The organism is Methylorubrum sp. B1-46 (assembly GCF_021117295.1).
GTDB lineage: Bacteria > Pseudomonadota > Alphaproteobacteria > Rhizobiales > Beijerinckiaceae > Methylobacterium.
In genome coordinates this window covers 3,087,624-3,197,748 of the sequence record NZ_CP088247.1, presented here as the reverse complement: position 1 = coordinate 3,197,748, position 110,125 = coordinate 3,087,624, and the positions used below count along the sequence as shown (strand labels likewise).

The 110,125-nt window shown below is 68.8% G+C and carries 111 protein-coding genes (2 of these 111 only partly in view); 57 read left to right on the top strand and 54 right to left on the bottom strand.

Annotation, left to right across the window (positions count from 1 at the left end; genetic code table 11):
- Window positions 1–555, bottom strand: partial view of a cold-shock protein gene (locus tag LPC10_RS25585; protein ID WP_305080607.1) — the 5' portion only. Its footprint begins 240 nt before the window's first position; only the first 555 of its 795 coding nucleotides appear in the window; it begins with the start codon at window positions 553–555; the stop codon falls past the left edge of the window.
- A gap of 384 nt (window positions 556–939) precedes the next feature.
- Between LPC10_RS25585 and LPC10_RS14775 the strand changes: the two genes are divergently transcribed.
- Entirely contained in the window at window positions 940–1,416 is a 477-nt protein-coding gene (locus LPC10_RS14775) for a response regulator (protein WP_108940816.1), read from the top strand.
- 20 nt (window positions 1,417–1,436) lie between these two features.
- On the opposite strand, the gene LPC10_RS14770 is transcribed toward LPC10_RS14775, so the two are convergent.
- Window positions 1,437–2,384, bottom strand: a complete 948-nt coding sequence (locus LPC10_RS14770) for a metallophosphoesterase (protein WP_231342846.1) — start codon at window positions 2,382–2,384, stop codon at window positions 1,437–1,439.
- A 229-nt stretch (window positions 2,385–2,613) separates the two neighbouring features.
- On the opposite strand from LPC10_RS14770, the gene LPC10_RS14765 reads away from it, so the two are divergent.
- From LPC10_RS14765 to lpxK, 3 genes are read left to right on the top strand one after another with little or no spacing between them, the layout of a single operon-like run.
- Window positions 2,614–3,366: a lysophospholipid acyltransferase family protein gene (locus tag LPC10_RS14765; protein WP_231342845.1), complete on the top strand. Its 753-nt coding sequence runs from the start codon at window positions 2,614–2,616 to the stop codon at window positions 3,364–3,366.
- Window positions 3,363–4,667, top strand: coding sequence for a 3-deoxy-D-manno-octulosonic acid transferase (locus LPC10_RS14760; RefSeq protein WP_231342842.1), 1,305 nt, complete (start codon window positions 3,363–3,365; stop codon window positions 4,665–4,667). The genes LPC10_RS14765 and LPC10_RS14760 overlap by 4 nt, the downstream gene beginning before the upstream one ends.
- Window positions 4,668–4,674: 7 nt before the next feature.
- Entirely contained in the window at window positions 4,675–5,658 is a 984-nt protein-coding gene (lpxK, locus tag LPC10_RS14755) for a tetraacyldisaccharide 4'-kinase (RefSeq protein WP_231342840.1), read from the top strand.
- Between the two features lie 155 nt (window positions 5,659–5,813).
- Here the strand turns inward: lpxK and LPC10_RS14750 are convergent, their stop codons facing one another.
- Window positions 5,814–6,038, bottom strand: coding sequence for a DUF2093 domain-containing protein (locus LPC10_RS14750; protein WP_231342836.1), 225 nt, complete (start codon window positions 6,036–6,038; stop codon window positions 5,814–5,816).
- 197 nt (window positions 6,039–6,235) lie between these two features.
- Here LPC10_RS14750 and LPC10_RS14745 point away from each other — a divergent pair, with 197 nt between their 5' ends.
- From LPC10_RS14745 to deoA, 4 genes are read left to right on the top strand one after another with little or no spacing between them, the layout of a single operon-like run.
- Complete coding sequence (locus tag LPC10_RS14745) at window positions 6,236–6,649, top strand: cytidine deaminase (RefSeq protein ID WP_231342834.1); 414 nt, start codon at window positions 6,236–6,238, stop codon at window positions 6,647–6,649.
- Window positions 6,639–7,451: a purine-nucleoside phosphorylase gene (locus tag LPC10_RS14740; RefSeq protein WP_231342832.1), complete on the top strand. Its 813-nt coding sequence runs from the start codon at window positions 6,639–6,641 to the stop codon at window positions 7,449–7,451. Before LPC10_RS14745 ends, LPC10_RS14740 begins: the two co-directional genes overlap by 11 nt.
- Before the next feature lie 9 nt (window positions 7,452–7,460).
- Window positions 7,461–8,231, top strand: a complete 771-nt coding sequence (gene deoC, locus LPC10_RS14735) for a deoxyribose-phosphate aldolase (RefSeq protein ID WP_231342831.1) — start codon at window positions 7,461–7,463, stop codon at window positions 8,229–8,231.
- Window positions 8,228–9,538, top strand: coding sequence for a thymidine phosphorylase (deoA, locus tag LPC10_RS14730; RefSeq protein WP_231342829.1), 1,311 nt, complete (start codon window positions 8,228–8,230; stop codon window positions 9,536–9,538). The genes deoC and deoA overlap by 4 nt, the downstream gene beginning before the upstream one ends.
- A 111-nt stretch (window positions 9,539–9,649) precedes the next feature.
- Here the strand turns inward: deoA and LPC10_RS14725 are convergent, their stop codons facing one another.
- From LPC10_RS14725 to dnaK, 4 genes are all read right to left on the bottom strand, one after another.
- Window positions 9,650–9,994 (bottom strand): hypothetical protein, encoded by a 345-nt coding sequence (locus LPC10_RS14725; RefSeq protein ID WP_231342823.1) that lies wholly within the window; start codon window positions 9,992–9,994, stop codon window positions 9,650–9,652.
- A gap of 263 nt (window positions 9,995–10,257) precedes the next feature.
- Entirely contained in the window at window positions 10,258–10,914 is a 657-nt protein-coding gene (locus tag LPC10_RS14720; protein WP_231342821.1) for a class I SAM-dependent methyltransferase, read from the bottom strand.
- Window positions 10,915–11,072: 158 nt separating this feature from the next.
- On the bottom strand, window positions 11,073–12,224 hold the full coding sequence (dnaJ, locus tag LPC10_RS14715; protein ID WP_231342819.1) for a molecular chaperone DnaJ: 1,152 nt from the start codon (window positions 12,222–12,224) through the stop codon (window positions 11,073–11,075).
- A gap of 237 nt (window positions 12,225–12,461) precedes the next feature.
- Window positions 12,462–14,381: a molecular chaperone DnaK gene (gene dnaK / locus LPC10_RS14710; protein ID WP_231342817.1), complete on the bottom strand. Its 1,920-nt coding sequence runs from the start codon at window positions 14,379–14,381 to the stop codon at window positions 12,462–12,464.
- Window positions 14,382–14,749: 368 nt separating this feature from the next.
- On the opposite strand from dnaK, the gene LPC10_RS14705 reads away from it, so the two are divergent.
- From LPC10_RS14705 to LPC10_RS14685, 5 genes are all read left to right on the top strand, one after another.
- Window positions 14,750–15,790, top strand: coding sequence for a hypothetical protein (locus LPC10_RS14705; protein ID WP_231342815.1), 1,041 nt, complete (start codon window positions 14,750–14,752; stop codon window positions 15,788–15,790).
- A gap of 123 nt (window positions 15,791–15,913) precedes the next feature.
- Window positions 15,914–18,229 carry an FdhF/YdeP family oxidoreductase gene (locus LPC10_RS14700; protein ID WP_231342814.1) on the top strand — a complete coding sequence of 772 codons (2,316 nt, stop codon included), beginning with the start codon at window positions 15,914–15,916 and terminating at the stop codon, window positions 18,227–18,229.
- Window positions 18,230–18,422: 193 nt separating this feature from the next.
- The gene (locus tag LPC10_RS14695) at window positions 18,423–19,115 is read left to right on the top strand and encodes a PspA/IM30 family protein (protein ID WP_231342813.1); all 693 of its coding nucleotides are present in this window, start codon (window positions 18,423–18,425) and stop codon (window positions 19,113–19,115) included.
- A gap of 30 nt (window positions 19,116–19,145) precedes the next feature.
- Window positions 19,146–19,418 carry a YiaA/YiaB family inner membrane protein gene (locus LPC10_RS14690; RefSeq protein ID WP_133088285.1) on the top strand — a complete coding sequence of 91 codons (273 nt, stop codon included), beginning with the start codon at window positions 19,146–19,148 and terminating at the stop codon, window positions 19,416–19,418.
- A 70-nt stretch (window positions 19,419–19,488) separates the two neighbouring features.
- Window positions 19,489–19,782 carry an RNA polymerase sigma factor region1.1 domain-containing protein gene (locus tag LPC10_RS14685; protein WP_012254285.1) on the top strand — a complete coding sequence of 98 codons (294 nt, stop codon included), beginning with the start codon at window positions 19,489–19,491 and terminating at the stop codon, window positions 19,780–19,782.
- Between the two features lie 77 nt (window positions 19,783–19,859).
- On the opposite strand, the gene recN is transcribed toward LPC10_RS14685, so the two are convergent.
- A complete protein-coding gene (gene recN, locus LPC10_RS14680) occupies window positions 19,860–21,572 on the bottom strand; it encodes a DNA repair protein RecN (protein ID WP_231342812.1) in 1,713 nt (570 codons plus the stop codon).
- A 177-nt stretch (window positions 21,573–21,749) separates the two neighbouring features.
- Between recN and LPC10_RS14675 the strand changes: the two genes are divergently transcribed.
- Window positions 21,750–23,186 (top strand): beta-1,6-N-acetylglucosaminyltransferase, encoded by a 1,437-nt coding sequence (locus LPC10_RS14675; protein WP_231342810.1) that lies wholly within the window; start codon window positions 21,750–21,752, stop codon window positions 23,184–23,186.
- Window positions 23,187–23,360: 174 nt separating this feature from the next.
- On the opposite strand, the gene LPC10_RS14670 is transcribed toward LPC10_RS14675, so the two are convergent.
- The 12 genes from LPC10_RS14670 to LPC10_RS14615 all read right to left on the bottom strand — a co-directional run bounded on the left by LPC10_RS14670 (window position 23,361) and on the right by LPC10_RS14615 (window position 37,357).
- Window positions 23,361–24,236 carry an outer membrane protein assembly factor BamD gene (locus tag LPC10_RS14670; RefSeq protein WP_231342808.1) on the bottom strand — a complete coding sequence of 292 codons (876 nt, stop codon included), beginning with the start codon at window positions 24,234–24,236 and terminating at the stop codon, window positions 23,361–23,363.
- A gap of 164 nt (window positions 24,237–24,400) precedes the next feature.
- Window positions 24,401–25,342, bottom strand: a complete 942-nt coding sequence (gene lpxC / locus LPC10_RS14665) for a UDP-3-O-acyl-N-acetylglucosamine deacetylase (RefSeq protein ID WP_231342807.1) — start codon at window positions 25,340–25,342, stop codon at window positions 24,401–24,403.
- 362 nt (window positions 25,343–25,704) lie between these two features.
- On the bottom strand, window positions 25,705–27,468 hold the full coding sequence (ftsZ, locus tag LPC10_RS14660) for a cell division protein FtsZ (RefSeq protein ID WP_231342805.1): 1,764 nt from the start codon (window positions 27,466–27,468) through the stop codon (window positions 25,705–25,707).
- 205 nt (window positions 27,469–27,673) lie between these two features.
- A complete protein-coding gene (ftsA, locus tag LPC10_RS14655; protein ID WP_231342801.1) occupies window positions 27,674–28,996 on the bottom strand; it encodes a cell division protein FtsA in 1,323 nt (440 codons plus the stop codon).
- A gap of 62 nt (window positions 28,997–29,058) precedes the next feature.
- On the bottom strand, window positions 29,059–29,997 hold the full coding sequence (locus LPC10_RS14650; RefSeq protein WP_231342799.1) for a cell division protein FtsQ/DivIB: 939 nt from the start codon (window positions 29,995–29,997) through the stop codon (window positions 29,059–29,061).
- Window positions 29,964–30,887 carry a D-alanine--D-alanine ligase gene (locus LPC10_RS14645; RefSeq protein ID WP_231342797.1) on the bottom strand — a complete coding sequence of 308 codons (924 nt, stop codon included), beginning with the start codon at window positions 30,885–30,887 and terminating at the stop codon, window positions 29,964–29,966. Before LPC10_RS14645 ends, LPC10_RS14650 begins: the two co-directional genes overlap by 34 nt.
- A 63-nt stretch (window positions 30,888–30,950) precedes the next feature.
- A complete protein-coding gene (locus LPC10_RS14640) occupies window positions 30,951–31,841 on the bottom strand; it encodes an SMI1/KNR4 family protein (RefSeq protein WP_231342796.1) in 891 nt (296 codons plus the stop codon).
- A 37-nt stretch (window positions 31,842–31,878) separates the two neighbouring features.
- Complete coding sequence (murB, locus tag LPC10_RS14635; RefSeq protein WP_231342794.1) at window positions 31,879–32,811, bottom strand: UDP-N-acetylmuramate dehydrogenase; 933 nt, start codon at window positions 32,809–32,811, stop codon at window positions 31,879–31,881.
- Window positions 32,808–33,407, bottom strand: coding sequence for an endonuclease domain-containing protein (locus LPC10_RS14630; protein ID WP_231342792.1), 600 nt, complete (start codon window positions 33,405–33,407; stop codon window positions 32,808–32,810). Before LPC10_RS14630 ends, murB begins: the two co-directional genes overlap by 4 nt.
- Before the next feature lie 3 nt (window positions 33,408–33,410).
- Window positions 33,411–34,817, bottom strand: a complete 1,407-nt coding sequence (gene murC, locus LPC10_RS14625; protein ID WP_231342790.1) for a UDP-N-acetylmuramate--L-alanine ligase — start codon at window positions 34,815–34,817, stop codon at window positions 33,411–33,413.
- A gap of 151 nt (window positions 34,818–34,968) precedes the next feature.
- The gene (murG, locus tag LPC10_RS14620) at window positions 34,969–36,078 is read right to left on the bottom strand and encodes an undecaprenyldiphospho-muramoylpentapeptide beta-N-acetylglucosaminyltransferase (protein ID WP_231342788.1); all 1,110 of its coding nucleotides are present in this window, start codon (window positions 36,076–36,078) and stop codon (window positions 34,969–34,971) included.
- A 112-nt stretch (window positions 36,079–36,190) separates the two neighbouring features.
- Window positions 36,191–37,357, bottom strand: a complete 1,167-nt coding sequence (locus tag LPC10_RS14615; protein WP_231342786.1) for an FtsW/RodA/SpoVE family cell cycle protein — start codon at window positions 37,355–37,357, stop codon at window positions 36,191–36,193.
- Between the two features lie 263 nt (window positions 37,358–37,620).
- Between LPC10_RS14615 and guaB the strand changes: the two genes are divergently transcribed.
- Window positions 37,621–39,114 carry an IMP dehydrogenase gene (guaB, locus tag LPC10_RS14610; RefSeq protein WP_183666523.1) on the top strand — a complete coding sequence of 498 codons (1,494 nt, stop codon included), beginning with the start codon at window positions 37,621–37,623 and terminating at the stop codon, window positions 39,112–39,114.
- A 601-nt stretch (window positions 39,115–39,715) separates the two neighbouring features.
- Here guaB and LPC10_RS14605 read toward each other — a convergent pair.
- Together LPC10_RS14605 and LPC10_RS14600 are read right to left on the bottom strand one after the other, a co-directional pair.
- Window positions 39,716–40,534, bottom strand: coding sequence for a hypothetical protein (locus LPC10_RS14605; protein WP_231342785.1), 819 nt, complete (start codon window positions 40,532–40,534; stop codon window positions 39,716–39,718).
- A 337-nt stretch (window positions 40,535–40,871) separates the two neighbouring features.
- The gene (locus LPC10_RS14600; protein ID WP_231342784.1) at window positions 40,872–41,777 is read right to left on the bottom strand and encodes a hypothetical protein; all 906 of its coding nucleotides are present in this window, start codon (window positions 41,775–41,777) and stop codon (window positions 40,872–40,874) included.
- Window positions 41,778–41,985: 208 nt separating this feature from the next.
- On the opposite strand from LPC10_RS14600, the gene panE reads away from it, so the two are divergent.
- Window positions 41,986–42,924, top strand: a complete 939-nt coding sequence (gene panE / locus LPC10_RS14595) for a 2-dehydropantoate 2-reductase (RefSeq protein WP_231342783.1) — start codon at window positions 41,986–41,988, stop codon at window positions 42,922–42,924.
- Window positions 42,925–42,946: 22 nt separating this feature from the next.
- On the opposite strand, the gene LPC10_RS14590 is transcribed toward panE, so the two are convergent.
- Complete coding sequence (locus tag LPC10_RS14590) at window positions 42,947–43,123, bottom strand: hypothetical protein (RefSeq protein ID WP_231342781.1); 177 nt, start codon at window positions 43,121–43,123, stop codon at window positions 42,947–42,949.
- 154 nt (window positions 43,124–43,277) lie between these two features.
- Between LPC10_RS14590 and LPC10_RS14585 the strand changes: the two genes are divergently transcribed.
- Together LPC10_RS14585 and LPC10_RS14580 are read left to right on the top strand one after the other, a co-directional pair.
- Entirely contained in the window at window positions 43,278–44,570 is a 1,293-nt protein-coding gene (locus LPC10_RS14585; protein ID WP_231347055.1) for an RsmB/NOP family class I SAM-dependent RNA methyltransferase, read from the top strand.
- A gap of 133 nt (window positions 44,571–44,703) precedes the next feature.
- Window positions 44,704–45,732 (top strand): alpha/beta hydrolase, encoded by a 1,029-nt coding sequence (locus tag LPC10_RS14580; protein ID WP_231342780.1) that lies wholly within the window; start codon window positions 44,704–44,706, stop codon window positions 45,730–45,732.
- Between the two features lie 163 nt (window positions 45,733–45,895).
- On the opposite strand, the gene LPC10_RS14575 is transcribed toward LPC10_RS14580, so the two are convergent.
- Together LPC10_RS14575 and LPC10_RS14570 are read right to left on the bottom strand one after the other, a co-directional pair.
- Window positions 45,896–46,972, bottom strand: a complete 1,077-nt coding sequence (locus LPC10_RS14575) for a linear amide C-N hydrolase (RefSeq protein ID WP_231342778.1) — start codon at window positions 46,970–46,972, stop codon at window positions 45,896–45,898.
- A gap of 402 nt (window positions 46,973–47,374) precedes the next feature.
- A complete protein-coding gene (locus tag LPC10_RS14570; protein WP_108940776.1) occupies window positions 47,375–47,602 on the bottom strand; it encodes a hypothetical protein in 228 nt (75 codons plus the stop codon).
- 362 nt (window positions 47,603–47,964) lie between these two features.
- Between LPC10_RS14570 and guaA the strand changes: the two genes are divergently transcribed.
- On the top strand, window positions 47,965–49,530 hold the full coding sequence (gene guaA / locus LPC10_RS14565) for a glutamine-hydrolyzing GMP synthase (RefSeq protein WP_231342777.1): 1,566 nt from the start codon (window positions 47,965–47,967) through the stop codon (window positions 49,528–49,530).
- Between the two features lie 153 nt (window positions 49,531–49,683).
- Entirely contained in the window at window positions 49,684–50,529 is an 846-nt protein-coding gene (locus tag LPC10_RS14560; RefSeq protein WP_231342775.1) for a hypothetical protein, read from the top strand.
- Between the two features lie 40 nt (window positions 50,530–50,569).
- On the opposite strand, the gene LPC10_RS14555 is transcribed toward LPC10_RS14560, so the two are convergent.
- The 3 genes from LPC10_RS14555 to LPC10_RS14545 form a co-directional block, all read right to left on the bottom strand.
- A complete protein-coding gene (locus LPC10_RS14555) occupies window positions 50,570–50,977 on the bottom strand; it encodes a hypothetical protein (RefSeq protein ID WP_231342773.1) in 408 nt (135 codons plus the stop codon).
- Window positions 50,978–51,152: 175 nt separating this feature from the next.
- Window positions 51,153–51,812 carry a 3-oxoacid CoA-transferase subunit B gene (locus LPC10_RS14550; RefSeq protein ID WP_231342766.1) on the bottom strand — a complete coding sequence of 220 codons (660 nt, stop codon included), beginning with the start codon at window positions 51,810–51,812 and terminating at the stop codon, window positions 51,153–51,155.
- A 108-nt stretch (window positions 51,813–51,920) separates the two neighbouring features.
- On the bottom strand, window positions 51,921–52,658 hold the full coding sequence (locus tag LPC10_RS14545) for a CoA transferase subunit A (RefSeq protein ID WP_231347054.1): 738 nt from the start codon (window positions 52,656–52,658) through the stop codon (window positions 51,921–51,923).
- A gap of 366 nt (window positions 52,659–53,024) precedes the next feature.
- Here LPC10_RS14545 and LPC10_RS14540 point away from each other — a divergent pair, with 366 nt between their 5' ends.
- Window positions 53,025–54,929, top strand: a complete 1,905-nt coding sequence (locus tag LPC10_RS14540) for an AsmA family protein (RefSeq protein WP_231342764.1) — start codon at window positions 53,025–53,027, stop codon at window positions 54,927–54,929.
- Window positions 54,930–55,106: 177 nt separating this feature from the next.
- Here the strand turns inward: LPC10_RS14540 and LPC10_RS14535 are convergent, their stop codons facing one another.
- Window positions 55,107–56,318 (bottom strand): D-alanyl-D-alanine carboxypeptidase family protein, encoded by a 1,212-nt coding sequence (locus LPC10_RS14535; protein WP_231347053.1) that lies wholly within the window; start codon window positions 56,316–56,318, stop codon window positions 55,107–55,109.
- 212 nt (window positions 56,319–56,530) lie between these two features.
- Between LPC10_RS14535 and LPC10_RS14530 the strand changes: the two genes are divergently transcribed.
- The 6 genes from LPC10_RS14530 (at window position 56,531) to LPC10_RS14505 (ending at window position 60,322) form a co-directional block, all read left to right on the top strand.
- The gene (locus LPC10_RS14530; protein ID WP_231342762.1) at window positions 56,531–56,911 is read left to right on the top strand and encodes a hypothetical protein; all 381 of its coding nucleotides are present in this window, start codon (window positions 56,531–56,533) and stop codon (window positions 56,909–56,911) included.
- Between the two features lie 94 nt (window positions 56,912–57,005).
- Entirely contained in the window at window positions 57,006–58,160 is a 1,155-nt protein-coding gene (gene rnd / locus LPC10_RS14525) for a ribonuclease D (RefSeq protein WP_231342760.1), read from the top strand.
- Between the two features lie 185 nt (window positions 58,161–58,345).
- Window positions 58,346–58,633, top strand: coding sequence for a hypothetical protein (locus tag LPC10_RS14520; RefSeq protein WP_108940768.1), 288 nt, complete (start codon window positions 58,346–58,348; stop codon window positions 58,631–58,633).
- 53 nt (window positions 58,634–58,686) lie between these two features.
- Window positions 58,687–59,613 (top strand): DNA-3-methyladenine glycosylase, encoded by a 927-nt coding sequence (locus LPC10_RS14515; protein ID WP_231342757.1) that lies wholly within the window; start codon window positions 58,687–58,689, stop codon window positions 59,611–59,613.
- Complete coding sequence (locus LPC10_RS14510) at window positions 59,610–60,047, top strand: GNAT family N-acetyltransferase (RefSeq protein WP_231342756.1); 438 nt, start codon at window positions 59,610–59,612, stop codon at window positions 60,045–60,047. The genes LPC10_RS14515 and LPC10_RS14510 overlap by 4 nt, the downstream gene beginning before the upstream one ends.
- Window positions 60,048–60,103: 56 nt before the next feature.
- Window positions 60,104–60,322, top strand: a complete 219-nt coding sequence (locus LPC10_RS14505) for a hypothetical protein (RefSeq protein ID WP_231342755.1) — start codon at window positions 60,104–60,106, stop codon at window positions 60,320–60,322.
- A 200-nt stretch (window positions 60,323–60,522) separates the two neighbouring features.
- Here the strand turns inward: LPC10_RS14505 and LPC10_RS14500 are convergent, their stop codons facing one another.
- The 3 genes from LPC10_RS14500 to LPC10_RS14490 all read right to left on the bottom strand — a co-directional run bounded on the left by LPC10_RS14500 (window position 60,523) and on the right by LPC10_RS14490 (window position 63,414).
- Window positions 60,523–61,434 carry a metallophosphoesterase gene (locus tag LPC10_RS14500; RefSeq protein WP_231342754.1) on the bottom strand — a complete coding sequence of 304 codons (912 nt, stop codon included), beginning with the start codon at window positions 61,432–61,434 and terminating at the stop codon, window positions 60,523–60,525.
- Window positions 61,435–61,471: 37 nt separating this feature from the next.
- Window positions 61,472–61,687, bottom strand: a complete 216-nt coding sequence (locus LPC10_RS14495) for a hypothetical protein (protein ID WP_231342753.1) — start codon at window positions 61,685–61,687, stop codon at window positions 61,472–61,474.
- 335 nt (window positions 61,688–62,022) lie between these two features.
- Window positions 62,023–63,414 carry an aminotransferase gene (locus tag LPC10_RS14490; protein WP_231342752.1) on the bottom strand — a complete coding sequence of 464 codons (1,392 nt, stop codon included), beginning with the start codon at window positions 63,412–63,414 and terminating at the stop codon, window positions 62,023–62,025.
- Window positions 63,415–63,535: 121 nt separating this feature from the next.
- On the opposite strand from LPC10_RS14490, the gene LPC10_RS14485 reads away from it, so the two are divergent.
- Window positions 63,536–64,075 (top strand): hypothetical protein, encoded by a 540-nt coding sequence (locus LPC10_RS14485; protein ID WP_231342750.1) that lies wholly within the window; start codon window positions 63,536–63,538, stop codon window positions 64,073–64,075.
- A 21-nt stretch (window positions 64,076–64,096) separates the two neighbouring features.
- Here the strand turns inward: LPC10_RS14485 and LPC10_RS14480 are convergent, their stop codons facing one another.
- Entirely contained in the window at window positions 64,097–64,459 is a 363-nt protein-coding gene (locus LPC10_RS14480) for a hypothetical protein (RefSeq protein ID WP_231342749.1), read from the bottom strand.
- Between the two features lie 446 nt (window positions 64,460–64,905).
- Complete coding sequence (locus tag LPC10_RS14475; RefSeq protein WP_017486160.1) at window positions 64,906–65,709, bottom strand: response regulator; 804 nt, start codon at window positions 65,707–65,709, stop codon at window positions 64,906–64,908.
- Window positions 65,710–65,887: 178 nt separating this feature from the next.
- Here LPC10_RS14475 and LPC10_RS14470 point away from each other — a divergent pair, with 178 nt between their 5' ends.
- Window positions 65,888–66,109, top strand: coding sequence for a NepR family anti-sigma factor (locus LPC10_RS14470; RefSeq protein ID WP_231342748.1), 222 nt, complete (start codon window positions 65,888–65,890; stop codon window positions 66,107–66,109).
- Between the two features lie 73 nt (window positions 66,110–66,182).
- Here the strand turns inward: LPC10_RS14470 and LPC10_RS14465 are convergent, their stop codons facing one another.
- Complete coding sequence (locus LPC10_RS14465) at window positions 66,183–66,359, bottom strand: DUF1328 domain-containing protein (protein ID WP_012454900.1); 177 nt, start codon at window positions 66,357–66,359, stop codon at window positions 66,183–66,185.
- Window positions 66,360–67,335: 976 nt separating this feature from the next.
- Between LPC10_RS14465 and LPC10_RS14460 the strand changes: the two genes are divergently transcribed.
- Both LPC10_RS14460 and LPC10_RS14455 read left to right on the top strand, forming a co-directional pair.
- On the top strand, window positions 67,336–68,136 hold the full coding sequence (locus LPC10_RS14460) for a DUF2865 domain-containing protein (protein ID WP_231342746.1): 801 nt from the start codon (window positions 67,336–67,338) through the stop codon (window positions 68,134–68,136).
- Between the two features lie 87 nt (window positions 68,137–68,223).
- A complete protein-coding gene (locus tag LPC10_RS14455) occupies window positions 68,224–69,156 on the top strand; it encodes an MBL fold metallo-hydrolase (protein WP_231342744.1) in 933 nt (310 codons plus the stop codon).
- A gap of 28 nt (window positions 69,157–69,184) precedes the next feature.
- On the opposite strand, the gene LPC10_RS14450 is transcribed toward LPC10_RS14455, so the two are convergent.
- Entirely contained in the window at window positions 69,185–69,964 is a 780-nt protein-coding gene (locus LPC10_RS14450; RefSeq protein WP_231342742.1) for a DUF1499 domain-containing protein, read from the bottom strand.
- A gap of 122 nt (window positions 69,965–70,086) precedes the next feature.
- On the opposite strand from LPC10_RS14450, the gene LPC10_RS14445 reads away from it, so the two are divergent.
- Window positions 70,087–70,572, top strand: coding sequence for a MarR family winged helix-turn-helix transcriptional regulator (locus tag LPC10_RS14445; protein WP_231342740.1), 486 nt, complete (start codon window positions 70,087–70,089; stop codon window positions 70,570–70,572).
- 103 nt (window positions 70,573–70,675) lie between these two features.
- Here LPC10_RS14445 and LPC10_RS25700 read toward each other — a convergent pair whose 3' ends face one another.
- Window positions 70,676–70,864, bottom strand: a complete 189-nt coding sequence (locus LPC10_RS25700) for a general stress protein (RefSeq protein ID WP_041371474.1) — start codon at window positions 70,862–70,864, stop codon at window positions 70,676–70,678.
- 223 nt (window positions 70,865–71,087) lie between these two features.
- Here LPC10_RS25700 and LPC10_RS14435 point away from each other — a divergent pair, with 223 nt between their 5' ends.
- Window positions 71,088–71,291, top strand: a complete 204-nt coding sequence (locus LPC10_RS14435; RefSeq protein WP_370644494.1) for a hypothetical protein — start codon at window positions 71,088–71,090, stop codon at window positions 71,289–71,291.
- Between the two features lie 153 nt (window positions 71,292–71,444).
- The gene (locus LPC10_RS14430; protein ID WP_231342736.1) at window positions 71,445–71,894 is read left to right on the top strand and encodes a Crp/Fnr family transcriptional regulator; all 450 of its coding nucleotides are present in this window, start codon (window positions 71,445–71,447) and stop codon (window positions 71,892–71,894) included.
- A gap of 77 nt (window positions 71,895–71,971) precedes the next feature.
- Here the strand turns inward: LPC10_RS14430 and LPC10_RS14425 are convergent, their stop codons facing one another.
- Complete coding sequence (locus LPC10_RS14425; protein WP_231342735.1) at window positions 71,972–72,415, bottom strand: VOC family protein; 444 nt, start codon at window positions 72,413–72,415, stop codon at window positions 71,972–71,974.
- A 189-nt stretch (window positions 72,416–72,604) separates the two neighbouring features.
- Between LPC10_RS14425 and LPC10_RS14420 the strand changes: the two genes are divergently transcribed.
- The 5 genes from LPC10_RS14420 to LPC10_RS14400 all read left to right on the top strand — a co-directional run bounded on the left by LPC10_RS14420 (window position 72,605) and on the right by LPC10_RS14400 (window position 77,989).
- Window positions 72,605–73,312: a L,D-transpeptidase gene (locus LPC10_RS14420; RefSeq protein WP_370644493.1), complete on the top strand. Its 708-nt coding sequence runs from the start codon at window positions 72,605–72,607 to the stop codon at window positions 73,310–73,312.
- Window positions 73,313–73,419: 107 nt separating this feature from the next.
- Entirely contained in the window at window positions 73,420–73,572 is a 153-nt protein-coding gene (locus tag LPC10_RS14415) for a DUF3096 domain-containing protein (protein ID WP_108940751.1), read from the top strand.
- A 276-nt stretch (window positions 73,573–73,848) separates the two neighbouring features.
- Window positions 73,849–76,515, top strand: coding sequence for a pyruvate, phosphate dikinase (gene ppdK / locus LPC10_RS14410; RefSeq protein ID WP_231342734.1), 2,667 nt, complete (start codon window positions 73,849–73,851; stop codon window positions 76,513–76,515).
- A 204-nt stretch (window positions 76,516–76,719) separates the two neighbouring features.
- On the top strand, window positions 76,720–76,977 hold the full coding sequence (locus tag LPC10_RS14405; protein ID WP_231342732.1) for a hypothetical protein: 258 nt from the start codon (window positions 76,720–76,722) through the stop codon (window positions 76,975–76,977).
- Window positions 76,978–77,083: 106 nt separating this feature from the next.
- Complete coding sequence (locus LPC10_RS14400) at window positions 77,084–77,989, top strand: cell wall hydrolase (RefSeq protein ID WP_231342731.1); 906 nt, start codon at window positions 77,084–77,086, stop codon at window positions 77,987–77,989.
- A gap of 36 nt (window positions 77,990–78,025) precedes the next feature.
- Here the strand turns inward: LPC10_RS14400 and LPC10_RS14395 are convergent, their stop codons facing one another.
- From LPC10_RS14395 to LPC10_RS14385, 3 genes are all read right to left on the bottom strand, one after another.
- Window positions 78,026–79,306 carry a hypothetical protein gene (locus LPC10_RS14395; RefSeq protein ID WP_231342729.1) on the bottom strand — a complete coding sequence of 427 codons (1,281 nt, stop codon included), beginning with the start codon at window positions 79,304–79,306 and terminating at the stop codon, window positions 78,026–78,028.
- A complete protein-coding gene (locus LPC10_RS14390; protein ID WP_231342728.1) occupies window positions 79,303–80,934 on the bottom strand; it encodes an alpha-D-glucose phosphate-specific phosphoglucomutase in 1,632 nt (543 codons plus the stop codon). Before LPC10_RS14390 ends, LPC10_RS14395 begins: the two co-directional genes overlap by 4 nt.
- Window positions 80,935–81,037: 103 nt before the next feature.
- Window positions 81,038–81,718 (bottom strand): MgtC/SapB family protein, encoded by a 681-nt coding sequence (locus LPC10_RS14385; protein ID WP_231342726.1) that lies wholly within the window; start codon window positions 81,716–81,718, stop codon window positions 81,038–81,040.
- 139 nt (window positions 81,719–81,857) lie between these two features.
- Here LPC10_RS14385 and lgt point away from each other — a divergent pair, with 139 nt between their 5' ends.
- The 5 genes from lgt to LPC10_RS14360 all read left to right on the top strand — a co-directional run bounded on the left by lgt (window position 81,858) and on the right by LPC10_RS14360 (window position 86,879).
- Window positions 81,858–82,748 carry a prolipoprotein diacylglyceryl transferase gene (gene lgt, locus LPC10_RS14380; RefSeq protein WP_231342724.1) on the top strand — a complete coding sequence of 297 codons (891 nt, stop codon included), beginning with the start codon at window positions 81,858–81,860 and terminating at the stop codon, window positions 82,746–82,748.
- A 2-nt stretch (window positions 82,749–82,750) separates the two neighbouring features.
- The gene (locus LPC10_RS14375; protein WP_231342722.1) at window positions 82,751–83,833 is read left to right on the top strand and encodes a class I SAM-dependent methyltransferase; all 1,083 of its coding nucleotides are present in this window, start codon (window positions 82,751–82,753) and stop codon (window positions 83,831–83,833) included.
- A gap of 25 nt (window positions 83,834–83,858) precedes the next feature.
- Window positions 83,859–84,626, top strand: a complete 768-nt coding sequence (gene pgeF / locus LPC10_RS14370; RefSeq protein WP_231342720.1) for a peptidoglycan editing factor PgeF — start codon at window positions 83,859–83,861, stop codon at window positions 84,624–84,626.
- A gap of 396 nt (window positions 84,627–85,022) precedes the next feature.
- A complete protein-coding gene (locus LPC10_RS14365) occupies window positions 85,023–85,895 on the top strand; it encodes an outer membrane protein (protein WP_231342718.1) in 873 nt (290 codons plus the stop codon).
- A gap of 246 nt (window positions 85,896–86,141) precedes the next feature.
- Entirely contained in the window at window positions 86,142–86,879 is a 738-nt protein-coding gene (locus LPC10_RS14360) for a DUF2076 domain-containing protein (protein WP_231342717.1), read from the top strand.
- A gap of 81 nt (window positions 86,880–86,960) precedes the next feature.
- Here LPC10_RS14360 and LPC10_RS14355 read toward each other — a convergent pair whose 3' ends face one another.
- Entirely contained in the window at window positions 86,961–87,677 is a 717-nt protein-coding gene (locus LPC10_RS14355) for a L,D-transpeptidase (RefSeq protein ID WP_231342715.1), read from the bottom strand.
- 229 nt (window positions 87,678–87,906) lie between these two features.
- Here LPC10_RS14355 and LPC10_RS14350 point away from each other — a divergent pair, with 229 nt between their 5' ends.
- The 4 genes from LPC10_RS14350 (at window position 87,907) to moaD (ending at window position 91,839) form a co-directional block, all read left to right on the top strand.
- Window positions 87,907–88,632, top strand: a complete 726-nt coding sequence (locus LPC10_RS14350; RefSeq protein ID WP_231342714.1) for a protein phosphatase CheZ — start codon at window positions 87,907–87,909, stop codon at window positions 88,630–88,632.
- Window positions 88,633–88,700: 68 nt separating this feature from the next.
- Complete coding sequence (uvrC, locus tag LPC10_RS14345) at window positions 88,701–90,758, top strand: excinuclease ABC subunit UvrC (protein ID WP_231347051.1); 2,058 nt, start codon at window positions 88,701–88,703, stop codon at window positions 90,756–90,758.
- 111 nt (window positions 90,759–90,869) lie between these two features.
- A complete protein-coding gene (pgsA, locus tag LPC10_RS14340) occupies window positions 90,870–91,469 on the top strand; it encodes a CDP-diacylglycerol--glycerol-3-phosphate 3-phosphatidyltransferase (protein WP_231342712.1) in 600 nt (199 codons plus the stop codon).
- A gap of 118 nt (window positions 91,470–91,587) precedes the next feature.
- Window positions 91,588–91,839 carry a molybdopterin converting factor subunit 1 gene (gene moaD / locus LPC10_RS14335; protein WP_231342711.1) on the top strand — a complete coding sequence of 84 codons (252 nt, stop codon included), beginning with the start codon at window positions 91,588–91,590 and terminating at the stop codon, window positions 91,837–91,839.
- A gap of 4 nt (window positions 91,840–91,843) precedes the next feature.
- Here moaD and LPC10_RS14330 read toward each other — a convergent pair whose 3' ends face one another.
- The gene (locus tag LPC10_RS14330) at window positions 91,844–92,785 is read right to left on the bottom strand and encodes a metal ABC transporter substrate-binding protein (protein ID WP_231342708.1); all 942 of its coding nucleotides are present in this window, start codon (window positions 92,783–92,785) and stop codon (window positions 91,844–91,846) included.
- 360 nt (window positions 92,786–93,145) lie between these two features.
- On the opposite strand from LPC10_RS14330, the gene LPC10_RS14325 reads away from it, so the two are divergent.
- Both LPC10_RS14325 and LPC10_RS14320 read left to right on the top strand, forming a co-directional pair.
- Window positions 93,146–94,936, top strand: coding sequence for an ABC transporter ATP-binding protein (locus LPC10_RS14325; protein WP_231342707.1), 1,791 nt, complete (start codon window positions 93,146–93,148; stop codon window positions 94,934–94,936).
- Window positions 94,937–95,023: 87 nt separating this feature from the next.
- The gene (locus LPC10_RS14320) at window positions 95,024–96,064 is read left to right on the top strand and encodes an aldose epimerase family protein (RefSeq protein WP_231342706.1); all 1,041 of its coding nucleotides are present in this window, start codon (window positions 95,024–95,026) and stop codon (window positions 96,062–96,064) included.
- A 238-nt stretch (window positions 96,065–96,302) separates the two neighbouring features.
- On the opposite strand, the gene LPC10_RS14315 is transcribed toward LPC10_RS14320, so the two are convergent.
- Window positions 96,303–97,754, bottom strand: coding sequence for a diguanylate cyclase domain-containing protein (locus tag LPC10_RS14315; protein ID WP_231342705.1), 1,452 nt, complete (start codon window positions 97,752–97,754; stop codon window positions 96,303–96,305).
- Window positions 97,755–98,137: 383 nt separating this feature from the next.
- Here LPC10_RS14315 and LPC10_RS14310 point away from each other — a divergent pair, with 383 nt between their 5' ends.
- Window positions 98,138–98,698 carry a GbsR/MarR family transcriptional regulator gene (locus tag LPC10_RS14310; RefSeq protein WP_231342701.1) on the top strand — a complete coding sequence of 187 codons (561 nt, stop codon included), beginning with the start codon at window positions 98,138–98,140 and terminating at the stop codon, window positions 98,696–98,698.
- Between the two features lie 48 nt (window positions 98,699–98,746).
- On the top strand, window positions 98,747–99,439 hold the full coding sequence (locus LPC10_RS14305; protein ID WP_231342700.1) for a DUF4166 domain-containing protein: 693 nt from the start codon (window positions 98,747–98,749) through the stop codon (window positions 99,437–99,439).
- A gap of 3 nt (window positions 99,440–99,442) precedes the next feature.
- Here the strand turns inward: LPC10_RS14305 and rsfS are convergent, their stop codons facing one another.
- From rsfS to proB, 4 genes are all read right to left on the bottom strand, one after another.
- Window positions 99,443–99,745 carry a ribosome silencing factor gene (rsfS, locus tag LPC10_RS14300; RefSeq protein WP_003600601.1) on the bottom strand — a complete coding sequence of 101 codons (303 nt, stop codon included), beginning with the start codon at window positions 99,743–99,745 and terminating at the stop codon, window positions 99,443–99,445.
- A 186-nt stretch (window positions 99,746–99,931) separates the two neighbouring features.
- Window positions 99,932–100,492, bottom strand: a complete 561-nt coding sequence (locus LPC10_RS14295) for a nicotinate-nucleotide adenylyltransferase (RefSeq protein WP_231347050.1) — start codon at window positions 100,490–100,492, stop codon at window positions 99,932–99,934.
- Between the two features lie 55 nt (window positions 100,493–100,547).
- Complete coding sequence (locus LPC10_RS14290; protein WP_231342696.1) at window positions 100,548–101,846, bottom strand: glutamate-5-semialdehyde dehydrogenase; 1,299 nt, start codon at window positions 101,844–101,846, stop codon at window positions 100,548–100,550.
- Window positions 101,847–101,985: 139 nt separating this feature from the next.
- Window positions 101,986–103,119 (bottom strand): glutamate 5-kinase, encoded by a 1,134-nt coding sequence (gene proB / locus LPC10_RS14285; RefSeq protein ID WP_231342679.1) that lies wholly within the window; start codon window positions 103,117–103,119, stop codon window positions 101,986–101,988.
- A 355-nt stretch (window positions 103,120–103,474) separates the two neighbouring features.
- Here proB and LPC10_RS14280 point away from each other — a divergent pair, with 355 nt between their 5' ends.
- Window positions 103,475–103,852 carry a response regulator gene (locus LPC10_RS14280; protein WP_231342663.1) on the top strand — a complete coding sequence of 126 codons (378 nt, stop codon included), beginning with the start codon at window positions 103,475–103,477 and terminating at the stop codon, window positions 103,850–103,852.
- 36 nt (window positions 103,853–103,888) lie between these two features.
- Here the strand turns inward: LPC10_RS14280 and LPC10_RS14275 are convergent, their stop codons facing one another.
- The 3 genes from LPC10_RS14275 to ftsE all read right to left on the bottom strand — a co-directional run bounded on the left by LPC10_RS14275 (window position 103,889) and on the right by ftsE (window position 106,508).
- Complete coding sequence (locus LPC10_RS14275) at window positions 103,889–104,593, bottom strand: YdcF family protein (protein ID WP_231342660.1); 705 nt, start codon at window positions 104,591–104,593, stop codon at window positions 103,889–103,891.
- A gap of 239 nt (window positions 104,594–104,832) precedes the next feature.
- A complete protein-coding gene (locus tag LPC10_RS14270) occupies window positions 104,833–105,810 on the bottom strand; it encodes an ABC transporter permease (protein ID WP_231342657.1) in 978 nt (325 codons plus the stop codon).
- The gene (gene ftsE, locus LPC10_RS14265) at window positions 105,807–106,508 is read right to left on the bottom strand and encodes a cell division ATP-binding protein FtsE (protein WP_231342653.1); all 702 of its coding nucleotides are present in this window, start codon (window positions 106,506–106,508) and stop codon (window positions 105,807–105,809) included. Before ftsE ends, LPC10_RS14270 begins: the two co-directional genes overlap by 4 nt.
- A gap of 165 nt (window positions 106,509–106,673) precedes the next feature.
- Between ftsE and LPC10_RS14260 the strand changes: the two genes are divergently transcribed.
- Complete coding sequence (locus tag LPC10_RS14260) at window positions 106,674–107,423, top strand: zinc-ribbon domain-containing protein (protein ID WP_231342652.1); 750 nt, start codon at window positions 106,674–106,676, stop codon at window positions 107,421–107,423.
- A gap of 116 nt (window positions 107,424–107,539) precedes the next feature.
- Here LPC10_RS14260 and LPC10_RS25695 read toward each other — a convergent pair whose 3' ends face one another.
- Together LPC10_RS25695 and LPC10_RS14250 are read right to left on the bottom strand one after the other, a co-directional pair.
- Window positions 107,540–107,761 (bottom strand): type II toxin-antitoxin system RelE/ParE family toxin, encoded by a 222-nt coding sequence (locus tag LPC10_RS25695; RefSeq protein WP_370644492.1) that lies wholly within the window; start codon window positions 107,759–107,761, stop codon window positions 107,540–107,542.
- Window position 107,762: 1 nt separating this feature from the next.
- Window positions 107,763–108,020, bottom strand: coding sequence for a type II toxin-antitoxin system ParD family antitoxin (locus tag LPC10_RS14250; protein WP_231342649.1), 258 nt, complete (start codon window positions 108,018–108,020; stop codon window positions 107,763–107,765).
- A gap of 216 nt (window positions 108,021–108,236) precedes the next feature.
- Here LPC10_RS14250 and hpt point away from each other — a divergent pair, with 216 nt between their 5' ends.
- Complete coding sequence (hpt, locus tag LPC10_RS14245) at window positions 108,237–108,806, top strand: hypoxanthine phosphoribosyltransferase (protein ID WP_096485828.1); 570 nt, start codon at window positions 108,237–108,239, stop codon at window positions 108,804–108,806.
- 163 nt (window positions 108,807–108,969) lie between these two features.
- Window positions 108,970–109,335, top strand: a complete 366-nt coding sequence (locus tag LPC10_RS14240) for a response regulator (RefSeq protein WP_003600588.1) — start codon at window positions 108,970–108,972, stop codon at window positions 109,333–109,335.
- Between the two features lie 108 nt (window positions 109,336–109,443).
- On the opposite strand, the gene LPC10_RS14235 is transcribed toward LPC10_RS14240, so the two are convergent.
- Entirely contained in the window at window positions 109,444–109,959 is a 516-nt protein-coding gene (locus tag LPC10_RS14235) for a TspO/MBR family protein (protein WP_231342648.1), read from the bottom strand.
- Window positions 109,960–110,106: 147 nt separating this feature from the next.
- Between LPC10_RS14235 and LPC10_RS14230 the strand changes: the two genes are divergently transcribed.
- A protein-coding gene (locus LPC10_RS14230) for a PLP-dependent aspartate aminotransferase family protein (protein WP_231342647.1) crosses the window boundary here: on the top strand, window positions 110,107–110,125 show its beginning. Its footprint extends 1,199 nt past the window's final position; 19 of the gene's 1,218 nt are visible here — the first part of the coding sequence; the start codon lies at window positions 110,107–110,109; the stop codon falls past the right edge of the window.

The following is a 110,125-nucleotide window of genomic DNA, read 5'->3' as shown; positions in this document are numbered from 1 at the left end:
GCCACCGCCGCCGGCACCGCCGAAGCGGTCACGGCCGCCGCCGAAGCGGTCACCGCCGCCGAAACGGTCCCCGCCACCGCCGAAGCGGTCGCCGCCGCCGAAGCGCGGGCCCTCGCGCCGGGGCGGAGCCGCCTCGGCCGTGGAGGTGTCGACGGTGGTCACCGCCGTGACCTGCGGACCCTTCTGGCCCTGAGCGGTCTGGACCGTCAGGCGCGTGCCGGGCAGGAGGTCGTCGTGACCGGCGGCCTCGACCGCGCGGATGTGGAGGAAGGCATCGCCGGAGCCGTCACCAAGCTCCACGAAGCCGAAGCCCTTCTCCTTGTTGAACCACTTGACCGTCGCGTCACGCTCCGGACCCGACGGGGCCGCGGGTGCGCGCGCCGGGCCGCGGTCGAAGCCGCCGCCGCCACCGCCGCCACCGAAGCGGTTGCCACCGCCGCCGCCGCCGAAGCGGTCACCGCCGCTGGGGGGCAGTTCATCCGGCCAACGCGGCTCGGCACCACCCTCATCGAAGCCGCGCTTCTGCGGCCCCCTGAAATCACGACCACGTCCCATTGAAAGCTCGCAAAAACCGTCCGCCCGCCAAGTCTCGAATACCGCGTGCGCGCTATCTCGAGACAGCCGACGCGCCGCACTATCATCCCCCCGGCTGCGGCTACCGGGAGCGATGCCACAGGTCTGACGCAATCCCGTCCGTACCGCAAGGATCTTCTAACCGATCCGTGCTCCAGGCTCCGCATTTTCGCGGTGAAACTGCGTACGTACCCCTTTTGGGGACGATCGAGGTGTTGATCCGGATTGCACGCAAGGGACGTCAACGAAAACGATTCTCGCGCATCTGATTCCCAGAGTTCCGTCACGCTTTAGGAAAACGCAAACCGGACGGCGCGTAAGACTCGGCCCGAAACGCTCCGGATCAGAACCGGGCGCCGGCCGCCGATGATCGCAACTCCGACCTTCCCGGACCTTTCCGCCCTCGTCGTGGACGAGAGCCTCTACATCCGCCGCATCGTGCGCGACATGCTGATGCGCGTCGGCATCAAGCGCGTGCTGGAGGCACCCGACGGTGCGGAGGCGCTCGGCGTGCTCGCCGAGAGCAAGCCGGACCTCACCATCATCGATTGGGATCTGGCGATCCTCTCGGGCGAGGAGTTCATCCGGCTGGCGCGCACGCCCGCCACCTCGCCCTCGCCGACGGTGCCGATCATCCTGATGCTGGCCCAGCCGCGCCGCAACGTCGTCGATCGGGCGATCGCGCTCGGCGTCAACGAGATCATCGCCAAGCCGTTCTCGCCCAAGACGCTGTGGTCGCGCCTCGACGAGGTGATCAACCGGCCGCGGCCGTTCTCGCAGGTAAAGAGCCTGCTCCGCCCCCTGCCTCGCGCCAGCGGCCTGTCGAAGATGGGCGCGATCTGACTAGGGCGCAGGGGTGCGGATCAGCCCCGGCGCAGCCGCCGCCGATGGACGATCCCGATCCGGTCCGCCGGAGGGGTCTCGATGTCGAAGCCCGACAATTCGCCGATGCCGCCCGCCTCGTCGAGTCCGCGCTCGGTCACGGCGATGCGGAAGCCGATCTCGGCCGGCGTGACCGTGTAGAGGTAGTAGGAGGCGCGCCGGTTGGTGAGCAGGGTGCGCGCCGAGGCCGAGGGCGCACCCACCACCGGAACCGGACGACCGTCCGGTCCGGGGATCTGCGCCACCGTGCCGACATGGTTGTGCCCGTGCAGGATCAGATCCGCTCCGGCCCGTCCAATCATCGCTGCGAAGGCGGCGGCGTCCTTCAGTTCCCGTCCCGAGGCGGCTCCGCCCGGATGGGGCGGGTGGTGGATCATCACCACCCGGCAGGGCCGGTCCGGCGCCATCGCGAGGTCGCGCAGCAGGCGCTCGGCGGCCTCGATCTGCGGCACGCCGAGGCGTCCGCTCGCCACAAAAGGCTTGGTCGGGATCGCCGAGGACAGACCGACCAGGGCGAGCGGCCCGCGCCGCCGCAGGTAGGGAAAGAGACGGGCCTGCCCGTCGTCGGCCTCCGTCCAGCCGCCGCAGGCGGCGAGCAGCCCCTCCAGTGAGCCGCGGACATAGGCGTCGTGGTTGCCGGGCACGAAGCTGACCCGCTCGGCCGGCCCCAGCGCTTCCAGGAAGACACGGGCGCTCTCCCACTCGTCGGGGAGGCCGAGATTGCACAGGTCGCCGGTGCAAGCGACATGGTCCACCCCCTGGCCGTGCAGGTCGGCGACGAGGGCGCCGAGCAGGTCCATGTCGTGGTGGCGCCCGCGGCCCCGGCGCCAGTTCACGTAGCCGGTCGCCCGCTTGCTGAGAAGCTGGCGCAGGCGCGGCCGCGGCAGCGGCCCGACATGGGGGTCGGTGAGATGAGCAAGACGGAACATGCGCCGTCCCGCATCGCGTCAACACGCGTCCGCGTCAATATCGGGCACTCCGCCGCGCCGATCCGAACGGTCCCACCCGCCTCATGCGGGGTGGCCTCGCTTAAGAGAGGCCATTCCCTCCGTTGCTTCGACAGAGAGGTCGGGGGTAGACAGCCGCCGCTCCCTTACCGTCTGGCGTGACCGGCGGCGGAATCCGGCAACGACGAATCGGAACAGGCGATCCGATCCCATGGGCCTGATCAAGACCATCGGCCGAAAGCCCGGCGTTCAGCGGGTGCTCAGCCACATCGCCTCGGGCTATCTGAAGCTCGTGCGGCGCACCAACCGGTTCACCATCGAGCCGGCGGATGCCTATGCGCGGCTCGACAGCTACGGCCCGTTCATCGCGGCGATGTGGCACGGGCAGCACATCATGATCTCGTTCATGAGCCGTCCGCAGGACCGGGTCGCCACGATCATCTCCCGCTCGCCCGACGGCAACATCAACACCATGGCTCTGGAGCGGCTGGGGGTGCGGGTGATGCGCGCCTCCGGCGCCCGCGGTCGCGCGGTCAAGGACGTTCGCGCCAAGGGCGGCGCCGACGGGTTGCGGGCAATGGTCAAGGCGCTGAGGGGTGGCGAGACGGTCGCCTTCTCGGCCGACGTGCCCAAGGTCTCCCGCGTGTGCGATGCCGGGATCATCATGCTCGCGCGCTTCTCCGGAGCCCCCATCGTGCCGGTGGCGGTGGTGACGAGCCGGCACATCCGCTTCAATTCCTGGGACCGGGCCTGCCTCGGCCTGCCTTTCGGCCGCGGCGCTATGGTGTTCGGCGAGGCGACCTTCGTCCCCCGTGAGGTCTCGCCCGATGAGATCGACGCCCTGCGCCAGCGGGTCCAGGCCGAGCTGAACCGCGTCCACGACCGCGCCTACACCCTCGTCGGCCGGCCGGATCGGGTCGGCGGCGCCCCCGCCGCGGCCGCGCCGCAGGGCAGCCCGGCGTGAGGGTGCCGAAGCTTCCCGTCGCGCTGCGCGCCTACCGCTACGGCCTCTATCTCGGCGAGCCGGCGGTGGCCGGCCTGCTGGCGTGGCGCGCGCGCCGGGGCAAGGAGGATCCGGGGCGGCTCCCCGAGCGGCGCGGCCTGCCGGGCCGGGCGCGGCCGGTGGGCCATCTCGTCTGGATGCACGGCGCCAGCATCGGCGAGGCGCTCTCCCTCGTCGGGCTGATCGAGGGCATGATCGCCCGCGGCTGCTCGGTCCTCGTCACCACCGGCACCCGCAGCGCCGCCGATCTCCTGAGCAAGCGCCTGCCGGCCGGCGCCGTGCATCAATACATGCCGCTCGACGCGCCGCGCTGGATCGAGCGCTTCCTCGCGCATTGGCGGCCGGATCTCGCCATCGTCGCCGAATCCGAGATCTGGCCCAACACCATCATCTCGCTGCACCGGCGCGGCATCCCGCTCGTGCTCGTCAACGGGCGGATGTCGGAGCGCTCGTTCAAGGCCTGGATGCGCTCGCCCGATACTGCCCGGGCGCTGCTGTCGCGCATCGCGGTCTGCCTCGTGCAGACTCGGGAGGACGGGGAGCGCTTCGCCCGGCTCGGCGCGCCGCGCATCAATGTCGTCGGCAATCTCAAATACGATTCGGCCGTGCCGCCCGCCGATTCCCAGCAACTCGCCTATCTCGGCGACATGATCGGCGACCGCCCGGTCTGGGTTGCGGCCAGCACCCATCCCGGCGAGGACGAGGTGATCGCTCGCGTCCATGCCGGGTTGAAGGCGCGTTGCCCGCGCCTGTTGACGGTGATTGTGCCGCGCCATCCGCGCCGGGGCGAGGAGGTGGCCCGGATTGCCGCCGAGGCCGGTTTGCGGACGAGCCGGCGCGCCAAGGGCGGGCGCCCGCTGCCTTCGATCGACCTCTACGTCGCCGACACGATCGGCGAGCTCGGCCTGTTCTACCGGCTCTGCCCGCTCGTCTTCCTCGGCGGCTCGCTGGTGCCGCACGGGGGCCAGAACCCGATCGAACCGGTGCGCCTGGACAGCGCCATCCTGCACGGCCCCTTCATTTTCAATTTCCACGAACCCTACGGCGCGCTCGACGCCGGGGGCGGCGCTCGCATCGTTGAGGACGAGGCAGCGTTGCTGGCAGCCGTCGGTGATCTGGTCGCCGATCCGCGGGCGCTGGCGGCGATGTGGGCCAGGGGGCAGGCCGCGCTCCAGCCCTTCGAGGGCGCGGTGGGGCGCACCTTCGCGGTGCTCGAACCCTACGTCGCGCAGATGAAGCTTTCCGCGCGCGAGCGCGACTGAGGCCGCGATGCGCCCGCCCGGCTTCTGGTCCCGGCCGCCCACGCATCCCCTCGCCCGGCTGCTGGCCCCCGCCGGGCGGTTCTACGGCGGGCTGACCGCCGACCGGATGGACCGGTCCGGCGCAGCCCCACCCTGCCCGGTGCTCTGTGTGGGCAACTTCACCCTCGGCGGTGCCGGCAAGACGCCGACGGCGCTGGCGCTGGCCCGCCTGCTGCGCGGGATCGGCCGGACGCCCGCCTTCCTCAGCCGCGGTTATGGCGGCCGGCTCGCCGGGCCGCTGATCGTCGATCCGGCGCGGCATGGGGCGGCGGACGTCGGCGACGAACCGCTGCTGCTGGCGCGTGCCGAAACCACGGTCGTCGCCCGCGACCGGCCGGCCGGCGCCTGCCTCTGCGCCGAGGCCGGCGCCGACGTGATCGTCATGGATGACGGCCTGCAGAATCCGAGCCTGACCAAGACGCTCTCGCTCGCGGTCGTCGATGGCGGCGCCGGGATCGGCAACGGACTGCCCTTCCCCGCCGGGCCGCTGCGGGCGCCGCTTGCCCGGCAATGGCCGCACGTTGCCGGCCTCGTGCTGGTCGGCGACGGCGCGCCCGGTGCGGCTTTGGCGAGCGAGGCGGAGGCCCATGGGCTTCCGGTTCATCGCGCCATCCTTCGACCCGAGGACGGAGCCGATTGGACCGGTCGGCGTGTCGTGGCCTTCGCCGGGATCGGGCGCCCGCAAAAGTTCTTCGAAACGCTGCGGAGCTTGGGAGCGGAGATCGTGGCCGAGCGGGCCTTTCCCGACCACCATCCCTTCCGCGCGGGCGATCTGGCGAAGCTGTCGGCGCTCGCCGCTAAGGAGGGCGCCGGGCTCGTCACGACGGAGAAGGATGCGGTCCGTCTTCCGGCCGATATGCGTCTTGCCGTGAGCGTTCTGTGTGTCGCCCTGTCGTTCGTCGAGGAGGCCGGCCTTCGCCGTCAGCTCGCGGCGGCCTTCCCGGATGCCTGACGCCCGGCGTCGTTTGGCTGGGAACTCGGTTCACGTGTGGGGGAGCCGGCTTCCCGGCCATCACCGACGTCATTCTAGGCCCGCGCAGCGGCACGGCGACCGAGGTGCCGGCTACGCGGTTGATCAGGCCGATTCGCGAGGAGTCGGGTGCGCCCTCAACGGGCCGCGCCGATTTCCTTCAGGCGCTGCATCGCCGCCTCGGGGGTGGCGTAGGCCTCCTGGCGATCGACGTTCCAGTAGCGCAGGGCGTCGAGCGGGATCGGCTCGCCGGTCACCGCGCAGCGCACATAGGTGCCGGGCTTGACCACGCGCATGGTGCCGTCACCGTACTCGACCTTGGCCTCGCCGCCGGCCGATCCCCGATCGTAGCGTCCGAGCATTGTGTGGGCTCCCGGTGCCGCGCCCGTGCGCGCTCGGATTGCCTTAGAGCATCACCCCGAAAGGTGGAATGCGGCTTTCGGAATGAGATGATGCGAGAAGGAGAGTCTCGCGCGGCTCTGTCGGTGCCTGCCCCTCGACAGGCCCCCGCCTTCGGGTCAAACGAAACCACGCGCCTCACGCCGCTCCGGAATGGTCCGTGACCGAGCCCGATCTCGATGCCCTGTTCGAAGCCGCCGCCGCGGTGCGCGCGCGGGCTCACGCGCCCTATTCGGGCTTTGCCGTAGGCGCCGCGCTGCTGGACGAGGCCGGAGGCATCCATGCCGGCTGCAACGTCGAGAACGCGGCCTACCCGGTCGGCACCTGCGCTGAGGCCGGCGCCATCGCCACGATGATCGCGGCCGGCGGCCGGGAGATCCGCGCGATCCTCGTCCTGGCCGACAGTCCCGATCCCGTCACCCCATGCGGCGCCTGCCGCCAGCGCATCCGCGAATTCGCACATCCCGGCACGCCGATCTTCTCGGGCAGTCCCGAGGCCGTGCGGGCCCGCTACACGCTCGATCAGTTGCTGCCCGCCTCCTTCGGCCCGGAGCATCTCGCCCATGGCGCCTGAGGAAGCGGCGGTCGCTTATCTGCGGACGGAGGGCTTTGCCGCCCCCTATGCCCTGGCGATCGTCACCGGGACCGGGCTCGGCGCCCTGGTCGAGGCGGTCGAGGACCGCCGCAGCCTCGCCTACGCGGCGGTTCCCGGGTTCCCTGCGCCCGGCGTGACCGGCCATGGCGGCCGGCTGCATCGCGGACGCCTTGCGGGGCGGCCGGTCCTCGTGTTCGAGGGACGGGCCCATGCCTACGAGCGCGGCGAGGCCGCCGCCATGCGGGTGCCGCTCGCCGCGGCGCGGGCGCTGGGGGCGAAACGGCTCCTGCTCACCAACGCCGCCGGCTCGCTGCGTCCGGAGGTCGGCCCCGGCCGCCTCGTGATGCTGTCCGACCACATCAACCTGTCGGGCTTCAACCCGCTGATCGGCGAGGCGAGCGACGCCCGCTTCGTGCCGATGACGGAGGCCTACGATGCCGGCCTGCGCGCCGCTCTCGGCGCGGCGGCCGAAGACATCGGTCTTCCGCTCGCGACCGGGGTCTATGCGTGGTTCTCTGGTCCGAGCTTCGAGACGCCCGCCGAGGTGCGCATGGCCGGCATCCTCGGCGCCGACCTCGTCGGCATGTCCACCGTACCCGAGACCATCCTCGCCCGCTTCCTCGGCCTGCCCGTGGCCGCGGTCTCGGTGGTGACCAACCTCGCGGCGGGAATCGCGGGCGGCGACCCGCACCATGCCGAGACCAAGGCGGTCGCGGCCCAGGCCGGGGCGGATCTCGCCCGCCTCGCCGCGGCTTTCGCCGGCCGCCTGCCCGAAGCGTAGGGAACGCAGATGACCGCTTCAGCTCCCCCTTCCCCACACAACGAGGCCCAGGCCAGGGCAGCTCTGGCCCGGCGCGCCCTACCGTTGCTCGACCTCACCGATCTGAGCGACACCGCCACCGCCGCCGCCGTCGAAGACCTTTGCGGCAAGGCCCTTGCGAGCGGCGTCGCGGCCGTCTGCGTTTGGCCTGATTTCGTCGCGGAGTCGGCTCGGTCGCTGCGCGGCAGCGGCGTGCGAGTCGCCACCGTGATCAATTTTCCCGAGGGCGCTGACGACATCGAGCGCGCGGTTTCGGACACCCGCGCCACCCTCGCCGACGGCGCCGATGAGATCGATCTGGTCCTGCCCTACCGCGCGCTGATGCGCGGCGAGGCGGAGAGCGCCCGCGCCATGATCGCGGCCGTGCGCGACGCCTGTGCCGGCCGGCTCCTCAAGGTGATCCTTGAGACCGGCGAACTGGATGACGCGGCTCTGATCGCGCAGGCGAGCCGCCTGTCACTGGAAGCCGGCGCCGACTTCATCAAGACTTCCACCGGCAAGACGCCGGTTTCGGCCACACTGCCCGCGGCCGAGATCATGCTGGCGGCGCTTCGCGCGCACGGCGATCGGCCGGCGGGGCTCAAGGTGTCCGGCGGCCTGCGCCGGGTCGAGGATGCGGGCGCCTATCTCGCCCTCGCCGATCGTATCATGGGACCGGATTGGGTGAGCCCGAGCACCTTCCGGATCGGCGCCAGCGCACTCCATGCGGAACTCGTGCGCGCCCTGGAGGCCGCGCCGTGAGGCTCCCTCAGGAGATCATCCGCGACAAGCGCGATGGGCGCGCCCTCACCGAGGCCGACATCGCCGGCTTCATCGCGGGCCTGACGCGGGATGAGGTGACGGAGGGGCAGGCCGCGGCCTTTGCGATGGCAGTGTTCTTCCGCGGCCTTTCCCGCGACGAGCGCGTGGCACTGACCCGTGCCATGACCCATTCGGGCACCGTGCTCGCCTGGGAGCTGCCCGGGCCCGTCCTCGACAAACACTCGACCGGCGGCGTCGGCGACAACGTGAGCCTTCCGCTTGCGGCCATGGTGGCGGCCTGCGGCGGCTACGTGCCGATGATCTCCGGGCGCGGTCTCGGCCATACCGGTGGCACGCTGGACAAGCTCGCGAGCATCCCCGGCTACGACGTGGCGCCCGGCCTCGACCGCTTTCGGCAGGTCACGGCGGAGGCCGGCTGCGCCATCATCGGCCAGACCGTCGACCTCGCGCCCGCCGACCGGCGCCTCTACGCGATCCGCGACGTGACCGGAACGGTGGAATCGCTCGATCTCATCACCGCCTCGATCCTCTCGAAGAAGCTCGCGGCTGGGCTTCAGGGACTCGTCATGGACGTGAAGACCGGCTCCGGCGCCTTCATGGCGAGCGGGGCGGAAGCGCGGGCCTTGGCCGAGAGCATCGTCACGGTGGCCAATGCCGCGGGGCTGCGCACCCGCGCCCTCGTCACCGATATGGACGCGCCGCTCGCCTCCAGCGCCGGCAATGCGGTCGAGGTGGCCTATGCCGTCGATTACCTCACCGGCCGCGTCCGCGAGCCGCGTTTCCATACCGTGACCCTGGCGCTCGCCGCCGAGATGCTGATCATCGGCGGGCTCGCCGCGAGTGGTGCGGAGGCGGAGGAGCGTCTGACGGCGGCGCTCGAGTCGGGAGCGGCCTGCGCGGTGTTCTCGCGGATGGTGGCGGCCCTCGGCGGGCCGTCCGACTTCGTGGAGGCATCGGACCGTTATCTGCCGCGGGCGCCGGTGGTGCGGCCGGTGACAGCGCAAGCCTCGGGCGTGGTCGAGCGGATCGAGACGCGCGCCGTCGGCCTCGCGGTCATCGGCCTCGGCGGCGGCCGCACTCGGCCGCAGGACGCGATCGATCCGCGCGTCGGCTTCACCGGCCTCGCACGGCCCGGCGACCGGCTGGCGAAGGGCGATCCGATCGGCCTTGTCCATGCGGCGGACGAGGCTGCCGCGGCGCGGGCCGAGACGGTGCTGCGGGATGCCTATCGGATCGGTGGGGAGGCACCTTCTGCCCGCAAGCCGGTGGTGGAACGTCTCGGCTGACGCGCCTTCGCGTCGGAGGCAACGTCAGGAATTCCGGGAAAACGGTGCACCGTCCCCGAGACGGTTCGGATGAAGCTCTCGCATCACCCGAACCCCTTCAAGCCGGTGCGTCTACCAGTGATGGTGGTGGCCCCAGTGACGGCGGTGACCCCAATGGCCGCGATGATGGTGGCGATGGCCCCAGCCGTGGTGATGGTGGCCCCAATGGCGGCGATGGTGGCCCCAGTGTCCGTGGTGGTGGTGGCGATGCCCCCAGTGCCGAGGATGATGGCGGTGGCCGAAATGATGGTGGTGCCACTGCACCGTTTCGACCGTCGCCTCCGACGCGAGAGCCGTGGCCGGAGCCGGCGCCAGCGGGGCGGCGTTGGCGGCGCTGCCGCCGAAGAGGCCGCCGGCCATCAGCGCGAGGACGGCAAGTGCGAAACGGGAGCGACGTGTAGAGGATGGTTCCGACATCGTGTGACCTCCGTTCATCGGGCCGTTCAGGGCGGCCTTGAGAGCGAAGCTAGATCCGGGCGGATGAACGCGTACTGAGCGGAATCCGTACAATGGGAAACAAGACCGCGCCCGCTCGATGACGAAGAGCGAAGGCCTCGTGCCTCCTGCCGTCGTAGTGACGGAGATCGACTCGATCCACGGTCTGTTTGGTTCGGAATTCCACCAGTCGCAGCGGACGGGGCGCGGAAGATCGTTCCTTCGCCCGCGTCGTGTCCGGAACGTCAGACGCTGCCGGCCTTCGGCTCGGGCCGCCGGTACACCCAGACGCGGGCCGGGGGCAGGTTGAGCCAGACCTTGTTGGAGCGGCTCGCCGTGTAGCTGCCCGCCTCGCACTTGGCCGGGATCGGCGGCACCACCGCGTAGGTGAACTGCACGAAGGGCGCGCCCGGATGCATCAGGTCGTGCGCGCCCTGAAGAAGGTCGAGGCGCTGCTCCAGCGGCTTGGTGAACAGCGGCAGGCTGGAGATCGTAGCGGCGCAAAGGCCGTCGAGCCGGTCGCGCAGGGTCTCGCGAATCCGGTAGGCGTCGCCGCCGATCACCGTCACGCCGGGAAAGCGACGGCGCAGCAGCGTGCAGAAATCAGGATTGAACTCGACGAGGACGAGGCGGTCCTGATCGAAGCCGCGGCGGATCAGTGCCTCGGTCACGGGGCCGGTGCCGGGTCCCAGCTCAATCACGGGGCCGGCGACGTTCGGGTCGGCGTAGGAGGCCATGGTGCGCGCGAGCATCCGGCCCGAGGGCGTCACGGCGCCGGTGACGAGCGGGCGCTCGAACCAGGAGCGCAGGAAGCGCGCCTCGTCCTCCAGCGGATCCTTGCGCTCACGGATGACGCGTGCGGCGGCGACGGCGCGGGCACTGGAACGGCGAAGCGGCGGCACGTCCGAAGGTCCTCGGCTCATCATGGTTGGCACAGGCTAGACGACGAAAACCCGCAGGCAGTCAAGCTTCGCGACCGGCATCGGGTGCATGATCGCAGCGATGAGCCGCGATCATAACCAGTGGTGCCCCCGGTTTGATCCCGGAGGGGCGTCGCGGATCACGCCCGCGTGGAACCGCTCACGAAGAAGTCACGCACCTTGGAGAAGAACCCGGCGCTCTCGGGGTGATTCTCGTCCGAGGCGCTCTGGTCGAACTCCTGCAGCAGCTCGCGCTGGCGCTTGGTCAGGTTCTGCGGCGTCTCCACCGAGACCTGGATGTAGAGGTCGCCGACCTCGCGCGAGCGCAGCACCGGCATGCCCTTGCCCTTGATGCGGAACTGCTTGGCGGTCTGCGTGCCGGCCGGGATGCGGACCTGCGTCTGCGAGCCGTCGATCACCGGCACGGTGATCTCGCCCGAGAGCGCCGCCGTCACCATCGAGATCGGCACGCGGCAGAACAGGTCGGCCCCGTCGCGCTGGAAGAAGGGGTGTGGCTTGATCGAGAGGAAGACGTAGAGGTCGCCCGACGGTCCGCCGCGCAGGCCGCTCTCGCCCTCGCCCGCGAGCCGGATGCGCAGGCCGTCATCGACACCCGCCGGCACGTTGATCGAGAGCGTGCGCTCGCGGTTGACCCGGCCGGCGCCGGAGCAGGACGGACAGGGATCGTCCACCACCTCGCCGCGCCCGTGGCAGTTCGGGCAGGTCCGCTCGATGGCGAAGAAGCCCTGCGCTGCCCGCACCCGGCCGTAGCCGCCGCAGGTCGAGCAGGTGCGCGCCTTCGATCCAGCCTTGGCCCCCGTGCCCGAGCAGGTCTCACAGGCGATCGAGGTCGGGATCCGGATGGTCTCGGTCTTGCCGGCAAACGCCTCTTCGAGGCTGATCTCGAGGTTGTAGCGCAGGTCCGCCCCGCGCTCGCGGCCGGGCGCACCGCCGCGCCCGCGTCCGCCGCCCGGTGCGCCGCGACCATCCCCGAAGAAGTTCTCGAAGATGTCCGACATGAAGTCGCCGAACTCGTTGCCGAATCCGGGGCCGCCCGCGCCGCCCTGGCTGAAGGCGGCGTGGCCGAAGCGGTCGTAGGCCGCGCGCTTCTGGCCGTCGGAGAGGCACTGATAGGCCTCGTTGACTTCCTTGAACTTGATCTCGGCTTCCTTGTCGCCGGGATTGCGGTCCGGATGATGCACCATGGCCAGCTTGCGGAAGGCGACCTTCAGCTCGCTCTCCGAGGCCGTCTTCGCGACGCCCAAGACCTCGTAATAGTCCCGTTTCGACATTCCCGGCCCCTGGAGCCTCTCGTTCGCGCCGGCTGCCGACTCGCGTGTCGGGCTTCGGCCGCGCCGCGATCCGCCTCCCGACTCGAACGGGACGGGCCGGATCGACCTTCGCTTCTCTCGGACGCTCGGCACCGTTGATCCCCGAGCCTTGCCCGAGGATCAAGCCGTTCGCGCCGCTGACGATGAAAAATGATCGGGAGCGGCGCTGGCGCACCGCTCCCGAGCCGTTACGCGGACTTACGCGCGCTTCTTGCGCTCGTTCTCGTCCACTTCCTGGAAGTCGGCGTCGATGACGTCGTCCTTCTTCTCCGCCGAAGCCGCGGCTCCGTCAGCACCCGGCGCACCCTCGGCCTGGGAGGCGGCGTACATCGCCTCGCCGAGCTTCATCGAGGCCTGCATCAGGTCGTTGGTCTTGGCCTTGATGCCCTCGGCATCCTCACCCTCGAGCGCGGAGCGGAGCGCCGTGATGGCGGACTCGATGGCACCCTTGTCGGCGGCCGAGACCTTGTCGCCGTACTCCGCGACCGACTTCTCGGTGGCGTGGATCAGGCTCTCGCCCTGGTTCTTCACCTCGACCAGCTCGCGGCGCTTCTTGTCCGCCTCGGCATTGGCCTCGGCATCCTTGACCATCTTCTCGATGTCGGCGTCCGACAGGCCGCCCGAGGCCTGGATGCGGATCTGGTGCTCCTTGTTTGTCGCCTTGTCCTTGGCCGTCACGTTGACGATGCCGTTGGCGTCGATGTCGAAGGTCACCTCGATCTGCGGCATGCCGCGGGGCGCCGGCGGGATGCCGACGAGGTCGAACTGGCCGAGCAGCTTGTTGTCGGCCGCCATCTCGCGCTCACCCTGGAAGACTCGGATGGTGACCGCGTTCTGGTTGTCCTCGGCCGTCGAGAAGACCTGGGACTTCTTGGTCGGGATCGTGGTGTTGCGGTCGATCAGACGGGTGAACACGCCGCCCAGCGTCTCGATGCCGAGCGACAGCGGGGTCACGTCGAGCAGCAGCACGTCCTTCACGTCGCCCTGGAGCACGCCGGCCTGGACCGCGGCGCCGATGGCGACGACCTCGTCCGGGTTGACGCCCTTGTGAGGCTCCTTGCCGAAGAACGCTTTCACGACCTCCTGCACCTTGGGCATGCGCGTCTGGCCGCCGACGAGCACGACCTCGTCGATCTCGGAGGCCGAGACGCCGGCATCCTTGAGCGCCTTGCGGCAGGGCTCGATCGTGCGCTGCACGAGGTCGTCGACGAGGCTCTCGAACTTCGCGCGGCTGAGCTTGAGCGCGAGGTGCTTCGGACCCGTGGCGTCGGCGGTGATGTAGGGCAGGTTGATCTCGGTCTGTGTCGCCGAGGACAGCTCGATCTTCGCCTTCTCGGCCGCCTCCTTGAGGCGCTGGAGGGCGAGCTTGTCCTTCGTCAGGTCGATGCCCTGCTCCTTCTTGAACTCGCTGGTGAGGTACTCGACCACGCGGTTGTCGAAGTCCTCGCCGCCGAGGAAGGTGTCGCCGTTCGTCGACTTCACCTCGAACACGCCGTCGCCGATCTCGAGGATCGACACGTCGAAGGTGCCGCCGCCGAGGTCGTAGACCGCGATCGTGCCGGCCTTCTTCTTGTCGAGGCCGTAGGCGAGCGCGGCGGCCGTCGGCTCGTTGATGATGCGCAGCACCTCAAGCCCGGCGATCTTGCCGGCATCCTTGGTCGCCTGACGCTGGGCGTCGTTGAAGTAGGCGGGGACCGTGATGACGGCCTGCGTCACCGGCTGGCCGAGATGCGACTCGGCGGTCTCCTTCATCTTCTGAAGAGTGAAGGCCGAGATCTGCGAGGGCGAGTACTTCTTACCGTCGGCCTCGACCCAGGCGTCGCCGTTGTCACCCTTGGCGATCTTGTAGGGCACGAGACCCTTGTCCTTCTGCGTCAGCGGATCGTCGTAGGTCCGGCCGATCAGACGCTTGATCGCGAAGAAGGTGCGTTCCGGATTGGTCACGGCCTGCCGCTTGGCGGGCTGGCCGACGAGGCGCTCCCCGTCATCCGTGAAGGCGACGATGGACGGGGTGGTGCGGGCGCCTTCCGCATTCTCGATGACCCGCGGCTGCGTGCCTTCCATGACGGCCACGCAGGAATTGGTGGTGCCGAGGTCGATACCGATTACTTTACCCATGGTGGGATCCCTCTGTTGGATTTTTCAAGCAGACCGCCGAGCCCCGAAGCAGCTCGACCCATGGCGGTACAAAAACATCAGGTTTGAGAACGGGATGGATCCGAAGCGCATCGCCCTGGCGGGCTGTGCTTCCCAGGCTTCGTCCCGTGTCCCGCCGCATATAAGAAGACGGCTACGCCGCCGCAAGAACGTGCGCCGAACGGTTCAGCGACGTCCGCCATCCTCCGCCGGGTCAAGGCGATTTTCGGAATGAGATCCGTAGAGAAGCTTGTTTGTTGCCAGGCTGCCACGTCCGCGCCACGGGTGACGTGGTATGACGACGACACATGGCCCGTGAAGTGGCTTCAAACCGGGAGGCCGACGGCCTGATGTCCCTGCCCGTCTCCGAGAGAATGTCCGCGCGGAAGGTCCGCAGGGCGGCGCGCCCGGCCTGTGTCGCCAGCGGAGCGCTGCTCGTGCTCGCCGGCTTGGCTGTACTCCCGTCCACGCCCGCGCGGGCGCAGAATTTCTTCGAGGAGCTGTTCGGCATCGGGCGGGCGGCGCGCCCGCCGCAACCGCCGCGCAACGTGCCGGTCCAGCCGCCGCCGCAACCGGTCGAGCCGGGTGCCCCCGCCCCCGGCGAAGGTGTCGAGACGCGGCCGAGCGCGCCGGCCCAGCCGCGCCAGCCGGTGGTGCTGCGCGTGCCGGCCGAGGACAACGTCGCCGGGCAGGAGCTGCTGCTGAACGGGTTGAAAGGCTCCCTGAAGATTGAGCGGAACGGCGCGGCCTACACGGCGCTGATGAGCCTGCCGGGCACCAAGATCTCGCAGCCGACCGAGGCTTGTACGGTCAAGCTCAACGACGGCAAGCCGATTTCGCTAAGCGCGGAGGGCCGCGCCCAGGGTGTCTCCCGCTTCTCGGTGGCGAGCGCCGAATGCCCGCTGCGCTTCGAGATCCTCGACGGCAGCGTGCTCGCCACGCCGCTGGGCTCGGGGCCGGCCTGCACCTTCACGGCGGCAGATTGCGAGACCACGCCGTCGGGCCTGTGGGGACCCGGCGCGGCGAGCCTCATCCCGCAGGCGGGCGAGTTCGATACCGCCCGCGGCGTCGCCGACAAGGCGGTGCGCGACAACTACAAGATCATGACCCAGCGCTCGCGCGGCAGCGATATCCGGCCGATCGTGCAGGAGCAGGCGGCGTTCTCGTCCGACCGCGAGCAGGCGTGCCGGACCTATGCCCGCGAAGGGGCGCACGGCTACTGCCACCTCCGCTTCACCGAGGCGCGGGCGATCGCGCTCGCGGCACGGCTCGGCGCCAACACCGCGGCGCCGACCGCCGCCAACACGGCACCGCGACCCCGCCGCAGCCGCGTTCCGGTCGAGGGCATGAACCCGGATGCGCCCGGAGCGGAGCCCTTCGCCGAACAATAGGGCCGCTCACTGCGCCCGCAACGATCGCGGGCATCCGGGGTCGCGCCGGAGCCGTCGTCGCATGGGTGGAACCCGACGTTTCACCCCTGTGTTGCGCCGAGGTCACCCGAAGCGAGCCCGGCCATGCCCGACGAGAAGATCGAAGCCTATACCGACCCGGCCGGCGGATGGGGCTCGGCCCGCTCGCTCGTCGATATCCTGACCCGTGAGGAGATCCCGGCCTCCGGCGCGGCGATGCTGATGAAGCAGAACAAGCCGGGCGGCTTCATGTGCGTGTCCTGCGCGTGGTCGAAGCCGGCCAAGCCCTCGACCTTCGAGTATTGCGAGAACGGCGCCAAGGCGACCGCCTGGGAGCAGACGCGCAAGCGCATCGGGCCGGACTTTTTCGAGCGCCACTCGGTCACCGAGCTTCTGACCTGGGCCGATTACGACCTTGAGGAGAAGGGCCGCATCACCCATCCCCTGCGCTACGATCCGCAGCGCGACCGCTACCTTCCCGTCTCCTGGGAGCAGGCCTTCGAAGAGATCGGCCGCGAGCTGAAGGCCATTCGGGAGGAGGATCCGAAGGCGGCGGTGTTCTACTCCTCAGGCCGGGCCTCGCTGGAAACGAGCTACATGTACGCGCTGTTCGCGCGCATGTACGGCAACAACAACCTGCCCGACTCCTCGAACATGTGCCACGAATCGACCTCGAAGGCGCTGCCGCAATCGATCGGCGTACCGGTCGGGACGACGGTGCTGGAGGATTTCGAGGCCACCGACCTGATCCTGTTCTTCGGCCAGAACGTCGGCTCGAATTCGCCGCGGATGCTGCACCCGCTGCAGGACGCCCGGCGCCGGGGCGTTCCGATCATCACCTTCAACCCGCTGCGGGAGCGCGGGCTCGAGCGCTTCACCAACCCGCAATCGCCGATCGAGATGCTGACGCATTCCTCGACGCAGATCTCGACCCAGTACCATCAGGTGAAGGCGGGCGGCGACATCGCGGCGATTGCCGGGATCTGCAAGGCGCTGTTCGCCATGGACCGGCAGGCGCAGGAGGAGGGGCGTCCCCGCGTCCTCGACGTCGACTTCCTCAGTGAGCACACCCACGGCTTCGAGAAGTTCGAAAAGTTCTGCGACCGGCTCGAATGGCCGGCGCTGGAGGCCAAGTCCGGCCTGAAGCGCGAGGGGATGGAGGCGGCCGCAGCCGTCTATGCCCGCGCGCGGGCGGTGATCGGCATCTACGGCATGGGCCTGACCCAGCATCGCCGCGGCACCGAGACGGTGCAGATGTTCGTCAACCTGCTGCTCTTGCGCGGCAATATCGGGCGCCCCGGTGCCGGCATCTGCCCCGTGCGCGGACACTCGAACGTGCAGGGCCAGCGCACCGTCGGCATCGCCGACGAGCCCTCCCTGGTGCCGCTGGACAAGCTCAAGGCGATGTACGGCTTCGAGCCGCCCCGCGAGAAGGGGATGAACACGATCGAGACCTGCGAGGGCGTGCTCGCCGGCAGGGTGAAGGCGTTCGTCGGGCTCGGCGGCAACTTCGTGCGCGCCATCCCCGACACGCAGCGGATGGAGGAGGCATGGCGCGGGATTCGGCTCACCGTACAGGTCTCGACAAAGCTCAACCGCTCGCATCTCGTTCACGGCGAGATCGCCTACATCCTGCCCTGTCTCGGGCGGATCGAGATCGACGAGCAGGCGAGCGGTCCGCAGGCGGTGTCGATGGAGGATTCGACCTCCTGCTTCCACGGCTCGCGCGGCGTCGCCTCGCCGATCAGCGACCACGTGCGCTCCGAGCCCTGGATCGTGGCGCAGCTCGCCAAGGCGACGCTGCCGGAGAACCCGCGGGTCGATTGGAACGCCTGGGTCGGCGATTACGCCAAAGTGCGCGACGCCATCGAGGCGACCTATCCGGAGAAGTTCAAGGACTTCAACGCGCGCCTGTTCGAGCCCGGCGGCCTGCACAAGCCGCTCGCCGCCCGCGAGCGCAAATGGGAGACGGACACGGGTAAGGCCAACTTCGTCGTGCCGCCGGACGGGCTCGACATGGACCCGGATATGAAGAGCGACCGGCGCGACGTGCTCGACCTCATTACCCTGCGCTCGAACGACCAGTTCAACACCACGATCTACGGCTACCACGACCGCTTTCGCGGCGTGAAAGGCACCCGGCAGGTGCTGTTCATGAACGAGAACGACATCGAGCGCCTGCAACTCGCCGACGGCGAGACAGTCGATGTCGTGACCGAAGCCGCCGACGAGTTCGCCCGCGAGGTGAAGGGTCTGAGGATCGTCAAGTACGATATCCCCGAGGGCAATTGTGCCGGCTACTACCCGGAATTGAACGTGCTGATCCCGCTCTGGCACCACGACGCCCAGGCCAAGGTCCCGGCGGCAAAGGCGATCCCCGTGCGGATCGCCAAGGCGGCGGAGCTGGCTGTGCGGGATTAGAGCATCGTCCTGAAAGGTGGCTGCCGGCTTTCGGGAAAAGACGATGCCCTAGGCCGATCGCTCGGCTCCGGCCGAGCAGCACCCCGCCGACGAGTACGGGATTGTACGGTGTGCAAAACATCACTTGCACATCGTGCAAACCCGGCGCACTCCTATCGACGTGACGACGCGGTCACGCCCTCGGAGTGATGCCATGTTGACGCTGTTGCGAACGCTTGCCCGCGGCGCCGCCGCCCAGGCCTGCGAGGAGGCCTACGACCGCCACGCCCTCCTCGTCCTTGATCAGCAGATCCGCGAGACCGCCGCCGACTTGGAGCGGAGCCGGCGGGCGCTGGCTGCGGCGATGGCCGGGGACGCCGCCGAGGCCCGTCGGCTGGCCGACGTCGAGGCGCGCGCGGCCGATCTGGAGACCCGCGCCGTGGCCGCCCTCACGGCGGGCCGCGAGGATCTCGCTTGCGAGGCGGCCGAAGCCATCGCGAGCCTCGAAGCCGAGCGGGATTCGCTCCGCGCCGCACGGGCGACCTTCGCCGCGGAAGTGACGCGGATGCGCACAGTGCTCGCCGACGCGACCCGGCGCCAGGAGGCTCTGGAGCGCGGGCGGCGGGTTGCGGCGGCCGCGGAAGCCGTCCGGCGTCTGCGTGGGAGGCAGAGCGTAGGCGGCAATGCCAGCCTGCGCGAGGCGGAGGCCACCCTGGCCCGGCTCCAGCGGCTTCAGGCCGAGGCAACGGATGCCGATGCGGCGCTCGCCGCGATCGAGACACCCGAGGAGACGATCGCCGAGCGTCTTGAACGCGCGGGCTTCGGGCCTCGGACACGTCCTTCCTCCGACGACGTGCTGGCCCGCCTCCGCGGCCGCGCGGAGGCCGGGCGCGCGGGTGCCGTCTGATCCGCCCCTCCCCTCTCAAGGAAGAAAGCCATGTCCCAAGAAACCGCGCAGCATACCGGCGCCTGGGTCGTCTTCACCCAGGCCTCCTTCGTCGCCTCCGCCGCACTGGTCGGCTTCGGCATCCTGTTCATGCCCCTCGACTTCTGGATGAAGGGCTATCTCGCCATGGGCACGGTGATGCTGATCCAGTCCTGCATCACCGCCACCAAGACGCTCCGCGACGTCCATGAGGGGCGCCGCATGGTCAACCGCATCGAGGACGCCCGTACCGAGCGCCTGCTGATGTCGGTGGGCAAGGAGTGACGAAAGGAGTCATGTGAGACCGCGTGCGTGGAGACTCGACGCGCGCCCGCGACGGTCCATATTCGGTGGCATGGACAGTTCGGACGGAGCTCACGCGCGGCGGCAGGCGATCATCGATCGCTTGCTCAGCGACGCCCTGCGCCCGGCCGGCGGCATCGTGCTGCCGAGCCACGACGCCCTGCCGGCTGACATCCGCATGACGGTCGACCGCCTGCTGGCCAAGGCGGATGCCGAGCGCCGTCGCTCACTGACCTACGACGACCTCGAAGAGGCGCTGCCGCCCCGCGACGTGACCGCCGACGATCTGGAGGCGATCTTCTGGGTGCTGGCGGAGTACGGAATCGAGCTGGACGAGGGCGACTGAGAGGGCCTTCGAAACTCCCGGTCGCCGGCGGTTTCGCCTCGGCAATGGGCCGTGCGGCGGGCGTTCTGTGAGCGACGCTAACCCTCGGCCCCCTGGAGAAGTCGCGCTGCCGCCGCGCGGGCCTCGTCGGTGACGGTCGCGCCAGCCAGCATCCGGGCGATCTCTTCCCTGCGCGCGTCCGCCGCGAGCCCGACCACCCGGGTCGTGACCCGTTCCGAGCCCTTCTCCACGCCCTTGGCCGCCTTCCCCTTCGCGCCGTCCTTCACGCTGTCCTTGGCGATGCGGAAATGCGTCGAGGCGCGGGCGGCCACTTGCGGCGCGTGCGTCACCGCCACCACCTGAACCTGTTCCGAGAGACGGCCGAGCCGCGCGCCGATGGCATCGGCCACCGCGCCGCCGAGGCCGGTATCGATCTCGTCGAAGATCAGGGTCGGCGCCGAGCCCTTGCCGGCCAGCACCACCTTGAGCGCCAGCATGAAGCGGGACAGCTCGCCGCCCGAAGCCACCTTCATCATCGGTCCGGCGCGGGTGCCTGGATTGGTCTGCGCCCAGAACTCGACCCGCTCGGTGCCGGCGGCATCGCGCGAGGCCTCGTCCACGGTGATCTGGGTGATGAAGCGGGCGCCCTCCAGCTTCAGCGGCGGCAACTCGGCCTGGACCGCCGCGTCGAGGGCTTTGGCCGCCTTGCGCCGCCCGTCGCCGAGCCTCTTCGCGGCCTGGGCATAGGCGGCCTCGGCCGCGTCCAACTCGGCCTCAAGCCCCGAGAGCGCCTGCTCCCCGGCATCGAGTGCGGCCACATCCGCATCGTAGCGGCTGCGCAGGTCGGCCAAATCGTCGGCCGGCACCGAATATTTCCGCGACGCCGCGCGCAGGGCGAACAAGCGCTCCTCCACCCGCTCCAGCTCGCGCGGGTCGAACTCGGCGGCGAGCACCGCCGCGTCCAGCGCGGCGCGGGCCTCATCCAGCGCGACGAGGGCGGCGTCCAGCGCCGCAATGCTCGGATCGACCAGACTCGGCACAGTCGCGCTGCGCCGTTCCAGCCGGCGCACGGCGGAAGAAAGGTGCGGCACCAGCGAGCCCGAGCCGCCGACGAGGTCGAGCGCCTCGTTCAACTCGCGGGCGACCTTCTCGCCCTGCTGCATCACCGTGCGGCGCTCGGCGAGCATCGCTTCCTCGCCCGCTTGTGGGTCGAGGGTGCCGAGCTCCTCGACCGCGTGGCGCAGAAAATCGGCCTCCTTCTGCGCCGCCTCGACCCGCGCGCGCTGCTCGGACAAGGTGGTGCGGGCGGCGCGCACGCGTTTGGCCGCAGCGGCGACCTGATTGAGCGGACCCTGCAACCCGCCGAAGGCGTCGAGGATGGTGCGGTGGGTGGTAGGGTCGGCGAGCGCCCGGTCGTCGTGCTGGCCGTGGATCTCGACGAGTGCCGTGCCGATCGCTCGCATCGTCTGCACGCCGACCGGCTGGTCGTTGACGAAAGCGCGGGTGCGCCCGTCGGCGAACTGGGTGCGGCGCAGGATCAGGTCGCCATCGGTGTCGATCTCGGCCGCCGCGGCGACGGCACGGGCGGGATGATCGGCCGCCACGTCGAATACGGCGGTGACGCCGCCCTGCGCCTCGCCCTGTCGCACGAGCCCGCCATCCCCGCGCCCGCCGAGGGCCAGGGCAAAGGCATCGAGCAGAATCGACTTGCCCGCACCGGTCTCGCCCGTGAGGACGGTGAGCCCGGCGGAGAAGGTCAATTCAAGCTTGTCGATCAGAACGATGTCGCGGATTGCGAGCTGGACGAGCATGAAGCTGCCCGGTTCCCCTTCGTTGTCGTGAGGGTGATCTAGACGGAACAGGCCCCGACTTCACGCGGAAAAAATCGCAGCCAATCGCTTCGGACCGTTCCTGCCCAATGGACCGGTCGCCTCGCCCGCCGCTAGAAGGCGGGACAGGGCATCGGAGCGTCGCGGCCGAGCGGGAACATGACGGCCTATTTCATCACCTGCCACCAATCGCCCGCCTTCGTTCGCGACCAATTCCGCTTCCTTTACCATCGAGATCACGTCTACCTCTATCACGTCGATGCAAAGGCGCCCGAGGCTCTTCACGACACCGTGCGGCGGCTGGCGCAGGCGTTCCCGAACGTCGAGGTTCTACCCACCCGGCACTATGCCTGGGCCAGCTACTCGCAGGTTGCGACGACCCTCGACGCGATCGCCTGGGCGCTGAAATCCGCCCCCGCATGGTCGCATTTCGTGGCGCTGAGCGAGCAGCACTGTCCGCTGCACGACCCGATCACGGTGGCGGCCGCCTTCCAGCCCAGTGTCTCCTACGTTGGCACGACACCGTTTTCCGCCATGGATGCCGGCGGCCAGGTGGACATCGCCCACCGCTTCAGCATGGACTACCGCGAGCTTCCGGGCGTCGGCAGCTTCGGCATCGCCGCGCTTGCACGCGATCCTGATTTTCTCAGCCGCCTCCACCACGGCAGCAACTGGTACGTCCTGTCGCGGGCGGCCTGCGCCTATCTGCACGATATCATGCCCGGCCTACCGGACATGGCGCGCTTCCGGCGTTGCGTCCATGCGGACGAAGATATGCTTCAGACCCTGCTGGCGCACACGGACGGCCGGGCCGGGACGATCACCTGCCGCGAGACGACCTTCGTGGCGTGGCCGCATGTCATCGGCAACGACAGCATGATCTTCCGCGAGGGAGACTTCTTCGCGGCACGCGAAGAGGGTTGGCTCTTCATTCGCAAGCGCCCGGCCGTCCTGCCGGAGCGGGTGACAGCAGCACTCGAAGCATTCGCCGCGATGACGGAAACCGGTCTGACGGACGTGGCCGGGGCTTGTCCGGAAGCCGTCCCGACGACCCTCGATGCCGACGGCATCGCACTCGCTCGGCGTGTCGCACGGGCCGTGGTGCGCCGCGGGCGAGGCGTGCGGGCGGATCTGCTCAATCTTCGCTACGGTCGACGCGATCCGCTCGTCAGTCTGACGTTCCAGACGGATCGCATCCCCGACGATGTCGAGGTCAGGGTCGTCTCGCAGAACCTGATGGATTTCCGTGTCCTGCTGCTCTCGATGGCGCCGCCGGCCATCGACTTCTCGACAAGGCACCTCCACGGGCGGCTGGCACCCCTGTTGCGCGTTCGCTCCGACGACTTCTTCTGCCGCAGGGAGATCCTCGTGCCGGAGGATCCGGCTCACGGGTTCTGGACCCTTCCCTCCGATGGAAGCATCTCCGGCCTCGTTCGCCGGATCGAACGGTATATCGCAGTGGCCGAGACCTTCGGCGGCCGGAGCGATCTGCTCGCCGATCCGGGTGTCTTCAGCATGGCGTTCCGGGAGGCGACGGCGCGCTGGCGCAGCGCGCACTGGATGCTGCGACGGTTCCTTCGCCGAACGACGGCCTGATCGAGAGCGTCCGTGACCGAGGGCCGAACGGGCAGGCCGAAACAAATCGGCGCCGATCCCGATGCGGGACCGGCGCCGCTCAAACGACGGATTGAGAGTGTCCCACGAAACTCCTGATCACCGGCCGTTCTCGTAGTGGCGAGGACAGCGCGGTGGGAGTTTTATGAGAGACCTTTACTCCGCGGCGGCGGTCCGCCCGATCACGCCGCGATAGATCTTGCTGAGCCAGGAGGACTTCTCCTCCCGCGGCTCAAGGCCGCCGGTCTGCAAGAGCTTATAGGCATCCTGATACCAGGGGCTGTCGGGGAAGTTGTGGCCCAGCACGGCCGCCGCGGTCTGCGCCTCGGCGGTGAGGCCGAGCGCCATGTAGGCCTCGACCAGACGCTCCAGCGCTTCCTCGGCGTGGCGGGTCGTCTGGTACTTGCTGACCACGTCGCGGAAGCGGTTGATCGCCGCCGGGAAGGCGCGCTTCTGGAGATAGAAGCGGCCGACCTCCATCTCCTTGCCGGCGAGCTGGTCGCGGGTGATCTGGATCTTGGCCTTGGCGTCGGCGGCGTATTCCGAGGTCGGGTACTTCTGCACCAGCTCCTGGAGGGCGACGAGGGCGCGCTCGGAGCGCTCCTGATCGCGGGTCACGTCCGGGATCTGCTTATACTGCGACATCGCCATCAGGTACTGGGCGTAGGCCGCGTCCTTGCTCGCCGGGTGGCGCTGCAGGTAGCGCTTCGACGCGTTGATGGCGTCGTCGTACTTCGCGCTCTCGTAGTTCGCGTAGGCCGTCATCAGCAGGCCTTTCCGCGACCAGTCGGAATAGGTGTACTGCTTGTCGAGCTGCTCGAACTGCTTGGCGGCGTTCTCGTAGTCCTTGTCCTCCATCTTGGCCAAGCCCTCGCTGTAGAGCTTGTCCGCCGGCGTGTCCGGAACCGCCTCGGGCTTGTACTTCTCGGCGAAGAGGTTGGTCGGATCGAGGGCATCGCAGCCGCCGAGACCGAGGCCGAGGCTGAGGAGCACGGCCGCCATCGCGCCACGGGTCGGGAAGGTCAGAGGCATCGCGGTCAAATTCCCTGTCAGGCCCGGCCGCTTCGAGGCGGCGCGCGACCTACGCGCAGGCTTTCACGGGTGGAGGCCGATTCGGGCGCCAAAACGGCAAGACGGCGGAGACCGTTAAGGGATTCCGCCGAAAACGTGGATCGAGGGCCGATGTGGCGCGGCGGTTACAGTTCCGCGGCGAAGGCGGCGATGCCAAGGCCGAACTCGGCGCGGGCCGGCTCGCGGCGAGTGCCCTGACCCTCGACGATGGCGTAGTTCGCGCGGTCGGCGAACAGGGCTTCGAGGATGCCGACATTCATGCGGTGGCCGCCGCAATACGAGCGGTAGGCGCCCTGGATCGGCAGGCCGGCCAGCGCGAGGTCGCCGACCGCGTCGAGGAACTTGTGGCGGACGAACTCGTCCGCGAAGCGCAGGCCTTCCGGGTTGACCACGGCGGTCTCGCCGACGGCGACCGTGTTGTCGAGGGAGGCGCCGAGCGCGAAGCCCGCCTTCCAGTACCGCTCCACGTCCTTCATCATGCCGAAGGTGCGGGCGGGGGCGATCTCGCGGCGGTAGGCGGCCGGGGTCAGGTCCATCGCCTTGCGCGAGCGGCCGATCACCGGGGATTCGAAGTCGATCTCCACGTCGAGGCGGAAGCCGCGGTCGATCGGGCGGAGCTCGGCGAAGGCGCGGCCGACCTCGATGCGGACCGGCTGGAGCACCTTGATCCAGCGGCGCGGCGCGCCGCAGGTGGTGAGGCCGACGCTGTCGATGGCGGTGACGAAGGGGCGGGCGCTGCCGTCGAGGATCGGCATCTCGGGGCCGTCGATCTCGATCAGCGCATTGTCGACACCCAGACCGTAGAGGGCCGACATCAGGTGTTCGATGGTGGCGACGGCGCCGGTCTCGACGTCACCGATGACGGTGCACAGCTCGGTGGCCGAGACGCATGCGAAGTGGGCCTTGATGAGCCGGTCGTTGCCGGTGGTGGTGCCCGTCCGGAGGAAGGCGATACCGTGGTTGGCTTTGGCGGGGTGGATCGTGATCTCTGCCGGGTTTCCGGAGTGGACTCCGATTCCGGTGAGGGTCACGGACGTTTTGAGCGTTGTTTGTTGGTTCGTCCGCATACCTTAGCCCTCGGCCAGGATCCTTCCCGCGCATCCCCGGTCGGGGCGCGGTGTGGGAAAGTCCGTCCGCTGCTTGAAGCCTCTGCGAGCGCTGCCGGTCGGTCGACCAAGCGCGCCTTCTGTCGTTCCGGCATGGTGTATAGCTGTGGCAAACAGGGCGGCCAAATCACGGATTCTTACGATCTGTTACAGCCACGGTTTCGCCACGATCTTTAAAAAGCATTTTGTGATCAGTGTCTTAACAAGTAGATAAACCCGGGATCTTGCGATCCCGGGTCTGTTGCTGAAACACCTCACTGACGACCGATGGGGGCAGGGTTGCCCCCATCAATCCACAGCCGAAACGCTTTTCGGTTCGCGTCTCAGTTCGCTTGGCGACGGAGGAAGGCGGGGATTTCGAGCTGGTCGTCTTCCATCATCCGCGGCGGCAGGGCGCGACCCTGCGCATCCAGGTTGCCCTGCGCGGGGCGGTATTGCGGCGCCTGGGGCGCCGGGGCCCGCAGGGCCGGCTCGATGCGCGGCGCGGCGACCGGGGCCGGCGCGGCAGAGCGGGCCGGCTGCGCGGGGGCCGGCTCGGCCTCCTCGCGGCGGCCGCCGAAGCCGACGGTGGCGAGCCGGCGCAGCAGGGTCATGCGCTTGGAGTCCTGGCTCGGCTCCGGCTGGGGCTCCTCGCCGCGGCTCTTGAGGATCTGCGCCTGGGTGTGGGGCGGCAGGTCCGAGATCTGCGGCATGCGCGGCGCACGGGCAAGCTGCGGGGCCGGCGGCACGTAGGGGCCGCTGGCGACCGGCGCCGGCTCGTGGGCCTGGACCCGGGCCGGCGGCTCGTAGGCCGGGACGGCGGCGCGGGCCGGCGCCTGCGTCAACACCACGTCGTGGTGATGCATCGCCGGGGTGGGCTCGGCGCGCATCGGCTCGGGCGCCACCGGCTCGGACAACATCGCCCGCGGCCCAGCGTTCGGGGCGAGCAGCGGCTCGGGGGCCGACATGCGGGGCGCCGGCTGATGCGCCGCCTGCTGCTGCACCGGCTGGTGCGTGGAGGCCGGGCTCAGCGCGGCGGAGGCGCGGGCGCGGGCCTCGGAGCGCAGGCGCTCGGCGACCTCGGCGATGCGCTGCTCGGTCTGGGCGATCTCCGGGTTGTTCGGAGAATCGGCCGAGATCAGCGCCGGCTCGATGCCGGTGGCGACCACCGAGACGCGGATGATGCCGTCGAGGCTCTCGTCGAAGGTGGCGCCGAGGATGATGTTGGCGTCGGAATCGACCTCTTCGCGGATGCGGGTCGCGGCCTCGTCGAGCTCGTAGAGGGTGAGGTCGGAGCCACCGGTGATCGAGATCAGCAGGCCGCGGGCGCCCTTCATCGACACGTCGTCGAGGAGCGGGTTGGCGATGGCCGCTTCCGCCGCGCGGTTGGCGCGGTTCTCGCCGGAGGCTTCACCCGTGCCCATCATCGCCTTGCCCATGCCACGCATGATCGCGCGCACGTCGGCGAAGTCGAGGTTGATCAGGCCTTCCTTGACCATCAGGTCGGTGATGCAGGCGACACCCGAGTAGAGCACCTGGTCGGCCATGGCGAAGGCGTCGGCGAAGGTGGTTTTCTCGTTGGCGACCCGAAACAGGTTCTGGTTCGGGATGACGATCAGGGTGTCGACCGCCGCCTGAAGCTCCTGGATGCCGGCCTCGGCGGTGCGCATCCGGCGCATGCCCTCGAACTGGAACGGCTTCGTCACGACGCCGACCGTGAGGATGCCCATGTCTCGCGCCGCGCGGGCGATGACAGGCGCCGCGCCGGTGCCGGTACCGCCGCCCATGCCGGCGGTGATGAAGGCCATGTGCGCGCCCGAGAGCTGATCGCGGATCTCGTCGATGACCTCCTCGGCCGCCGCCGAGCCGACTTCCGGGTGCGAGCCGGCGCCGAGGCCCTGCGTCACGCCGATGCCCATCTGGATCACCCGCTCGGCCTTCGAGGAGGTGAGCGCCTGGGCGTCGGTGTTGGCCACGACGAACTCGCAGCCGAGGAGGCCCGACTCGATCATGTTGTTGACGGCGTTGCCGCCCGCGCCGCCGACGCCGAACACGGTGATGCGGGGCTTGAGTTCCCGGATGTCCGGAGCCTGAAGAGAGATGGCCATGTGGTCTTGCCCTTCGTGACTTTCGATTGCCTGAACGACGCCTTGCAACGCCTGCCCTGTCTTGCTTGTCCCACGCTGGCCTCGCGGCGGCGCGGGGTCGTTTCTTTGGAGCCGTTGCCCGTCCCGTCAGGCCGGGAACGCCCCCAAGTCATTGTCTTGAGGCGATATCTTCACGCGAACCGGACCCGCTTCGCGCGAAATCGCTCTAGAAACTTTCCCGGATCCAGCGACCGACCCGCGAGATGTAGCCGTCCGTTCCCGTGCCGGCGAAGGCGCCCTGCCCCCGCGGCTCGAAATGCTCCGCATGCGCCACCTGCGGGTAGACCAGCAGGCCGACCGAGGCCGAGAAGGCGGGCCCCTTGGCGGCTTCGGGCAGGCCGCGGATGCCGAGCGGGCGCCCGATCCGGACCTGTCCCTGGAGGATGCGCCGGGCCGTCTCCGGCAGGCCGACGAGCTGGCTGGCGCCGCCGGTGAGCACCACCCGGCGGCCGGCCTGCGTGCCGAAGCCGGCCCCACGCAGGCGGTCGCGCACCAGTTCGAGCACCTCCTCGACCCGCGGCTTGACGATGCGCACGAGCTGCGAGCGCGGCACGTGGCCGGGGGCCTCGCCCTCGTCCTCGCCGACGCCGTGTACGGCGATCATGTCCCGCTCGTCGGAGGCCGTGGCGATGGCCGAGCCGTAGAGGGTCTTCAGCCGCTCGGCGACGGAGACGCGAGTCGAGAGACCGCGGGCGATATCCATGGTGACGTGGTGGCCGCCGACCGCGACCGCATCGCAATGGACGAGGTGACCGCCCATGAAGACGCCGACGCTGGTGGTGCCGCCGCCCATATCGACCACGGCGCAGCCGAGTTCGGCCTCGTCGTCCACCAGCGCCGAGAGGCCGGCGGCGTAGGGCGTGGCGATGACCGCATCGACGCCGAGATGGCAGTGTTCGACCGCCAGCATCAGGTTGCGCGCGGCGGCGGCTTCCGCGGTGACGACGTGGAGATCGACGCCGAGCGCGTTGCCGATCATGCCGGAGGGGTCGATCACCGCGCCTTGGCCGTCCAGCGCGTAGCCGGTCGGCAGGGCGTGCAGCACGGCCCGGCCGGGGCTGACGCCGTGGGCGCTCGCGGTCTCCAGAACGCGCTCGACATCGGCGCCGGTGACGGTGCCGGAGCGGACGTTCACCCGCGCCTCGAAATGCTGCGAGGCGATGCGCCCGCCGGAGATGTTGACGATGACCGACTGGACCTCGGCCTTGGCCATCCGCTCGGCGGCGTGGACCGCCTGACGGATCGCGCCCTCGGCCGCTTCCAGATCGACGATGGCGCCGCCCTTCAGCCCGAGCGAGCGCTGGTGGCCGATGCCGATGATGCGGGCGAGGTGCGTGCGGCCGCGTAAGGTCGACATCGCCTCGGCCGGCTGCAGCTCGGCAATGAGGCAGACGACCTTGCTGGTGCCGATGTCGAGCACCGACATCGTCGCGCTCCGGCGGGCGGAGAGCGGTTTCAGGCGCGGCGTGAGGCCGTGATGAGTCTGCATCGGACGCTACTCGGCGGATACGCGACAGGACACGGAGGAGAGTGCGGCGGGATGGAACGCGATCATGTCGCGGTCCCCTTCTTCGGCTTCTTGCGGCTCTCGGCCCGGGTGGCCGCGGCCTCCTCGGTCAGGCGCACCACGACGCGGTCGGCCATGCGCAGGTCGACCGCGATGATGTCCTTCTCCAGAATCCTGCTCTCCCGCTCGAGCCGCACCAGCCGAGCGAGCGCCTCGGCGGGGCCGGCCTCGGGCAGGCGGATATCGACGCCGTCGAGCTTGAGCGTCCAGCGACGGCCGGAGACGTAGGTGCCGGCGCGGATGCGCGAGCCGAGCGGACCGGCCGCCTCGATCAGCGCGAGATATTCCTTGAGGCGCTCGTTGGCGCCCGCCCCGACGACGAGCGGCAGGTTGACGTAGCGCTCGTCGCGCAGGTCGTCGATCACCTTGCCGTCGGCGGCGATCACCTGGATTTCGCCGTTCTGCTGCCACAGGGCGGCAGGCTCGCGCTCGACCTGGTTGATGACGATCTCATTGGGGTAGAGCTTGCGCACGGAGGCGCTGGCGATCAGCTTCTCGGCGAGCAGACGGTCGCGCACCGCATCGACGTCGAGGAACGGCACGGAGGAGCGCCAGTCGATGCCCGCGGTGCTCAGCACCTCGCGCTCGTACATCCGCGACAGGCCGGTGATGGTCACCCGCTCGACGCCGAAGCCGGCGATCCGGGCGAGGATGTCGAGCGGACGGCCGTTCTCGGCAACGAAGCTGTCGTAGCGTCCGCTCATGACGAAGCCGGTCAGCGCGACGGTGCCGGCGAGCCCGGCGACCAGCGCCGTGCCCGCGAGCCGCGGCACGCGCGCCTCGATCGGCACTGCCGGCCTGAGCCGACGCGCCGACGAGAACCGCCTGAGGATCCGGGGAAGCCGCAGCCCCGCGAGGATCCCGCCGCTGCCGGACGTGCCGGCGGCGTTCAGCGGTTGAGAGAAGCGTCCTCCACCATCCATCGGACGAGTTCACCGAAACTCAGGCCTGCGTGGGCCGCGATCTCCGGCACAAGGCTCGTCTGGGTCATCCCTGGCTGCGTGTTGACCTCCAGAACGACGAGGGCACCGGTTCCTCCCGGTGTGTCGTCGTAGCGAAGGTCGGCACGGCTGACGCCACGGCATCCCAGTGCTTGATGCGCCGTTAACGCCAACTCTTGGACACGCTGGTAAATATTTAGTTTAAGATTGGCGGGGAGGACGTGGATCGATCCCCCTCCCGCGTACTTGGCGTCGAAGTCGTACCACTCCCCCGAGACGGGCTTGATCTCGGTCACGCCGAGCGCCCGGTCGCCCAGCACCGCACAGGTCAGCTCGCGGCCGGCAACGTAAGTCTCTGCAAGCACTTCCTCGCCGTAGACCCACGCATCGGAGGCCAGGATCTGGGGCGGATGCGAGCGTTCCTCGCGCACGATGATGACCCCCATGGAGGAGCCCTCGGCGATCGGCTTCACGACATAGGGAGGGGTTAACGGGTGTGACTTCGCCGCATCATGACGGTTAACGACCCGGCCCTCCGGAACGCTGACTCCGGCCGCCCGCATGACCGTTTTGGCACGCTCCTTGTGCATCGCGAGTGCCGAGGCCAGGACGCCGGAATGGGTGTAGGGGATCTTCAGGATCTCGAGCAGGCCCTGAATCGTGCCGTCCTCACCCGCCGGGCCGTGCAGCGCGTTGAGCGCCGCGTCGGGCTTGAGCTCGGTCAGCACCGTCGCGATGTCGGGTCCGACATCGACGCGGGTGACGCGATACCCCTCCCCTTCCAGCGCCCCGGCGCAGGCATTGCCGGAGCGGAGCGAGATTTCCCGCTCGGAGGACCATCCGCCCATCAGGACGGCGACGTGCTTGGACATCGGTTTCGAGCCTTTCAGGGCTAGTTCGGCGCCTCCGGCGCCCGATCGAGCGGAAGGGACGTATCAGGCCTCGTTGCCGAGGAGCCGGCTGCCGCGCATCGCGACGCCGTCCTCGACGGTGACGCCGTGGCGCCGCAGCCCGGCGAAGAAGCGCGCGAAGTCCGGGCGGCGGAAGGTGATGCGGCCTGGGCCGCCATTCGGCGCGATCGCGTCGAACAGCACCACCGACGGTTCAGGCGATGCGTCCGTGTAGTCGAGGCAGAGCCAGAGGTCGGAGCCGTGGTTGCTGATCGGGATCATGCGGTCGATTCCGGGCAGGGCCGCGCGCCAGGATACTTCCTCGCTGCCGAAGTCGATGCCGTCGCTGACGGCGCCGAGGCTCTCAAGCCGCTCCAGGGTGGCCAGGTCCAAGCCGGGCAGCACCGTCCGCCAGACCTCGTCGGCCTCGCGGACAGCCGCATCTCCCTCGAATTCGAGGGTGGCGTCGGGGGTATCGGTGGCGAGGAAGTAGTCCGTCGCCCCGCCGTTCCGCTGCCGGTAGAGCGCCTTGAGCGTCTCCGGCAGCCTCACCCCGAGGCGGGCTTCCGCCGCGCCGATCGCCGCCTCGGCCCCGGTCGCCCAATCCCCGGCCGGCGTATCCGCTTCGAAGAAGGTGGCGACGGTCGGGCCTTCGGGGTCGATGACGAGGCGCGGCTCCGGCTGCGGGGTCGAATCCCTGAGGCTGACGAAGCGTTCGGTCAGGCGGGTATGCGCCGCCTCGCTGCGACGCCGCAGGGCAGCGTAGGTCTCCCCGGAGAGATGGGCGCCCGGCTTTGCGCCGTCCCATTGGCGGTTGAGCCGGTCCCGCAGGCGCAGGATGTCACCGCCGGTGCGCGCCGCATCGGCCCCGGCGGTGATCTCGTCGACGAGTCGGCCGAGATGCTCAGCCAGGGCTGTCGGGTCGGTCGGGGCCATGGGCGATCCTTCCTGCGGTCTCGACGCGGGCTTTCCGTCAGGCGGGCGACGCCTCGACGCCGATCCGCTTGATCTCCCAGTGCAGCTCGAAGCCCGAATGCTCGCGCACCCGGCGGCGCACCTCCTCGCCGAGCCCCTCGATGTCGGCGGCGGTGGCGCCGCCGCGGTTGATCAGGAAGTTGCAGTGCATCTCCGAGACCTGGGCCCCGCCCATGGTCATCCCGCGACAGCCGGCGGCGTCGATGAGCTGCCACGCCTTGCCGCCCTCCGGGTTCTTGAAGGTCGAGCCGCCGGTGCGCTCGCGGATCGGCTGCGCCGCCTCGCGGGCGGCGGTGACGCGCTCCATCTCCGCCTCGATCTCATCGCGATCGCCGGGGCGTCCGCGGAAGGTCGCGCTCGTGAAAATCACGTCGTCCGGTGCCGAGGAGTGGCGGTAGCGAAAGCCCATCTCGGCATGGGTGAAAACGCGGAGTTCGCCCTTCCGGTCGATGCCGCGGGCTTCCACCAGCACGTCGGTGGTCTCGCCGCCATGGGCCCCTGCATTCATCCGCAACGCGCCTCCGACCGAGCCGGGAATGCCGCGGAAGAAGGCGAGCCCGTCGAGGCTGGCTTCCGCCGCCGCTTTGGCGAGCCGCATGTCCGGCACGGCGGTGCCGGCGCGAACGGTCTCGCCATCGATCTCGATAGAGCCGAACGCCTTGCCGCCGAGCCGGATCGTCACGCCGGGTATGCCGCCGTCGCGCACGATCAGGTTCGAGCCCAGCCCGATCACCGTAACGGGTACGGACGAGTCGAGGGCGGCGAGGAACTGCGAAAGGTCCTCCGCGTCGGCCGGGCTGAACAGCACCTGCGCCGGCCCCCCGACACGGAACCACGTGAGGTCGGCCAGCGACTGGTTTTCGACCAGGCGGCCGCGAAGGTTAGGCGCGGTAGCGCGGATTGTTTCGATCAGATCGGGAAAGGCGGTCATCCAGGGTCTCCCCCTCTCCCCGCATGCGGGGAGAGGGCTTCGGCGACCTCGTCGTCGCCGAAGCGAGGCGGCAGCCGGGGGTGAGGGGGCCGATCCGGAGGAGGCTCACGCGTCGAAGCCCCCTCACCATCGCCCTGCGGGCTCGTCGCGCCGACGACCCAAGTCGGGCTTGCCCGATTTGGGCATTCCAGATCGGAACTCGGGTAAACCCGAGGTCCGAGGTCGTCGCGACCCTCTCCCCGCGTGCGGGGAGAGGGAGGAAGCGCGGCAAGGATTGTGTCTAATACGCCGATGACGTTGTTCGAAACCTCCGCGTTCCAAAAACGGAGAATGCGGTAGCCACGCTCGACCAGCCACGCATCTCTCTCGGCGTCATAGGCGCTGTCCGCATGCTGAGAGCCGTCGAGCTCGACGATCAGCCTCGCCTCGCGGCAGCAGAAATCCGCCACATACAGGCCGATGCTCTCCTGCCGGACGAACTTGAACCCGGCGAGACGACGGTCGCGGAGACGAAACCGCAGCCGGCGGTCGGTCTCGGACTGGTCGTGCCGCAGCCGTTTTCGAAACTGACTCCGCTCGTCGTCCGCGGAGCGCACGCCTCACCCCTGCAATGCCGCCAATTCCCCCGGCAACGCGTAGGCCCATTGGGTGATCGTGCCGGCGCCCAGACACACCACGTAATCGTTCGGGCCTGCGCGCCCGGCAACCAGCCGGGCAAGATCCTCCGGCCGGTCCAGCGCGACCGCGTCGCGGTGGCCGCGGGCCTTCAGGCCACTGATCAGTGAGTCGCGGTCGATGCCCTCGATAGGCGCCTCGCCCGCCGCGTAGACGGGTGCGACGATCACCGTGTCGGCATCGTTGAAGCAGGTGCAGAAATCCTCGAACAGCGATTGCAGCCGGGTATAGCGGTGCGGCTGCACCACCGCGATCACGTTGCCGTCGGTGGAGGAACGGGCCGCGCGCAGCACGGCGGCGATCTCCACCGGGTGGTGGCCGTAATCGTCGAAGATCGCCGCGCCGTTCCACTCACCCGTGCGGGTGAAGCGGCGCTTGACCCCGCCGAAGCCGGCCAGCGCCTTGCGGATCGCCTCTTCGGACACGCCGAGTTCGTGAGCCACAGCGAGAGCGGCGGTGGCATTGAGGGCGTTGTGGCGGCCGGGCATCGGCAGGACGAGATCCTGCATCTCCAGGCGGAAGCCGGGCCGGCGGTCGCGGATCATCACCCGGAAGCGGCTCTGGCCGCCCTTCAGGTCGATGTCGAGCAGGCGCACGTCGGCCTGCGGATTCTCGCCGTAGGTGATGATCCGCCGATCCTCGATATGCCCGACCAGATCCTGCACGATCGGATGGTCGATGCACATGACCGCGAAGCCGTAGAACGGGATGTTGTCGATGAAGCGCCGGAAGGCGTCCTTGATCGCGTCGAACGAGCCGAAATGGTCGAGATGCTCGGGGTCGATGTTGGTGACGATGGCGACATCCGCCGGCAGCTTGAGGAAGGTGCCGTCGGATTCGTCGGCCTCCACCACCATCCAGTCGCCGCCGCCCATGCGGGCATTGGTGCCGTAGGCGTTGATGATGCCGCCATTGATGACGGTGGGGTCGAGGTTGCCGGCGTCGAGGAGCGTCGCGACGAGCGAGGTCGTCGTGGTCTTGCCGTGGGTGCCGGCCACCGCCACGCAGGACTTGAAGCGCATCAGCTCGGCCAGCATCTCGGCCCGGCGCACCACCGGCAAACGGCGCTCGCGGGCCTCGACCAGTTCCGGATTGTCGCGGCGGATCGCAGTCGAGACCACCACGAGGGCGGCATTCTCGACGTTCTCGGCACGGTGGCCGACGAAGGTGCGGATGCCGTTCTCAGAGAGCCGCCGGACGTTGGCGTTGTCGTTCGCGTCCGAGCCCTGCACGGTGTAGCCGAGATTGGCCATCACTTCGGCGATGCCGGACATGCCGATGCCGCCGATGCCGATGAAATGGATGGGGCCGAGCTTTTCGGGCAGCTTCATATCGAAAACCTTTTGAGTCCGGGGCGCTGACGAACCCAGGCTGTCTCGTTCCGGACTTCGACGATCCTGCATCGTCGAAGTCCGCCCCCGCGACTGCGGGGCGGCGGTCGTCCGCCGGACGCGGCAAGCCTTTTCGGGCTTGCCGCAGATTTCACGTTGCGGCCGCAGTCTCGACGACGAGGGCAGCGAGGCGGTCGGCCGCATCGAGGATTCGCGCGGTTTTGGCGGCCGCGGCGGCCTGGGTCAATTTCCGCGGCGCCTCGAACAGGTCGACCAGCTCGGCGGCGAGCCGGTCGGGGGTGAAGGCGCTCTGCGGAATCGAGAGCGCGGCACCGATCTGCGCCAGCGTCGCGGCGTTGGCCGCCTGATCCTGATCCAGCGCGCCGGGCAGCGGCACGAGGATGGCGGGCCGCCCGATGGCAGCGAGTTCCGAGACTGTCGAGGCGCCCGAGCGCGCCACCACGAGATGAGCGGCGGCCATGCGACCGGGCAGATCCTTGAAGAACGGCGCCGCCTCGATCCCGCCGAGCCCCATGGCGAGGTAGCGGTTCTGCGTCGCCGTCAGATCCTCCGGACGGGCCTGCTGCACGAGGTGGAGCCGGGCGCGCAGGTCTTCCGGCAGCCGCTCGATGGCCGCCGGCACGACCTCGCTCATCACGCGGGCGCCCTGGCTGCCGCCGAAGACGAGAAGGCGCAGAGGCAAATCCGCGTCGAGGGCCGGATAGGGCGTCTCGGAGACGGCCAAGACCGCCGGGCGGATCGGGTTGCCGGTATGGACCCGCCGCGCCGTCGCCTTCTCGGGGACGCCGCGCACCTCCTTGAAGCCGGTGGCGATGACGCGCGCGCCCTTGGCCAGGAAGCCGTTGGCCCGGCCCATCACCGCGTTCTGCTCGTGCAGGATGGTGGGCACCCGCAGCAACTGCGCCGCCAGCATCGGCGGCACGGTCGGATAGCCGCCGAAGCCGACGACGGCGGCCGGGTTCAGCCGCCGCACGGCCCGGGCCGCCTGCCCGAAGCCGCGCCCGAGTGTCAGAACGGCGCCGGCCCGGCGCAGGGCCGAGCGGCCCGACGGCGTGGCCGAGGCGATGGTGACGATCTCTTCCGCCGGAAAATCGCCCGCGATCGAATCGACGCGGGCATCGGTGGCGAGCGCGACGCGGATGCCGCGCTCCTTCAGAGCGTAGGCGAGGCTCTGGGCCGGGAACAGGTGGCCGCCGGTTCCACCCGCGCAGACGAGGACCAGGGGTGTGAAGACGGTCATGATGGCTGTCCTCGATGCCGACGCTTCAAGGACGGTCCGCCGCACGGGCGGCGCGCCTTCGCGCTCGCGGGCGGCACTCGGCAGGAGGATGTCATGGTCGCTGCCGCCGGGGTCACTGCATCAATCCCGGAACGGCCGAAGGCGTCGTGCCGGGCGGGCGCTGGTTGATCGTCGTGGTGCGCGGGCGCTTGCGGGTGAGCGCCACGAGGAAGCCCATGCCGAGCGCCAGCGAGATCAGCGACGAGCCGCCGTAGGAGACGAACGGCAGGGTCATGCCCTTGGCCGGCATGAGCTGCGTGTTCACCGCCATGTTGATGCAGGCCTGGAGGCCGAAGAGCGTGGTCAGACCGGTGATGGCGAGCCTCGTGAAGGTGTCGTCGGTGCGGCGCGCGAGCTTCAGCCCGCGGATGACGATGTAGGCGAAGAGCGCCACGAGGCCCAGGCAGACCAGCACGCCGAATTCCTCGCCCGTCACCGAGAAGATGAAGTCGGTATGCGCGTCGGGCAGATGGCGCTTGGCCACGCCCTCGCCCGGCCCGGTGCCGAACCAGCCGCCCGAGTTGAACGATTCCCGCGACCAGACCTCCTGGAAGCTATCGCCGGATTCCGGGTCCATGAAGCGGTTGATGCGCTCGCGCACGTGGTGGAGGAAGGTGTAGGCGGTGAACACGCCGACCATGCCCGCCAATCCGAGGCCCGCCACCCAGAACCAGTGCAGGCCGGCGACGAAGAACAGGGTGCACCACACCATCGTGATCAGCATGGTCTGCCCGAAATCGGGCTGCAGGATCAGCGGCACGATGGTCAGCGGCAGGAGCAGGAACGCCAGGGTGACGCCGGGCATGTCGCGGCGGTTGGCGCCTTCCGAGAAGGCCCAGGCCGTGACGATCACGAAGGCGGGCTTCACGAATTCCGACGGCTGAAGGCCGAAGGAGCCGATCTGGATCCAGCGGTGCGCGCCCTTGATCTCGGGGCCGAACTTGCCGGCGAGCACGCAGAGCATGACGCCGACCAGCCACGTCACCAGCGCGAAGCGCCGGATGTGGCGCACCGAGAGGAACGAGACGGCGATGATGAGCAGAATCGTCGGGGCGAGGTACATCGCCTGACGGTTCAGGAAGTAGAAGGTCGGCAGGCCGATGCGCTCGGCCACCGGCGGGCCGCCGCCCATCAGGAAGACGAGGCCGGCCACCATCAGGCAGCCGAGGCCCGCAAGCAGGCCGCGATCGACCGTCCACCACCAATCGGCCAGGGGACTGCGTTCGGCGCGCGACATCATGGCGAGGGCTCGTCTCCAGCCGGCCGGTCCCGCAACAGGACGCGGGCGGTCCGCCGTGATCGTGGAACGTAAGGGTTAATGGGGGGTTGCCGCGACGGATCAGAACGGCGCGCAGACGCTCCGATCGCCCAACAGCCATGCACCGCAATCGGTCGCGGCGGCTTTGCGTGCGTCGCGCGCCATGATACTGGCCCCTGCCAACCCGATCTCGCTGGCCGGACGCTTCCGGCCCGGCGCAACACCCGTCTCCGGAGTTGGTTTCCATGGCCCGTATCAGCGCTGACACGATCATCGAGGGCCTCACCTTCGACGACGTGCTGCTGCGCCCCGCCGCCTCCTCGGTCATGCCGACCGAGGTCGACGTCGCGACTCGCCTCACCCGCACGATCCGGCTCAACCTGCCGATCATCGCCTCGGCGATGGACACGGTGACCGAGGCGCCGATGGCGATCGCCATGGCGCAGAACGGCGGACTGGGCGTCATCCACCGCAACCTCGAGCCGGCCGAGCAGGCCGAGCAGGTCCGCCTCGTCAAGAAGTACGAGTCGGGCATGGTGCTCAACCCGATCACGATCCATCCCGACGAGACGCTCGCCGACGCCTTCGAGGTGATGAAGAAGAACCGGATCTCCGGCATCCCGGTGGTCGAGCGCGGGCCCAACGGTTCGCGCGGAAAACTCGTCGGCATCCTCACGAACCGCGACGTACGCTTCGCCACCAATATCGGCCAGCCGGTCGCCGAGCTGATGACCCGCGACCGGCTCATCACCGTGCGCGAGGGCGTGACCCAGGACGAGGCCAAGCGGCTGCTGCACCAGTTCCGCATCGAGAAGCTGCTCGTCGTCGACGACCACTACCGCTGCATCGGCCTCATCACAGTCAAGGACATCGAGAAGCAGGTTGCCTATCCCAGCGCCGTCAAGGACGAGCAGGGCCGGCTGCGGGTCGCCGCTGCCACGACGACGGGAGATTCCGGCTTCGAGCGGGCCGAGCGCCTGATCGATGCGGGCTGCGACGTGATCGTGGTCGACACCGCCCACGGCCATTCGCGCAAGGTCCTCGACAGCGTCGCGCGGGTGAAGCAACTCTCCAACGCCGTGCAGATCATCGCCGGCAACGTCGCGACGGCCGAGGGTGCCCGCGCCCTGATCGATGCCGGCGCCGATGCGATCAAGGTCGGTATCGGACCGGGCTCGATCTGCACCACCCGCATCGTCGCGGGCGTCGGCGTGCCTCAGCTCACGGCGCTGATGGAGGCGGTGGAGGCGGCGCAGGGCGCCGATGTCCCGGTGATCGCCGACGGCGGCATCAAGTTCTCCGGTGACCTCGCCAAGGCGATCGCCGCGGGCGCTTCCGTCGCCATGCTGGGCTCGCTGCTCGCAGGCACCGACGAGGCGCCGGGCGAGGTGTTCCTCTACCAGGGCCGCTCCTACAAGAGCTACCGCGGCATGGGCTCGGTGGGCGCCATGGCCCGCGGCTCGGCGGATCGCTACTTCCAGGCTGAGGTCAGCGACACCCACAAGCTCGTGCCGGAAGGCATCGAGGGGCAGGTGCCCTACAAGGGCCCGGTCGCGGCGGTGCTGCACCAACTCGCCGGCGGCCTGCGGGCGGCGATGGGCTATGTCGGCGCGGCCACCGTTCCGGACTTCCAGGAGCGGGCCCAGTTCGTGCGCATCACCAATGCGGGCCTGCGCGAGAGCCACGTCCACGACGTGACGATCACCCGCGAGAGCCCGAACTATCCGAGCCGGGCCTGACGAGACCGCCTGAGCATCGTCCGGGATCTTGAATTCCGGACGATGCTCTCGCGTGGTGTTTTTGCGTCGCTTTCTTTGAAAGCCGGGCCCCACCATTCGGGACGATGCTCTCGGACGGGGCCGTGCGGAATCCGCCTCAGAGCCAGATCATGCTGATGAGCAGGATCACGCATTCCAGTAGGATCATCATGCAGAGCGTGGCGGCGATGGCCCGATCCCGTGCCGTGGCCGGGGGCGGTGAGAGAGTGTGCCGCATCGTCAGCCTCCGCGAGCCGACAAGCGTAAGCGAACGCCAAGCTTTAAAAATTATTGAAGATTAATTGGGTGATAGAAAGTCTCTTCCGAAATTAAAAAAATCTCCGCATCCCTGATGTGGCTGCGGAGAGCAAGTCTTGGGAGGAATACGCCCGACGGAGATCAATTGCCGCCGCTCCGGGACGAGGCGGAAATTTCGCCGGTCGCCAAAGAAGATTTCCTTGGCAGATGCTTTTTCGCAATGACATGAATCAAGTGGCGCCAGGTTCTTCGCCCGCCGCGCGCTCGCCTCGTGTTTTGCGTCATCCTTTCCCGGAATTCGATCGTCACCTCTCGAGGTGACGCTCTATGGCTTCGCGACCGGGGGGCCCGGTGCGGCCTCTGCCTGCCGGTCGATCACGTTTGCGAACTCGTCCGGGCTGAGGGTGATGAAACGGCGCAAGGCCTCCTGAAACTCCGCCTCCCTGTCGGCGGTGGGGCAGGCAAAGCCACGCGACTTCGTCACCTGCGCGCGCATCGCCGCCTCAAAGGGGGCCATCTCGGGCCGGAGCGCGGCCATCCTGGCTTCGACCGCTTCACGCTGCGCATCGGTTGCGGCCACGTTGCAAGTCCGTAGCACGCCCTGAAGGGCGAGCCCCACCGTGTAGGTCGCCATCCGTGCCTTCGGCGGCAGCGGAGGCTCCACCGCCACCGTGGGCTGGCTTGCCGCTCCGGTCGCGCACAGCCGCAGGGCGGCGACGGCGGCCGCGAGATCGGGGATGGCCACGGCCATATCGCCTTCGGCGAAGCGAAGCGCCAGCGCCCGCGCGCTCAGCAGATCCGGCACGATCGTTTCCGGCAGCGGCGTGCGCAGGATCTGGCCGTCGCCGGTCCAGATCAGCGTCGTCCCGGCCGGCTTGCCATTGAGGAGCATCGGTACGGCGAAACGCTCGCCTGCCGGGAAATCCCAGTTCCTGTCCGCGACCGCCAGGCTGAGACCACCGCGATCGAGGGAGACGATCACCAGCCGCCTGATCTCGCCCTGGGCGTCCCGCTCGGTGCGGGTCATCCGGCAGGCAGGTGCGTCGGATGGGCCGGGACGGCGCTCGATCGCCCAATCGCCGACGGGCGCGAACGATGCGCGGTCCGCGGCGGTCAACGGGCCGCCGAGGAGCGTCGCCAGCATCGCTGCCGTGACGAGTGAGAGGCGCACGCGACATCTCCGCGGGGACGACCGGCCCGAGCCGCCCGCGGAACGCGGGACAGCTCGCCGGCCGACGAAGCCTAGCCGCAGGCCGCCATCGCAGCCAGCCTCGAAGAGCGCATCCCGCACAGGGTTTTGCGGGGTAGCGGAGAGCGGTGAAGTCTGCTCTCGCCAGACGGTTCGACCGTCTTGCCTTATGGACCTGGCGGCGTCCAAGCGCTCGCACAGCAATCCTGCATCGGCAGGATAAGGCAAAGCATGCGCCGTCCCGCTGGCCGATCCCGAAAGCCGGTGGCCCGCCTTCGGGAGGATCACCTGTTCAAAGCTTCGAATCGGGCGCCGCTTTCGCCGCATTGTCGGCCGCGGGTGGCTTCTCGAGAACCGCGACGAAATCTTCCGGACTCAGCTCGATCATCTTGCGCAGGACCTCCTGGAAGTCGGCCTGCTTGTCCGCTGGGGGGCAGGTTTCGCCGTTGCGCTTCAGTTCGCTTCGAAGCTGCGCTTCCAGCGGTGCCATCTCGGGCTGAAGCGCGGCCATTTTGGCATCGACGGCGGCGCGCTGCTTCCCCGTCGAGCTTACGTCGCATTCCTTCAGCACCCGCTGCACCGACAGCCCGACGACGTAGGCTGCGATCCGCTGCTGAGACGGCGCGGGCGGCTGAGCCGGCGCGGCCTGAAGCGCAGCGGTTCCGGGTTGGCCCGGCTGAGGGACGATTGCCGTGGCCGGCGTGGCATCGCAGCGTCGCAGCGATTCGTAGCCGGCCGCGAAATTCGGGATCCGGAAATCCGCGTCGCTGTCCTCGAAGCGCAGGATCACCGTCTTGGCCGCGAGCAGGTCGGGCACGACGCTGTCGGGCAGTTGCGTGCGCAGGGTCTTCCCGTCCCCGATCCAGGTCGTCTTCACCTTGATCGGCTTCTTATCGAGGAAGAGCGGCACCTTGATCGGCTCTTCCTTGTCGAAGTTCCAGCCCTGATAGACCAGCACCAGCGCGGCCGACGAACCCCGCAGGGCGAACACCACCGCATTGGCGGCGTTGTTGTCGTCCTGGTCCTCGTAGGCATGGGTCATCAGGCAAGGATTGGCGCTGGTATCGCCGATGGTGCGCTCGACCTCCCAACCCTTCACCACTTCGAACGGCTGGCGTTCGCCGGCCGAGGCGGCAGGCGCGCCGAGAACGGGAAGCAGTCCCGCGGCCAGAGCAACGAGGATCGAGAGGGTACGCATGGCGAAATCCGCGGAAGCCAGAAATCGCCGGTGCGGAATGCAGAGGTCGTCTGGTGGAACCAAGCTTAGCCGTAGCCCGGTCGCGACTCCAGATCTGTTGGAGTGAAGGGCCGCGCGATCACGAAAACAGGTGACCGGATCGCAAATCCGGCGGGGTGCGGGAGACGGGACTTCGCGATATGTGAGGACGCAACCAAAGGGGAGAACGATGCGGATTCTCGTGGTCGGGGCCGGCGCGACCGGCGGCTATTTCGGGGCGCGGCTGGCGGAAGCCGGGCGGGACGTGACCTTCCTCGTGCGTCCGGCGCGTGCCGAGCGGCTCGCCGCGGACGGCCTGCGGGTTCTCAGCCCGGTGGGTGACCTGCACATCGCGCGCCCGCAGACGGTGACGGCCGACCGACTCGGCGGCGCCGGCCCGTTCGACCTCGTGCTCCTCTCCGCGAAGGCCTACGACCTCGACGCGGCGGTGGCGGATGTCGCGCCCGCCGTCGGACCCGGCACGGCGGTGCTGCCGATCCTCAACGGCCTGCGCCATCTCGACGTGCTGGATCGGGCCTACGGCGCGGAGCGAGTGTTGGGCGGGAGCTGCGGCATCGTCGCGACGCTGACGCGCGACGGTGCGATCCGCCAGATGACGGACCTGCACAGTCTCACCTACGGCGAACGCGACGGCAGCCGCTCCGAGCGGCTCGGGCGGATCGAGGCGCAGATGGAGGGCGTGCGCTTCCAGCCGCGTTCCAGCGACAAGATCCTGCTGGAGATGTGGGAGAAATGGGGTTTCCTCGCGACGCTCGCGGGCGCGACGACGTCGATGCGCTCGGCGCTTGGCGACATCGTCGCGGCACCCGGCGGCCGGGCCTACATCGAGGCGCTGCACGACGAGTGTCAGGCGGTGGCCGGCGCCAACGGAAACGCCGCGCGCGAGAAGGTGTTTGCCGGCGCCCGCAAGATGCTGACGGCGGAGGGCTCGGCCATGACCGCCTCAATGCTGCGCGACATCGAGGGGGGCGCCCGCATCGAGGCTGATCATATCATCGGCGACCTGATCGAGCGCGGACGGGCCAAGGGCGTCGAGACGCCGGTGCTCGACAGGGTGCTGACGCACCTCAAGGCCTACGAGCATCGGCGCGCCCGCGAGGCGGCCTGAGCCGCCCCGCTTTTGCCTCGGCTCAGTAGCGGCCGCGCCCGATCGGCGGCGGGTTGCCGTATTCGAGCTGCGTCTTGGCGTCGGGCCGGGGCGCGGGCGGGGGCACCGGATCGAGGGCGGGCGCGGCCGGAGCGGTAGAGCAGGCGGCGAGTGTGAGCGCCAGCAGGCCGGCGCAGATGACGGGCTTCAGGGACGGCATCCGAGGGTCCTTTCCTCACATGTCCTTGACGGACGGGGCCATCGTGCCGTTCTGGACGGGCAAAGAGCCGGAAGCTCGGCCGTAACGTGTCGGGCCGCGGGTCCAAGCGTGGCCGCACGGTGGCAAGTTTAACGAAACGTTTCCGGAGCCGATCCTGACCCCCTCCGCTCGCCTCTCCGCCGCCATCGAGATCCTCGACGACATCGCCGCACGTCGCCGCCCAGCCGCCGACGCCCTCAAGGATTGGGGCCTCGCCCACCGCTTCGCCGGCTCCGGCGACCGCGCGGCGATCGCGAGCCTCGTCTATGACGGCCTGCGGCGCCGGGCCTCGGCCGCCTGGATCATGGGCGGCGAGACCGGCCGCGCCATCGTCATCGGCATGCTGCGCCTGCAGCGGGGCCTCGCCGAGCCGAGCATCGCCTCGCTGTTCGACGGCGCGCGCTTCGCCCCCCCTCCCCTGACCGAGGACGAGCGGAAGCGGCTGGCGGAGGGAAGCCTCGCTGACGCGCCGCCCGAGGTCGCGGGCGATGCACCGGCCTTCGTGCTGCCCTCGCTGGCTGCCTTGTTCGGCGATGCGCTGCTGCCCGAGTTGCGGGCGCTCGGCCGCCGGGCGCCGCTCGACATCCGCGCCAACACCCTGAAGCAGGATCGCGACGCCGCGCTTGCGGCGCTCGCCGACCTGATGCCCGAGGCGACGCCGCTCTCGCCGCTGGGCCTTCGCATTCCGCTCGGCGAGGATGGGCGCGGCCCGGCGCTGCACGTCGATCCGCTGTTTCTCGAGGGCGGGTTCGAGATCCAGGACGAGGGCTCGCAAATCGCGAGCCTGCTCGTAGGGGCGCGGCCGGGCGAGACGATCGTCGATCTCTGCGCGGGCGGGGGCGGCAAGTCTCTGGCGCTCGCCGCGATCACCGGCAACGCCGCCCGGATCATCGCCACCGATGCCGATCCGCGCCGCCTCGCGCCGATCCACGAGCGCCTGCGCCGCTCGGGCGCGGAGGTGGAGGTCCGCACCCCGCGCACCGGCAAGGCGCGCGCGGACGTGCTGGCTGATCTCGACGGAACGGTCGATCGGGTGCTGGTCGATGCGCCCTGCACCGGCACCGGCACGTGGCGCCGCAACCCTGACGCCAAGTGGCGCCTGCGGCCGGGCAGCCTCGCTGGCCGGCTGGCCGAGCAGGCCGAAGTGCTCGACCGCGCGGCCAAACTCCTGCGGCCGGGCGGCACCCTGGTCTACGTCACCTGCTCCCTCCTGCCCGAGGAGAACGACGCCGCCGTGGACGGTCTGCTCCGGCGTGCCGGCCCCGCGATCCAGGCGACGGCGACCGATCTCGCCCCCGTTCCAGGTCTCGACGAGCGGGTCCGCCGGACGGCGCGCGGTATCCAGATGAGCCCGGCGCTCACCGGCACCGACGGCTTCTATGTCGCGACGATGACACGCAAAAGTTGATTCGAACGCGGATCGGTCTCGCGCCTTCGCCGTTGTCTCGGCAGCCGCGTGCCGGACATGCGGGGCTGCCGTCACGGACGAGATTCCTGCGCGGTGCCGCAGCGGGAGTTTCGATGACGGCGAGGCCGAGACCATGACGCTCCATCGGCGAGCCCTCCTGGCAGGCACGGCGACGGTGCTAGCAGGAGCCGGGGCGCGGGCGCAGCAGCCGGACCTGCCACCGGCTCTCCGGCTGCCGGTCCGTCCGCAGACCGGCGAGGTCGTCCAGCCCTTGCCGAAGGCCGCGCCCGGCTCCGATCTCGACGTCATCGACCTGTGGCCGGATCTGCCGCCGGGGGGCGGCGGACCGTTCCGCTCGGAATACCGCTTCGACGAGACCTTGACCGGCGTCATCACCGCCGTGGCGCGCCCTTGCCTCCTCGTCATCCGGCCCCAGCGCCCGAACGGGGCGGGCGTCCTGATCGCCGCGGGCGGCGGTTATTTGCGCATCGACATCGGCAACGAGGGCCTTCCGGTCGGACAATGGCTGGCGCGCGCCGGCATCACCGCCTTCGTCCTGGTCTACCGTCTCCCGAGCGAGGAATGGCGCGACGGCCCCGACGCGCCCCGCCAGGACGCGCAGCGGGCCATGCGCCTGATCCGCTGGAAGGCGGAGGAATACGGCCTCGATCCCGACCGGATCGGCGTGCTCGGCTTCTCCGCGGGCGGCCACCTGATGGGCGTGACCGCGACCGATGCCGAGCAGGATCTCTACGACGACATGGACGATGCAGACGGCCTGAGTGCCCGCCCCTCCTTCGCCGGGCTGATCTATCCGATCATCACCATGCGGGCGCCGTTCGACCGCACCATGTCGAGCCGCCGGGTGCTCGTGGGCGACGATCCGCCGGATGCGCGGCGGCGGGCCTACTCGGTGGAGGTTCAGGTCAACGAGCGGACGCCGCCGGTCTTCATGGTCCAGGCCTCCGACGACCGGATCGCGGTCACCGACCATCCCCTGCTGATGTACGCGGCCCTGCGCGCGGCGAAGGTGCCGGCGGAGATGCACCTGTTCGAGCGCGGCGGCCACGGTTTCGGGCTCGGCGTACCGGGCAGTCCGGCGGCGGCCTGGCCCGCCCTGTTCATGGCCTGGATGCGCGGCCACGGCCTGTTGAAGTCTTAGAGCATCGTGCTGGATATCAGATCCAGCACGATGCTCTCTCCTCTTGTTCGTGCATCGTCTTTTTCCGAAAGCCGGTGGCTACCTTTCGGGACGATGCTTTAGGACAGGCCGAACTCCGTCCTCGGGACGGCGCACCGACAGCCGCGCCTGATCGGATGCAGCTCTATTGCGGCAGGCCGGCAAACGGAAAAGGCTTGGCTTCGCGATAGGATCGTGTCGCGTCGCCGGCGAAGACATTGGCCTCATCGACCCCGAGGTCGAGCTTCATCACTTTTCCCGTCTCCTGCGAGAAATCGATCTGGTTGAGGTCGGTCCAGAACGTGTTCGGCGACAGCGCGGATTCGAAGAAATACAAGCGGCGCTTGTGATCGAAGACGGTGCGCCAGCGCGTCGATGAGATATCCGGTTGATCCGGCGTCGAGACCCCGAGCGGCACGGAGATGTTGCGGATGATCCCGTACACGCTGGCCAGGAGCCGGTCGGGGGCGCCGGTCGGCGGAATCGATTTGACGTAGAAGGCGGCGCGAGCGAAGCGGTCGGAGGCACGGCTCGTACCAGGCAGCATCACAGTGCCGCCGATCTGAGACCAGTATGAGGCGAGAGCGAGTTGCTGGTCGTAGGTCGGTGAATTGGTCATCACTTGGTATTGCCGACCGTGATGAATGACTTGCTTGCCGTTGATGTACTCGATGATGGCGCTGTCCCCGCTCGAGTCGGACAGCGACAGATGGACGTTCGTCGTGATGTCGGTGCCGGGGATCATGCCGGTCACGAGCGTGAAGGGCTGCTTCTCCAACGCGGCCACCGCTTCAGCGACCGTCGCGAAGTTGTCGAGAGCGTATTGCGCCCACGCCGACACTGCGAGACCGGGCCGACCGGTGCCGTCGAAGGCGGGGTACTGCGATTCTTCGAGCCAGAGAATATTGACGTTCAGCCCCGGTTCGTTCGCGCCGTCGGAGGTGGAGTTGTCGAACGCCGTCGCGACCAAAGATCCGTACTTCGACGTCCACCGGATCGAGTTTGGTCCGACCTCACCGTTGCGCTCCATGCCTCGCGGCAGGATGTAGAGACTGGTTTGGATCGGCCGGGCCCAGTCCATCGACCGGGCCGTGAAAATCTTGCCGTCCTGTCCGAGATAGACGAAGCGCGAGCACGCATGCGCGGATTCGACGGCAATCGGGAGCGCGGCGCAAAACGCCACGGCCGACGCAACGATCCTGATCGGCCACATCCGCAGCATCGGGGCATTTCCTTCGATGCAGTCAGGGACACCTGAGGGGCCACCCGACACGTGCGCGTGCGAACGGCCGCGCCGATACATGCGATGGTGGGAGCAGGCGCGGTCAGCACAATCTATGATTGGACGCATTTCATCAATGAGATGAATCAAATCTCAACCGGAATACTGGGCCACAAGCTCGTGTCGACGCGTTTTGTTCGGATCGCGCCGCATGGTTGCGGCAGGTTGCCTCCGGCACTGATCGTATCTCGGCCTCGTGACCGCAGATCGATGAGGTTCGCGGGCTGTCGCCCGGACGCGAGCGGCGCGCCGCACCTTGCATCCACGTGTCGGCGTTCGATCCAAACAGAAACGGCCCCCGTCTCCGGGGGCCGTTCGTCGTTCGGCGTGAGAAAGCGCTGATCAGAAGCAGCGGCGCTCGCGGGTGACGACCACCCGGCCGAAACGGCCGCGGCGCTTGGTGACGACGGTCTTGCAGCGCGGGCCGCGAATGACACGGCGGCTGTACTGAGCCTGCTGGAAGAGGCCGTCAGACAGCGGAGCGGCACCGGAAAGGGGAAGGGCCTGGGCCGGCGCGGCGGCGCCGAAACCTGCGAGCGTGACGGCGATTCCGAAGAGGGCAGCTCTCATGGTCGGATGACTCCTGTCCGTTTCGAGGGGGTGCCGTGTCGCCCTGAAACCGTGAACGCCAGATTAACGGAAGTGGTCTGAGGCCGATCGCAGGTGCTCTCGCAGATCGGGAGGCCGCCTAAAGCGATCATTTGATGGATTTTACCTTCGGGTAGAGGTTGTTGCCGCGGCGAAGGTTGCGGGCTTCCTGAGCTCTCTGCCTGTTTGAAGCCTCGTCTTGGTCGGAACACGCTCCGTTTTGGGGCGCTTCGTGTCGAAAACTTGCTGCCTCCGCCCTGATCGACGGCCCTGCTCCCGTCATCACGCGCGTTGCGCCGTCCCGAGGCCTCGTCTAACCGGTATCGCAGAAGGCCCGAGGCAGCATGACCATCGACACGTCCCACCACGACAAGATCCTGATCGTCGATTTCGGCTCCCAGGTGACGCAGCTCATTGCCCGCCGCGTGCGCGAGGAGGGCGTCTATTGCGAGATCGTGCCGTTCACGAAGGCCGAGGCCGCCTTCGACGAGCACCGACCCAAGGGCGTGATCCTGTCCGGCGGCCCGGAATCGGTCACGACGGATCTGTCGCCGCGCGCGCCGCAAAAAATTTTCGAATCCGGCGTGCCGGTCTTCGGCATCTGCTACGGCCAGCAGACCATGGCGGCCCAGCTCGGCGGCGAAGTCGAGGGCGGCCATCATGCCGAGTTCGGCCGCGCCGAGGTCGAGATCCTATCCGATTCGCCGCTCTTCAAGGGCGTCTGGCATGTCGGCGAGAAGTATCCGGTCTGGATGAGCCACGGTGACCGCGTCACCAAGCTTCCGGACGGATTCACCACCATCGCGCTGTCGCGCAACGCCCCCTTCGCGGCGGTCGCGGACGAAGTCCGGCACTACTACGCCGTCCAGTTCCATCCGGAGGTGCACCACACGCCCCACGGCGCCCTGCTGATCCGCAACTTCGTGCGCGACATCGCCGGCTGCTCCGGCGACTGGACCATGGGCACCTACCGCGAGGAGGCGATCGCCAAGATCCGCGAGCAGGTCGGCAAGGAGAAGGTGATCTGCGGCCTGTCCGGCGGCGTCGATTCCTCGGTCGCGGCCGTTCTGATCCACGAGGCGATCGGCGATCAGCTCACCTGCGTCTTCGTCGACCACGGGCTGATGCGCCTCGGCGAGGGCGACGAGGTCGTGCGCCTGTTCCGCGACCACTACAACATCCCCCTCGTCCACGTTCAGGCGCAGGATCTGTTCATCGGCGCGCTCGAAGGAGTCGATGACCCGGAGGTGAAGCGCAAGACGATCGGCCGCCTGTTCATCGACGTGTTCGAGGCCGAGGCCAAGAAGATCGGCGGTGCCGCCTTCCTCGCCCAGGGCACGCTCTACCCGGACGTGATCGAGAGCGTTTCGTTCTCCGGCGGTCCCTCGGTGACGATCAAGAGCCACCACAATGTCGGTGGCCTGCCCGAGCGCATGAACATGCGACTCGTCGAGCCGCTGCGCGAGCTGTTCAAGGACGAGGTGCGGCTGCTGGGCCGTGAGCTCGGCCTGCCCGAGGCCTTCGTCGGCCGCCACCCCTTCCCCGGCCCCGGCCTTGCTATCCGCTGCCCTGGCACGATCACCCGCGAGAAGCTGGAGGCCCTGCGCAAGGCCGACGCGATCTATCTCGACGAGATCCGGCAGGCCGGCCTCTACGACACGATCTGGCAGGCCTTCGCGGTGATCCTGCCGGTGAAAACGGTGGGCGTGATGGGCGACGGGCGCACCTACGACCACGTCTGCGCGCTGCGCGCCGTCACCTCCGTCGACGGCATGACCGCCGATTTCTACCCCTTCGACATGGCCTTCCTCGGCCGCGTGGCGACGCGGATCATCAACGAGGTGAAGGGCATCAACCGGGTGACCTACGACATCACCTCGAAGCCGCCCGGCACGATCGAGTGGGAGTGACCCTGGATCCACCCAAACACGAAGATTCAGGGCATCGGCGCGCGCGGAAGACCATGGGCAGCGAGTGCTGACGTCGAAGCACTCCTCCGCGATGCCCTGGCCGATGCCAGCGTCGCTTGGAGCCTTGGCAGCTTCGGCGCCCTCGCCGAATTCATGCGCAAGGCGGACGAGCCGGTGCGGGCGCTGCCCGATGCGCGGATCGGACTCGCCACTGCCCGCGGCGCCATCGCGCTGACGCCGAGCGCCGATCTCAGGCCCATCGCCTACGAGACCGGCTTCTCCGGCGGCTACAATCACGCCGTGGCGCTCTGCCTGCCCCTATCGGCCTGCGCCATGAGCGGGCGGAGCGTCGTGACCGAACTCGGTCCCGATCGGGGGGCGGCGCGCGAGGAGGATCGTGAGGCGATCCTGTTCGATCTCGGTCTCGGGCTGCTGGCGGTCGATGCCTGCGTGCGCACGAGCGACCTGGAGGTCATCGCCTGCCTGCGTGCGGGCCTCGGGCGGCCGGTCTTCGCTCCCGGTAATCCGATCGGCCCGTGCCTCGTGGCAATGAGCCCGCACCGGATTTTTTGCGCGCGCATCGGCCGGATCGAGGTGACCGCACCGATTCCCGGTCCCGGAGAGAGGAGCCGCGAAGGACCGCACACGCACCTCCTGCCGGAGCTGCTGCGGGCTAGGCGCACCCACGCGGCAACGATGCCGATCCCTGAGGGCTTCGTGCCCTGCGGCGGGCTGCATCCACCGCACCCCTACAAGGACGGGCTCGGCCGCCGCATCCCCTTCGATCCCGCCCGCCACGCGGCGTTCCAGGCCCTGTTGGCGCGCTGGGGGGATCCGGATCTCCTGGCGGTCAAGCGGGGCATGTCGCCTTCCAAGGCCGTCTCACCGAGACACGCGCGATCGGCCCGCCGCGCCGCCGAGATGCAGGGGCGCCTTCTTCGTGGCGAGCGTGGGACGGCGCTGACCGGCGGCAGGGACGAGGATGGCGAGCGGACCTGAGCCTGTGGACAGCCGCGCACCGATCGCAGCCTCGAAAAAATCAGGCCGGAAGGCCAGCCGGCTCAAACAAGAAGTCGTCGACGGAGGGGATCGTGACCGCGAGGCCCGAGCCGTAGCCGGCTTTCGACAGGCGCCACGGCCGCTCGGAACGGGCGCGGATCGCCTCTGACGGACGCAGGCGGCGCAGCGAGCCGTCCTCGCCCATCTCCTCGATGGTCAGGAAGCCGTAGACCTGAAGGCGCGAGGCGATCAGCTTGGTCTCGCGGTCGCCCGCTGCCACCCGCAGGCTGCCCGTGGCGTAGACCGCATCCATCAGGCTGCGCTGGTCGGCCCGCGAACGGCTCCGCGGTGCCGCGACGGCCCCGAACTCGGAGGCGATGGCTCCCTGCCGCGCCGCAGCCGGGCGGCGAAAGGGGATGACGTTGTCCGTTCCCGGAACGCTACGCATACACACGCACCTTCGTATCGCGAAAAGCTCCCCGACCGGTGCGCTCTCACGGCGCCGTCCCGATCGATGCGAAGCTTTCGACGATCCCGATTAATGCCTGCTTAGCCATGCCCGCCCGCGGCCGGCGGAAGACGTCCCGAAACGGGCCGCCCTCCCCCTGCCGGGCTTGCGCATCTCAGTTCAGCGCCACCGTGAAGGCGCCTTCGGTCTTGGCGCGGACCTCGTCCTCGGTGACGCCGTCGGCGAGCTCGACCAGAGTCATGCCGCCCTCGCCCTTCTTGTCGATGGTGAAGACGCCGAGATCGGTGATCACCATGTCGACCACCTGCGTGCCGGTGAGCGGCAGGTCGCAGGTCTTCAAAAGCTTGGGGCTCTCGGATCCGTCCTTGTTCTTGGCGACGTGCTCCATCACCACGACGACCTTCTTCACGCCGGCGACGAGATCCATCGCGCCGCCCATCCCCTTCACCATCTTGCCGGGGATCATCCAGTTGGCGAGGTCGCCGTTCTGCGCCACCTGCATCGCGCCGAGGATCGACAGGTCGATGTGACCGCCGCGGATCATCCCGAACGAGTCGGCCGAGGAGAAGTAGCTCGTGGTCGGCAGCGCGGTGATGGTCTGCTTGCCGGCGTTGATGAGGTCGGGATCCTCCTCACCCTCGTAGGGGAACGGCCCCATCCCGAGCATGCCGTTCTCGGATTGCAACTGAACCGACATGCGCTCGGGAATGTAGTTCGACACCAGCGTCGGGATGCCGATGCCGAGATTCACGTAGAAGCCGTCCTGCAGCTCCTTGGCGGCGCGCTCCGCCATCTGTTCACGGGTCCAGGCCATTTTCGACGTTCCCTCGTTTGGCGCATCGCCGGAAGCGACGAGGCGCCGTCCGCCCCGGTCGGCGGCGACGCACCGTCGCGCTCGCGGCCTCTCGGCCGATTGTTCGGTTCAGATCTGTCCGCCGCCGGCGGCCGCCGTCTCCGGCTCCTTGCGCTTGCGCACGGTGCGCTGCTCGATGCGCTTCTCGCGAGTCGGCACATGGAGGATGCGGCCGATGAAGATGCCCGGCGTGTGGATGTGATCGGGGTCGATCTCGCCGGGCTCGACGAGGTGCTCGACCTGCGCCACCGTCACCTCGGCGGCGGTGGCCATCATCGGATTGAAGTTGCGCGCCGTCTTCCGGTAGACAAGGTTGCCCTCGGTATCGCCCTTCCAAGCGTGGACGATGGCCAGATCCGCGAACAGCCCGCGCTCCATCACGTAGCTCTCGCCGTCGAACTCGCGCACCTCCTTGCCCTCGGCGACCTTGGTGCCGACGCCGGTCTTAGTGAAGAAGGCCGGGATGCCGGCGCCGCCGGCGCGAATGCGTTCGGCCAGCGTGCCCTGAGGGTTGAATTCGATCTCAAGCTCGCCGCCGAGATACTGGCGGGCGAATTCCTTGTTCTCGCCGACATAGGACGAGATCATCTTCTTCACCTGGCGGGTATCGAGCAGCTTGCCCAAGCCGACGCCGTCGATGCCGGCATTGTTGGAGACGACGGTCAGATCCTTCACGCCGGAGGCCTGGATCGCGTCGATCAGCTCGTCCGGAATGCCGCACAGGCCGAAGCCGCCGGCCATGATCGTCATGCCGTCGCGCAGCAGGCCGGCGAGCGCCGCCTTCGGATCCGGGTAGACCTTCTTCATCGACAGCGTCCCTTCCTCGTCTTCCGCGGTCGCGGGCGTCGCCAAGCTTCGGGCTTCACGACTCGGCGCTCGGCCGCAGTCCCGATCGATGGCGATCGGGTGTGCAACGCAAGGCGGTTTTCGTCAAACCGGCGACGCATTTGTGCGCGATGCAAAATCCCCGAGCCGTAACCGACCGCCGGGTCGGAGGGGCGGCGTCCGTCCTCGCTCGGCAGGGCGGGTCGCACCATCCACCGCATTGCGGGCCGGTCTGCCCTTGGTCGCGAGACAGAAGGACCGGAACCGGCTAAGCATCCGGATCGCACGGCTCGTCACGCCGAGGCGGCTCGGCCGAACCCGATCCGCCTCGCCCGCCCACGGAGTGTAATGTCGCTGCGCCGCACCCTCTCTGCCCTCGGATTCGGGCTTCTGGCCACGGCGTTGGTGGCTGCCTGCCTGCCGTGGTCGGTCGAGGTGCCCGCGGCAGCCGGCTTCGTGAGCCGGGGGCTGCAGCAGAGCTGGGGCGTGACCCTCGCCGCGAAGGGCCCAACGGAAGTGGTGCTGCTTCCGCTCCCGCGTGTCGTCTTCCGCGATATCCGTCTTTCCGAAGGCGATGCGGATGGGCCGGTTCTCGCCTCGGGCGGACACCTGTCGCTTCAACTCGACCTCGCCGCCCTGCTGACCGGCCGGGTCGAAGTCGATTCCCTCACTCTCGACGGCGCCGACGTGACTCTGCCTCAGACGGCCGGGGACACCCGATGGTCCGGCGCTTTTGAGCGGCTGACTCACAGCATCGCCGGTGATGACGGAGACCGCCCGCGCAGGGTCATCCTGACACGTTGTGCGGTCACGGGCCTCGACCCGCGGGACGCGCGGCTTCGCACGATCCGCAACGTCGATCTCACGGTCTCCTGGCCCGCCTGGAGCGAGAGCCTCGCCCTGACCGGAGGTTTTCGCTGGGACGACGGCAGCGCCCGGATCACGCTCGCCGGCCTGCGGCCCCACGCGCTTCTCTCCGGCGGCGAGAGCCCCTTCACCGCCGCTGTGACATGGCCCGCCGGTTCACTAAACGCCGAGGGCAGCGGCAGCCTGCGGGACGGTCTGAGAGCATCCGGCACGGGTCGACTCCAGACGCGCTCGCTCCATGGGACGCTGGCGCTGCTCGGCGGCCGCCTTCCCCTCTCGCCATTCGTCGAAGATTTTTCCGTCGAGGGGAGCTTCGAGGCCAACTCGGGCCAGATCCAGTTCCCCACTGTGACCGTCCGCAGCGACGGCAACAGTCTCGAAGGGGCTGGCTCGGCCGTCCTCGGCCCGCAGCGCACCGCGGTGCAAGCCACGCTCGCCGCCGAGACACTCAACCTCTCCCCCCTCCTCGCTGGCGTGCTGCGGCTGACGGGCTTCGATCACGCCGACGACGCGACCTGGCGCGCGCGGTCGCTCGACCTGCGACCGTTCATCGGAGGGGATCTCGACCTGCGGATCTCCGCCGGCAACGCGCGGATCGGGCCGGTGCTCGTGACGGATCTCGCCTCCAGCATCCTCGTCCGTGAGGACGGCATCGAAGCCTCCCTCGGCCGTGCCAACCTGAGCGGCGGCATGGTCAAGGGCCGCGTCTCCTTCGCGACCGGCGAGGGGGACGCGGCCCCGACCCGGATCAAGGCACAGGGAAGCTTCGACGGGCTCGATCTCGGTGGTCTCATGGACGAGATCGGGCAGTCCCGCTGGATGGTCGGGGCGACGCGGGGGAGCCTCGTCCTGGAGGCCGCCGGCCACGATATCGGGGCTGCGGCCCGCTCCGTTTCAGGTCGGCTTGCCCTCGAGAGCGAGGACGGTGCCCTGTCCGGGCTCGACCTTGCCGATGTGATCCACCGTGGCGGGGCGATGGCGCCGGGGGCGCTGGCGCGGCGCAACGGGCGCACGCCGTTCGAGAAGGCTGCCGTGACGCTGCTGTTCGCCGACGGCGTCGGCGAGATCGTCGAGGGCCGGCTCGCCTCCCGAACCCTCGGTGCTTCGCTGAACGGCCGGATCGCCTTGGCCGACCGTCGCTTCCAGGCTCGGGCCGAGATCAAGCCGCGGGTGGATGCCTCGGCCGATGGTGCGGCGCCCGCGGCCACATTGTTCGAGATCACCGGTCCGTGGAATGCGGTGAGCGTGCGCGCGAGTGCGGACCCGCGTCCGGGCAAAGACGATACCCGCCACAACGCGGTCTCCGACTCTGTCCGACGGCCCGGAGCGGACCTGCCCCTCGGCATCCGCGCCTACGCGCCGTCGAACGCGTCGGCGGCGCCGTAACGGCCTGACGGACCGATTTTTCCTGCCTCCGATCGATCGCAACGGCTCCTTTGGCCGTCATCGCGAGGCGAAGCCGAAGCGATCCCAGGGCGCGCCATCTCCGGAGAGGGTCGCGCGGCCGGATCGCTTCGCCGACGGAAACGGCGGCCGGTTCAAAACAATCGAACGCGACCGGTCTCAGGAATTGCCGTTCGCCGCCCCGGCTGCCGAGGTTCCGCCCGAGCCGTTGCCGCCCTTGGCCTTATCGAAGGCGCGGCGGACGAGATCGGTGCCGACCTCCAGCGCCGCGTCGAGGGCCCGCTGCGACAGGGTGCCGGCCTCCACGGTCTCGCCGGCATAGAGCGGCTGTTCGAGCGCGACGGCATCGCCGCGGGTGACGCGCAGACGGCCCACCTCGCGGCCCTGCTCGACCGGCGCGACGAGCGGCCCCTGGTAGACGACCTTGGCCGTGACGCGGTCCGTGGCGCCGCGGGGCAGGAGCAGGCGCACCGGCTTCTTGGCCACCACCGGCACCGAGCCTTTCTCGCCGCCGAAGACGGAGACATCAGCCACGGTCTCGTTCGCGGCGAAGACCTGCCGCGGCTCGAAGGCGCGAAAACCCCATTCCATCATCTTGCGGGTCTCCGCCGCGCGGTCGCGGGCGGTCTTCAGCCCTGAGACGACCATGATCAGCCGCTGGCCATTCTGCACCGCCGAGCCGGTGAGCGCGTAGCCCGATTCTTCGAGATAGCCGGTCTTCAGGCCGTCGGCGCCGATGTCGAGGGTGAGGAGCGGGTTGCGGTTCTGCTGCTTGATCTTGTTCCAGGTGAACTCACGCTCGGAGTAGATCTTGTAGAATTCCGGATAATTGTCGATCAGGTACTGGGCGATCCGCGCCATGTCGCGGGCCGTCACCTTCTGGTCGGGGGCCGAGTAACCGGTCGCGTTGCGGAAGGTCGAGCGCGTCAGCCCGATCTCCTTGGCGCGCTGGTTCATCATCCCGGCGAAGGCTTCCTCGGTGCCGGCCATGTTCTCGGCGATGGTGATCGCCGCGTCGTTGCCCGATTGTACGATCAGCCCGCGCAGCAGGTCGGAGAGTTTGATGCGGCTGTTCACCTGCGCGAACATCGAGGAGCCGCCGCCCCCTGCCCCGCCGCGGCGCCACGCGTCCTCGGTTACCGTGAATTCGGTGTCCATGGACAGGCGCCCCTCCTTGATGGCGCGGAACACGAGTTCCGCGGTCATCAGCTTGGCCATGCTCGCCGGAGAAAACGGCTCGTCGGCGGCCTTCTCGAACAGGACCGAGCCGGATTCGGCGTCGATCAGGATCGCGTGGATGGCCGCGGTCTGGAAGGTCTGGGCCTGCGAGGGCAGCGGAGGGAGGACGACGCAAACAACCGCAACCAGCATCCCCGCGAGCGCCCGACGCGCCGCTCGGAACCGTGTCTCACCCATTTCCGCCTCTCCCGCGAACCGTTTTCCGCTCGTCCCCGCCAAGCGTGACCTTAGCCCGGATACAATCCGATATCGAAGGCAAAGTTCGTTTTCGCACCGCGTCATGACGGCACCGCGGAGCCTTGCACGCGCTTGTGGAAAACAGGGGTCAATCCCATATCAAGTCCATGGAATTTCGAGAATTTCACCCCACCAAGGCGCCCGGTCTCCGGGCCCGCCGCCCGGCTGCGCCGGCGCCTGCCGGCGCGGCGCGAGACCTCTGGCGGACGCTTCCCATCGAAGGAACGTTCGAGGTCGTCTACGAGGATGCTCGCGGCGCCTGGACCACGCGCACCCTGGACGCGCGCGAGCTGAAGCTCGGGCCCGGCCGCACGCTGCTCGGCGGAACCGACCGGGCGCACGGCCTCTATCGCGGTTTGCGCGCGGATCGCATCCGGCGGCTGACCGAGCCCGCTTCCGGCACGCGCATCGAGGCCGGCATCCTCGATTGGCTGCTGGCGCGCGCCGAGACGCAGCGGAAGGCGCATAAGCCCCGCCGAGCGGCCTGAACGGGCGAAGTTTTCCCGCTTCGCTGCAATCGCGTGGGGACAAGAGGCCTCCCGTCGTCTCGCGATCACGCGAGACCTTCGGTATAGCCGGTTCATGGAACTGATCTCCGCAACGCAGGCCTTGTCCGACGCCTGTGCCCGGCTCGCCGCGCAGCCCTTCGTCACCGTCGATACGGAGTTCATGCGCGAGACGACCTATTATCCGAAGCTCTGCCTGATTCAGATGGCGGCTCCGGACGGCTTCGCCTGTCTCGTCGATCCGCTCGCGAAAGATCTCGATCTCAAGCCGTTCTTCGACCTGATGGCCGACGAGAGCACCGTGAAGGTGTTTCACTCGGCCCGCCAGGATCTGGAGATCATCTGGCTGCTGGGCGGGCTCCTGCCGCACCCGTTCTTCGACACGCAGGTCGCGGCCATGGTCTGCGGCTACGGCGACTCGGTCTCCTACGAGCAGCTCGTCAACGATGTCGCCAAGGCGCGCATCGACAAGTCCTCCCGCTTCACCGACTGGTCGCGCCGCCCCCTTTCCGAGGCGCAGCTCGCCTACGCCCTCTCCGACGTCACCCACCTCGTGACGATTTATCAGGTGCTGGCGGCCGAACTGCTGAGCACGGATCGCGGCCTCTGGCTCGATGAGGAGATGGCGGTCCTGACCTCGCCCGAGACCTACCAGGCGGAACCGGCCCAGGCTTGGCGCCGGCTCGCGGGCCGGATGCGCAAGCCGCGCGAGATCGCGGTTCTGATGGAAGTCGCCGGTTGGCGCGAGGCGGAGGCGCAGAGTCGCAACGTGCCCCGCGGCCGCATTCTGAAGGACGAGGCGGTGATCGACATCGCCACCGCCGGGCCGCGCAGCGTCGAGGCGTTGGGGCGGTTGCGCACCATTCCCGCCGGCTTCGAGCGCTCGCGTACCGGCACCGAAATCCTTGCCGCCGTGGAGCGGGGCTTCGCCCGCGATCTGTCGCAGATCGCGCTGCCGGAGCGCAGCCGCTCGCGCGGCGGCGGCAGCGGCGCGCTGGTGGATCTCCTCAAGGTGCTGCTCAAAGCGGTGGCCGAGGCCGAGGGCGTGGCACCCAAGATCATCGCCACCGTGGACGATCTGGAAGCCCTGGCCGAGGATGACGCGGCGGACGTGGCCGTGCTTCAGGGCTGGCGCCGCAGCCTGTTCGGGGACAAGGCCCTCGCGCTCAAGCACGGGCGAATGGCGCTTTCAGTGGAGCGCGGCCGGGTGACTGTGCGCGAGCTGACGTAACCGCATCGTGTCGCGCGAGCCTGCTCCATCGCGGGCTCTCCGGTACCTCGCGGAACGTCCTAAAAGGCGTTTAAGACGTCCGCGTGTGTTACCGCCGGATCTTGGCGGCGGAACAAGGGTGACGTAATTCGGGATTAAGTGGCAAACCATTTTGCCTTTCCTTCCCGGTTGCGGTCGCCCGCCTGATGTTCGAGCCGAACGAAGTTCTCCAGGTTCAGAGCGGCCGCGGCGCTCTGTCCGCGGAAGGGATCGCGCCGGTCAAGGTTCGCTACAAGCTCGTCGTGGAGCGGCGGGACGGCATCGTCCGCGCCCATGGCAGCGTGACCGGCCGACACAGCGCCCTGCACCCGCTCTGGCTCACGCCCGATGCGACCCTGCATCTGAAGGACGCGCGCCTCCTGGCCGTGTCGCTGACCGATCTCGTGGGCGATACCGCCGAGTTCGAGAGCACCGAACCGGTTGCACGCGGCTGAGCCCCGCCGGAGAGTGGCTTCGACCTTCGTGCCGTGCTGTTGTACCCTGAACGATGACGCTCGCCTCTCTCCCGACGACACGCGAAGCCGACGCGCATGTTGTGCTCGCGGTGCGACCGCCCTACGATTGGGCGCATCTCGAACGCTTCTTCGCCGATCATGCGAGTCCCGGCGTCGAGATCGTGACCCCAGGCCGCTACGCCCGCACGTTTAGCCTCGAGGGGCGGCGTGGCACGCTGTCTGTCATGCCTGAAGCCGACGCCCTGTCGGTGCGCATCCGCGGCTTCGATGCGCAGCACGCCCGTGGCGCCGTCCTGGCGCGGGTTCGGGCGATGTTCGATCTCGACACCGACCCGCGGGCGATCACTCGTGGCCTCGGGCGCGACCCGCTCACCGCCGCCCTCGTGACGCGCCGGCCCGGCCTGCGCATGCCGGGGGCCTTCGACGCGTTCGAACTGGCGGTGAGGGCGATCCTCGGGCAGCAGGTCTCAGTCGCCGCCGCCACGCGCCTCGCCGGTCGCCTCGTGGCCGCCTTCGGCACCCCCCTCACACCGGAGGAGCAGAGCGCCGAACCGGGCCTGACCCACCTGTTTCCGACGCCGGAGCAGCTCGTCGAGGCCGAGATCTCGCTCGTGCTCAACATGCCCCGCGCCCGCGGCCGGGCGATCCAGGGGCTTGCGACGGCGATGCGGGCGACGCCCGACCTGTTCGCACCGGGCGGTCGGCTCGACGAGACAGTCGGCCGGCTCAAGGCCCTGCCTGGCATCGGCGAGTGGACCGCGCACTACGTCGCCATGCGAGCGATGGCGCAGGCCGACGCCTTCCCGGCAGGCGATGTCGGGCTGATGCGCGCCCTCGATACCGGTGCCGGGCGGCCGAGCCGCGCCGGACTTCTCGGCCGCGCGGAAGCATGGCGACCCTGGCGCGCCTATGCCGCGATTCATCTCTGGGCCGAGGATGCGGCACGGAGGGCGCCATGACGATCCGGGATCCCGCTGCCGCCGACGAGAGCGGCTGGCGTCGGCTCTGGGCGGGCTACCTCGCTTTCTACGGCGAGGATCTCGCCGAGGCGGTGACCGCCGCAACGTGGCGGCGCATCCTCGATCCGGCCTCGCCGGTCTTCGCCCGTCTCGCGGAGGCGGACGGGAGCCTCGTCGGCATGACGGTCAACGTTCTGCACGAGGGGACGTGGACCACCGCGCCGATCTGCTACCTGGAGGATCTCTTCGTCGCTCCCGAGGCGCGCGGTGCCGGGATCGGCCGGGCGCTGATCGCCGATCTCGTCGCGCTGGGGACGGCGCGGGGCTGGTCGCGTCTCTATTGGCACACGAAGAGCGGGAATGTGCAGGCCCGGCGGCTCTACGAGCGCTTCGTCGCAGCTGACGATTTCTGCCGCTACCGCCTCGTGCTGTGATCGTTAACGCCTCGTTTACCATGGCCGCATCACGGTCGGGTTCAGGGGAGAGAGCCATGAACCGACGAGTCGGCCGTAGTTTCGATGTCCTCAGCGAGGCGCAGCTCCGGGCCGGGCGCACCGCCGCCCGCCGGGTCGCGCCGGACGCCCTAGCCCCGCATGCGGGGCCGCGCCCGATCGCCCATCTTCTCGACACGATCCAGCAGGTGGCGGAAGCCGCGACCGGCGAGCGCAGCTTCCTGCATGTCGGCACCTCGGCATCGCAGAAGGGATGAGGGCAAGCGCATCGTCCCGAAAGGTGGCCACCGGCTTTCGGGAAAAAGACGATGCGCGAACGAGAGGATCGAGCATCGTCCCGAAAGGTAGCCACCGGCTTTCGGGAAAAGACGATGCGCGAACGAGAGGATCGAGCATCGTCCCGAAAGGTGGCCACCTGCGTTCGGGACGATGCGCGGACAACCGGATAGAGGGGCAATCAGGCGAAGGGCACGCCGCCGAGTTCGACCAGCACGATCTCCGGCGGCACGCCGAGCCGGACGCCCACCCGGCTGACGCCGAGGCCCCCGGAGACGATCAGGTGGCGCCCCTCCTCGACCACGTGGCCGTAGGCGAAGCGCTGGCCGTAGCGGGAGAGCAGCAGCGGCGAGTAGCCGAGCACGCGGATCTGGCCGCCATGGGTATGGCCCGACAGCGTCAGCGAGACGCGGTCCGGCATCTTCACGAAGATGTCGGGCTCGTGCGCCATCAGGATCACCGGCGCCGAATCGGTCACCTGCGCGAGCGTGGCCGGAATGTCGGCGAGGCTGCGGCGGCTGCCGATCGGCAGAAACGGCTCCTGGTCGGCGAGGCCGGCGATCCAGAACGGTCGGCCGCCCTGGATGAGCCGCACCGCATCGTTTTCCAGGACCGGGATGCCGCGGGCTTCGAGCAGGCTGCGGACCTCAACCGGTCCCCTACCCGCCAGCATCGCCGCGTGGTCGTCCCACCAATCGTGATTGCCGAGGACGGCGTAGGTCCCGAGCGGAGCGCGCAGCCCCTCGGCGAGCCGCGCGAAATCGGAAAGCGGAACCCGGTGCCACGTCACCTTCCGTCCCGCCGGATAATCGCCGAGCAGGAGGATCAGGTCGGGCGCCAGGGCATTTGTCGCCGCGACGATCTCGGCGACGCGGTCGAGCGGCATGTACGGCTCGCCGACATGGAGATCCGCGAGCACGGCGATGCGAAGGCGCAGGTCGGGGTCCCAGCCCGGCGGGGTCAGGCTGTAGCGCGTCAGGGCGAGCCGGAAACGCGGCTCGACGAGGAACGCGTAAGCGCCTCCCGAGCCAAACGTCAGCGCCGAGGCGCCGAAACCGCCCAGAACCTGCCTGCGGGTCGGGAGCATGCGCATGCCGCCGGAGCCGACGGGGCCGCGGCGGCGCCGAGCCTCAGTCGACGGGCTCGTCCTCATGTACGAAGCGGAAGGCGTTCCGGGCTTCCGGCTTGGCGCGGGACGCCTTGACCGCGCTGCGGCTCACATGGACGGCGGCGGCCAGCGCCGGGAGGGCCACGGGGCGGAAGCTCTCGCGATCCCCGGCCACGGTCACCGGGGCGGCGCTGCCCGGCTCTGCCGCGAAGGTCGGGGTTCGGCTGGGGGCGTACATGGGTCCTGTCCTGTTTGCGCTTCGGGACGGCCGGTGTGCGGCCGCATCGACTGGGTCTCATACCTCGCTTGCGGGGCGAGGACGCCCGTTACACACCTTCGTCGTGGCAAGATTGAGAAGATGCCGACTGATCCTTGATCCATCCGGTGACATGAACGGAAGCTTAAGGCAGCCGAAATGCCGGACATTCGAGCAGGCCGACAAATCGGGCAACGGGCCGCGTCACTTTTCAGCCACGCGTTAGTGCACTGCACTATAGCCCGTCTTGCAACGCCCTCTGTCGATTTACATCCGAAGAGCCGGCGACTTGATCCCAGCTCCGAGGGCTCGGGCCTTCACGCTGCCGGGCCGGGCTGCAGGCCTTCCTGGGCGATCCAGGCCGCCGTGCGGTCGAGGGCGCGGGTCAGGCGTTCGAACAGGGTGTCGATCTCGTCCGGCTCGATCACCAGCGGCGGGCAGACGGCGATGCGGTCTCCGGCCAGGAAGCGCACGATCAATCCCTCATCCTGGGCGAAGGTGACGCAGCGCGCCGCCACGGCTGCTTTCGGCTCGAATTGGCGTTTTGAGGGCTTGTCGGCCACGATCTCGATGCCGCCGATCAGCCCCATGCCGCGCGCCTCGCCCACCAGCGGGTGATCGGCCAGCCGCGCCAGGGCCGCCTGGAAATGCGGGGCCTGCTCGGCGGCGCGCTCGACGATGCGATCGCGCCGATAGATGTGGAGCGCGCGGTTGGCGACCGCACAGGCGACCGGGTGGCCCGAATAGGTGGTACCGTGGCCGAAGCCGCCGAGCTTGACGCTCTCGTCCAGCATCGCTCGGTAGAGCGGCTCGTCGATGCTGATGCCGCCGAGCGGCAGGTAGCCGGAGGTCAACGCCTTGGCGAAGGACAGGGTGTGCGGACGCATCCCGAGCGCCTCGCTGCCGAACCACGTGCCGAGGCGGCCGAAGCCGCAGATCACTTCGTCGGCGACGACGCGCACGTCGTAGCGGTCGAGCACTGCCTGGATCGCCGGGAAGTAGCCGGCGGGCGGCACGATGGCGCCGCCGGCGCCCATCACCGGCTCGGCGAAGAAGGCGGCGACGGTGTCGGGGTCCTCGGCAAGGATCTGCGCCTCGAGCTCCGCGGCGAGGCGCTGCGAATAGGCTTCCTCGGTCTCGCCGGCCTCGGCGCCGCGGTAATGGTGCGGGCATGCGGCGTGCAGGAAGCCTGGGATCGGCAGGTCCCAGTCGGCGTGGTTAGCGGGAAGTCCGGTGAGCGAGGCGGTGGCGACGGTCACGCCATGATAGCCCTTCCTGCGGGCGATGATCTTCTTCTTGCGGGAGCGCCCGAGCGCGTTGTTCATGTACCAGAGCAGCTTGACCTGCGCGTCGTTGGCCTCCGAGCCCGACGAGGTGAAGAAGATCTTCGAGGTCGGAACCGGCATCAGCTCCTTGAGCGTCTCGGCCAGCTCGATCGCCGGATCGTGGCTGCGGCCCGAGAACAGGTGCGCGAAGGGCAGCCGACCCATCTGCTCGGCGGCGGCCTCGACCAGTTCCTCGTTGCCGTAGCCGAGGGCGGTGCACCACAGCCCGGCCATGCCTTCGAGGTAAGGACGCCCGTCGGTGTCGTAGACCCAGACGCCGTGACCCCGTTCCAGCACCAGGGGACCGGTCTCGCGGAAGGTCGAGAGGTTGGTGTAGGGGTGGATCAGGGTCTCGACGTCGCGGGCGGCGATGTTCGACAGCATGATGCGGCAGCCGTAAAGACTACGCCGACAGGATGCGCCGGCAGCGCCGCCACACTAACGGCCGCAATCTCCCTCAGGAAGGCGCCGCCCGCTTTCCACGAAGACGCAACGACCGCTCGCGATGCTCGATCCGGCCACCTTCGTCGCCGCACCCGCTCCGGGCCGTGCCTGCGGTCCCTGCACGCTCTGCTGCAAGGTCTACGACGTGCCCGCGGTCGAGAGTCCGGCGGGACGGTGGTGCCGGCATGTCCGTACGGGCGGCGGATGCGGCATCCACGCGGAGCGGCCCGACCATTGCCGGGCCTTCCACTGCCTCTGGATGACGGAAGCCTGGATCGGGCCCGAGTGGCGGCCGGACCGGGCCAAGATGGTGCTCAGCCTCGACCCGGTGACGCGGTTCCTGAACGTGCAGGTCGATCCAGGCCAGGCGGGTGCGTGGAAGCGTGCGCCTTATCATGACCAGTTGCGGCGATGGGCGGCGGCCTCGCTGCCGCAGAGGCGCTACGTGCTCGTCCACGTCAACGCGCTGACGACAGTCGTCCTGCCGGACCGTGACGTGCCGCTGGGCACCTTCGCGCCGGGCGATCGGCTCGTGGCGCGCGAGCGGATGGGGCCGGCGGGACCGACCGCGGACGTGGAGAAGGTCTCCCAGCCGGCCTGATGTCCGACCGACCCGGATCGATCAGGTCATGCAGCGGCCGGGCACCATGCGGCGTGCCTCGGGTCCGACGAGAGAGCTAAGCGGGATCTCGCAGCCTTCCTTCGTCAGGCGGCGGGGCTTTGCCGGAAGCTCCTCCTGCGCCGAGCGGGTCGGCACGGTCTCCGTGCGCGTTGACGGGCGCGGAGCCGTCGCGACATGGATCGGGGAAAGGGCCGTGGAGTAGGGGCGCATGCCCGGCAGGGGCGTTGCGGGCGTCTCGTAGGCGAGGCGCGGAGCGGTCGGAGCGCCCATCGCATCCGCCTCCTGCCGCACGGCCGGCAGCAGAATCAGGGTCAGGATCGCAGCGGGAACACTCACACCGAGGACGAAGCCGGTCCGAAGCATCTTTGCGATCTCCGATGGGAGCTTGACAGGTTGTTAGCACAACGCTGCTTTCGGATCGCCGGTTCCTTCACTGTCCCGCTTCGGATCAAGTCAGTATTATTGCCTCAATCGCTGATCTCTCTGGCTTGGTACCCCGAGACGGCGAATCGGCATGGACGTGGCATAAAGGCACCTGTGGATGGAAAACCGGCGTTTCGGTGTGGCTTCCGGAACTCAGGCGGCCGACATTCGTTGATGAAGCACCCGGCCACCTGGTCCTCCCCGCATTCCCCTTGTGCATCGGCCGGAACCTCTTCACGGGTCGGACAATGGTCCGGCCCGTTTTTTCTTGCTCGAGTGGCGTGCGGCTGGGATGGGCGTGGGTCGCTCCGAGAGCCTCGGGTGCTGCCAAGAAAAAAGGCACCGGCCTTGCGGCCAGCGCCCTTTCGAAAGCGTCGGAAGTCGGCTCAGGCGTTGTGCGCCTCACGGCGGCGCGCGCTCTGCTGGAAGAACAGCGCCTGACTGATCACCGCCGAGACGTTGGCGGGCTGGAACGGCTTGGCGATAAGGAAGGCCGGCTCGGGCCGCTCGCCGGTGAGGAAGCGCTCCGGGTAGGCCGTGATGAAGATCACCGGCACTTCGAAGGTCTTCAGTAGATCGTTGACCGCATCCAGGCCCGACGAGCCGTCGGCGAGCTGGATGTCGGCGAGGATCAGGCCGGGACGTTTGCTCTCGGAGGCGATCTTGACCGCCTCGCTCCGGGTGCGCGCCACGCCGATGACATTGTGTCCGAGCCCTTCCACCAGGGCTTCGAGATCCATGGCGATGAGCGGCTCGTCCTCGATGATGAGGATCTCGGTCGCCATGTCGGCCGCGAGTTCGCGTCCCGCCTCGTCCACGAGATCGCGCACCTTGTTCACGTCCACGTCGAGGATCACGCCCGCATCTTCCTCGGAGAAGCCTTCGAGACATGAAAGCAGGAAGGCCTGACGCGGCAGTGGCGTGATCTGGCCGAGCCGGACTTCGGCCGGCAGGTCGTGCTGCACCTGATCGCTGTGACCATTGACGGACAGCGAGTTCCAGATCCGCGTGAAGACGCGGAAGAGGTCGGCCTTGACATTCGTGCTGCGACCCAGGGTCTCAGGCTCGTTGACCAGCGTTTCGAGTGTCGCGGCGACGTAGGCGTCGCCGGCCACCTGACTGCCCGTGAGCGCGCGCGCATAACGGCGCAGGTACGGAAGGTGCTGCACGACCAGTTGTGCTGTCGACATGAGTTCCCCTGAGCCTCTTCGCTCTTCGTTATCGATGCGCCCCTAACGCGGGGGCTCGACGTCCGTTCCTGGCCCATGCGGAACCCTGGCCGCATGGCCGCGTTGCTGCTGCAGCCATGACTCATGTCAAGCTGCAAGACAATCGCGGCGGATGTGGCGGCAAGGGGATCTTAGAAGCATGAACGAGGACGAGCCGGCCGGCACGTTCCCTTCCGGGGACCGGCCCACTCGGGTGCGTGGCGACAACGGTCTGAATGACCAGACGCAGCGTCGCATCGGAAGCCACCTGCGCGCGATGTACGATTCCGTCGTGCAGCAGCCAATCCCCGACCATTTCCGCGATCTGATCGCGCGGCTTGAGGATGACGGGCCGAAAACGGGGGAGCCGAGCGGCCCCTGACGCTGTCTCGTGATGCCGGTCGAACGGTTCGAGCCGCACCCGGGATCGGGGCGGCTCGTTTGTCAGGCGAGGGTCACAAGGTCGTCGAACGGCCGCGCATCAGGCCGATGACGGCCGAGATCGCGAACAGGACGATTGCGACGAAGAACACGAGCTTGGCGGCCTCCATGGCCGTGCCGGCGATGCCGCCGAAGCCCAGCAGGGCTGCAACGAGGGCAACCACCAGGAACGTAACTGCCCACCCGAGCATGTCGAACTTCCTTCCAACAACTGGCGCGGCCCGTGCCGCCGCCTCTTGGAAGCAATAACGCCAAGTTTTCGCCGCAAGTTCCTTTTGCCGCCACGATGGCGTGAAGAGTTTATTACGAACCGCGTGCGACGGTCGCAGGCTCTCGGAACCGACTGGCAAAGCCGGCCGTTCGTCACCATCTTACGGTAAGACGACGACCAGACTTGATGATGTGAAGGAGGCCTCTGGCGTGCCCGCACAGAAAAAGCCCTTAGTTCCCGGTGCTGCACAGGTGAAAGCTGTCTTGGAGGCCGCCGCCCGACTCGTGTCGTCGCTCGCGCCGCAGCCGGTCCTGCAGCCTGTTCCCGTCCGGGTGAAATCCGCTCGCCGCCGCTGAGGCAGGCAGCCACGCCGTTGACCCATTTCTTCGATCGCTGTGAGGCGATCAATCTCAGCGTCGTCCCTTCGGGCGGCGCTTTTTTCTTGGCATTCGACGGTCCGCCGATCGCCGCACGGTCGCCGGTTTGGACGTGGTGCCGCGCTGGCCTGAACGCGTCTGATCTTCGGTCTCTTCCCAGAGGGAAAAGCTAATTCCCCGTGCAAGACGACGCCTTTCGCCCGTATCTGCGTGGTCTTCCGAAATTGTCACCACCACGACCAGCGGCCTAGCTGAGAGCCGGGCGATCCGTTCGGCTGGTCTTGCTTCGAGAGCGGACACACTCGCACGCGCCGGAGCGAAGGGGCGGCGGGGATGGAGTTCGGCAAGCGTAAGCCTGGAACGTCGATGGCGAGAGGCGCCGCCGGTCGGGCCCCGGTGCCGCCAACCCGGTGGCCGCGCCGACGCTTCCTCGCAGCTGCCGTCGTTGGCCTGCTGATCGGCATCGGCGCGACGAGTGCGGCGACAATGGTGCGGGCTTCCGAGCGCGGGCTATTCAACGGATTGTTCGAAGCGATCTTCCCTGGTGCAGGGGCTGCCCCCGAGCCCGTCGCGAGGTCCGTGCCCAGGGCGCCCCGTCGTTACGCATCGCTGCCCGATACCCGGCCCGCCGCCGGGCAGCGCTTCGTACAGCGCACGCCGCGCCTCGATGGACGTCCGGTGCGGCCAAGCCGCCGGGAGCGGGCGGTAGTCTCCGCCGCCGCTTTCGCCGCCGGAACGCGGACCGTCTGCGTGCGCCGCTGCGACGGCTACGTGTTTCCCCTGGGCCGCCTGCAGGCGCGGGCAGATCTTGCCGTTCACGCGGCCGCCTGCGCCGCTGCCTGCCCGAATGCGCAGACCGACCTGTTCACCTTGGCGCCGGGACGGTTCGAGATGGAGCAATCGGCCGGTCTCGACGGCCGACCTTACCTGCGCACCGCCTCGGCCAATCTCTATCGCCGCACCCGCGTCGAGAACTGCTCGTGCCAGCCGTCGGGTGTTGCGGGACCGCTGATACCTCTGGCCGACGACCGCACCCTGCGCCCAGGCGATGTAGTGGCCTCGGAAGAGGGCGCCGATCTCGTCGCCAGCCTCTCCCGCGCGGGGCCGAAGCTCGTCGATTACCGGGTCGCGGCCCTGAGTCAGCGCGGCCGCGGGGCCATCGAGGAGCGGGTCGGAGCCCTGCGTCGCGATACGGCGCAAGCCGCGTTCCAGGAGGTGCTGCGCGCTTCGCGATCCGGAGCCCGCCGCCTGCGCGTGGCCGAAGCGCAAACCATGAAGCTGCGGACCGACATGGCCTCCACGGGCTTCGCGCCGGTCGTCTCGCGCGGCGAGGGGTTCGTCCCGGTCCGCGTGGTGGCGGCCTCGCCGTTCGGGCATTGATCGCCGCCTTGGAGGTCAGGCCGCGAGTTGGCGAAAGCGCCGCGCTGTCGTAGGCGGGCGCCACCGTCGTCGTTTGAAGTCGTCCCCATGAGTGAACCGTCCGCGGACGCGCAAGACCCCTCTCCCGGCTTCGAGAGCGCTCTGCCAGCGCCTGAGCGGACCGAGACGTTGAGCCCCCTCGTGCGGCGGCGGATCTGCCCCAATGGCGGCCCCTTCACCGCGACCGGGACCTGCAGCTACGTGGTCGGGCACGGCCGGGTGGCGGTGATCGATCCGGGACCGGCCGAGGCGGCGCATATCGAGGGACTGCTGGCCTCACTGGAGGGCGAGCGAGTCGCTTCCATCGTCGTGACCCATACCCACCGCGACCATTCTCCGGGCGCGCGCCTGCTTCAGGCGCGCACGGGCGCGCCGATCGTCGGCTGCGGCCCGCACCGGGCCGCGCGGCAGCTTGCCGAGAACGAACTGCCCGCCCTCGATGCCAGCGCGGACCGCGAGCACCGGCCCGACCGGGAATTGGCGGATGGCGAGAGCCTGACCGGCGACGGGTGGACGCTGACCGCGGTGGCAACCCCCGGCCACACCATGAACCATCTGGCCTTCGCCCTTCCCGAAGAGAACGTGCTGTTCTCCGGCGACCATGTGATGGCGTGGTCGACCTCTATCGTCGCGCCGCCCGACGGGTCCATGCGGGCCTATATGGAATCGCTGGATCGCCTGCGCGAACGCGGTGAGACGCTCTACTGGCCGGGTCATGGCGGGCCGGTGCGCGATCCGCGCCGCTTCGTGCGGGGGCTGGCCGCCCACCGCCGCCAGCGCGAGGCGGCAATCCGCGCCCGGCTCGAGGCGGGCGATCACGACATCGCGGCGATCGTCGGCACCGTCTACCAAGGCCTCGCGCCGCACCTGCGCGGTGCGGCAGCCTTGTCCGTCTTCGCCCATCTCGAGGATCTGGTGGAGCGTGGCCTCGCCGTCACCGACGGGCCGCCTCTGCTCGGGGGATCGTTCCGGCCCGCCTGAGGGGCCGCACGGCGCGGACCGGCGCCGGCTACTTCAGGGCGATGGCGAGGTTGGCGACCTCGTCCAGGTAGGAGCGGATGCGGTCGGCGTTGTCGCCGAAATCGCGATCGCCGATCCGGGAGGCCGAGCGCACGTCGATGCGGGCGCCGTCCGCCCGCGGATGCACCCGCACCGTGATGTCGGCGGGCAGGTTCAGGATCCGGGTATGGGCCACGGCCTCGATGCGGCCGTTGCCGATCCGTCCGCCGGGCCGGATCGCTTCGATGATCTGCCACTTGCGGTTCACCGCCGCCTTGCGTGCCAGCTCGAAGGCTTCGTCGGCCTCCACGTCGAGGGTCAGCGGCGCGATCTGCGGATAGGCCGCCCGCTGCGCCTCCCGTGTCGCCGGTCCGGGCTCTGGCGGGTAGCGGCCGTCGCGGGCGGCAAAGGCCAGCCGCGAGCGCGAGAAGGCCGGCGGGCGCTCCGTGTCCGTTGAGACGTCGGTGAGGGTGGGCAGGCGCACACCCTTGAGCGCGGCATAGGCCGGATAGGCCAGGACGAGGCTTGCCAGGAAGAGGCCGCCGACAGCGGCGCCGAGCCCGCCCGCGCCGTCACGCCAAACCCGCACCATCGCGAACAAGGCGAAGGCCACGGCGACCACGGAGAGGATGATCCCGCTTCCAAGCACGGCAAGGGCCGGCGTCGGCTCGGCCGATGGGCTGCGCACGATCAGGACCGCCATGGCGGTGACGATCAGGGAGAACAGGGCCAGCGTCCGCGCATAGCGGCCGGCCCGCGTCACCGGTTCATCGAGAAGCTGACGACGCATGACCCTGGAGATGCGAGATAGGATACGAGGTGCGGATTAGCTGCCGAGCAGTCTACAGGTTGGGGGTGAACCGCGCCACTCGGCTGCCCGGCGTAAATCCCTCTGCTACAAGCTGGACGGACATGTCCGAGCGTCAAGCCCGTCCCGCGTCGAGCGCCGAACCCGTAGATCCCCTGCGGGTCTGGTTCCGGTTCATCCGTCTCAGTCGGCGCGTCACGGCTGCCGTGGCCGGCGAACTGAGAGAACTCGGCCTGTCGATCCCGCAATTCGACGTGCTGTCGACTTTGAGTGAGCGCGAAGGGCTGACGCAGCAGGAACTGGCGGCGCGTCTCTATGTCACGAAAGGCAATGTATCGGGTTTGATCGATCGTCTGGTCGAAGCCGGACTCGTCGAGCGCCGTCCGATTCCCGGTGATCGCCGTTCTCACGCGCTTCATCTCACGCCAGCGGGGGCTGAGATCGCAGCCCGAGGGATCGCCGCGCAGGCCGCCTATGTCACGCGAACCTTAGGCCAACTCGACGAGGCCGAACTCCAGGTATTCGAAGACCTCGTCGTCAAATGGCGCGAATTGGCACGTGCCGATACGATGGTCCGAGAGCGGGCATAAAAACAAACAGACGCCTGAAGGCGCCCGCAGTTGGAAATATATTTCTATTTTCAAAGGGCCGGGCGGACGAGCGCGCGACGCGCCCGGAGCCGCCTCGGCCGGGTTAAGCCTCGCCCGTGCGGCCCGTCGATTGACCGCCCTTGCGGCCGGCCGAAGAGGCCAATTCACGATCTTGCGAGAAAGACCGCTTCTCGGCGGGCACCGAACGACCCCCCTTACTGGCGATCTCGCGCTGCCGTTCGATATTCATGGAAGCGAAACCTCGCTTCGAGGTGGAATTACCAGATGCCATCAGCGCCTCCTCAGGCAAAATCTTCACACCCTCCTCAACCGTCATCCCTTTCGATTGTTCCTTGGCCGTATCGGCGGCCGCGGTCCGGGAAACACCTGTTTCGTCCAAACGTTAGCTCTGCTCTCACCCGCGCATTGCGCGGAGTTGTGAACAGGTCTCCACAGGCCGTCCAGCACCATCAGGAGCCGGGATGACGAACCGATATATGGTAAAGCGTTCACTCATGGCCAAGCCCGCCCCGGCGGACGGAGTCTCTGGTCTTCCCGAGCCGAACAGGTCGCCGCTGCCGGCCATGCCCGCGCCGGAAGACAGCCTGACGCCGACGACGAACGAGGAGCCTGTCGATTCGCCGCAGCCGAACGCGAGCGCCAAGCGCGGCCCGCCGGGCTCCGGCGAGCTCGGGCTGTCCACCCGGCGCGAGTCGTGAGCACCGGCACTATCGTACCGATGTGCCGCCCCCGTCATCGCGGCTGGCTGCGCCTGCAGCATGGGAAGACGCGGCGGTTTTGACACGATCCGCCCGTGCGTCTACCCGCGGGCCTTTCCGCCTGCAGTCCTGCAGGCGGATCGGAGTGTATCCATGACCCTCGACAACGAGGTGACGTCGCTACGGCAGGTGCCGTTGTTTCGCGAGGTCGAGCCGTCGCGTCTCAAGCTTCTCGCATTCACCAGTGAGCGGGTGCATTTCGAGGCGGGACAGACCTTCTTCGCGCGCGGCGAGGCCGCCGACGCCGCCTACCTCATCCTCGAAGGGTCCGCCGCCGTCTCGATCGATGGTCCGATGGGGCCCGTGCGCCTCGCCCTGCTCGGGCCCAACGCCCTCCTCGGCGAGATGGGTATCCTGGCCGATCAGCCGCGCTCGGCGACCGTGATCGCCGACACGCCCACGACCGCCCTGCGGATCGACCGCGACGTGTTCATCGAGCTGCTCGCCCAGTTTCCGCAGATCGGCATCGCCGTGATGCGTGAACTCGCGCTGCGCCTGGAGCAGACCAATCAGCGCTTGGCCGAGCGGATCGGCAACGCCTGAAACAGGCGGGTCCGATCCCGCTGAGACGCCGGGCGGACGGCCGGCTTCCGCGCTCGGTGGAGGGATCGGCGTCAAGGTCAGGGCGTCGGATAGGTGATGAACTCCATGAGGGAGCCGTCCGGATCGCGAAAGTAGACGCTCACGCCCTGCCCCGCCGCGCCTTTGCGCTCGACCGGACCCAGCTCGACCGTGACGCCGTGGGCGGCGAGATGCGCCATCGCCTCCTCGATCGTGCCGGACCAGCGAAAGCACAGCTCGCTGCCGCCGGGCATGACGGGCTCGCGGGCGCGCGGCGTGCCGATCTGGCCGGGGCCGTGCACGTTGAGTTGAACGCCGCCGAAGCGAAACACCACGCCTTTGCCGAAGGGGATCACCTCGGCTTGCAAGACGTCCCGGTAAAAGGCCGTCGCGCGCTCCCAATCGGAGACGTGGATGACGCAATGGTCGAGATGGATCGCCGGCGCCAGCGTCGCGATCGCGGCGCCAGCCTCGTCGACGAGTTGGGTCTCGGTCTCGGGCATCCTTCCCCTCCGGCTCACGCGGTTGTGCGCTGCAGATAACGCGGCGCTTGCCCTCGACGAGGCAGCCTGACGGCAACGTTCCTCACGCGATGCGGCCCTGAAGTCACACCTGTTCGACCCTGAGGCGGGTAGTCATGGCGGATGATGTACAACGCTAACCCGCCCTCTGCGGCGGCGACAGGAGCCGCCATGGCTGCCCCCAAGACTGCCGGCACGAATGCCGCCGGCACGGCCGGCTTCACCCCGGTTCGGATGGCGACCCGCCGCGTGATGCTCGCCGCGTTCTGCCTCGTCCCGCTTGCGGCCTGCCAATCGTCGAAGCCGGGTCCTATGGCCGGCGGCGATGATGATGCGGCCTGGTATATCGGCACGATGCCCGACAAGCCGTTCGACGTGCCGCTGGTCGACCGGTCGCGGATCGACCCGAAATACCGCCGCCAGGAGGTCGCCTATAACGGCCCCGAGGCGCCGGGGACGATCGTCGTCGACATCGACAAGCGCCAGCTCGCCCTGGTGCAGGAGGGCGGCACCGCGCTTCAATACGGCGTCGGCGTCGGCAAGGCCGGCTTCTCGTGGAAGGGGGACGCGCGGGTCGGCCGCAAGGGTGTGTGGCCGGACTGGAGCCCGACCACGACGATGGTCTCGCTCAATCCCGGGATCGAACGCTCGCGCAAGGGCGGCATCGACAACCCGCTCGGCGCGCGCGCGCTCTACCTCTACAATGGCAACCGTGACACGCTCTTCCGCATCCACGGCACCAACGAGCCCTGGAGCATCGGCGAGCAGATGTCTTCGGGCTGCGTGCGCATGCTCAACGAGGACATCGTCGATCTCTACGAGCGCGTGCCCGTCGGCGCCCGCGTGGTGGTCAAGCGCAGCGGCAAGTACCGCGTCTGATCGAGGGCTTCGGCCGATCGGCCGGCGTCGGGGAACTTTCCGCGCTCGTCGAGCGTCCTTATCCTGCGGCCAAGCTTGGCCGCGGGAACGCTCTCGAACGCCCGTCCATGACCATCACCATCTCGCACCTTCAGCCGATCATCGCGATCCTGGCGGGTATCTTGATACTGATCGCGCCGCGGCTGCTGAACTACATCGTCGCGATCTATTTGATCGTCGTCGGGCTGATCGGTCTGGGTGTCCTGCGCCATTTCTCGTGACGGCGAGCGAGCTACGACTGCCGGAGAAGCGAAGGCTCGCGCTGCCCGGCGATCCGCGGGAACCGGCTTTTTGCAGCGCAACCTTGGCCGTCCCGCGCTCTTCCGCGCCAGGCGCACTCCCCTTTTTCGGCGAGCGCGCTAGGCTCTGACAGAGCTGACACATCGTCACGCCTCACCGAGGAGTGGCACGAAGCTTATCCTTGCACTGCGACAGGAGATGCGCCACGCCCGCGTGAGCGGCGCTCAGGTCGCCGGATCCGTCCAGCGGAGAGACTGATGACGAAATGGGTCTATTCCTTCGGTGACGGCAAGGCCGAGGGCGAGGCGTCGATGCGCAACCTCCTCGGTGGCAAGGGGGCCAACCTCGCCGAGATGTCGAACCTCGGTCTCCCGGTACCCCCCGGCTTCACCATCACCACGGAAGTCTGCACCTACTACTACCAGAACGGCGAGACCTACCCGGCGGAGCTCGCCGACGAGGTGAAGGCTGCTCTGGACAAGGTGGGTGCGCTCACCGGCCGCCGCTTCGGCGATGCCGACAAGCCGCTGCTCGTCTCCGTCCGCTCCGGCGCTCGCGCTTCGATGCCGGGCATGATGGATACGGTGCTCAATCTCGGCCTGAACGACGCCACCGTCGAGGCGATGGCGAAGGACGCCGACGACGAGCGCTTCGCCTACGATTCCTACCGCCGCTTCATCACGATGTACTCGAACGTCGTTCTCGGCGTGGAGCATCACGCCTTCGAGGAGGCGCTGGAGCACTATAAGGAAGAGAAGGGCCTTAACCTCGACACCGAGCTGAAGGCCGACGACTGGAAGCACCTGATCGGCGTCTACAAGAAGATCGTCCGCGACGAGCACGGTTCGGACTTCCCGCAGAAGCCCGAGGACCAGCTCTGGGGCGCGATCGGCGCGGTGTTCGATTCCTGGATGATTCCGCGGGCCAAGAAGTACCGCGAGCTGAACCAGATTCCCGAGAGCTGGGGCACGGCCGTCAACGTCCAGGCCATGGTGTTCGGCAATATGGGCGACACCTCGGCCACGGGTGTGGCCTTCACCCGCAACCCTTCCACCGGCGAGAGCGCGCTCTACGGCGAGTTCCTCATCAACGCCCAAGGTGAGGACGTGGTGGCGGGCATCCGCACGCCGCAGGACATCACCGAGAAGGCCCGCATCGAGGCCAAGTCCGACAAGCCTTCGATGGAGAAGGCGATGCCCGAGAGCTTCGCCGAGCTTACGCGGATCTACGGGATCCTCGAAAAGCACTACCGCGACATGCAGGACATGGAGTTCACCATCGAGCGCGGTAAGCTCTGGATGCTTCAGACCCGCAACGGCAAGCGCACCGCCAAGGCGGCGCTGCGCATCGCCGTCGAGCTCGCGGGCGAGGGCCTGATCTCTCGGCAAGAGGCGATCAAGCGCATCGAGCCGGGCGCGCTCGATCAGCTCCTGCACCCGACCATCGACCCGAATGCCGAGCGCAAGGTCATCGCCACCGGCCTGCCGGCCTCGCCCGGCGCCGCGGTCGGCGAGATCGTGTTCAACTCGGAAGCCGCGGAAGCCGCCAAGAAGGCCGAGCGCCGCTGCATCCTCGTGCGCATCGAGACCTCGCCGGAAGACATCCACGGCATGCACGCCGCCGAGGGCATCCTCACGACCCGCGGCGGCATGACCAGCCACGCGGCGGTGGTCGCCCGCGGCATGGGCAAGCCCTGCGTCTCCGGCGTCGGCTCGATTCGGATCGACTACAAGGCGCAGACGCTGACCGTCGGCGGCGTCACGCTCAAGGCGGGCGACGTCATCACCATCGACGGCTCGACCGGCCAGGTGATCCAGGGCGAGGTCAAGATGCTCCAGCCGGAGCTGTCGGGCGACTTCGCCGCGCTGATGGAGTGGGCGGATGCGGTCCGTACCATGAAGGTGCGCACCAACGCCGACACCCCGGCCGACGCCCGCGCCGCCCGCAAGTTCGGTGCGGAAGGGATCGGCCTGTGCCGGACCGAGCACATGTTCTTCGAGGGCGACCGGATCGTGGCGGTGCGCGAGATGATCCTCGCCGACGACACCGAAGGCCGCCGCGCGGCCCTCGCCAAGATCCTCCCCTACCAGCGCCAGGACTTCGTCGAGCTGTTCACGATCATGTCGGGCCTGCCCGTCACGATCCGCCTGCTCGATCCGCCGCTGCACGAGTTCCTGCCGCACACGGATGAGGAGATCCGCGAGGTGATGTCGGCCACCGGCATCAGCGAGGACAAGATCCGCAACCGCATCCGCGAGCTCTCCGAGCACAACCCGATGCTCGGCTTCCGCGGCTGCCGGCTGGCCATCGCCTTCCCCGAGATCGCCGAGATGCAGGCCCGCGCGATCTTCGAGGCAGCGGTGCAGGCCGCCAAGGATACCGGCGCCCCGGTGACCTCGGAGGTGATGGTGCCGCTGGTGTTCACGCGGATGGAGTTCGACATCGTCAAGGCCCGCATCGATGCCATGGCCAAGGCCGTATCGGAGGAGACGGGCGCAAAGCTCGACTATCAGGTCGGCACGATGATCGAGCTGCCGCGCGCGGCGCTCAAAGCCGGCGAGATCGCGGAGACGGCCGAGTTCTTCTCCTTCGGCACCAACGATCTCACCCAGACCGCGCTCGGCATCTCCCGTGATGACGCCGCAACCTTCCTCGGACCCTACACCCAGAAGGGCATCCTCTCGGTCGATCCGTTCGTGTCGATCGATCAGGAAGGCGTGGGCGAACTCGTGAAGATCGGCGCCGAGCGCGGCCGCGCGACCCGCAACGGGCTCAAGCTCGGCATCTGCGGCGAGCACGGCGGCGATCCGGCCTCGATCGCCTTCTGCCAGGAAGTCGGGCTCGACTACGTCTCCTGCTCGCCCTTCCGCGTGCCGATCGCCCGCCTCGCCGCGGCCCAGGCGGCCCTCGGCAAGGATGCCTGAGACCGACGCCTGAGGTCTGTGACCGACGACCCGGCGGGCTCCCGGCCCGCGGGGATTTCAGGAAAGGCGGGGCAAGCGTCGCAATAATTTTGCGGACAGCCCCCTGAACCCGTGTTGCCCGGGCACGTTACCTGCTAGCGGAAGACCCCAGCGCGGCGAGCGCCGATTGGTCTTCCGGCCAGGGCACCCGCGGGACTTCAAGCCATGTCGCATCCCGACTCCCCCACGGCCCTCCTCGATCATCGCGTCATCAGCCCCGGTCACCGGGCGATGCAGGCTGCCTATCTCTGGATCCTCGCGACGCTGGCCGCCGCCACAGGTGTGATCGGGTTCGTCTACCTCGAGGCCGACCGCAACGAGCGCGAAGCCGGCCGGGCGATCATCGCCTCGCAGAACGGCAGCGGCTACGTCGCGGTCCTGGTGAACGGCTTGGCGCAGCGCCACGGCCGCCCGGCTCCTTAACCGTCCGGCAACCACGTTCGCGATTAAACTCCACGCGTGAGGAACGGCTGCCCCGGCTTGGCTTAAGCTGCGGGCTCCGGCCGCTTGTGAGCGTGGAGTGTCGGCGGTGCGTACGAGGCGCGTTCGAGGCCTGGGCCTTGGCCCCCGCTGGATCGTCTCGGCCGTGGTGCCGTGGATGCTGGCGAGCGGTTTGCTGGTTTCCTTTACCGCCACCGCGGGCACCGATGCGACGCTTGGGGCCGATCGACTCTCGGAGCGCGATGGTGCGGTCACCGGCGCGCTGGTGGCCTCGACCTCGTGGAGTCCCGACGTCATCGATGCCGGACTCGTGGCCCCCGGCGCGCCCCATGAGGCCGAGCCGGGGGAGAACGGCCTCCCTGCTCTCGCCGACTCGGACGGCGCCACCCCCGCCACGCCCCGTGCCGTCGCCCTGTCCTCGGTCACGCCGGCGCCCGCCGACGCGACCCCGATCGAGGTTGCCGCGTCGAATCTCTCTCTGCCCGGCTTCTCGGCCCGGCTCGACCGTGGCCCCTCCGCTCTCGATCCGCAGATGTCGGCGCCGGAAGCCAAGTCCCACTACGCCGACCTGATCAACCCGGATGCGATGGACCGCGAGCAGCGCTGCCTCGCCGAGGCCGTCTATTTCGAAGCCCGCAGCGAGCCCGAGGAGGGACAGGCGGCGGTCGCCCAAGTGGTGCTGAACCGCGTCAAGAGCGGGCTCTATCCGTCCTCGGTCTGCGGCGTCGTCTACCAGAACCGCCATCGCTTCATGGGTTGCCAGTTCTCGTTCGCTTGCGAGGGCAAGTCCCTACGGATCACCGATGCGGAATCCTGGCGCAGCGCCACCCGCGTCGCCAGCGCGGTGATTGAGGGAAAGACCTATGTCAGCGAAGTCGGCGGCGCGACCCACTACCACGCCGACTACGTGCGCCCCGGCTGGTCCCGCCGGCTCAAGCGCAAGGACATGATCGGCCGGCATATCTTCTATCAGTTGAAGCCGAACCAGACGTAAGACCGGTGTCGCGCGACGGGATCTTCGAGAGCCCGTTCACTTTCCCTGCTTCAGATAATTCGCCCCGTCGATCACCAGAAGCTTGTCCGAGTCTCGGTCCGGCGCGAACAGGCTGAGCGACTCCGTTCCGCCCGTCTCGTCGGTCAGCGTGATCCGGAAGCCGGAGACGGCGTAGCGCCCGCTCTGCAGCGGCCGGCGGCTGTGCCCCGCCACGGTGGTCCCGCCATCGATCGCGCCACCGGTCGAGGAGAAGCCCGTGCTGCCCTCGCGGGTGAAGCGCCCGTCCGGGGTCAGGCTCAGCGTGCGCGCACCGCCGACAGCGCCCGTCGGCCCGCTCGATCCGAAGGTGTGGCTCCACGTGCCGGAGAAGCGATGACCCTCGGCGAAGGGCGGCATCGTCGCGTAGGTCGTGTCGCCGATCTTGATACTGTCGCCGCTGCGGGCGAAGGACTCACTGGAGCGCTTGGCGAGGCCGAATGGGTTCTCGACCTCGACGCGGTCGATGCTTTTGGCCGAGAGCCAGCCGCCCTTCAGTGCGTAGGTGCCGCAGCTCGCGACCGCGATGCGGCAATGGCGCGCCATGTCGCCGTCGCGGGGCAGTTCGGTCGTGTAGAGCCCGCTCTTGTCGAACAGCAGCGTGGCTTGGTCGGCGATGAAGTCCATGCCGCCGAAGGCGTTGGGCATCAGCCGCGTCTCGGTGCGCGCGTAGAGCCCTTCCATCCCGCCATCACCGGATCTCGGCGCGAGGTCGAAGCCGCGGTCGCCCCTCGACGGGCGGTAGCTGCGCACCAGCGCCTGGAACGCCTCGCGGACCGGTTTCTCGGCCTCCCGTTCGAGCTGAAGCGTGAGGAGCATGAGGTAATGCTCGCTCCCCCCGGCGGCGATCCCGACGAACCATGCGCCCATGCGCAGCCCGTCGCTCGACCGGCAGCAGCGCTGCTCGATGCGGATCGGGTGGCCGTCGAGGGTCTCGCCCGCCTTTGCGGTGAGCGGCTTGCCCTCGCTCGGAACCTGTTTAATGCCGCGCACGAACCCCGTGAACGCCGCATCGAAGGCGCCGGAGGCGGGCTTCGGCTTGGCGACCAGCAGGATCGCCATGCCCTTGCGCCCGCGCGGGCCTGTCGGCTCGTAGACGCGCTGGAACAGGAGGCCGTCATTCGCCTCCCGCCGTGTCCAATCCTCGAAGGCGGCGGGCAGATCGAACCGCGCGCCGCCGAGCGCGATCTCGGCGGCCTGGGCCGGCGGTGCGGTCGCCAGCAGGAGGGCCAGGGCGGCGCAGGCGCTCGCCGCCCGGCGGCGTGAGGGTGCGCCCGTCACGTCACGACGCTCGGCTCCGCGCGGCCGGTGAGTCGTTCGATATCCGCGAGTTCCCGTGCCACTGCGACGACGGGGGCGAGAACCTCGGCCACCGGCTGTTCCAGCCGGTCCGGCGCCGCCTCGTAGCGCTCGATATAGACGCGCAGCGTCGCCCCGGCGGTGCCGGTCCCCGACAGGCGGTAGACGATGCGCGCATCCTCCGCGAAGGTGACCCGCACCCCCTGCGCCTCCGTCACCGATCCGTCGACCGGATCGACGTAGCGGAAATCGTCCGCCGCCTTGACCGTCAGCCCGCCGATCCGGGTGCCCGGCAGCGAAGCGATCTTCGACCGCAAGCCGTCCATCAGCCGGTGGGCGGCGGCGGAATCGATCTCCTCGTAATCGTGCCGGGTGTAGTAGTCGCGACCGAACTCGGCCCAGTGCGCCCGCACAAGGTCCTGCGCCGGCTTGCCGGTCGCGGCCAGGATGTTGAGCCAGAGCAACACCGCCCACAGGCCGTCCTTCTCGCGCACGTGGTTCGAGCCGGTGCCGGCGCTCTCCTCGCCGCACAGGGTGATGCGGCCGGCATCCAAAAGGTTGCCGAAGAACTTCCACCCGGTCGGGGTCTCGAACGCCTCGATCTTGAGCGCGGCGGCGACACGGTCCACCGCGCGGCTCGTCGGCATCGAGCGGGCGACGCCGGCAAGCCCGCCCGCGTAGCCCGGCGCCCGGTGGGCATGGGCGGCGAGGATGGCGAGGCTGTCGCTCGGCGTGACGAACAGGCCGGGCGCCACGATCATGTTGCGGTCGCCGTCCCCGTCGGAGGCCGCGCCGAAATCCGGCGCGTCGGGGCCGTGCATCAGGTCAAACAACTCGTGCGCGTGGACCGGGTTCGGATCGGGATGGTGCCCGCCGAAATCGGGCTTGGGCTCGCCGTTGACCACAGTGCCGGGCGCCGCGCCGAGCGCCCCTTCCAGGATCGCCTTGGCGTAGGGGCCGGTGACCGCCGAGAGCGCGTCGAACCGCATCCGAAAGCCGGAGGCGAACATCTTGCCGAGCGCCTCGAAGTCGAACAGCGTGCGCATCAGCTCGGCATAGTCGGCGACCGGATCGATCACCTCGACCGTCATTCCGTCGATCGCGCTCGTGCCGATCCGGCCCAGATCGAGGTCGGGCGCGTCGGAGATGCGGTAATCGCCGATCGCCTTGGTGCGCTCGAAGATGGCGGCGGTGACGCTCTCGGGCGCCGGCCCGCCGTTGGGGCCGTTGAACTTGATGCCGAAATCGCCCTCCGGCCCGCCGGGATTGTGGCTCGCCGAGAGGACGATTCCGCCGACGGCCCCATGCTTGCGGATCACGCAGGAGGCGGCGGGCGTCGAGAGCAGGCCGTTCTGCCCCACCAGCACACGCCCGAAACCGTTGGCGGCGGCGATCTTGAGGGCGATCTGCACGACCTGCTCGTTGTAGAAGCGTCCGTCGCCGCCGATCACCAGAGTCGCGCCCTTGCGGTCGGGGATGGAGTCGATGATCGCCTGGACGAAATTCTGGACGTAGTGGGGCTGCCGGAAGACGGGCACCTTCTTGCGCAAGCCCGAGGTGCCGGGCTTCTGGTCCGGATAGGGGCTGGTGGGAACCCGCTTCGAGGCCATGGTTCGCTCAATTCTCGCCAAGGATAAGGTTCGCACGTCGTAGTGCGCTTTGTCGGTTCGAGTAGGGTGGGCTAACGGATTTCGTGAGGTTCCGGGAGTGCCGTCACATCGCCGAGCCGAGGCGGACGCTGAGAACCGAGGGGTTCTGCCGTAGGCGTTCGGCGATGGCCGCGACACTCGTCTGCGACAGCCGCACGAAGGCGATCGTCACCTCCTCGACGCCCTCTTCACCGCCGGGGCGTACCACGAATTGGCGCACCCGCGAGGCGCGCTCGCCGGTGACGGCCTGCAGGGTGTCGATCGAGAGGCTGCCGGCCTTCACGGTGAGGTGGAGCGCGCGGCTGTGCAGCCGGTCGCGCCAGCGTTCCTCGATCGGCTTCACCCCCGCGAGGATGCCGACGACGAGCACGGTCGCGGCGATCGCCGCGACGTAGAGGCCGCCGCCGACGGCAAGCCCGATTGCCGCCACCGCCCACAGGCTCGCGGCGGTGGTGAGCCCCTTCACGACTTCGCCGCGCAGCAGGATCGTGCCCGCGCCGAGGAAGCCGATGCCGGAGACGACCTGCGCGGCCACGCGCGAGGGATCGAGCACCACATCCTTCTGCCCGAGCACGTCGGAGAAGCCGAAGGCCGAGACGATCATGAAGAGGCAGGCGCCGACGCAGACCAGCATGTGCGTGCGCAGGCCCGCGGCCCAAAGCAGCCGCTCCCGCTCGAAGCCGATCACGCTGCCCATGGCGCCGGCGAGCACGAGGCGCGCCACCATCTCTCCGTTGCCGAGCATTCCTCCTCCCGCTCGAACCACGTTGGCGAGATTGCGCGCGTCGCGGCGCGCGCGCAACGATGCCCCGCCTTGACGCCTCGCCGGGCGCGGGTCCAATGCGGCGCGCCTTCCGAAACCGTCAGCCGCTCGTGGGCCGTCGATGCCGCCGCTTCTCGCCCTCCCCTTCCCGGCCATCGATCCGGTCGCGGTCTCGATCGGACCCGTCGAGATCAAGTGGTACGCCCTGTCCTACATCGCGGGGCTCGTCGGCGGCTGGTTCTACGCGCGCCGGCTGGTGGCGGCGGATTCGCTCTGGGGCGTGGTTAAGCGGCCGACGCTCACCGACATCGACGACCTGATCGTCTGGGTCGCGCTCGGTGTCGTGCTCGGCGGGCGGATCGGCTACGTGCTGTTCTACAACCTGCCGCTGTATCTTGATCATCCGATGGAGATCCTGGCGATCCGCAACGGCGGCATGTCGTTCCACGGCGGGTTCCTCGGCGCGATCCTGGCGCTGCTGCTCTTCGCCCGCGGGCGCAGGCTCAACGGTTATACGATGCTCGACATCGCCGCCGTGGTGGTGCCGGTCGGCCTGTTCTTCGGGCGCATCGCCAACTTCGTGAACGGCGAGCTGTGGGGCCGCGCCGCGCCGGACTTTCCCTACGCCGTCGTCTTCCCCACCGGAGGCGACGTGCCGCGCTACCCGAGCCAGCTCTTCGAGGCGGCTACCGAAGGGCTGTTGCTGTTCGTCGTCATGGCGTGGGCGGTGCGCCGCTTCGGCTTCCGCAAGCCGGGCCTGCTCGGCGGCATCTTCGTGCTCGGCTACGCGCTGGCGCGCACCTTCTGCGAGTTCTTCCGCGAGCCGGACCGGCAGCTCGGCTTCCTCTTCGGTCAGGACGTCAACGCGCTCGGCGGCGGCGTCACCATGGGAATGCTGCTCTGCGTGCCGATGGCACTGGTCGGCCTCGTCTACATCGTGCTCGCCGCCCGCGGCGTGACGCGGCCCCGGCAGACCGGGCCGGAGATCCAGGCCGAAGCCGGGCAGATCTGAGCGTGACGACAGAGGCGACGCCGCTCTTCGCGGTCCTGGCGCGGGAGATCCGCGCGGACGGGCCGATCGGCCTCGACCGCTACATGGCGCTTTGCCTCGGGCATCCGCTGCACGGCTACTACGCCACCCGCGATCCCTTCGGCCGGAGCGGCGACTTCGTCACCGCGCCGGAGATCAGCCAGATGTTCGGCGAGCTGATCGGCGCCTGGGCGGCGGCGGTCCTGTCGATGATGGCCCCCGGCGAGCGGCCCTGCCTCGTCGAACTCGGACCCGGCCGCGGCACGCTGATGGCCGACGCCCTGCGCGCGCTTCGCGCGGCCGGCGCTGACTTCGATCTCCACCTCGTCGAGACCAGTCCGACGTTGCGCCGGATCCAGGCGGAACGGCTCATCGATGCCGCGCCGACCTTCCACGATTCCGTGGCGAGCCTGCCCGACGCGCCGCTGCTCGTCATCGCCAACGAGTTCTTCGACGCCCTGCCCGCCCGCCAGTTCGTGCGGACGGCGCGCGGATGGTGCGAGCGCCGCGTCGGCCTGACCGCCGAAGGTGACGCCCTCGCCTTCGGCCTCGATCCGGAGCCCGACCCGCGGCTCACGGCGGAGGCGCCCGAGGGCGCGGTGCTGACTCTGCCGAGCCAGGGCCTCACGGTCCTGCGCGATCTCGGCCGCCGCCTCGTCGCCAGGGGCGGCGCCCTGCTCGTCATCGATTACGGCGGCGACCGGCCCGGTTTCGGCGACACGTTCCAAGCCGTCGCCGGGCATCGCTACGCCGATCCGCTGAGTCGGCCCGGCGAGGCGGACCTGACGCTGCACGTCGATTTCGGCGCGCTCGCCCGCGCGGCGGCTGCCGAGGGCATGGCCGTGCATGGCCCGGTGACGCAGCGCGACTTCCTCCTCTCGCTCGGGCTCGCCGCCCGCGCCGAGCGGCTGCAGGCCCGTGCCACGCCGGATCAGGCGCGGGCGATCGAGGCCGCCGTCCATCGCCTGACCGATCCCGATCCGCGCGGCATGGGCGCCCTGTTCAAGGTGCTCTGCACCAGTCATCCGGCACTGGCACCGTTGCCGGCACTGCCGCCCCCTTCCTGAGCCTTCCGAGAGAGTCTGCGAGACCATGTTCATCGAAGCGCCCGAGCTGAGCTCGCACTCTTATATCCGGCACGCCTTCTTCACCCGGCAGGGCGGCGTCTCGGAGGGGCTCTACGCCTCGCTGAACGGCGGGATCGGTTCGAACGACGATCCGGCGCGCGTTGCGGAGAACCGTGCGCGGATGTGCGCGCAGCTCGGATTGCCGAGCGAGAACCTCGTCAGCCTCTATCAAGTGCATTCGGCCGAGGTGGTGACCGTCGAGACGCCCTTCCCGCTCGCCGAGCGTCCGAAGGCCGACGCCATGGTGACCCGTGTGCCCGGCCTGGCACTCGGCATCGCCACGGCCGATTGCGGCCCGATCCTGTTCGCCGATCCGGAAAACCGCGTGGTGGGCGCGGCTCATGCGGGCTGGAAGGGAGCCCTCGGCGGCGTCATCGACGCGACGGTCCTGGCCATGGAGGCGCTCGGCGCCGAGCGGACATCCATCGTCGCCGTGCTCGGCCCGACGATCGGCCAAGCGTCCTACGAAGTGGGCCTCGATTTCATGGAGCGTTTCGGAGCCGAGGTTGCCGGAAGCGAAAAGTTCTTCGCCGAAGGACGGTCCGGCCACGCGCAGTTCGATCTGCCGGCCTTCATTCTAGAGCGACTCGTCGAAGCCGGTATCGGAGAAGCCACTGCGCTCGGCCTGTGCACCTACGCCGACCCGGATCGATTCTATAGCTTCCGGCGCACGACGCACCGCAGCGAACCGGATTACGGCCGGCTGATATCGGCAATTGCACTGACGCCGTGATTATATTCTTAGGGTACCCACAAAAGTCGTTGTATCCATGCAACGCCAGCCGCAAGGGTGCCCACGGCCAGGCTTTTGTGCGCTGAAGCACTCGCATGTCGCGCTGCATTCATCGTAAGCCTCACGACGTCGCGGAACGCCGTGGTTGCATCCCTGCGACAATCTGTCCGGAACCATCACCAAAAAAAGCTCGGCCGTAAGTGAACCTTGGCCGTTTGGTGACGTTTCTCGGATGGAACGACGGCAGACCAAGACCACTGCCACAAAGGGGCCGCCTTCGGGACGGTCGGCGTGGTCAAGCCGCAACAGCATCTTCCGAGATGCTGGCATAGATACGGGGCACCGTGCCGCCTCGCTTCTCCGGAAGCACCGGCACAGTCAGAGAGGACCAGAGTAATGAAATCCTTCCTTCGCGCCGGTACGGCCATCGCCGGCATCGCCTTCGCCGGTTCGGCGCTCGCCGCCGACCTGCCGCGCCGCGCCGCGCCGCCCCCGGTGTTCCAGCCGGTGCCGGTCTTCACCTGGACGGGCTTCTACGCCGGTTTCAACGCCGGTTACGGCTTCGGCACCCAGGACGACCGCGTCCCGACCGTGATCGGCGTCGGCCCGGCCTCGCTCCTCGTGCCCCCGCCCACCACCGCCGTGATCGCCTTCAGCAACCGCGAGTCCAACGAGGGCTTCGTCGGCGGCGGCCAGATCGGCTACAACTACCAGTTCACCCCGGGCTCGGGCGTCGTGATCGGCGTCGAGGCGGACGCCGAGTACGCCGATTTCGGTCGTGACCGGAACCGCTTCCTGTCGACCAGCCCGCTGGCCGCTCAGCAGGTGTTCAATCCGGGCGGTCTCTCCGGCCTCGACTTCTTCGGCACCGTCCGCGGCCGCCTCGGCTACGCCTTCGACCGCACCCTCGTGTACGGCACCGGCGGCTTCGCCTACGGCTCCGGCGGCGGTCGTGACTTCGGCACCGGCGTGTCGAGCAACGACTTCCAGACCGGCTGGGCCGCGGGTGGTGGTATCGAGTACGCTCTCCCGACCGACTCGTTCCTGAACTTCTTCAAGTCCTCGGCCGTCACGCTGAAGGTCGAAGGCCTGTACGTGAACCTCGACCGCGGCAACGGTGGCCGTGGCGCCTTCGCGGTGGACAACCAGGGCCGCACGGTCACCGTGACCAGCCCGGGCGTCGTGCTCGTCAGCGGTGGCCAGCAGGTCCGCGACACCGAGTTCGCCGTCGTCCGCGCCGGCCTGAACTACAAGTTCGGCTCGTACTAAGACCCGAAGCTTCGGCGATCCCTTGCGGGGTCGCCGAACTGTCTCGGAAAAGCCCGGCCTCGTGCCGGGCTTTTTCTTTTTCCGAAGCCGATTTCTTTTTCCGAAGCCGAAGGCGTGACCGCTCTTCGAAAGCCCTCGTCACCCGGACAATCGACACTCGGCCCCCCTGACAAAAGCTCGACCGCTCCCCATCTCCTAGCCGCCGTGCGGTGACGAGGCCGTCGGCGCCTTCAGGAGGACGTCTCCATGAACAGCGAAGAACGCGACATCATCAACGGCATCTTCCAGCGCCTGGAGCAGGCGTCCGGACAGCCCCGGGACGCCGATGCCGAACGTTTCATCGCCGATAAGCTGCGCAACCAGCCCTACGCGCCCTACGCGATGGCTCAATTGATCTACGTGCAGGAGGAGGCGATCAAGAGTCTCAACCAGCAGCTCGAACAGGCCCGCTCCCAGGCGCAGTCCCAGCCTTCCGGCGGCGGCGGCTTCCTGTCGAGCATCTTCGGCGGCGGTCAGCGCTCCGAGCCGCAGCGTCCGGCCGGTCAGGCCTGGGGGCAGCAGGGCGGCTACGGCCAGCAGGGTGGCTACGGCGGACCGCAGGGTGGGCCGCAGCCCGGCTACGGCCAGCCGGGTTACGGCGGTCCGCAGCAGGGCGGTCCGTGGGGTGGCCAGGCCCAGCAGCCCGCCCGCGGCGGCGGATTCCTCGCCACCGCCCTTCCGATGGCGGCCGGTGCGGCGGGCGGCATGCTGCTCGGCAGCGCCCTCTCCAATGCCTTCGCGGGCGGCCATTCCGCGCTCGGCAGCGCGCAGGCAGCGGGCCTGACGGGCGGTGACACCGGCGGCGGTGCCTTCGGCGGCGATCAGGATCTCGGCTCCGCGCTTGGCGGCGGGGACGGCGGCTTCCAAGACGCCTCGTTCGGCGGTGGCGGCGGCGACGATTTCGGCGGCGACCTCGGCGATGGCGGGGACGACGACTGGGCCTGATCCCGCTCGGATGGAGCTGACGGCCTAAAAAAGCCCGGTGCCGGTCTCACGGCGCCGGGCTTTCTCGTGTCGAGTGAGAGTTCAGATCACCTCGACGCGGGTTCCGACCGGTGTCCGCTCGTAGAGGTCGATCACGTCCTCGTTCATCATCCGGATGCAGCCCGAGGACACATTCTGACCGATCGTGTGCGGCTCGTTGGTGCCGTGAATGCGGTAGAGCGAAGTGCCGAGATACATCGCCCGCGCCCCGAGCGGGTTCTCCGGGCCGCCGCTCATATGCCGCGGCAGATCCGGGCGGCGGCGCAGCATCTCGGCGGGCGGCGTCCAATCCGGCCATTCCCGCTTGGCGGTGATCGTCTTCGCGCCGGTCCAGACGAAGCCCGGCCGTCCGACACCGATGCCGTAGCGGATCGCCTGGCGGCCGGGCTGAATCAGGTAGAGATACTTGGCGTTCGTATCGATCACGATCTGGCCGGCCCGTCCCGGCCCGTCATAGGCGACGACTTGGCGGGCGTAGCGGGGATCGACCGTCCGCGCGATGGCGACGTCCTCAGGCGCCGGGCTCGTCGGCAGGGCCGCAAACCGGGCGCGCGGTTGCGAGAGGGCGATGGGACGAGGTCCGCCGAGGGCACCGTAGCCATCGACGGCGGGGCGCCGGGCCGGCCCCTGCGCATCGCCGGTCATCAGGTACTCGATGAAGCCGCCGCCGTACCGGCCCGGCTCGGCCTGAGCTATCGCCGGCCCGAATCCTCCTGCGATGGCGAGCGCCGTCAGCGCCACGCTCCATTTCGCCCGCATCCCGAAACTCCCGCCCTTTACACGTAATGCGGAAAGTTTTTCGGCTTTCGCCGTGCAGGCGATGAACGAACGTGGTGAATCGCCCAGCCTCCCGGCCGGGCCCCCGTAAACTACGGGTCGTCGTCAACGGGCGGTAAATGCCTGCGATCGCCCGGAAACTTTCAGCAAATCGAAACCACTGCGCGGGATTGTGACGGATGAAATCCGCTCCCGAAGGCCCGTCCGACCGATGATCAACAAGCGCTACCGCATCGAGGAAAGCCTGGGCTTGCCCGTTCCGGCGGCCGGCATCGCTGCGGCCGCTCCTGAGGCGCTGCCGAACCCGCGCCTCGAAGAGATCCTGACGGCGATCAACGATCTGCGCCGCATTACCCAGGCGAGCGCCGGCGAGACGATCGAGGCCTGCCGCCGGGAACTCGGCGAGGCGTTCGCCATGCGCCACGAACTCGAGGTGATGAAGGAGGCGATCACCCGTACCAAGTCGGAGATCGCCAGCCTTCACCGCTCCGAGTCCACGGGCAAGGGCATGCGTCGCGTGGCGGGCGAACTCGATGCCGTGGTCGAATCGACCGAGCAGGCCACCTCGACGATCCTCGGCAGCATCGAGAAGATTGAGACCAACGCCAACATGTTGCGCGGCCAGCGCCTGACCAAGGCCGCCCAGGAGAATGTCGACGGCATCCTCGACAGCGTGATCAGCGCCTACGAGGCCTGCAACTTCCAGGACCTGACCGGCCAGCGCATCAGCAAGATCGTCGGCGTGCTCAAGTTCGTCGAGGAGCATCTCGACCGTGTCATCGAGGCCTGGAGCAGCCTCGACGGCTTCCGTGATCTCCTCGCCGTCGAGACCGCCGCGGTGGACGAGAACGACGAGAGCTCGCTTCTCAACGGTCCGAAACTTGACGACGACCCCGGTCACGTCGACCAGTCGGATATCGACGCTCTGTTCGATTGACGGACCGCATCGCCGCGCCGCGTTCGACGGCCCTTCCAACCGGAATCGTCGCGGCCTACATCGGGGCCATGAGCCGCGCGACCCGATCCGCCTTCGACGACGTCCCGCCCGACGGGTTCGACGAGGACGAGAACGAGGCGCCCTCCCTCGATGAGGCGCCCGAGATCGACTTCGACTTCGAGCCGGGCGCGGTACAAGCCGGTACGGAGATCATCCGCCGCTTCTGGACGACCCTGCCGACGTCGCCGGGCGTCTACCGGATGTTCGACCACAAGGGCGACGTCCTCTACGTCGGCAAGGCCAAGAACCTGAAGAACCGCGTCGGCTCCTATGCCCGCGGTCAGGCGCATTCCAACCGCATCGCCCGCATGATCGCGCAGACGGCGGCGATGGAGTTCGTCACCACCGCGACCGAGACCGAGGCACTCCTTCTCGAAGCCAACCTGATCAAGCAGTTGAAGCCGCGCTTCAACGTGCTGATGCGCGACGACAAGTCGTTTCCCTACATCCTGCTCACCAGCGACGGGCCGGCGCCTCAGGTCGTCAAGCACCGCGGCGCCCGGCGTCGCAAGGGCAACTACTATGGCCCCTTCGCCAATGTCTGGGCGGTCAACCGCACGGTAAACGCGCTCCAGCGCGCCTTCCTGCTGCGCACCTGTTCCGACAGCTATTACGAGAACCGCACCCGGCCCTGCCTGCTCTACCAGATCAAGCGCTGCTCCGGCCCCTGCACCGGCGAAATCGCGCTCGAGGACTATACCGCACTCGCCGACAACGCCCGTGCGTTCCTCTCCGGCAAGTCGAACGCGGTGAAGGACCGGATGCGCGAGGAGATGCAGGCGGCTTCCGAGAATCTGGAGTTCGAGCGCGCCGCCCGCTTCCGCGACCGGATCGCCGCGCTCTCGGCGATCCAGGGCACGCAGGGGGTGAACACGCAGGGCGTGGAGGAGGCCGACGTGTTCGCCCTCGACGAGCAGGCGGGCCAGTTCTGCATCGAGGTGTTCTTCTTCCGCAACTTCCAGAATTGGGGCAACCGCGCCTATTTTCCGAAGGCCGACCGCTCCATGAGCGCCGACGAGGTGCTGGCCTCGTTCATCTCGCAATTCTACGACGACAAGCCCGCTCCCAGGCTCGTCCTCGTCAGCCACACGATCGAGGATGCCGAACTCATGGCCGCGGCCCTATCGAGCCGGGTCGAGCACCGGGTCGAGGTCCATCGGCCGCAGCGGGGCGAGCGCAAGAACCTCGTCGATTACGCGCAGCGCAACGCCAAGGAGGCCCTGGGGCGGCGCCTCGCCGACACGGCCTCGCAGGGCAAGCTGCTCACCGCGCTGGGCCAAGCCTTCGGTCTCGACAAGCCGCCGCGGCGGGTCGAGGTCTACGACAACTCGCACATCTCCGGCACGGCGGCCGTCGGCGGCATGATCGTCGCCGGCCCGACCGGCTTCATGAAGACGCACTACCGCACCTTCAACATCAAGTCGGAGGAGCTGACCCCCGGCGACGATTTCGGGATGATGCGCGAGGTGCTGACCCGCCGCTTCAAGCGGCTGGCCAAGGAGGCCCCGCGCACCCCGCGCGAGGCGGCGGTCGGCGAGCCGCAGGCCGCGGCCGAGGATGAGGCGGTGCCGGCCGCGACCGAGGCCGTCTTCGAGGATCCCGACACCTTCCCCGCATGGCCCGACCTCGTGCTGATCGACGGCGGTGCCGGGCAGCTCGAGGCCGCCCGCGCCTCGCTCGCCGAGATCGGCGTGATCGACGTGCCGCTCGTCGGCATCGCCAAGGGCCGCGACCGCGACGCCGGGCGCGAGACCTTCTTCGTCCCCGGCCGCAGCCCGTTCAAGCTGCCGCCGCGCGACCCCGTGCTCTACTTCGTCCAGCGCCTGCGCGATGAGGCACACCGCTTCGCCATCGGCACGCACCGAGCCCGGCGCAAGCGCGAGATGACCAAGAACCCGCTCGACGAAATCGCGGGCATCGGCCCCACTCGCAAGCGCGCGCTCCTGCACCATTTCGGCACCGTGAAGGCCATCCAGCGGGCCGCCTTGGAGGATCTCACCAAGGCGCCCGGCGTCAACGCCGCCACCGCGCGGGCGGTCTACGACTTCTTCCACGCCAACGCTTGAGCCGAGCCCCCCTTGCCAAGCCCCTTGCCGAGCCCTTTGCCGACAGAGCCTGTGCCCGACGCGGCCCCGACGCGGTTGACGCCTCAGGCGCCGCATGATTTCACCCCGTCGATGAACGCCGTCCTTCCCCGACGCCGGTCGCAGGCCTGGACGCTCGCGAACTGCCTGACCTACGGCCGCCTCGTCGCGGTCCCGGTCGTCGTCGTCCTGCTGTTCTGGCCCGACGAGATCGCCGCCCGCTGGGCGGCCTTCGGCGTGTTCGTGGCGGCTGCGATCACCGATTATCTCGACGGCTACGTGGCCCGCGCCTGGGCGCAGAGCTCGGCGCTGGGGCGGATGCTCGACCCGATCGCCGACAAGCTCCTCGTCGCCGCCCTGCTGCTGATGCTGGCTGCCGACCGCACCATCGCCGGCATGTCGCTCTGGGCGGCCATCGTCATCCTCTGCCGCGAGGTGCTGGTCTCCGGCCTGCGTGAGTATCTGGCGGAGTTGAAGGTCGGCCTGCCGGTCAGCCGCATCGCCAAGTGGAAGACGACGGTGCAGCTCATCGCCCTCGGCTTCCTCGTGGCGGGCCCGGCCGGCGAGACCCTGATTCCCGGCAGCCTTACCGTCGGTATCGTCCTGCTCTGGCTCGCCGCCGCCCTCACGCTCTATACCGGGTGGGACTACATGAGGGCCGGGATCCGGCACGTGATCGACGATCCGCGCTGACGCGTCCGTCATCGCGAGCGAAGGCGAAGCGATCCAGCCCGTGGCATTTCCGGATGATGCGGCGCCCTGGATTGCTTCGGCTCCGCCTCGCAAAGACGGCTTTGGAAGTGGGTGTGAGATGAAGCTCGTCTATTTCGCCTGGGTGCGCGAGCGCGTCGGCAAGCCCGACGAGACGGTGAGCCCGCCGGACGGCGTCGCCACCGTCGCCGACCTCATCGGTTGGCTGAAGACACGTGGCGAGGAATACGCCTACGCCTTCGAGAACGAGGGCGTGGTACGCGCGGCGATCGACCGGGTTCATGCCAAGCCCGGCAGTGCCATTGGCGGCGCGCAGGAGATCGCATTCTTCCCGCCGATGACCGGCGGGTAGGGTCTCAGCTTAGCGCCTCGCGAAACGCGGTGAGGTTCGCGCGCATCATTTCCAGATAGCCCGGCGCCGGCCCACCGGGCGCGCTCAGCGCGTCGGAATAGATCCGGCCGCCGACCTTGGCGCCGCTCTCGCGGGCGATCTGCTGCATCAGCCGCGGGTCGGCGATCGATTCCACGAACACTGCAGGCACCTTGTCGCGGCGGATCTGGCGGATGATGCGGGCCACGTCCTTCGGTCCGGCCTCGCTGTCCGTCGAGACGCCTTGCGGTGCCAGGAAGCGCATTCCGTAGGCGGCGCTGAAATAGCCGAAGGAGTCGTGGGTGGTGATGATGCGCCGCCGCTCTTCCGGAATCTTCGCCAGTTCGGCGCGGATCTCCGCGTCCAGCGCGTCGAGTTTCGCGCTGTAGGCGGCGGCATTGGCGGCGTAGAGGTCGGCATGGGCCGGATCGGCGGCGCTCAGGCCGTCGCGGATGTTGGCGACGTAGAGCTTCACGTTCGCCACGTTCTGCCACGCGTGCGGGTCTGCGTGGTCGCTCTCGCCGTGATCATGTCCGTGGTCGTCGTGGTCGTGGCTGCCGGCGATGGTCTTCACGCCCTTGGAGGCGACGACAACCGGGGCCTTGGTGCCGGACGCCTTGATGAGCCGCTCCAGCCATCCCTCGAAACCGAGGCCGTTGACGACCACGAGGTTGGCCTCGGCTACCTGGCGGGCATCGCCCGGCGCCGGGGAATAGCCGTGCGCGTCTGCGTCCGGCCCGACGAGGCTCGTCACCGCGACCCGGTCCCCGCCGACCTGGGCCACGAGGTCAGCCAGGATCGAGAAGGTCGCCACCGCCTTCAGTCGCGCCTCTTGCGCTGCCGCCAAGGACGGGGCGAGACCGACGAGCAGCAGAATTGCGGCCGCCCATGCGTGCGACATGACTCCGCGTCCCACCAACCGACCCATTCCGAAGCTCCTCCGTTCGGCTCGCGTGATAATGTAACATTATCACATTGCCAAGGTAATGCACGAAACATGGACAAGCTTTCATGGTGCACACATCCCGAGAACGCCGGACACACACCGGAGACGAAAAGGACGTCTCGTTGCGAGACTGGCAAATGCCGCTGATGAACGGCGAGGTCCCAGGACCAGAAGCTGCGTGACGGGTCTTGTGATGGTGGGGCTGGAGGTGCTCGGCGCGGCCCGTCTCGGCACGGCGGCGAGCACGACGAGAAACAGCTCCGCTTGATCCGGAGCCTTCGCGGCGGCAAACACCGCGGGCCCCGGCGTTCCCATCGGGGTCAGCACAGATCACGGTACAGCATGGCGCGCCGGCCACTCCTGAGGGGTGACACCCTTCCCCTGCTCGGGCGGCTCTGGCGGGAATGGCTCTCGCCCCACCGGGCGACGCTGGCGGTGGTGCTCGTGCTCATCACCATCGTGGGCGCGGCGACTGGGCTCTATCCCGCCCTGATCAAGGCCGCCTTCGACGCCTTCGACCGCAAGGATATGGGGGCGCTGGCCTACGGCCCGCTCATCGTCATCGCCGTCACCTCGGCCCGCGGATTCGCCCTGTTCGGGCAGACGGTGCTGACCAACCGGGTCGTCACCCGCGTCGAGGCCGACATGCAGGCGGCGCTCTACGCCCACCTGATCGATGCCGACCTAGCCCAGCTCGGCCGCGAGAGCCCAGCCGCCTTCACCCAGCGCTTCACCACCGACTTCGCCTTCATCAAGGAGGCGCTGACCCGCATCTCGACGGTGCTGCTGCGCGACGTCGCCATGCTGGCCGCTTTGGTGATCGCGTTGATCTGGATGGACCCGCTGCTGACGCTCGCCGCCGCGGTTACGGCGCCGCTTGTCGCCGGGCCGGTCAACCGCATCGGAAAGCGGCTGCGGCAGGTCTCGACCACGACGCAGGAGCAGATGGGCGCCACCGCCAGCCTCATCACCGAGAGCCTGCAGGGGGCCCGCGTCGCCAAGACCTACGCGCTCGAAGGCTACCTCAAGGGCCGGGCGGCGCAGGCGCTCGACGAGGTGCGCCGCCTGAAGATGAAGGCGGCCAATGCCCGCGGCCGGCTCGATCCGCTGATGGAGGTCGGCGGCGGCCTCGCGGTGGCCGGCGTGCTGGTGCTGGTGGGCCAGCGGGTGATGTCGGGTGACCGCACGGTGGGTGACTTCACCGGCTACGTCGCCGCCCTGCTGCTGGCCGCTCAGCCAGCCCGTGCGCTCGGCACCCTCAACGCCATCCTGCAGGAGGCCGCCGCCGCGCTCTCTCGCTACTTCGCGCTGATGGACGAGCCCCCGACGATCCGCGAAGTTCCCTCCGCCCGGCCGCTAGCGGTGACGCGCGGCGAGATCCGATTCGAGGGCGTGCATTTCCGCTACCGGGCCGACGCCCCCGCCCTGGAGGGCATCGACCTCGTGGTGCCCGCGGGCTCGACCACGGCGCTCGTCGGGCGTTCGGGCTCGGGCAAATCCTCCCTGCTCAATCTCGTGCCGCGCCTTCAGGACGTGACGGCGGGCCGGGTCCTCATTGACGGCACCGATATCCGCGACGTGACGATCGCCTCGCTGCGCTCGGCCATCGCGGTGGTCTCGCAGGAAGTCGTGCTGTTCGACGACACCATCGCCGCCAATATTGGCTTTGGCCGCCCCGGTGCCTCGCAGGAGGAGATCGAGGCGGCGGCCGGCGCCGCGGCGGCACACGGCTTCATCACGCGGCTGAGCGAGGGCTACGCCTTCCGCGTCGGGCCGGGCGGCGGACGGCTCTCGGGGGGCGAGCGCCAGCGCATCTCGCTCGCCCGCGCCTTCCTCAAGAACGCGCCGATCCTGCTCCTCGACGAGGCGACCTCCGCCCTCGATTCCGAGTCCGAGCACCTTGTTCAGGAGGCGTTGGAGCGGCTGATGCGGGGGCGCACCACGCTGGTGATCGCCCATCGTCTCTCCACCGTGCGCGAGGCCGATCGCATCGCCGTGCTGGAGGCTGGTCGGGTGATCGAACTCGGCCGCCACGAAGAACTGGTCGCGGCGGGGGGCACCTACGCGCGGCTGCACCGGCTGCAATTGTCGGACGATACCGGAGTGCCGAAAGCCGAGACCACCCCGGCCTGAACGGCGTCTGCGCGCAGGAAGGCGCGAACGATCCTGCCACCATCCCCGCCTCTCGCGCGTCATTCCTCGGCAAGAGAGGGGGGACGGATGAGACCGGATACATTCGGGACGACGCGGGCGGGCGAGACCGTTACCCGGCACAACCTCGTCCGCGATGATCTGCGGGTTCAGGTGATCGATTATGGTGCGGTCGTCACCGCCATCAAGGTGCCGGACCGTGAGGGGCAATGGGCCAATGTGGTCCTCGCCCTCGGCACGGTGGAGGGCTACGAAACGGTAAGCCCGCATTTCGGGGCGATCGCAGGGCGCTATGCCAACCGCATCGCCAGAGGCCGCTTCACCCTCGACGGGACGACCTACGCGCTGCCGATCAACGAGCCGCCCAACACCATGCATGGCGGGCCAGAGGGTTTTTCCAGGCGCCTGTGGCGGGCAGCGGAGGCGGACGGGACGCGACTCGTGCTGCAGCGGCGCAGCCCCGACGGCGAGGAAGGTTTTCCAGGCACACTCGACGTGGAGGTTGTCTACAGCCTGCCCGAACCCGGCACTCTGCGCATCGATTACCGTGCCGTGACCGATCGGCCGACGGTCCTGAACCTCACCAATCACAGCTACTTCAACCTCGCCGGTGAAGGCATCGGCGACGTGATGGACCATGTCGTGCAGGTCTTCGCCGACACCTACGCCCCGACCGATGCGACGCAGATCCCGACCGGAGAGTTGGCGGCGGTCGCCGGTACGCCGTTCGATTTCCGCGAACCGATGCCGGTGGGCGCGCGCATCCGGCAAGGCCACGAGCAGATCGTCCTGGCCGGCGGCTACGACCACACCTTCGTCCTGCGCGGCCCGGCCGGCACCCTGCGCCCGGCGGCCACTTGCCTCTGCCCGGCGAGCGGGCGACGCCTCGCTATCGCCACGACGCAGCCGGCGCTTCAACTCTACAGCGGCAACAGCCTCGACGGCTCCCTGATCGGTCCCTCGGGGCGCACCTACCGTTCGGGGGACGGCGTCTGCTTCGAGACGCAAGGATTTCCCGACGCGCCGAACCATCCGAGCTTTCCGAGCACGGTTCTCAGGCCGGGTGAGACGTTCACGTCGAGCACGACCTACCGCTTTTCCGCGCTCTGATCGGCCGGAGAAAGCCTTTTGCCTCAGAGGTTTCGACCCCGGATTTGACTGCGCGAAGGCATTCGGAAGGTGGTGAGCGGGCCTGGACGTTGCACCCTTGCCCGGACGTTCCGCCTTCGACCCACCCTTTCTGCGGTCACTGCCGAGACCCGACCTCGGGAGCGGACGTACTCCTCGAAGACTTTCTGTCGGGGTGACCTCGCTTGCTCGTCACGGCCTCGTCATGGCGCGGGCACGCTCAGCCGGCCTGGCGGTGGTCCGTACCGACGGGGAAGGTTTGCGCCGTTCCCTTCCGGCTGCGCTTGGCGGCGTAGAGCGCAGCATCGGCCTGACGAAGGAGCACGTCACGGTCCTGCGCGGCCGCGCTCGACCACGCGATGCCAATCGTTCCCGTCACACGGGCGATGTGCCCCTGCTCGCCCGCAACGATCTCAAGGTCGTGCAGGAGGCGCCGCACCTTCCGGTCGACGCCCACACGATCGAGATCGGCGGACATCACAACCGCGAACTCGTCGCCCCCTAGCCGCGCCGGAAGACACCCGTCGTCGCAGGCGCCGCGCAACCGCTCGGCGACATGGCGCAACACGGTGTCGCCCGCAGCATGCCCAAGGACGTCGTTGACGCCCTTGAAGCCGTCGAGGTCGATTAGAAGCACGGCCACGTCGTCGTTGGCGGCGCGCGCCTCTCGCAGCCGCGCATCGAGAACGCGGTGAAATTCGGCTCGGTTGGCCAATTGGGTCAGATCGTCGGTGCGAGCTTGGTGGCGGAGGCGCTGCTCCAAGCCGTGCCGTTCGGTGATGTCCTGGATCAGACCGATGAGGGCGACCGGCTTGCCCTTGGATAGCTCGATCTCGCAGGAGCACCGCACACGCCGCGCACTACCTTTGGCGGTCACGAAGTCGGCGTCCATCTCGAACGGTTCGCCAGTGTCCATCGTGCGCCTCACGGCGGCGACGAACGCGGTGCGGTCGGGCTCGGGGAAATGGTTTGTGAGCCCCTCGCCTGGCACGCCGCCGCTGACGGGCCGCTCGTGGATGGCGAAAACGCCGTCCGACCAGGCCGTGGACTTCTTCTCGATGTCGTACCGGTACGAGCCCATATCGGCCATGCGCTCGGCCTGCTTGAACTGGCGACGTTCACGCTCGAGTCGCTCGACGGCCAGACGGTGCTCCTCGGCGACCTTGGCGGCGCGAAGGGCAAGAGCCCTGGCCTCGATCAGGGCTTCGGCGACGCAGGCCAACTCCTCGAGAACCGCCAAATCGTTCGGCGTCGGCTGACGTGGCTGCTCGTCGAGGACGCAGAGCGTGCCGATCGCCACACGATCCCCGTCGGGCTGCTGGATGCGAACCGGGACGCCCGCGTAGTAGCGGATGTTCGGTGCGCCCGTGACGAACGGGCTTTCGGCGAAGCGAGGGTCGAGGCGGGCGTCCGCCACGGTAAGCGGCGCCTCCGTCTCGACGACGACAGGGCAGAACGCCTGAGCTCGCGTCGTCTGCGGTGCCAGTGGGCCGCAGCGTGCCTTGAACCACTGCCGTTCAGGCGCGATCAGGGTGATCGAGGACATGCCGGTGCCGAGCACGCGTTGTGCGAGCTTGGCCAGCACATCGAACTCGCGCTCAGGCGGCGTGTCGAGGAGGGCGATCTCGGCCAATGCTTTTTGCCGGAGCGCCTCTCGCAAGTTGTCCGACACGTGCCGCCCCCAACCCTCACGTGGCCTCTTTGAGGCCAAGATGCGATGATCGCTGTAGGACAGATGGATTTAATCGAACGTAACGTCGTCTGATGGTCCATCCGCCTGTCAATTTAAAATGCGCGATGGCTGTGGTTCCCATGGTGATGCGAGCGTCCGCATTCGCTTCACCTTTACGTGGAACAGGCAGACGGTATTACACCTCATGCGGTGGCGGGGTCTGTGTCTCCGACTGCCTTCAATCCAACGCTCGCAGTGTCCCCCTGAAGGGTCGCGCACTTTCTTTCGCCCAGACGAGGCGATCCGGATTTGCGGATTCAGCATCCGAGCTTTCACGGACGGGACGGCTTGACATCCATCTCGTTTGGTCTGAAATTTCTGTCATGACAGAAATTTCAGACCAGGCGCAAAAGCTCGCACCGGCGGTGGAGCGTTTCATTCTGCACTGGGGCGATCTCGGCGGACAGTGGGGCGTGAACCGCTCGGTCGCGCAGATCCATGCCCTGCTCTACCTGTCCGACAGGCCGCTCGCCGCGGAGGACATTGCCGGCACGCTCGGCATCGCCCGATCGAACGTCTCGAATTCGCTGAAGGAGCTCGCGGCCTGGAACCTGATCCGGCGAGTGCCGGTGATGGGCGAGCGGCGCGACTTCTTCGTCGCCGAGACCGACTTGTGGGAGATGGTCACCCGCATCGCCGCCGGCCGCAAGGAACGGGAGATCGACCCCGCGCTCAAGGCCCTGCGCGAATGCGTGGCCGAGGCCGAGGGGGATCCGCGGGTCGGGGCCGTGGCCTCCCGGCGTCTCAAGGCGATGCTCGATTTCACCCAGACCCTCGACGGCTGGTACGCGCAGATGCTGAGCGTGCCCCACAACACCCTGGCCAAGCTGATCCGGCTCGGCGGGCGGATCGTCCGCTACCTGCCGGTGAAGTCCGAGCCCTGACCCGCCGACGAATTCGCCCTCGGCGAGGATGTTTGAGGAGGCTCTTCGATGCGCAACGCCGCCGAGATGGCCGTTCCGGTCAGCGCTCCGGGTCGACCGGCCGAGCTGTTCGACCTGCGCTTCCGCGCCCTCGTCCCGGAGGCTGATTGGGCGCAATTGCCGCCGGCCGTGCGGCGGCGCTTCACCAAGCGGCTCGGTGCCGGCGAAAGTGCGGTCTATGCCGGGCGGGTGGTCGCGACCGATTTGACCGCTCTCGGCTGGCTATTGGCGCAGTGCTTGCGCCTCGTCGGCGCGCCGCTGCCGACCACCCGCATCGCCGACGTTCCGAGCGTGGTCGCCGTCACTGGGGACGGCGCCGGCTCCGGCCAGATCTGGACGCGGCTCTACGCCCGCGGCTCCGGCTTTCCGCAGGCGATCCACTCGGCCAAGCGCTTTCGGGGGCCGACCGGGCTGGAAGAGCGGGTCAGTGCCGGGCTCGGCATGAGCCTGAGGGTTCTGGTGGAGGATCGGGCGCTCGTCTTCCGCAGCGAGCGCTACTTCGTCGACCTGCCGGGCTTCCGCCTGATGCTGCCGTCCTGGCTCACGCCGGGCATCCTCACCGTCAGCCACAGCGAGACCGGCAGCCGCAGCTTCCGCTTCGTGCTGGAAATCCGCCACGCTTGGGCAGGCCGCCTGCTACGCCAGGAGGCGGAGTTCACCGATCAGACCGAGGCACGCGACGCGGTCGCCGCGATGCCGTGAGCTTCAGCCTGCGAGAAGGGCGCCCGACGGACGGTCGGCGCCCCAGATCTTCTCGAGGTTGTAGAAGCCGCGCACCTCGGGCCGGAAGATGTGGACGAGGATGTCCCCCGCATCGATCAGCACCCAGTCGCAGGCCGGCATGCCTTCGACACGGGCATTGCCGAACCCCTTCGCCTTCATCTCCTGGATGATCTTGTCGGCGATCGAGCCGACATGGCGCTGGGAGCGGCCGGATGCGATGATCATCGTGTCGGCGAGCGACGTCTTGCCCGCGAGGTCGATCTCGACGGTTTCCTCGGCCTTCATCTCGTCGAGGCATCCGAGGGCCAGGGCCTTCAGGGCGTCGGAGGAGGCGGACTCGGTGTCGGAGCCGGCGGCTCCCGGCTGAAGGTGTGCGGACAGGGTTTCGTTTCCCGGCAATCGGTTTGTGGCGACGCCGCCACGCGCTGAAATTGGCGGCTTTCGGCCGGCTTTTCAAGCGGGCGTAACGCCCTACGCACCCGTCCGCAACGCAGTCGAGGACAGTTCGGAGCGCGGACCGTGCAGGAAGGTCCAAGCCGGCGGCCGGCGTCCGGCGAGCGTCACCGCTTCGCTCTCCGGAATTCGCGCCGCCGCGAAGGCCCGTGCCGCCCGCGCCGCCGGAGCCTTCAGGGTGTGACCCGGCCGGTCGATCACCGCGACAGGCATCAGCGCCAGGATCTCCTCGAAGCGGCGCCAGCGATGGAGCGAGCCGAGCGAATCCGCCCCCATGATCCACACGAAATGGACGGCTGGCCGGCGTCGGACGAGCCAGCGCAGGGTGTCGGCGGTGTAGCGGCTGCCGATCCCCGCCTCGAAGCCGGTGACGGCGATGCGCGGAACGGCGGCGAGCGCCCGTGCCTGCGCCACGCGCTCCTCCAGCGGCGCGAGCAGGCCGTGATCCTTCAGCGGATTTCCGGGCGTGACGAGCCACCAGACCCGGTCGAGCCGCAGCCGCCGCAGGGCGGTGCGGCTGACATGCAGGTGCCCTGCATGCGCCGGGTTGAACGAGCCGCCGTAGAGGCCGATCCGCAGGCCGGGCGCGGCCGGCGGAAGTGCGAGTTCGCGCAGGGGAGCCGCCGTCAGCCCGTCACGGCCGTGTCTGGCCGCTGCCGTGGACTCGGTACTTGAAGGTGGTGAGCTGCTCGACGCCGACCGGTCCGCGGGCGTGCATCCGGCCCGTGGCGATGCCGATCTCGGCGCCGAAGCCGAACTCGCCGCCATCGGCGAACTGCGTTGAGGCGTTGTGGGTCACGATCGCCGAATCGACCTCGTTGAGGAAGCGCGCGGCGGCCTCGGTGTCGTCGGTGATGATCGCGTCGGTGTGGTGCGAGCCGTTGGCCTCGATATGGGCAATCGCGGCGTCGAGCCCATCGACCACCTTAGCCGAGATGATCGCGTCGAGATACTCGGTCCGCCAATCCGCCTCGTCGGCGGGGGTCACTCGCGGATCGACCTGTTGCGTCTCCGCGTCGCCGCGCACGGCGCAGCCGGCTTCGAGCAAAGCCTCGACCAGCGGCTTGAGATGGGTCTTGGCCACCCCCGCATCGACCAGCAGCGTCTCGGCGGCGCCACAGATACCGGTGCGGCGCATCTTGCTGTTGAGCAGGATGGTGCGGGCCATGCCGAGATCGGCGCCCTCGGCCACGTAGACGTGGCAGATGCCGTCGAGATGGGCGAAGACCGGCACCTTGGCCTCGGCCTGGACCCGCTCCACGAGGCTGCGCCCGCCCCGGGGCACGATTACGTCGACGCAGCCGCCGAGACCGGTGAGCATCAGGCCGACCGCGGCGCGATCGCGGGTCGGCACGAGCTGGATCGCGTCCGCCGGCAGACCCGCGCGGGCGAGGCCCTCGCTCATCGCCGCGGCGATGGCGGTCGCGGTGCGGTGGGAATCCGAGCCCGCGCGCAGGATCGCGGCATTGCCGGCCTTGAGGCAGAGTGCGCCGGCATCGGCCGTCACGTTGGGTCGGCTCTCGAAGATGACGCCGACGACGCCGAGCGGCACCGAGATGCGCTCGATCAGCAGGCCGTTCGGCCGCTCGAAGGCGGCGAGCTGGCGCCCGACCGGATCGGGCAGACCCGCGACCTTCTCCACCGCCTCGGCGATGGCCGCGACCCGGCCCTCGTCCAGGGTCAGCCGGTCGATGATCGCCTTCGTCTGTCCGGCGGCCTGCGCGGCGGAGACATCCCGCGCATTCTCGCGCAGGATCGTCGGGGCGCTCGCCCGGATCTGTTCGGCGATGGCCCGCAGCGCCAAATCCTTGGTCTGTGCCGGGGCGAGCGCCATCGCCCGGCCGGCGGCGCGCGCGCGCTTGCCGATGCCGGCCATCAGCGTATCGAGGTCGTCGGAATCCGCGAAACCGGACTTGAGATTCAGGACAGGCACGTTCCTGCTTCCTGTCTGCCGCCGATCCGGCGGCGCGATGGGGCATTTGAGTGCATATGCACCCTCCCGCGCCCATTTGCACATCGCCTTGGGGTTGAACAAGCGTCGATGTTAACTTGATCGATGGGAACAGGCCGCGTCAGGTTCCGATCATCGCGAGATCGTCGCGGTGGATCATCTCCGTGCGTCCGGCCTGAACCGACGCGGCGGCGATCTCGCGGCTGGAGCGACCGATGATCGCGGCTGCATCCGCGCTGTCGTAGGCGACGAGGCCTCGCCCCAGGATCCGTCCCTCCGGCCCTCGGATCAGCACGGTGTCACCCTTAGCGAAGCTGCCCTCGATGGCGGTGACGCCCACCGGGAGAAGGCTCGCCCCGCCCGCGAGCGCGCGGGCGGCGCCGGCATCGATGACCAGGGTCCCGGAGGCTTCCAGTGAACCGGCGATCCAGGTCTTGCGCGCGGCGGTAGGGGTCGAGCCCGACAGGAACCATGTGCAGCGCCCGCCTTCGCGGACGACGCGCAGCGGGTTCTTTCCGCGGCCGTCGGCGATGACCATGTGGGTGCCACCGCTCGCGGCGATCTTCGCGGCCTCGACCTTGGTGCGCATGCCGCCGCGGGATAGTTCGGAGGCGGGGCCACCGGCCATCGCCTCGATCTCCGGCGTCACCCGCTCGACCACCGGAAGGTGGCGCGCCTGCGGATCGCTGTGGGGCGGTGCGGTGTAGAGGCCGTCGATGTCGGAGAACAGCACCAGCACGTCGGCGCCGATCATGGTGGCGACGCGCGCCGCCAGCCGGTCGTTGTCGCCGTAGCGGATCTCGGCGGTGGCCACCGTGTCGTTCTCGTTGACGACCGGCACCGCCCGCACTTCCAGCAGTTTCTGCACGGTCGCGCGGGCGTTGAGGTAGCGGCGGCGCTCCTCGGTGTCCTTCGGCGTCACCAGCACTTGTCCCGCCACGATGTCGTGGTGGCCGAGCGCCTCGGTCCAGTAGCGGGCGAGCGCGATCTGCCCGACCGCCGCCGAGGCCTGGCTCTCCTCCAGGCGCAGCGCTCCGGGCGGAAGCCCCAGGACCGTGCGCCCGAGGGCGATCGCACCGGAGGAGACGACCACCACATCGACGCCACGACCGTGCAGATCGGCAATGTCTTCGGCGAGTGCGGCGAGCCACGCGTGGCGCAGGCGCCCGCGCGCACGATCCACGAGGAGAGCCGAGCCCACCTTCACGACGACGCGGCGGAAATCTTCGAGTGCGGGCGGGCGGACCAGAGTCATGCGACAGTTGGGACAAAGGCGAGGCGGACAGGAGACGACCGGCCTCCTGTGCATGAACCGCCCCGTCTTGGCCAGATCCTTGGCCAGATCCTCGATGCTTGAGCGTCCCTCACAAGCCTCTCGCCGAACCGCTTTCGCCAGAGCAGGAAGAGTCGGCGTCAGGGGTCTCGTGCGGCACTCGAAGGGGACCTGCCCCGACCCGCACACATGCGAACTCTGCGCGCCGACTGCGCGGACCGATGGTGTGCACGAGATAGCCAGCTACCCCTCTCGCCGGCAATTGATTGGCCCTGCCGAAAAATCGCGCCCATGCAGGAATGCCCGCACCGAGCGGCATCGGATCCCAGGGAGTGCCATGGTGTCGGACAGGGATCTCCTTGGCCGCAGCGTCCTGATCGCCGAGGACGATTACTTCTGGGCCGACGAGCTTCGTAGTGGTTTGCGGAGCGCCGGGGCGATCGTCCTCGGCCCGTTCGCGACCGTCGGGGCCGCCCTGATGCTCGTCGAATCGGCGGCGATCGTGGATGGCGCGATCCTCAACATCGATCTCCGTGGGGAGCGCTCCTACGCCGTCGCCGACCGACTGATCGCCCAGGCCGTGCCCCTGCTGATCGTCACCGGGTACGATGAAGCCGCGTTGCCCGCGCGTTATGCCGGCGTGCGGCGGCTCGAGAAGCCGGTCTGCGTCAGGACCGTGTTGGAGGGGATGCTCTCGCTTCTACGGGCCGTGTGACCGATGCATCGAGCGGGCCCGACGAATGCCTCGCGATCAGTTCGTCTCGCGCAGGAGCCGCTCCGCGACGACCTTGACCGGCGGGCGGCGGCCAATCAGCACCGCGAAGCGCGACTGCTCCGGGTCCGACTCCACCTGGGTGCGGGCCCAGGCGACAAGAAACTTGAGATACTCGGCCCCGAGCAGGCGCGTGACCGACGGATCCGCCCACCACCGCCCGAGATCGAGCCCGTCGGCAACGACGGGATAGGGGATCAGCGTCTCGCCGTCGCGCAGGGCATGCCGCAATTCCACGAGCGTGCGGGGCATGTGGTAGCTCGACGTCACGACCGCGACGGTCTCGAACCGGTGGCGCCGCATCCAGCGCCTCGTCTCGATGGCGTTGCCGATGGTGTTGCGGGCCCGGTAATCGAGATCGACGCAGCAGGTGATCCACTGCTCCTGGGACGGGTTGAGCCGGACGATCTCGTCGCGGGTCGTGCGCTCATTGACGCCGGAGATCAGCAACCGCCGTCCATGGCCGGCCGCGAGCAGGTCGATGGCGTCGCCGACGCGCTGCGAACCCCCGGTCATGGCGACGATGCCGTCGACGCCGTCCAGGCTCGGCCGTTCAGCCTGCTCGACCACCGTGACGAAAGCAAGAAAGCCGCCGACCAGCGCCAGCATGCCGAGGACCGCGAGGCCGGCGGCGATCCGAAGGAGGCGGATGCCGCGCCGGAAAGACGCGCGCTCCCTAGTCATCCGGACAGCGGGGGTCTGTGGCACTTCCTGGTCCGACAGCGTCGCCCAGGGCCATCCGAACGCCTCGCAAGCGGAATCGGAGGCGGAGCGGATCGGGAGCCGGCCGGGGCCGCTCGCCTGTCGGCGTGGCGCTCTCGGAAACATCTCGGACGAAACAGGGACTCATGACGATGGCGGTGAAAGGACTCTCGGTTCCGAATGGTTGTCGAAAGGTTAACAGGTCGATCCCGCTCCGAATCCTACCGGAGGAAGCGGCGCACCGTGAACCGCGACACCGCCGCCGTGACGAGCGAGGCGATCACGCCGATGAGCACGATGACCGCATAGCCCTGCCAGCCGATCTGGAACGTCCCGAACAGCGCCGCGATCTCCTCGCCTGCCGGCCCTGAGCGCCACATCCGGGCGACGAGGCCGGCCAAAGCACAGGTCAGCAGCGCGGCGCCGGCCCCCAGCGCCCCTCCCCTCAGCCCGAGGCGGAAGAAGCGGCTTTGAAACGCCTTGGCGATGTAGTCGTCGTCGGCGCCCACGAAATGCAGCACCTCCACCACCTCTCGGTTGCCCGCCATGGCGCCGCGGGTCGCGAAGACCACGGCGAGACCGGTGGCGAACAGCACCAGGAGGACGATGCCGATGCCGATGCCGGCGAAGGTGTTGGCCATGGTCGAGAGACGCTGGAGCCATAGGGCATGGTCGTCGAGGCTCGCGACACCCGGCAGCGCAGTGGTGAGGGCGGTGCGCAGGGCGGACAGGTCGGCCGCGCGGTCGTTCGCGAGCGTCAGCGCGATCAGGCGCGGAACCGGCAGGTCCGACAGGTCGAGGCCGCTGCCGAGCCAGGGTTCGAGCAATCGCTCCGATTCCGCCTTGGTGAAGATGCGCGCGCCGGCGATGCCGGGTGCGGCCCGCGCGAGGCTCTCCGCCTGCCGCACATCAGCCTCGATGTCGCGCCCGGCGCTCGGGCGGACCTGCACCGTCACTTCCTGCGCGACGCTGCCCTGCCACTGGCCGGCGCTGGAGACGGCGATCTCCGCCGCACCGGCGCAGAGCGCGGCGAGGAAGGTGAGAATGGCGATGACGGCCGCCAGCGCCCGGCTCGCCGCGGAATCGGTGGGCACCAGCGGGGCGTTGCGGCGAAGGTTGGCCGGAAGCACCGGCTCCGGGGCAGACGCCGCCCGAGCCGGGCCGGCATCACTTCGCGAGGGGGTGCGCACGTCGCTCATGGCCCCTCCACCCGCAGGCGGCCCTCGGCCAGCACCATGCGGCGCGCCTCGACGAGATCCATCAGTCCGTAATCGTGGGTGGCGATCACCACCGAGGTGCCGAGTCGGTTCAACTCCATGAACAGCCGCAGCAGGCGCCGGGCGAGGCTCGGATCGACATTGCCCGTGGGCTCGTCGGCGAGCAGCAGTTCCGGCCGCGCGATCAGCGCCCGCGCGATCGCCGCGCGCTGCTTCTCGCCGCCCGATAGCAGCGGCGGCAGGACGTGCATGCGCTCGCCCAGGCCGACCCAGCGCAGCAGTTCGACGACCTCCGCCCGGTAGCTCGCCTCCGACCGCTCCTGCACGCGCAGGGGCAGCGCCACGTTCTCGTAGGTCGTGAGGTGATCGAGCAGGCGGAAATCCTGGAACACCACGCCCATGCGGCGGCGCAGGCCTGTGAGCGCATCGTTCGAGATGCCGCTCACTTCCCTGCCGAAGATCGAGACGAGGCCGCGGGTGGGGCGCACCGAGAGCAGGATCAGGCGCAGCAGCGTCGTCTTGCCGGCCCCCGAGGGTCCGGTGAGGAATTGGAACGAGTGCGGTGCGATCTCGAAGCTGACATCCGACAGCACCTCCGGGCCGAGACCGTAGCGCATGCCGACGCTCTCGAACCGGACGACGGGCTCCTCCGCGCCGGACAGGAGGCTGCCCGTTTTCACTCCAGCCGACAACGCCCGCTCACTCCACGCTCTGTGCCCGACACAGGACTCCTGTGCCGTACTCAACTTCACGACCGGTTAACCACACTCGGGGACAACGTTTGTGTCCTTTTCGAGAGCGCGGCAACCCGCTGCCGGGACCTGACACCGACGCGGCCCATCGTCATGTTGATCGTCTGCCCGGCCTGCGCCAGCGAGTATCGCATCGATGCCGAGCGCGTCGGAACCAGCGGGCGTTCGGTGCGCTGCGCGGCCTGCCGTGAGACCTGGTTCATCTCGGCCGACGAGGTCGTCGCCGCCATGTTCGACGAGATGGCGGCCGAGGACGAGCCCGCTCCGCCTCCGCCGCCGGACTCCGCGCCAGCCGCCGAGGCACCCTTCGAGGAACCCGTGCGGCGTCCGCGTCCGGCGGCGGCGAAGGGGGGGCGGCGCGGCAAGCCGAAAGCCAAGGCTCGCCGGCTCTCACCGGCGCTGGCCGCCTGCTTCGTCCTGGCCGCCGCCCTGCCGCTGACACTCCTCGGCCGTGCCACCGTCGTGCGGGCGATGCCGCAGACCGCCGGGCTGTTCGCCCGCGTCGGCCTGCCGGTGAATCTGCGCGGCATCGATCTCACCGACGTTGCCGCCTTCCAGGTGCCGGCCGAGGGAGCCAACCCCGCGCGGCTCATCGTGGAGGGCGACCTCGTCTCCGTCGGCCGGGAGCGCGTCGCCGTTCCGCTGATCGAGGTCGAGGTGCGCGACGCCGCGGGACATCCGCTCTACCACTGGAGTGTGACGGGGCCGCGCTCCGCGCTGGAGCCCGGCGAGCGGGCGCGGTTCAAGGCGAGCCTCTCCGCCCCGCCCGAGAAGGGACGTCAGATCGAGGTGCGGTTCGCGGACAAGCCCATTGGCGAGGGCACGGGACCGGGCGAAAATTGATCGGCGCGGGTTGCGACCCTCATCGTCGCCGTCCGGCGAACGCCCCGATCGAGCGCTTCGAAATCTCGGCCGCCGTAGAAGACGTTGACGCTCCGCATCCGGTCGGGCTCGCCTCGTTAGGCGATGACGGCCGAAGGCTCGAATGGCACCGTGCGTCGGCCGGGCTCGAGATCGTCGCGAGGAGGACCGCCATGGGGCGCGTCGCCGATCCGGACGCGCCGCTCTCTGATCCGGTGCACGAATCCTTGCGCGATCGGCAGATTCTGGCTCAGACGCAGCACCGTACGGAAGATGTCGGTCAGGCCGGCCACCGCGTCGGGGCTGAATGCGACGCGCAACCTACGCCCGATCGGATCCCTGTTCAGCCTCGGCGTTCTCGAAGCTGAGCACTGGCCGCGGATCATCCAGCGAACGGCGGATGAGGGCACGGAGGACGTTGAGGCGCTCGGCGTCCTCCCAGCGCTGCCGCTGCCAGGGCCGTACGGCGTCGCGCAGGACTTCGCTGGTCGAGGCGGACTCGCCGGCCGCGACGCTCTCGCGCACCGCCCGAAGCTGCTCGAGCGTCATGGTGATGCTGATCTTCTCCGCCGATTGCATGTTTGAGTCCCCGACTGCGACGGCAGACGGACTCGTATAAAGAAGCCGACCTGACGTCTTCGGATGCTGCCGCCTCTTGCTCGCCGATATCAACGACTGTCTCCGCCCGGTCGGTCTGCAACGCTGGCGGAGGCGGCCGCGCATGATATGGTGGGGAGCGGGACGGCCGAGGGCGGCCCGTGCCGTCGAGAAGCCAGCGACAACAGCAAGAGCCGCATGAGCACCGCATCGAAACGCGTCCGCGTCCTGTTCGACGAGGCGGCGATCGCCAAGCGCAACGAGGAGTTGGCGGCCGAGATCGTCGCGGCCAAGCCCGAGAATCTGCTCGTCGTCGCCGTGCTCAAGGGCAGCTTCATGTTCGCCGCGGACCTGTTGCGCGCGCTGCATCGGGCCGGGCTCTCGCCGCAGGTCGAATTCGTGCATCTGTCGAGCTACCGCACCTCCACCGTCTCCTCCGGGCAGGTGGAGATCCTGCGCGACGTCCAGAGCGAGGTGCGCGGGCGGGACGTGCTGCTGATCGACGACATTCTCGAATCCGGCCGCACCGTCGTTTTCGCCAAGGATCTGCTGATGGCGCGCGGGGCCAAGCGTGTCCTCACCGCCGTTCTCTTGGAAAAACCCGGCAAGCGTGCGGTGACGATCGACGCCGATTTCGTCGGCTTTACTTGCCCGGATGTGTTCGTGGTCGGCTACGGCATGGATGCGGCCCATGCATTCCGCCAGCTCCCCTTTGTCGGCCTCGTCGATTACGACAGCAGCGACGCGGATTTGTTCGGCGGCACCTGACCCGGGGGCCTGTCCGGCAAATTCCTGATAATTCTGCGACACTTGCCCGAAATTGCCTGCGGAGGGAACTCTGTCGGCGCAGACGGCTTGACAGGCCACGCTTCCGAGCCGTCACTCGGGCGCAGCGATCCACATCGTAAGGACTGGTAGAGGACGCCCGACCATGGCGCGCATCCTGCTCGTGGATGACGAGGATACGGTTCGCGGCTTCCTCAAGCGCGGGCTGGAGCTGGACGGTCACACCGTCGTCACGGCCATCGACGGCAGTGACGGCCTCGACCGTCTGTCGGAGGCCGGCGGCGGCTTCGACCTGATGCTGACCGACATCCGCATGCCGCTGATGGACGGCATCGCGCTCTCGCTCGCGGCCAAGCGCGACTATCCCGACCTGACGATCCTGCTGATGACCGGTTTCGCCGACCAGCGTGAGCGCGCCCGCGGCCTCGACGCCATCGTCACCGACGTGTTGACCAAGCCCTTCTCGCTCGCCGATCTGCGCTCGACGGTGACGCGGGCTCTGGCGGCGTGACGCCGCTCCCAAAACCGGTTGATCCCTTCGGGACGGCGGATTCGGACTTCACCAAGGGCCGCGCGGGCTGAGCGATACGGCCCCCGCTTTGATCAAGCGGCGACCGTATCAATTCATCTGCCAGATCGTGCCGTTGAGCAGACAGGCGAACGCCACCCAGGCGGCGTAGGGCACGAGCAGCCACGCGGCCGGTCGGTCGAAGCGCCAGGACAGGCGGATCGTCCATAGGATCATGATCAGCATGGCGAGCGCGACGATCAGCGCGAGGCCGAGCTGGTGGGCGGCGAAGAAGACCGGCGTCCAGGCAGCGTTGAGCGCGAGTTGGGCGGTGAAGGCGGCCAGTGCCAGCCACCACGCCTTACGAGCCGGACCGGGTACCGGGCGGGCGCCGAGCAGCCGCCAGAGCGAGATCGCGATCAGCGTGTATAGGAGGGTCCAGGCCAGCGGAAACACCCAGTTCGGTGGGTTGAAAGCCGGCTTGCGGATTGTCGTGTACCATTCCTCGATGTTGGAGCCTGTGGACAGCGTGCCCACCGCCGTCACCAGGGCGACCGGAAGGATCGCGGCGGCGAGACGCGGGATCGGCGGCAGGGCCGGCCGTTCGGGAATGTCCAGGGCGCTCATGCGCTGCGCAAAGCTCCGTCGCTCATCGTCACGCCTTGCCCGCTCCGGCGGATTCGCTCAAGCCCGCCCTGGAGGCATCGTCCTCTTCCGAAAGTCGGCGGCCACCTTTCGAGACGATGCTCTGGCCGATCCTGAGCGAGAGAACCCATGAGCCGGTCCAACGCGC

Bases quoted from the DNA above. Each gene is read 5' to 3' on its own strand.
- LPC10_RS14775 (WP_108940816.1), top strand. From the start codon at position 940: ATGATCGCAACTCCGACCTTCCCGGACCTTTCCGCCCTCGTCGTGGAC.
- LPC10_RS14770 (WP_231342846.1), bottom strand. From the start codon at position 2,384: ATGTTCCGTCTTGCTCATCTCACCGACCCCCATGTCGGGCCGCTGCCG.
- LPC10_RS14765 (WP_231342845.1), top strand. From the start codon at position 2,614: ATGGGCCTGATCAAGACCATCGGCCGAAAGCCCGGCGTTCAGCGGGTG.
- lpxK (WP_231342840.1), top strand. From the start codon at position 4,675: ATGCGCCCGCCCGGCTTCTGGTCCCGGCCGCCCACGCATCCCCTCGCC.
- LPC10_RS14750 (WP_231342836.1), bottom strand. From the start codon at position 6,038: ATGCTCGGACGCTACGATCGGGGATCGGCCGGCGGCGAGGCCAAGGTC.
- LPC10_RS14740 (WP_231342832.1), top strand. From the start codon at position 6,639: ATGGCGCCTGAGGAAGCGGCGGTCGCTTATCTGCGGACGGAGGGCTTT.
- deoC (WP_231342831.1), top strand. From the start codon at position 7,461: ATGACCGCTTCAGCTCCCCCTTCCCCACACAACGAGGCCCAGGCCAGG.
- LPC10_RS14725 (WP_231342823.1), bottom strand. From the start codon at position 9,994: ATGTCGGAACCATCCTCTACACGTCGCTCCCGTTTCGCACTTGCCGTC.
- dnaJ (WP_231342819.1), bottom strand. From the start codon at position 12,224: ATGTCGAAACGGGACTATTACGAGGTCTTGGGCGTCGCGAAGACGGCC.
- dnaK (WP_231342817.1), bottom strand. From the start codon at position 14,381: ATGGGTAAAGTAATCGGTATCGACCTCGGCACCACCAATTCCTGCGTG.
- LPC10_RS14705 (WP_231342815.1), top strand. From the start codon at position 14,750: ATGTCCCTGCCCGTCTCCGAGAGAATGTCCGCGCGGAAGGTCCGCAGG.
- LPC10_RS14700 (WP_231342814.1), top strand. From the start codon at position 15,914: ATGCCCGACGAGAAGATCGAAGCCTATACCGACCCGGCCGGCGGATGG.
- LPC10_RS14695 (WP_231342813.1), top strand. From the start codon at position 18,423: ATGTTGACGCTGTTGCGAACGCTTGCCCGCGGCGCCGCCGCCCAGGCC.
- LPC10_RS14690 (WP_133088285.1), top strand. From the start codon at position 19,146: ATGTCCCAAGAAACCGCGCAGCATACCGGCGCCTGGGTCGTCTTCACC.
- LPC10_RS14685 (WP_012254285.1), top strand. From the start codon at position 19,489: ATGGACAGTTCGGACGGAGCTCACGCGCGGCGGCAGGCGATCATCGAT.
- recN (WP_231342812.1), bottom strand. From the start codon at position 21,572: ATGCTCGTCCAGCTCGCAATCCGCGACATCGTTCTGATCGACAAGCTT.
- LPC10_RS14675 (WP_231342810.1), top strand. From the start codon at position 21,750: ATGACGGCCTATTTCATCACCTGCCACCAATCGCCCGCCTTCGTTCGC.
- LPC10_RS14670 (WP_231342808.1), bottom strand. From the start codon at position 24,236: ATGCCTCTGACCTTCCCGACCCGTGGCGCGATGGCGGCCGTGCTCCTC.
- lpxC (WP_231342807.1), bottom strand. From the start codon at position 25,342: ATGCGGACGAACCAACAAACAACGCTCAAAACGTCCGTGACCCTCACC.
- ftsZ (WP_231342805.1), bottom strand. From the start codon at position 27,468: ATGGCCATCTCTCTTCAGGCTCCGGACATCCGGGAACTCAAGCCCCGC.
- ftsA (WP_231342801.1), bottom strand. From the start codon at position 28,996: ATGCAGACTCATCACGGCCTCACGCCGCGCCTGAAACCGCTCTCCGCC.
- LPC10_RS14650 (WP_231342799.1), bottom strand. From the start codon at position 29,997: ATGGATGGTGGAGGACGCTTCTCTCAACCGCTGAACGCCGCCGGCACG.
- LPC10_RS14645 (WP_231342797.1), bottom strand. From the start codon at position 30,887: ATGTCCAAGCACGTCGCCGTCCTGATGGGCGGATGGTCCTCCGAGCGG.
- LPC10_RS14640 (WP_231342796.1), bottom strand. From the start codon at position 31,841: ATGGCCCCGACCGACCCGACAGCCCTGGCTGAGCATCTCGGCCGACTC.
- murB (WP_231342794.1), bottom strand. From the start codon at position 32,811: ATGACCGCCTTTCCCGATCTGATCGAAACAATCCGCGCTACCGCGCCT.
- murC (WP_231342790.1), bottom strand. From the start codon at position 34,817: ATGAAGCTGCCCGAAAAGCTCGGCCCCATCCATTTCATCGGCATCGGC.
- murG (WP_231342788.1), bottom strand. From the start codon at position 36,078: ATGACCGTCTTCACACCCCTGGTCCTCGTCTGCGCGGGTGGAACCGGC.
- LPC10_RS14615 (WP_231342786.1), bottom strand. From the start codon at position 37,357: ATGATGTCGCGCGCCGAACGCAGTCCCCTGGCCGATTGGTGGTGGACG.
- guaB (WP_183666523.1), top strand. From the start codon at position 37,621: ATGGCCCGTATCAGCGCTGACACGATCATCGAGGGCCTCACCTTCGAC.
- LPC10_RS14605 (WP_231342785.1), bottom strand. From the start codon at position 40,534: ATGCTGGCGACGCTCCTCGGCGGCCCGTTGACCGCCGCGGACCGCGCA.
- LPC10_RS14600 (WP_231342784.1), bottom strand. From the start codon at position 41,777: ATGCGTACCCTCTCGATCCTCGTTGCTCTGGCCGCGGGACTGCTTCCC.
- panE (WP_231342783.1), top strand. From the start codon at position 41,986: ATGCGGATTCTCGTGGTCGGGGCCGGCGCGACCGGCGGCTATTTCGGG.
- LPC10_RS14590 (WP_231342781.1), bottom strand. From the start codon at position 43,123: ATGCCGTCCCTGAAGCCCGTCATCTGCGCCGGCCTGCTGGCGCTCACA.
- LPC10_RS14580 (WP_231342780.1), top strand. From the start codon at position 44,704: ATGACGCTCCATCGGCGAGCCCTCCTGGCAGGCACGGCGACGGTGCTA.
- LPC10_RS14575 (WP_231342778.1), bottom strand. From the start codon at position 46,972: ATGCTGCGGATGTGGCCGATCAGGATCGTTGCGTCGGCCGTGGCGTTT.
- LPC10_RS14570 (WP_108940776.1), bottom strand. From the start codon at position 47,602: ATGAGAGCTGCCCTCTTCGGAATCGCCGTCACGCTCGCAGGTTTCGGC.
- guaA (WP_231342777.1), top strand. From the start codon at position 47,965: ATGACCATCGACACGTCCCACCACGACAAGATCCTGATCGTCGATTTC.
- LPC10_RS14560 (WP_231342775.1), top strand. From the start codon at position 49,684: ATGCGCAAGGCGGACGAGCCGGTGCGGGCGCTGCCCGATGCGCGGATC.
- LPC10_RS14555 (WP_231342773.1), bottom strand. From the start codon at position 50,977: ATGCGTAGCGTTCCGGGAACGGACAACGTCATCCCCTTTCGCCGCCCG.
- LPC10_RS14550 (WP_231342766.1), bottom strand. From the start codon at position 51,812: ATGGCCTGGACCCGTGAACAGATGGCGGAGCGCGCCGCCAAGGAGCTG.
- LPC10_RS14545 (WP_231347054.1), bottom strand. From the start codon at position 52,658: ATGAAGAAGGTCTACCCGGATCCGAAGGCGGCGCTCGCCGGCCTGCTG.
- LPC10_RS14540 (WP_231342764.1), top strand. From the start codon at position 53,025: ATGTCGCTGCGCCGCACCCTCTCTGCCCTCGGATTCGGGCTTCTGGCC.
- LPC10_RS14535 (WP_231347053.1), bottom strand. From the start codon at position 56,318: ATGCTGGTTGCGGTTGTTTGCGTCGTCCTCCCTCCGCTGCCCTCGCAG.
- LPC10_RS14530 (WP_231342762.1), top strand. From the start codon at position 56,531: ATGGAATTTCGAGAATTTCACCCCACCAAGGCGCCCGGTCTCCGGGCC.
- rnd (WP_231342760.1), top strand. From the start codon at position 57,006: ATGGAACTGATCTCCGCAACGCAGGCCTTGTCCGACGCCTGTGCCCGG.
- LPC10_RS14520 (WP_108940768.1), top strand. From the start codon at position 58,346: ATGTTCGAGCCGAACGAAGTTCTCCAGGTTCAGAGCGGCCGCGGCGCT.
- LPC10_RS14515 (WP_231342757.1), top strand. From the start codon at position 58,687: ATGACGCTCGCCTCTCTCCCGACGACACGCGAAGCCGACGCGCATGTT.
- LPC10_RS14510 (WP_231342756.1), top strand. From the start codon at position 59,610: ATGACGATCCGGGATCCCGCTGCCGCCGACGAGAGCGGCTGGCGTCGG.
- LPC10_RS14505 (WP_231342755.1), top strand. From the start codon at position 60,104: ATGAACCGACGAGTCGGCCGTAGTTTCGATGTCCTCAGCGAGGCGCAG.
- LPC10_RS14500 (WP_231342754.1), bottom strand. From the start codon at position 61,434: ATGCGCATGCTCCCGACCCGCAGGCAGGTTCTGGGCGGTTTCGGCGCC.
- LPC10_RS14495 (WP_231342753.1), bottom strand. From the start codon at position 61,687: ATGTACGCCCCCAGCCGAACCCCGACCTTCGCGGCAGAGCCGGGCAGC.
- LPC10_RS14490 (WP_231342752.1), bottom strand. From the start codon at position 63,414: ATGCTGTCGAACATCGCCGCCCGCGACGTCGAGACCCTGATCCACCCC.
- LPC10_RS14485 (WP_231342750.1), top strand. From the start codon at position 63,536: ATGCTCGATCCGGCCACCTTCGTCGCCGCACCCGCTCCGGGCCGTGCC.
- LPC10_RS14480 (WP_231342749.1), bottom strand. From the start codon at position 64,459: ATGCTTCGGACCGGCTTCGTCCTCGGTGTGAGTGTTCCCGCTGCGATC.
- LPC10_RS14475 (WP_017486160.1), bottom strand. From the start codon at position 65,709: ATGTCGACAGCACAACTGGTCGTGCAGCACCTTCCGTACCTGCGCCGT.
- LPC10_RS14470 (WP_231342748.1), top strand. From the start codon at position 65,888: ATGAACGAGGACGAGCCGGCCGGCACGTTCCCTTCCGGGGACCGGCCC.
- LPC10_RS14465 (WP_012454900.1), bottom strand. From the start codon at position 66,359: ATGCTCGGGTGGGCAGTTACGTTCCTGGTGGTTGCCCTCGTTGCAGCC.
- LPC10_RS14455 (WP_231342744.1), top strand. From the start codon at position 68,224: ATGAGTGAACCGTCCGCGGACGCGCAAGACCCCTCTCCCGGCTTCGAG.
- LPC10_RS14450 (WP_231342742.1), bottom strand. From the start codon at position 69,964: ATGCGTCGTCAGCTTCTCGATGAACCGGTGACGCGGGCCGGCCGCTAT.
- LPC10_RS14445 (WP_231342740.1), top strand. From the start codon at position 70,087: ATGTCCGAGCGTCAAGCCCGTCCCGCGTCGAGCGCCGAACCCGTAGAT.
- LPC10_RS25700 (WP_041371474.1), bottom strand. From the start codon at position 70,864: ATGGCATCTGGTAATTCCACCTCGAAGCGAGGTTTCGCTTCCATGAAT.
- LPC10_RS14435 (WP_370644494.1), top strand. From the start codon at position 71,088: ATGGCCAAGCCCGCCCCGGCGGACGGAGTCTCTGGTCTTCCCGAGCCG.
- LPC10_RS14430 (WP_231342736.1), top strand. From the start codon at position 71,445: ATGACCCTCGACAACGAGGTGACGTCGCTACGGCAGGTGCCGTTGTTT.
- LPC10_RS14425 (WP_231342735.1), bottom strand. From the start codon at position 72,415: ATGCCCGAGACCGAGACCCAACTCGTCGACGAGGCTGGCGCCGCGATC.
- LPC10_RS14420 (WP_370644493.1), top strand. From the start codon at position 72,605: ATGGCTGCCCCCAAGACTGCCGGCACGAATGCCGCCGGCACGGCCGGC.
- LPC10_RS14415 (WP_108940751.1), top strand. From the start codon at position 73,420: ATGACCATCACCATCTCGCACCTTCAGCCGATCATCGCGATCCTGGCG.
- ppdK (WP_231342734.1), top strand. From the start codon at position 73,849: ATGACGAAATGGGTCTATTCCTTCGGTGACGGCAAGGCCGAGGGCGAG.
- LPC10_RS14405 (WP_231342732.1), top strand. From the start codon at position 76,720: ATGTCGCATCCCGACTCCCCCACGGCCCTCCTCGATCATCGCGTCATC.
- LPC10_RS14390 (WP_231342728.1), bottom strand. From the start codon at position 80,934: ATGGCCTCGAAGCGGGTTCCCACCAGCCCCTATCCGGACCAGAAGCCC.
- LPC10_RS14385 (WP_231342726.1), bottom strand. From the start codon at position 81,718: ATGCTCGGCAACGGAGAGATGGTGGCGCGCCTCGTGCTCGCCGGCGCC.
- lgt (WP_231342724.1), top strand. From the start codon at position 81,858: ATGCCGCCGCTTCTCGCCCTCCCCTTCCCGGCCATCGATCCGGTCGCG.
- pgeF (WP_231342720.1), top strand. From the start codon at position 83,859: ATGTTCATCGAAGCGCCCGAGCTGAGCTCGCACTCTTATATCCGGCAC.
- LPC10_RS14365 (WP_231342718.1), top strand. From the start codon at position 85,023: ATGAAATCCTTCCTTCGCGCCGGTACGGCCATCGCCGGCATCGCCTTC.
- LPC10_RS14360 (WP_231342717.1), top strand. From the start codon at position 86,142: ATGAACAGCGAAGAACGCGACATCATCAACGGCATCTTCCAGCGCCTG.
- LPC10_RS14355 (WP_231342715.1), bottom strand. From the start codon at position 87,677: ATGCGGGCGAAATGGAGCGTGGCGCTGACGGCGCTCGCCATCGCAGGA.
- LPC10_RS14350 (WP_231342714.1), top strand. From the start codon at position 87,907: ATGATCAACAAGCGCTACCGCATCGAGGAAAGCCTGGGCTTGCCCGTT.
- uvrC (WP_231347051.1), top strand. From the start codon at position 88,701: ATGAGCCGCGCGACCCGATCCGCCTTCGACGACGTCCCGCCCGACGGG.
- pgsA (WP_231342712.1), top strand. From the start codon at position 90,870: ATGAACGCCGTCCTTCCCCGACGCCGGTCGCAGGCCTGGACGCTCGCG.
- moaD (WP_231342711.1), top strand. From the start codon at position 91,588: ATGAAGCTCGTCTATTTCGCCTGGGTGCGCGAGCGCGTCGGCAAGCCC.
- LPC10_RS14330 (WP_231342708.1), bottom strand. From the start codon at position 92,785: ATGGGTCGGTTGGTGGGACGCGGAGTCATGTCGCACGCATGGGCGGCC.
- LPC10_RS14325 (WP_231342707.1), top strand. From the start codon at position 93,146: ATGGCGCGCCGGCCACTCCTGAGGGGTGACACCCTTCCCCTGCTCGGG.
- LPC10_RS14320 (WP_231342706.1), top strand. From the start codon at position 95,024: ATGAGACCGGATACATTCGGGACGACGCGGGCGGGCGAGACCGTTACC.
- LPC10_RS14310 (WP_231342701.1), top strand. From the start codon at position 98,138: ATGACAGAAATTTCAGACCAGGCGCAAAAGCTCGCACCGGCGGTGGAG.
- LPC10_RS14305 (WP_231342700.1), top strand. From the start codon at position 98,747: ATGCGCAACGCCGCCGAGATGGCCGTTCCGGTCAGCGCTCCGGGTCGA.
- rsfS (WP_003600601.1), bottom strand. From the start codon at position 99,745: ATGAAGGCCGAGGAAACCGTCGAGATCGACCTCGCGGGCAAGACGTCG.
- proB (WP_231342679.1), bottom strand. From the start codon at position 103,119: ATGACTCTGGTCCGCCCGCCCGCACTCGAAGATTTCCGCCGCGTCGTC.
- LPC10_RS14280 (WP_231342663.1), top strand. From the start codon at position 103,475: ATGGTGTCGGACAGGGATCTCCTTGGCCGCAGCGTCCTGATCGCCGAG.
- LPC10_RS14275 (WP_231342660.1), bottom strand. From the start codon at position 104,593: ATGACTAGGGAGCGCGCGTCTTTCCGGCGCGGCATCCGCCTCCTTCGG.
- LPC10_RS14270 (WP_231342657.1), bottom strand. From the start codon at position 105,810: ATGAGCGACGTGCGCACCCCCTCGCGAAGTGATGCCGGCCCGGCTCGG.
- LPC10_RS14260 (WP_231342652.1), top strand. From the start codon at position 106,674: ATGTTGATCGTCTGCCCGGCCTGCGCCAGCGAGTATCGCATCGATGCC.
- LPC10_RS14250 (WP_231342649.1), bottom strand. From the start codon at position 108,020: ATGCAATCGGCGGAGAAGATCAGCATCACCATGACGCTCGAGCAGCTT.
- hpt (WP_096485828.1), top strand. From the start codon at position 108,237: ATGAGCACCGCATCGAAACGCGTCCGCGTCCTGTTCGACGAGGCGGCG.
- LPC10_RS14240 (WP_003600588.1), top strand. From the start codon at position 108,970: ATGGCGCGCATCCTGCTCGTGGATGACGAGGATACGGTTCGCGGCTTC.
- LPC10_RS14235 (WP_231342648.1), bottom strand. From the start codon at position 109,959: ATGAGCGCCCTGGACATTCCCGAACGGCCGGCCCTGCCGCCGATCCCG.